115 protein-coding genes and 3 pseudogenes (2 of these 118 running past the window's edge) are annotated in these 111,192 nt (G+C 69.4%); 69 read left to right on the forward strand and 49 right to left on the reverse strand.

Annotation, left to right across the window (positions count from 1 at the left end; translation table 11 throughout):
• From G6N30_RS00545 to G6N30_RS00575, 7 genes and pseudogenes are all read left to right on the forward strand, one after another.
• On the forward strand, positions 1 to 291 hold the end of the coding sequence (locus G6N30_RS00545; protein ID WP_234880199.1) for a LysR family transcriptional regulator. The gene continues 621 nt to the left of window position 1, outside the view; only the last 291 of its 912 coding nucleotides appear in the window; its start codon lies beyond the left edge, outside the window; its stop codon occupies positions 289 to 291.
• Between the two features lie 186 nt (positions 292 to 477).
• Complete coding sequence (locus G6N30_RS00550; protein WP_134055676.1) at positions 478 to 1,905, forward strand: cytosine permease; 1,428 nt, start codon at positions 478 to 480, stop codon at positions 1,903 to 1,905.
• Between the two features lie 109 nt (positions 1,906 to 2,014).
• Complete coding sequence (locus G6N30_RS00555; RefSeq protein ID WP_234880198.1) at positions 2,015 to 3,370, forward strand: hypothetical protein; 1,356 nt, start codon at positions 2,015 to 2,017, stop codon at positions 3,368 to 3,370.
• Between the two features lie 92 nt (positions 3,371 to 3,462).
• A complete protein-coding gene (locus tag G6N30_RS00560; RefSeq protein WP_163687302.1) occupies positions 3,463 to 4,512 on the forward strand; it encodes an esterase family protein in 1,050 nt (349 codons plus the stop codon).
• Between the two features lie 19 nt (positions 4,513 to 4,531).
• Complete coding sequence (locus tag G6N30_RS00565; RefSeq protein WP_134055672.1) at positions 4,532 to 4,987, forward strand: cupin domain-containing protein; 456 nt, start codon at positions 4,532 to 4,534, stop codon at positions 4,985 to 4,987.
• Positions 4,975 to 5,577: pseudogene (locus tag G6N30_RS00570) on the forward strand (peptidoglycan recognition protein family protein); the annotation flags it as partial. The gene G6N30_RS00565 and the pseudogene G6N30_RS00570, both read left to right, overlap by 13 nt.
• A 493-nt stretch (positions 5,578 to 6,070) precedes the next feature.
• Positions 6,071 to 7,138 carry an MmpL3/TtfA transport complex stabilizer gene (locus G6N30_RS00575; protein WP_134055671.1) on the forward strand — a complete coding sequence of 356 codons (1,068 nt, stop codon included), beginning with the start codon at positions 6,071 to 6,073 and terminating at the stop codon, positions 7,136 to 7,138.
• A gap of 4 nt (positions 7,139 to 7,142) precedes the next feature.
• On the opposite strand, the gene G6N30_RS00580 is transcribed toward G6N30_RS00575, so the two are convergent.
• Both G6N30_RS00580 and G6N30_RS00585 read right to left on the reverse strand, forming a co-directional pair.
• On the reverse strand, positions 7,143 to 7,844 hold the full coding sequence (locus tag G6N30_RS00580) for a response regulator (protein ID WP_134055669.1): 702 nt from the start codon (positions 7,842 to 7,844) through the stop codon (positions 7,143 to 7,145).
• The gene (locus G6N30_RS00585; RefSeq protein ID WP_134055667.1) at positions 7,841 to 9,391 is read right to left on the reverse strand and encodes a sensor histidine kinase; all 1,551 of its coding nucleotides are present in this window, start codon (positions 9,389 to 9,391) and stop codon (positions 7,841 to 7,843) included. The genes G6N30_RS00580 and G6N30_RS00585 overlap by 4 nt, the downstream gene beginning before the upstream one ends.
• 98 nt (positions 9,392 to 9,489) lie before the next feature.
• On the opposite strand from G6N30_RS00585, the gene G6N30_RS00590 reads away from it, so the two are divergent.
• Positions 9,490 to 10,845: a cation:dicarboxylate symporter family transporter gene (locus G6N30_RS00590; RefSeq protein ID WP_134055665.1), complete on the forward strand. Its 1,356-nt coding sequence runs from the start codon at positions 9,490 to 9,492 to the stop codon at positions 10,843 to 10,845.
• A gap of 53 nt (positions 10,846 to 10,898) precedes the next feature.
• Here G6N30_RS00590 and G6N30_RS00595 read toward each other — a convergent pair whose 3' ends face one another.
• Complete coding sequence (locus tag G6N30_RS00595) at positions 10,899 to 11,219, reverse strand: hypothetical protein (RefSeq protein WP_134055663.1); 321 nt, start codon at positions 11,217 to 11,219, stop codon at positions 10,899 to 10,901.
• A 138-nt stretch (positions 11,220 to 11,357) separates the two neighbouring features.
• Positions 11,358 to 12,560 carry a lipid-transfer protein gene (locus G6N30_RS00600; RefSeq protein ID WP_134055661.1) on the reverse strand — a complete coding sequence of 401 codons (1,203 nt, stop codon included), beginning with the start codon at positions 12,558 to 12,560 and terminating at the stop codon, positions 11,358 to 11,360.
• 81 nt (positions 12,561 to 12,641) lie between these two features.
• Between G6N30_RS00600 and G6N30_RS00605 the strand changes: the two genes are divergently transcribed.
• Positions 12,642 to 13,718, forward strand: a complete 1,077-nt coding sequence (locus G6N30_RS00605; protein ID WP_134055659.1) for an NAD(P)H-dependent amine dehydrogenase family protein — start codon at positions 12,642 to 12,644, stop codon at positions 13,716 to 13,718.
• Here G6N30_RS00605 and G6N30_RS00610 read toward each other — a convergent pair.
• Positions 13,666 to 14,343: an MOSC domain-containing protein gene (locus tag G6N30_RS00610; protein ID WP_179965528.1), complete on the reverse strand. Its 678-nt coding sequence runs from the start codon at positions 14,341 to 14,343 to the stop codon at positions 13,666 to 13,668. The two genes, G6N30_RS00605 and G6N30_RS00610, sit on opposite strands and share 53 nt — an antisense overlap.
• Positions 14,344 to 14,435: 92 nt before the next feature.
• On the opposite strand from G6N30_RS00610, the gene G6N30_RS00615 reads away from it, so the two are divergent.
• The 3 genes from G6N30_RS00615 (at position 14,436) to G6N30_RS00625 (ending at position 17,946) form a co-directional block, all read left to right on the forward strand.
• Positions 14,436 to 15,521 carry an esterase-like activity of phytase family protein gene (locus G6N30_RS00615; RefSeq protein ID WP_134057441.1) on the forward strand — a complete coding sequence of 362 codons (1,086 nt, stop codon included), beginning with the start codon at positions 14,436 to 14,438 and terminating at the stop codon, positions 15,519 to 15,521.
• A 109-nt stretch (positions 15,522 to 15,630) separates the two neighbouring features.
• On the forward strand, positions 15,631 to 17,040 hold the full coding sequence (locus tag G6N30_RS00620; RefSeq protein WP_134055657.1) for an ATP-binding protein: 1,410 nt from the start codon (positions 15,631 to 15,633) through the stop codon (positions 17,038 to 17,040).
• Positions 17,041 to 17,085: 45 nt separating this feature from the next.
• A complete protein-coding gene (locus G6N30_RS00625) occupies positions 17,086 to 17,946 on the forward strand; it encodes a patatin-like phospholipase family protein (RefSeq protein WP_234880196.1) in 861 nt (286 codons plus the stop codon).
• Here the strand turns inward: G6N30_RS00625 and G6N30_RS00630 are convergent.
• Both G6N30_RS00630 and G6N30_RS00635 read right to left on the reverse strand, forming a co-directional pair.
• The gene (locus tag G6N30_RS00630; RefSeq protein WP_134055653.1) at positions 17,932 to 18,984 is read right to left on the reverse strand and encodes a patatin-like phospholipase family protein; all 1,053 of its coding nucleotides are present in this window, start codon (positions 18,982 to 18,984) and stop codon (positions 17,932 to 17,934) included. The genes G6N30_RS00625 and G6N30_RS00630 overlap by 15 nt on opposite strands.
• 39 nt (positions 18,985 to 19,023) lie before the next feature.
• Positions 19,024 to 19,473 carry a lipoprotein LpqV gene (locus tag G6N30_RS00635; protein ID WP_134055651.1) on the reverse strand — a complete coding sequence of 150 codons (450 nt, stop codon included), beginning with the start codon at positions 19,471 to 19,473 and terminating at the stop codon, positions 19,024 to 19,026.
• 112 nt (positions 19,474 to 19,585) lie between these two features.
• Between G6N30_RS00635 and G6N30_RS00640 the strand changes: the two genes are divergently transcribed.
• Both G6N30_RS00640 and G6N30_RS00645 read left to right on the forward strand, forming a co-directional pair.
• A complete protein-coding gene (locus G6N30_RS00640) occupies positions 19,586 to 20,125 on the forward strand; it encodes a cysteine dioxygenase (protein WP_134055649.1) in 540 nt (179 codons plus the stop codon).
• A gap of 55 nt (positions 20,126 to 20,180) precedes the next feature.
• Positions 20,181 to 20,501 carry a rhodanese-like domain-containing protein gene (locus G6N30_RS00645; RefSeq protein ID WP_179965588.1) on the forward strand — a complete coding sequence of 107 codons (321 nt, stop codon included), beginning with the start codon at positions 20,181 to 20,183 and terminating at the stop codon, positions 20,499 to 20,501.
• Here the strand turns inward: G6N30_RS00645 and G6N30_RS00650 are convergent.
• Genes G6N30_RS00650 through G6N30_RS00660 form a run of 3 tightly spaced genes read right to left on the reverse strand, consistent with a single transcriptional unit; the run spans position 20,498 to position 24,027 of the window.
• A complete protein-coding gene (locus G6N30_RS00650; RefSeq protein WP_134055645.1) occupies positions 20,498 to 22,195 on the reverse strand; it encodes an alpha/beta hydrolase in 1,698 nt (565 codons plus the stop codon). The two genes, G6N30_RS00645 and G6N30_RS00650, sit on opposite strands and share 4 nt — an antisense overlap.
• A 9-nt stretch (positions 22,196 to 22,204) precedes the next feature.
• Positions 22,205 to 22,978 carry an enoyl-CoA hydratase gene (locus tag G6N30_RS00655; RefSeq protein WP_134055643.1) on the reverse strand — a complete coding sequence of 258 codons (774 nt, stop codon included), beginning with the start codon at positions 22,976 to 22,978 and terminating at the stop codon, positions 22,205 to 22,207.
• 8 nt (positions 22,979 to 22,986) lie between these two features.
• Complete coding sequence (locus tag G6N30_RS00660) at positions 22,987 to 24,027, reverse strand: enoyl-CoA hydratase/isomerase family protein (protein ID WP_134055641.1); 1,041 nt, start codon at positions 24,025 to 24,027, stop codon at positions 22,987 to 22,989.
• Between the two features lie 169 nt (positions 24,028 to 24,196).
• On the opposite strand from G6N30_RS00660, the gene G6N30_RS00665 reads away from it, so the two are divergent.
• Together G6N30_RS00665 and G6N30_RS00670 are read left to right on the forward strand one after the other, a co-directional pair.
• Entirely contained in the window at positions 24,197 to 25,045 is an 849-nt protein-coding gene (locus tag G6N30_RS00665; RefSeq protein WP_134055639.1) for a Bax inhibitor-1/YccA family protein, read from the forward strand.
• A 183-nt stretch (positions 25,046 to 25,228) separates the two neighbouring features.
• The gene (locus G6N30_RS00670; RefSeq protein ID WP_134055637.1) at positions 25,229 to 26,074 is read left to right on the forward strand and encodes a DUF559 domain-containing protein; all 846 of its coding nucleotides are present in this window, start codon (positions 25,229 to 25,231) and stop codon (positions 26,072 to 26,074) included.
• 57 nt (positions 26,075 to 26,131) lie between these two features.
• On the opposite strand, the gene G6N30_RS00675 is transcribed toward G6N30_RS00670, so the two are convergent.
• Together G6N30_RS00675 and G6N30_RS00680 are read right to left on the reverse strand one after the other, a co-directional pair.
• A complete protein-coding gene (locus tag G6N30_RS00675) occupies positions 26,132 to 27,349 on the reverse strand; it encodes an acetyl-CoA C-acetyltransferase (protein ID WP_134055635.1) in 1,218 nt (405 codons plus the stop codon).
• A gap of 31 nt (positions 27,350 to 27,380) precedes the next feature.
• Entirely contained in the window at positions 27,381 to 28,331 is a 951-nt protein-coding gene (locus G6N30_RS00680) for an SGNH/GDSL hydrolase family protein (protein WP_134055633.1), read from the reverse strand.
• 180 nt (positions 28,332 to 28,511) lie between these two features.
• Here G6N30_RS00680 and G6N30_RS00685 point away from each other — a divergent pair, with 180 nt between their 5' ends.
• From G6N30_RS00685 to G6N30_RS00695, 3 genes are all read left to right on the forward strand, one after another.
• On the forward strand, positions 28,512 to 29,564 hold the full coding sequence (locus G6N30_RS00685; protein WP_134055631.1) for an alpha/beta hydrolase fold domain-containing protein: 1,053 nt from the start codon (positions 28,512 to 28,514) through the stop codon (positions 29,562 to 29,564).
• A 54-nt stretch (positions 29,565 to 29,618) separates the two neighbouring features.
• Entirely contained in the window at positions 29,619 to 31,013 is a 1,395-nt protein-coding gene (locus G6N30_RS00690) for a cystathionine beta-synthase (RefSeq protein WP_134055629.1), read from the forward strand.
• Between the two features lie 158 nt (positions 31,014 to 31,171).
• Positions 31,172 to 31,861 (forward strand): Rv1078 family RDD domain-containing protein, encoded by a 690-nt coding sequence (locus G6N30_RS00695; protein ID WP_134055627.1) that lies wholly within the window; start codon positions 31,172 to 31,174, stop codon positions 31,859 to 31,861.
• A 9-nt stretch (positions 31,862 to 31,870) separates the two neighbouring features.
• Here G6N30_RS00695 and G6N30_RS00700 read toward each other — a convergent pair whose 3' ends face one another.
• Positions 31,871 to 33,040, reverse strand: a complete 1,170-nt coding sequence (locus tag G6N30_RS00700; protein WP_134055625.1) for an acyl-CoA dehydrogenase family protein — start codon at positions 33,038 to 33,040, stop codon at positions 31,871 to 31,873.
• 42 nt (positions 33,041 to 33,082) lie between these two features.
• Between G6N30_RS00700 and G6N30_RS00705 the strand changes: the two genes are divergently transcribed.
• Complete coding sequence (locus G6N30_RS00705; protein WP_134055623.1) at positions 33,083 to 34,252, forward strand: cystathionine gamma-synthase; 1,170 nt, start codon at positions 33,083 to 33,085, stop codon at positions 34,250 to 34,252.
• Here G6N30_RS00705 and G6N30_RS00710 read toward each other — a convergent pair.
• The 3 genes from G6N30_RS00710 to G6N30_RS00720 all read right to left on the reverse strand — a co-directional run bounded on the left by G6N30_RS00710 (position 34,241) and on the right by G6N30_RS00720 (position 36,057).
• A complete protein-coding gene (locus tag G6N30_RS00710; protein ID WP_134055621.1) occupies positions 34,241 to 34,894 on the reverse strand; it encodes a GOLPH3/VPS74 family protein in 654 nt (217 codons plus the stop codon). The two genes, G6N30_RS00705 and G6N30_RS00710, sit on opposite strands and share 12 nt — an antisense overlap.
• Positions 34,895 to 34,900: 6 nt before the next feature.
• Entirely contained in the window at positions 34,901 to 35,395 is a 495-nt protein-coding gene (gene greA / locus G6N30_RS00715; protein ID WP_134055619.1) for a transcription elongation factor GreA, read from the reverse strand.
• A gap of 239 nt (positions 35,396 to 35,634) precedes the next feature.
• Complete coding sequence (locus G6N30_RS00720) at positions 35,635 to 36,057, reverse strand: DUF4307 domain-containing protein (RefSeq protein ID WP_134055617.1); 423 nt, start codon at positions 36,055 to 36,057, stop codon at positions 35,635 to 35,637.
• 150 nt (positions 36,058 to 36,207) lie between these two features.
• Here G6N30_RS00720 and mca point away from each other — a divergent pair, with 150 nt between their 5' ends.
• From mca to G6N30_RS00740, 4 genes are read left to right on the forward strand one after another with little or no spacing between them, the layout of a single operon-like run.
• Positions 36,208 to 37,080 (forward strand): mycothiol conjugate amidase Mca, encoded by an 873-nt coding sequence (gene mca, locus G6N30_RS00725; protein WP_134055615.1) that lies wholly within the window; start codon positions 36,208 to 36,210, stop codon positions 37,078 to 37,080.
• Positions 37,077 to 37,370: a hypothetical protein gene (locus G6N30_RS00730; protein WP_134055613.1), complete on the forward strand. Its 294-nt coding sequence runs from the start codon at positions 37,077 to 37,079 to the stop codon at positions 37,368 to 37,370. Before mca ends, G6N30_RS00730 begins: the two co-directional genes overlap by 4 nt.
• The gene (locus G6N30_RS00735; protein WP_134055611.1) at positions 37,354 to 39,366 is read left to right on the forward strand and encodes a thioredoxin domain-containing protein; all 2,013 of its coding nucleotides are present in this window, start codon (positions 37,354 to 37,356) and stop codon (positions 39,364 to 39,366) included. The genes G6N30_RS00730 and G6N30_RS00735 overlap by 17 nt, the downstream gene beginning before the upstream one ends.
• A gap of 10 nt (positions 39,367 to 39,376) precedes the next feature.
• Positions 39,377 to 39,745 (forward strand): nuclear transport factor 2 family protein, encoded by a 369-nt coding sequence (locus G6N30_RS00740; protein ID WP_134055609.1) that lies wholly within the window; start codon positions 39,377 to 39,379, stop codon positions 39,743 to 39,745.
• A 52-nt stretch (positions 39,746 to 39,797) separates the two neighbouring features.
• On the opposite strand, the gene trhA is transcribed toward G6N30_RS00740, so the two are convergent.
• Positions 39,798 to 40,541: a PAQR family membrane homeostasis protein TrhA gene (gene trhA, locus G6N30_RS00745; protein WP_134055607.1), complete on the reverse strand. Its 744-nt coding sequence runs from the start codon at positions 40,539 to 40,541 to the stop codon at positions 39,798 to 39,800.
• Between the two features lie 55 nt (positions 40,542 to 40,596).
• On the opposite strand from trhA, the gene G6N30_RS00750 reads away from it, so the two are divergent.
• The 4 genes from G6N30_RS00750 (at position 40,597) to G6N30_RS00765 (ending at position 43,825) form a co-directional block, all read left to right on the forward strand.
• Complete coding sequence (locus G6N30_RS00750) at positions 40,597 to 41,388, forward strand: (2Z,6E)-farnesyl diphosphate synthase (RefSeq protein WP_134055605.1); 792 nt, start codon at positions 40,597 to 40,599, stop codon at positions 41,386 to 41,388.
• A gap of 21 nt (positions 41,389 to 41,409) precedes the next feature.
• Complete coding sequence (locus tag G6N30_RS00755; protein WP_134055603.1) at positions 41,410 to 42,762, forward strand: hypothetical protein; 1,353 nt, start codon at positions 41,410 to 41,412, stop codon at positions 42,760 to 42,762.
• Between the two features lie 127 nt (positions 42,763 to 42,889).
• Positions 42,890 to 43,309, forward strand: coding sequence for a hypothetical protein (locus G6N30_RS00760; protein ID WP_134055601.1), 420 nt, complete (start codon positions 42,890 to 42,892; stop codon positions 43,307 to 43,309).
• Between the two features lie 105 nt (positions 43,310 to 43,414).
• The gene (locus G6N30_RS00765; RefSeq protein ID WP_134055599.1) at positions 43,415 to 43,825 is read left to right on the forward strand and encodes a hypothetical protein; all 411 of its coding nucleotides are present in this window, start codon (positions 43,415 to 43,417) and stop codon (positions 43,823 to 43,825) included.
• A gap of 1 nt (position 43,826) precedes the next feature.
• Here the strand turns inward: G6N30_RS00765 and coaA are convergent, their stop codons facing one another.
• Positions 43,827 to 44,765, reverse strand: a complete 939-nt coding sequence (coaA, locus tag G6N30_RS00770) for a type I pantothenate kinase (protein ID WP_134055597.1) — start codon at positions 44,763 to 44,765, stop codon at positions 43,827 to 43,829.
• A 65-nt stretch (positions 44,766 to 44,830) separates the two neighbouring features.
• On the opposite strand from coaA, the gene G6N30_RS00775 reads away from it, so the two are divergent.
• The 7 genes from G6N30_RS00775 (at position 44,831) to G6N30_RS00805 (ending at position 53,480) form a co-directional block, all read left to right on the forward strand.
• Positions 44,831 to 46,042, forward strand: coding sequence for a DUF885 domain-containing protein (locus G6N30_RS00775; protein ID WP_134055595.1), 1,212 nt, complete (start codon positions 44,831 to 44,833; stop codon positions 46,040 to 46,042).
• A 125-nt stretch (positions 46,043 to 46,167) separates the two neighbouring features.
• Positions 46,168 to 47,646, forward strand: a complete 1,479-nt coding sequence (locus G6N30_RS00780; protein WP_134055593.1) for a glycine hydroxymethyltransferase — start codon at positions 46,168 to 46,170, stop codon at positions 47,644 to 47,646.
• Positions 47,647 to 47,699: 53 nt separating this feature from the next.
• Positions 47,700 to 48,527 (forward strand): acyl-ACP desaturase, encoded by an 828-nt coding sequence (locus G6N30_RS00785; protein WP_134055591.1) that lies wholly within the window; start codon positions 47,700 to 47,702, stop codon positions 48,525 to 48,527.
• 200 nt (positions 48,528 to 48,727) lie between these two features.
• A complete protein-coding gene (locus G6N30_RS00790) occupies positions 48,728 to 50,041 on the forward strand; it encodes an RNA 5'-3' helicase PhoH2 (RefSeq protein WP_134055589.1) in 1,314 nt (437 codons plus the stop codon).
• A gap of 108 nt (positions 50,042 to 50,149) precedes the next feature.
• Positions 50,150 to 51,127, forward strand: coding sequence for an Acg family FMN-binding oxidoreductase (locus G6N30_RS00795; protein WP_134055587.1), 978 nt, complete (start codon positions 50,150 to 50,152; stop codon positions 51,125 to 51,127).
• Between the two features lie 40 nt (positions 51,128 to 51,167).
• Positions 51,168 to 51,815 carry a hypoxia response regulator transcription factor DosR/DevR gene (dosR, locus tag G6N30_RS00800; protein ID WP_134057439.1) on the forward strand — a complete coding sequence of 216 codons (648 nt, stop codon included), beginning with the start codon at positions 51,168 to 51,170 and terminating at the stop codon, positions 51,813 to 51,815.
• Between the two features lie 9 nt (positions 51,816 to 51,824).
• Positions 51,825 to 53,480 (forward strand): sensor histidine kinase, encoded by a 1,656-nt coding sequence (locus G6N30_RS00805; RefSeq protein WP_134055585.1) that lies wholly within the window; start codon positions 51,825 to 51,827, stop codon positions 53,478 to 53,480.
• On the opposite strand, the gene G6N30_RS00810 is transcribed toward G6N30_RS00805, so the two are convergent.
• Positions 53,481 to 54,437: an Acg family FMN-binding oxidoreductase gene (locus tag G6N30_RS00810; protein ID WP_134055583.1), complete on the reverse strand. Its 957-nt coding sequence runs from the start codon at positions 54,435 to 54,437 to the stop codon at positions 53,481 to 53,483.
• Positions 54,438 to 54,528: 91 nt separating this feature from the next.
• Between G6N30_RS00810 and G6N30_RS00815 the strand changes: the two genes are divergently transcribed.
• Positions 54,529 to 55,605, forward strand: a complete 1,077-nt coding sequence (locus G6N30_RS00815; protein WP_134055581.1) for an NAD-dependent epimerase/dehydratase family protein — start codon at positions 54,529 to 54,531, stop codon at positions 55,603 to 55,605.
• Between the two features lie 58 nt (positions 55,606 to 55,663).
• Here G6N30_RS00815 and G6N30_RS00820 read toward each other — a convergent pair whose 3' ends face one another.
• Positions 55,664 to 57,076 (reverse strand): class II fumarate hydratase, encoded by a 1,413-nt coding sequence (locus G6N30_RS00820; protein WP_134055579.1) that lies wholly within the window; start codon positions 57,074 to 57,076, stop codon positions 55,664 to 55,666.
• Positions 57,077 to 57,106: 30 nt separating this feature from the next.
• Complete coding sequence (gene glpX, locus G6N30_RS00825) at positions 57,107 to 58,135, reverse strand: class II fructose-bisphosphatase (protein WP_134055577.1); 1,029 nt, start codon at positions 58,133 to 58,135, stop codon at positions 57,107 to 57,109.
• 55 nt (positions 58,136 to 58,190) lie between these two features.
• On the opposite strand from glpX, the gene G6N30_RS00830 reads away from it, so the two are divergent.
• Positions 58,191 to 58,850 (forward strand): DUF4245 domain-containing protein, encoded by a 660-nt coding sequence (locus tag G6N30_RS00830; protein WP_134055575.1) that lies wholly within the window; start codon positions 58,191 to 58,193, stop codon positions 58,848 to 58,850.
• Between the two features lie 17 nt (positions 58,851 to 58,867).
• Complete coding sequence (locus G6N30_RS00835) at positions 58,868 to 59,701, forward strand: dienelactone hydrolase family protein (RefSeq protein WP_134055573.1); 834 nt, start codon at positions 58,868 to 58,870, stop codon at positions 59,699 to 59,701.
• Here G6N30_RS00835 and G6N30_RS00840 read toward each other — a convergent pair.
• The 6 genes and pseudogenes from G6N30_RS00840 to G6N30_RS00865 form a co-directional block, all read right to left on the reverse strand.
• Complete coding sequence (locus tag G6N30_RS00840) at positions 59,676 to 60,881, reverse strand: AI-2E family transporter (protein ID WP_234880195.1); 1,206 nt, start codon at positions 60,879 to 60,881, stop codon at positions 59,676 to 59,678. The genes G6N30_RS00835 and G6N30_RS00840 overlap by 26 nt on opposite strands.
• Before the next feature lie 9 nt (positions 60,882 to 60,890).
• On the reverse strand, positions 60,891 to 61,709 hold the full coding sequence (locus G6N30_RS00845; RefSeq protein WP_134055571.1) for an SDR family NAD(P)-dependent oxidoreductase: 819 nt from the start codon (positions 61,707 to 61,709) through the stop codon (positions 60,891 to 60,893).
• Entirely contained in the window at positions 61,709 to 62,473 is a 765-nt protein-coding gene (locus G6N30_RS00850) for an SDR family NAD(P)-dependent oxidoreductase (RefSeq protein WP_134055569.1), read from the reverse strand. The genes G6N30_RS00845 and G6N30_RS00850 overlap by 1 nt, the downstream gene beginning before the upstream one ends.
• 56 nt (positions 62,474 to 62,529) lie before the next feature.
• A pseudogene (locus G6N30_RS00855) lies at positions 62,530 to 63,011 on the reverse strand (SUMF1/EgtB/PvdO family nonheme iron enzyme).
• Complete coding sequence (locus tag G6N30_RS00860; protein WP_134055567.1) at positions 63,004 to 63,888, reverse strand: HAD family hydrolase; 885 nt, start codon at positions 63,886 to 63,888, stop codon at positions 63,004 to 63,006. Before G6N30_RS00860 ends, G6N30_RS00855 begins: the two are co-directional and overlap by 8 nt.
• A complete protein-coding gene (locus G6N30_RS00865; protein ID WP_134055565.1) occupies positions 63,888 to 65,429 on the reverse strand; it encodes an arylsulfatase in 1,542 nt (513 codons plus the stop codon). The genes G6N30_RS00860 and G6N30_RS00865 overlap by 1 nt, the downstream gene beginning before the upstream one ends.
• A 123-nt stretch (positions 65,430 to 65,552) precedes the next feature.
• Between G6N30_RS00865 and G6N30_RS00870 the strand changes: the two genes are divergently transcribed.
• Together G6N30_RS00870 and G6N30_RS00875 are read left to right on the forward strand one after the other, a co-directional pair.
• Positions 65,553 to 66,269: an MgtC/SapB family protein gene (locus G6N30_RS00870; protein WP_134055563.1), complete on the forward strand. Its 717-nt coding sequence runs from the start codon at positions 65,553 to 65,555 to the stop codon at positions 66,267 to 66,269.
• A gap of 164 nt (positions 66,270 to 66,433) precedes the next feature.
• A complete protein-coding gene (locus G6N30_RS00875; protein ID WP_322789958.1) occupies positions 66,434 to 66,679 on the forward strand; it encodes a hypothetical protein in 246 nt (81 codons plus the stop codon).
• A 5-nt stretch (positions 66,680 to 66,684) separates the two neighbouring features.
• Here G6N30_RS00875 and G6N30_RS00880 read toward each other — a convergent pair whose 3' ends face one another.
• The 4 genes from G6N30_RS00880 to G6N30_RS00895 form a co-directional block, all read right to left on the reverse strand.
• Complete coding sequence (locus tag G6N30_RS00880) at positions 66,685 to 67,785, reverse strand: 3-beta-hydroxysteroid dehydrogenase (RefSeq protein WP_134055561.1); 1,101 nt, start codon at positions 67,783 to 67,785, stop codon at positions 66,685 to 66,687.
• 62 nt (positions 67,786 to 67,847) lie between these two features.
• A complete protein-coding gene (locus G6N30_RS00885; RefSeq protein ID WP_134055559.1) occupies positions 67,848 to 68,060 on the reverse strand; it encodes an exodeoxyribonuclease VII small subunit in 213 nt (70 codons plus the stop codon).
• Positions 68,047 to 69,276: an exodeoxyribonuclease VII large subunit gene (gene xseA / locus G6N30_RS00890; RefSeq protein WP_134057434.1), complete on the reverse strand. Its 1,230-nt coding sequence runs from the start codon at positions 69,274 to 69,276 to the stop codon at positions 68,047 to 68,049. The genes G6N30_RS00885 and xseA overlap by 14 nt, the downstream gene beginning before the upstream one ends.
• Before the next feature lie 20 nt (positions 69,277 to 69,296).
• A complete protein-coding gene (locus G6N30_RS00895; protein WP_134055557.1) occupies positions 69,297 to 69,860 on the reverse strand; it encodes a lipid droplet-associated protein in 564 nt (187 codons plus the stop codon).
• A 53-nt stretch (positions 69,861 to 69,913) separates the two neighbouring features.
• Here G6N30_RS00895 and G6N30_RS00900 point away from each other — a divergent pair, with 53 nt between their 5' ends.
• Both G6N30_RS00900 and G6N30_RS00905 read left to right on the forward strand, forming a co-directional pair.
• Positions 69,914 to 70,915 carry a 4-hydroxy-3-methylbut-2-enyl diphosphate reductase gene (locus G6N30_RS00900; protein ID WP_134055555.1) on the forward strand — a complete coding sequence of 334 codons (1,002 nt, stop codon included), beginning with the start codon at positions 69,914 to 69,916 and terminating at the stop codon, positions 70,913 to 70,915.
• A gap of 61 nt (positions 70,916 to 70,976) precedes the next feature.
• Entirely contained in the window at positions 70,977 to 71,183 is a 207-nt protein-coding gene (locus G6N30_RS00905) for a zinc-ribbon domain-containing protein (protein WP_134055553.1), read from the forward strand.
• A 10-nt stretch (positions 71,184 to 71,193) separates the two neighbouring features.
• On the opposite strand, the gene G6N30_RS00910 is transcribed toward G6N30_RS00905, so the two are convergent.
• The gene (locus G6N30_RS00910) at positions 71,194 to 72,366 is read right to left on the reverse strand and encodes a DUF6542 domain-containing protein (protein ID WP_134055551.1); all 1,173 of its coding nucleotides are present in this window, start codon (positions 72,364 to 72,366) and stop codon (positions 71,194 to 71,196) included.
• 84 nt (positions 72,367 to 72,450) lie between these two features.
• On the opposite strand from G6N30_RS00910, the gene ychF reads away from it, so the two are divergent.
• From ychF to G6N30_RS00945, 6 genes are all read left to right on the forward strand, one after another.
• Positions 72,451 to 73,524, forward strand: coding sequence for a redox-regulated ATPase YchF (ychF, locus tag G6N30_RS00915; RefSeq protein ID WP_134055549.1), 1,074 nt, complete (start codon positions 72,451 to 72,453; stop codon positions 73,522 to 73,524).
• Between the two features lie 33 nt (positions 73,525 to 73,557).
• The gene (locus tag G6N30_RS00920) at positions 73,558 to 73,899 is read left to right on the forward strand and encodes a DUF1801 domain-containing protein (RefSeq protein ID WP_179965530.1); all 342 of its coding nucleotides are present in this window, start codon (positions 73,558 to 73,560) and stop codon (positions 73,897 to 73,899) included.
• A 207-nt stretch (positions 73,900 to 74,106) separates the two neighbouring features.
• Entirely contained in the window at positions 74,107 to 74,826 is a 720-nt protein-coding gene (locus G6N30_RS00925; RefSeq protein WP_134055545.1) for a dienelactone hydrolase family protein, read from the forward strand.
• A gap of 281 nt (positions 74,827 to 75,107) precedes the next feature.
• Positions 75,108 to 76,328, forward strand: coding sequence for a serine hydrolase domain-containing protein (locus G6N30_RS00935; RefSeq protein WP_134055543.1), 1,221 nt, complete (start codon positions 75,108 to 75,110; stop codon positions 76,326 to 76,328).
• Positions 76,329 to 76,381: 53 nt separating this feature from the next.
• On the forward strand, positions 76,382 to 76,558 hold the full coding sequence (locus G6N30_RS00940) for a hypothetical protein (RefSeq protein ID WP_163687305.1): 177 nt from the start codon (positions 76,382 to 76,384) through the stop codon (positions 76,556 to 76,558).
• Between the two features lie 133 nt (positions 76,559 to 76,691).
• Positions 76,692 to 77,012, forward strand: a complete 321-nt coding sequence (locus tag G6N30_RS00945; protein WP_134055541.1) for a hypothetical protein — start codon at positions 76,692 to 76,694, stop codon at positions 77,010 to 77,012.
• Here G6N30_RS00945 and G6N30_RS00950 read toward each other — a convergent pair.
• Complete coding sequence (locus G6N30_RS00950) at positions 77,000 to 77,704, reverse strand: guanylate cyclase (RefSeq protein ID WP_134057432.1); 705 nt, start codon at positions 77,702 to 77,704, stop codon at positions 77,000 to 77,002. The two genes, G6N30_RS00945 and G6N30_RS00950, sit on opposite strands and share 13 nt — an antisense overlap.
• Before the next feature lie 41 nt (positions 77,705 to 77,745).
• Between G6N30_RS00950 and G6N30_RS26875 the strand changes: the two genes are divergently transcribed.
• Positions 77,746 to 77,907: a hypothetical protein gene (locus G6N30_RS26875; RefSeq protein WP_134055539.1), complete on the forward strand. Its 162-nt coding sequence runs from the start codon at positions 77,746 to 77,748 to the stop codon at positions 77,905 to 77,907.
• Here the strand turns inward: G6N30_RS26875 and G6N30_RS00955 are convergent.
• The 3 genes from G6N30_RS00955 to G6N30_RS00965 are packed head-to-tail and all read right to left on the reverse strand — an operon-like array spanning position 77,904 to position 82,481.
• Positions 77,904 to 78,689 carry an adenylate/guanylate cyclase domain-containing protein gene (locus G6N30_RS00955; RefSeq protein WP_134055537.1) on the reverse strand — a complete coding sequence of 262 codons (786 nt, stop codon included), beginning with the start codon at positions 78,687 to 78,689 and terminating at the stop codon, positions 77,904 to 77,906. The two genes, G6N30_RS26875 and G6N30_RS00955, sit on opposite strands and share 4 nt — an antisense overlap.
• Positions 78,690 to 78,693: 4 nt before the next feature.
• Positions 78,694 to 81,633, reverse strand: a complete 2,940-nt coding sequence (locus G6N30_RS00960; RefSeq protein WP_134055535.1) for an aminotransferase — start codon at positions 81,631 to 81,633, stop codon at positions 78,694 to 78,696.
• Complete coding sequence (locus G6N30_RS00965; RefSeq protein WP_407664686.1) at positions 81,630 to 82,481, reverse strand: alpha/beta fold hydrolase; 852 nt, start codon at positions 82,479 to 82,481, stop codon at positions 81,630 to 81,632. Before G6N30_RS00965 ends, G6N30_RS00960 begins: the two co-directional genes overlap by 4 nt.
• 100 nt (positions 82,482 to 82,581) lie before the next feature.
• On the opposite strand from G6N30_RS00965, the gene G6N30_RS00970 reads away from it, so the two are divergent.
• From G6N30_RS00970 to G6N30_RS00985, 4 genes are all read left to right on the forward strand, one after another.
• A complete protein-coding gene (locus G6N30_RS00970; protein WP_134055531.1) occupies positions 82,582 to 83,055 on the forward strand; it encodes a VOC family protein in 474 nt (157 codons plus the stop codon).
• A 98-nt stretch (positions 83,056 to 83,153) separates the two neighbouring features.
• On the forward strand, positions 83,154 to 83,750 hold the full coding sequence (locus G6N30_RS00975) for an Rv1363c family protein (protein WP_134055529.1): 597 nt from the start codon (positions 83,154 to 83,156) through the stop codon (positions 83,748 to 83,750).
• Positions 83,747 to 84,373 (forward strand): hypothetical protein, encoded by a 627-nt coding sequence (locus G6N30_RS00980; RefSeq protein WP_134055527.1) that lies wholly within the window; start codon positions 83,747 to 83,749, stop codon positions 84,371 to 84,373. The genes G6N30_RS00975 and G6N30_RS00980 overlap by 4 nt, the downstream gene beginning before the upstream one ends.
• The gene (locus G6N30_RS00985) at positions 84,373 to 85,275 is read left to right on the forward strand and encodes an alpha/beta fold hydrolase (RefSeq protein ID WP_134055525.1); all 903 of its coding nucleotides are present in this window, start codon (positions 84,373 to 84,375) and stop codon (positions 85,273 to 85,275) included. The genes G6N30_RS00980 and G6N30_RS00985 overlap by 1 nt, the downstream gene beginning before the upstream one ends.
• On the opposite strand, the gene G6N30_RS00990 is transcribed toward G6N30_RS00985, so the two are convergent.
• Entirely contained in the window at positions 85,272 to 86,075 is an 804-nt protein-coding gene (locus G6N30_RS00990; RefSeq protein WP_134055523.1) for an SDR family NAD(P)-dependent oxidoreductase, read from the reverse strand. The two genes, G6N30_RS00985 and G6N30_RS00990, sit on opposite strands and share 4 nt — an antisense overlap.
• 25 nt (positions 86,076 to 86,100) lie before the next feature.
• Between G6N30_RS00990 and G6N30_RS00995 the strand changes: the two genes are divergently transcribed.
• From G6N30_RS00995 to G6N30_RS01005, 3 genes are all read left to right on the forward strand, one after another.
• Positions 86,101 to 87,363, forward strand: coding sequence for a WS/DGAT domain-containing protein (locus tag G6N30_RS00995; RefSeq protein ID WP_134055521.1), 1,263 nt, complete (start codon positions 86,101 to 86,103; stop codon positions 87,361 to 87,363).
• 46 nt (positions 87,364 to 87,409) lie between these two features.
• Positions 87,410 to 87,931, forward strand: a complete 522-nt coding sequence (locus tag G6N30_RS01000) for a DoxX family protein (protein ID WP_134055519.1) — start codon at positions 87,410 to 87,412, stop codon at positions 87,929 to 87,931.
• Positions 87,932 to 87,994: 63 nt separating this feature from the next.
• Positions 87,995 to 89,773: a DUF3556 domain-containing protein gene (locus tag G6N30_RS01005; RefSeq protein WP_134055517.1), complete on the forward strand. Its 1,779-nt coding sequence runs from the start codon at positions 87,995 to 87,997 to the stop codon at positions 89,771 to 89,773.
• Between the two features lie 27 nt (positions 89,774 to 89,800).
• Here the strand turns inward: G6N30_RS01005 and G6N30_RS01010 are convergent, their stop codons facing one another.
• Positions 89,801 to 90,586 (reverse strand): FadR/GntR family transcriptional regulator, encoded by a 786-nt coding sequence (locus G6N30_RS01010; protein WP_134055515.1) that lies wholly within the window; start codon positions 90,584 to 90,586, stop codon positions 89,801 to 89,803.
• A gap of 177 nt (positions 90,587 to 90,763) precedes the next feature.
• On the opposite strand from G6N30_RS01010, the gene G6N30_RS01015 reads away from it, so the two are divergent.
• The 3 genes from G6N30_RS01015 to G6N30_RS01025 are packed head-to-tail and all read left to right on the forward strand — an operon-like array spanning position 90,764 to position 93,874.
• Positions 90,764 to 91,909, forward strand: a complete 1,146-nt coding sequence (locus G6N30_RS01015; protein ID WP_134055514.1) for a thiolase family protein — start codon at positions 90,764 to 90,766, stop codon at positions 91,907 to 91,909.
• Positions 91,906 to 92,712 carry a crotonase/enoyl-CoA hydratase family protein gene (locus G6N30_RS01020; RefSeq protein WP_134055511.1) on the forward strand — a complete coding sequence of 269 codons (807 nt, stop codon included), beginning with the start codon at positions 91,906 to 91,908 and terminating at the stop codon, positions 92,710 to 92,712. The genes G6N30_RS01015 and G6N30_RS01020 overlap by 4 nt, the downstream gene beginning before the upstream one ends.
• Before the next feature lie 19 nt (positions 92,713 to 92,731).
• Complete coding sequence (locus G6N30_RS01025) at positions 92,732 to 93,874, forward strand: acyl-CoA dehydrogenase family protein (protein WP_134055509.1); 1,143 nt, start codon at positions 92,732 to 92,734, stop codon at positions 93,872 to 93,874.
• 91 nt (positions 93,875 to 93,965) lie between these two features.
• Here G6N30_RS01025 and G6N30_RS01030 read toward each other — a convergent pair whose 3' ends face one another.
• Positions 93,966 to 94,721, reverse strand: a complete 756-nt coding sequence (locus tag G6N30_RS01030; protein WP_134055507.1) for a fasciclin domain-containing protein — start codon at positions 94,719 to 94,721, stop codon at positions 93,966 to 93,968.
• A 209-nt stretch (positions 94,722 to 94,930) separates the two neighbouring features.
• On the opposite strand from G6N30_RS01030, the gene G6N30_RS01035 reads away from it, so the two are divergent.
• Positions 94,931 to 95,443, forward strand: a complete 513-nt coding sequence (locus G6N30_RS01035; RefSeq protein ID WP_134055505.1) for a gamma carbonic anhydrase family protein — start codon at positions 94,931 to 94,933, stop codon at positions 95,441 to 95,443.
• Here the strand turns inward: G6N30_RS01035 and G6N30_RS01040 are convergent.
• Positions 95,440 to 96,467: pseudogene (locus G6N30_RS01040) on the reverse strand (aldo/keto reductase). The gene G6N30_RS01035 and the pseudogene G6N30_RS01040 overlap by 4 nt on opposite strands.
• 81 nt (positions 96,468 to 96,548) lie before the next feature.
• Here G6N30_RS01040 and G6N30_RS01045 point away from each other — a divergent pair.
• Genes G6N30_RS01045 through G6N30_RS01055 form a run of 3 tightly spaced genes read left to right on the forward strand, consistent with a single transcriptional unit; the run spans position 96,549 to position 99,102 of the window.
• Entirely contained in the window at positions 96,549 to 97,190 is a 642-nt protein-coding gene (locus G6N30_RS01045) for a TetR/AcrR family transcriptional regulator (protein WP_134057430.1), read from the forward strand.
• A gap of 5 nt (positions 97,191 to 97,195) precedes the next feature.
• A complete protein-coding gene (locus tag G6N30_RS01050) occupies positions 97,196 to 98,344 on the forward strand; it encodes an NAD(P)H-binding protein (protein WP_134055503.1) in 1,149 nt (382 codons plus the stop codon).
• Positions 98,341 to 99,102 (forward strand): CPBP family intramembrane glutamic endopeptidase, encoded by a 762-nt coding sequence (locus G6N30_RS01055; RefSeq protein ID WP_134055501.1) that lies wholly within the window; start codon positions 98,341 to 98,343, stop codon positions 99,100 to 99,102. Before G6N30_RS01050 ends, G6N30_RS01055 begins: the two co-directional genes overlap by 4 nt.
• Here G6N30_RS01055 and tet(V) read toward each other — a convergent pair whose 3' ends face one another.
• From tet(V) to G6N30_RS01070, 3 genes are all read right to left on the reverse strand, one after another.
• Positions 99,103 to 100,380: a tetracycline efflux MFS transporter Tet(V) gene (gene tet(V), locus G6N30_RS01060; protein WP_134055499.1), complete on the reverse strand. Its 1,278-nt coding sequence runs from the start codon at positions 100,378 to 100,380 to the stop codon at positions 99,103 to 99,105. It lies immediately after the preceding gene.
• A gap of 48 nt (positions 100,381 to 100,428) precedes the next feature.
• On the reverse strand, positions 100,429 to 100,773 hold the full coding sequence (locus tag G6N30_RS01065; RefSeq protein ID WP_134055497.1) for a type II toxin-antitoxin system HicB family antitoxin: 345 nt from the start codon (positions 100,771 to 100,773) through the stop codon (positions 100,429 to 100,431).
• A gap of 69 nt (positions 100,774 to 100,842) precedes the next feature.
• A complete protein-coding gene (locus G6N30_RS01070; protein ID WP_134055495.1) occupies positions 100,843 to 101,673 on the reverse strand; it encodes an enoyl-CoA hydratase in 831 nt (276 codons plus the stop codon).
• Between the two features lie 99 nt (positions 101,674 to 101,772).
• On the opposite strand from G6N30_RS01070, the gene G6N30_RS01075 reads away from it, so the two are divergent.
• From G6N30_RS01075 to G6N30_RS01085, 3 genes are read left to right on the forward strand one after another with little or no spacing between them, the layout of a single operon-like run.
• On the forward strand, positions 101,773 to 102,864 hold the full coding sequence (locus tag G6N30_RS01075; protein ID WP_134055493.1) for a CaiB/BaiF CoA transferase family protein: 1,092 nt from the start codon (positions 101,773 to 101,775) through the stop codon (positions 102,862 to 102,864).
• Positions 102,865 to 102,917: 53 nt separating this feature from the next.
• The gene (locus G6N30_RS01080) at positions 102,918 to 103,670 is read left to right on the forward strand and encodes a 3-hydroxyacyl-CoA dehydrogenase (protein WP_134055491.1); all 753 of its coding nucleotides are present in this window, start codon (positions 102,918 to 102,920) and stop codon (positions 103,668 to 103,670) included.
• Entirely contained in the window at positions 103,667 to 104,665 is a 999-nt protein-coding gene (locus G6N30_RS01085; RefSeq protein ID WP_134055489.1) for an NAD(P)H-dependent flavin oxidoreductase, read from the forward strand. The genes G6N30_RS01080 and G6N30_RS01085 overlap by 4 nt, the downstream gene beginning before the upstream one ends.
• A gap of 97 nt (positions 104,666 to 104,762) precedes the next feature.
• On the opposite strand, the gene G6N30_RS27315 is transcribed toward G6N30_RS01085, so the two are convergent.
• Together G6N30_RS27315 and G6N30_RS01090 are read right to left on the reverse strand one after the other, a co-directional pair.
• Positions 104,763 to 104,894: a hypothetical protein gene (locus G6N30_RS27315; RefSeq protein WP_264007090.1), complete on the reverse strand. Its 132-nt coding sequence runs from the start codon at positions 104,892 to 104,894 to the stop codon at positions 104,763 to 104,765.
• Positions 104,895 to 104,977: 83 nt separating this feature from the next.
• Positions 104,978 to 105,520 (reverse strand): DoxX family protein, encoded by a 543-nt coding sequence (locus G6N30_RS01090; RefSeq protein WP_134055487.1) that lies wholly within the window; start codon positions 105,518 to 105,520, stop codon positions 104,978 to 104,980.
• Positions 105,521 to 105,685: 165 nt separating this feature from the next.
• On the opposite strand from G6N30_RS01090, the gene G6N30_RS01095 reads away from it, so the two are divergent.
• Together G6N30_RS01095 and G6N30_RS01100 are read left to right on the forward strand one after the other, a co-directional pair.
• On the forward strand, positions 105,686 to 107,935 hold the full coding sequence (locus tag G6N30_RS01095; protein WP_134055485.1) for an MMPL family transporter: 2,250 nt from the start codon (positions 105,686 to 105,688) through the stop codon (positions 107,933 to 107,935).
• Positions 107,936 to 107,965: 30 nt separating this feature from the next.
• The gene (locus G6N30_RS01100; RefSeq protein ID WP_134055483.1) at positions 107,966 to 108,601 is read left to right on the forward strand and encodes a class I SAM-dependent methyltransferase; all 636 of its coding nucleotides are present in this window, start codon (positions 107,966 to 107,968) and stop codon (positions 108,599 to 108,601) included.
• A gap of 3 nt (positions 108,602 to 108,604) precedes the next feature.
• Here the strand turns inward: G6N30_RS01100 and G6N30_RS01105 are convergent, their stop codons facing one another.
• Complete coding sequence (locus G6N30_RS01105; RefSeq protein ID WP_134055481.1) at positions 108,605 to 109,318, reverse strand: NAD-dependent deacylase; 714 nt, start codon at positions 109,316 to 109,318, stop codon at positions 108,605 to 108,607.
• Positions 109,319 to 109,354: 36 nt separating this feature from the next.
• On the opposite strand from G6N30_RS01105, the gene G6N30_RS01110 reads away from it, so the two are divergent.
• Entirely contained in the window at positions 109,355 to 109,720 is a 366-nt protein-coding gene (locus G6N30_RS01110; protein ID WP_166674609.1) for an Rv1152 family transcriptional regulator, read from the forward strand.
• Between the two features lie 13 nt (positions 109,721 to 109,733).
• Here the strand turns inward: G6N30_RS01110 and G6N30_RS01115 are convergent, their stop codons facing one another.
• The 3 genes in view from G6N30_RS01115 to G6N30_RS01125 are tightly spaced (each overlapping or abutting the next) and all read right to left on the reverse strand, a layout consistent with a single transcriptional unit that may run on beyond the window.
• Entirely contained in the window at positions 109,734 to 110,573 is an 840-nt protein-coding gene (locus tag G6N30_RS01115) for a class I SAM-dependent methyltransferase (RefSeq protein ID WP_134055477.1), read from the reverse strand.
• On the reverse strand, positions 110,570 to 111,109 hold the full coding sequence (locus tag G6N30_RS01120; protein ID WP_134055475.1) for a DUF1697 domain-containing protein: 540 nt from the start codon (positions 111,107 to 111,109) through the stop codon (positions 110,570 to 110,572). The genes G6N30_RS01115 and G6N30_RS01120 overlap by 4 nt, the downstream gene beginning before the upstream one ends.
• Positions 111,106 to 111,192 carry the 3' portion of a class I SAM-dependent methyltransferase gene (locus G6N30_RS01125; RefSeq protein WP_134055473.1) on the reverse strand. Its footprint extends 771 nt past the window's final position, so 87 of the gene's 858 nt are visible here — the last part of the coding sequence; the start codon falls outside the window, past its right edge; it ends in the stop codon at positions 111,106 to 111,108. The genes G6N30_RS01120 and G6N30_RS01125 overlap by 4 nt, the downstream gene beginning before the upstream one ends.

Here is a 111,192-nt window from a genome sequence, read left to right on the forward strand (position 1 = left end):
GCCCCGACCGAATGGAACGAGTTCTGGCGTCTCACGCCCACAGCAGGTCAGTCGACGTCCGTCGGTGTCGCGCCGAGTTTCGAGGACAGACTCGAACTCGTGGCCGGGGGCCTGGCCATCGCGGTGTTGCCCGCCGGTGACCGCCGCTTCACGCTGCGCGACGACATCGCCGCGGTCCCGATCCGCGGCATCGACCCCTACCAGGTCGTCGTCGTCACCCGCGAGCAGGACTCCGACCTGCTCGTGGCCGACTTCCTCGCGACCGCTCGGGCGAAACTCACTGGGGCGTAAGGGCATTCACCGGGAAGTCGAAGTAGGTGTCGGGGTGGACGCGGGCTTGTGCGCCGGTTCTCGCCGGTCGATGGTGAGCGGAAAGTGAATGGGCGATGTAAAACTATCGACAGCTTCTCGATCTCATGCTCCGGATGGACACCGCAACGACGCGGATCGCCTCTTCCCAACGAACAGGAACCCACGATGTCCGCAGTCGCCACCGGCGAACCGACCCCCGACGCCACCGAGCGGCTGGAATCCGACCTCACCGTCATCCCCGAGTCCGCCAGGACGACCGACGTGCGTGGCCAGTTCTGGATCTGGGCCGGCGCCAACATCGCGCCGATCAACTGGGTACTCGGCGCACTCGGCGTCACGATGGGCCTCGGCCTGTTCGAGACGATCGCCGTGCTGGCGGTCGGCAACGCCATCGGGATGTCCCTGTTCGGGATCTTCGTCATCATCGGACAGCGCACCGGCGTCACCGGGATGGTGCTGTCCCGCGCGGTGTTCGGGCGGCGCGGCGCCTACGTCCCCGCTGCCGTGCAGGCGATCGTCTGCATGGGCTGGTGCGCGGTGAACACCTGGATCGTGCTCGATCTGGTGATGGCGCTGCTCGGCCGCATCGGCGTCGCCGACCCCGACAGCGCCGCGCACGGGCCCCGCATCGTGGTGGCCGCCATCATCATGGTCATCCAGGTGGTGATCGCGTGGTTCGGCTACCGGGTGATCGCGGCGTTCGAACGCTGGACGGTGCCGCCGACCATCGCCGTCCTGATCGCGATGACGGCGGTCGCATGGTTCGGCCTCGACGTCGAGTGGGGCTACGCGGGCGACGCGACACTGACCACCGGACAGCACATCGCTGCCCTGTCGGCGGTGATGACGGCGATCGGAATCGGCTGGGGCATCACCTGGTTCGGCTACGCCGCCGACTACTCCCGATTCGTGTCGACGTCGGTACCGGCACGCAAGCTGTTCCTGGCCAGCGCCCTGGGCCAGTTCATCCCCGTGGTGTGGCTCGGCGCACTGGGCGCGACGCTGGCGACGCTGAGCTCGTCCTCGGATCCGGGCGAGATCATCGTCGACGCCTATGGCGTGCTCGCCATTCCCGTGCTGCTGCTCGTCGTCCACGGACCGCTGGCCACCAACATTCTCAACATCTACACCTGCACAGTGTCCACCCAGGCGCTCGACATCCACATCAATCGCCGCGTACTCAACCTCGTCATCGGCGCCGTCGCCATGGCGGTGGTCGTGCTGTTCGTGTTCAACGGGGATTTCGCGATGACGATCGACAGCTGGCTGATCGGCATCGTCGGCTGGCTGGCGCCGTGGGCCGCGGTGGTGCTGGTGCACTGGTTCGTGGTCGCGCGCCGGCAGATCGACGCCGAGGCACTCGTGGCCCCGCCCGCGGCGGGCCTGCTGCCCTCGGTGCGGCCGACGGCGCTGGTGGCGCTGGGCGTGGGGATCGTGTTCACGTGGATGTTCATGTACGGCATGACGCCGCTGCTGCAGGGACCGATCGCCAACGCGCTTGGCGGAGTGGACCTGTCGTGGCTGGCCGGCGGCATCGTCGCGGCCACCACCTACCTCGCACTGGAGGCGCTCAGAGGGCGCCAGACCGGCTAGTCCGCCCTGCCGACTGCACGGTTGTTGGACCTATCGCCCGAGAAGCCCCGTCAACAACCGTGCGCTCGGCGCAGCGGTCCGTCGAGCCGCCGTGATTAGAGTGACGTGGGTGGACAACACGCTCGCCTACATCGACCAGGCATCCTTTCTCGGGCTGCGGGCGCTCGGCCGGGGGCCACTCATCCAGTTCACCTGGGTGTACGACCGGCCCGTCGACCTCGACGGCCTGCGCCGGTTCCACCGCAACCTGGGGCACGGTCTGCTGGGTCGGCGCGTCGAACGGTCGCCGCTGCCGTTCGGACGGCACCGCTGGGTCGCCGACACCGGGCCCGCAAACCTCGACATCGCCGCCGACGACCGTCCGCGTCACGAGGTGTGGGCATGGGCCGACGAGCGGGCGGACCTGCCGATAGACCCCGAATACGGACCGCAGTGGCACCTCGGCGTCCAACCGCTGATTGGTGGTGGCGGCGCGGTCAGCCTCGTGGTCTCCCACACCACCGGCGACGGGCTGGCCATCTGCAACGCGGTGGCCGACGCCGTGAACGGTGTCCGGCGCGACCTCGGATATCCGCTGCCGTCATCACGCAGCCGCCGAGAAGCCATGGCCGAAGACGCCCGCCAGGCCGTCCGCGGCATCCCCGAGATCGGGCGGGCGATCGCGGCGACGGTGCGGGTGGCGCGCTCGCAGCGCGACGAACTCGCGTCGTCGATGTCGTCGGCGCGTGCCCAGGTGGTCACTGGTGAGACGCGGACCGTGGTGGCGCCCTGTGTGCTGGCGCTGCTCGCCGTCGATCACTGGGACTCCCGCGCGAAAGAGCTTGGCGGCAACAGTAATTCGCTGCTCGCCGGCTTCGCTGCGCGGGTCGGATACCTGCTGGGCCGCACCGACGACGCCGGGCTGGTCACCCTGTCCTACCCGGTCAGCGAACGCGTCGCGGGCGATACCCGCGGCAACGCGCTGACCGAGGCCAGGATGCAGGCCGACCCGGTCAAGGTCACCACCGATCTGACCGAGTTGCGCGCCACCATGAAACGCGAATTCGCCTCGTTGCGTGACAAGCCCAACGAGCTGCTCGAACCGCTGCCCCTCACGCCGCTGACCCCGCGGGTGCTCGTGCGGCGGCTGGAGTCGATGATCGTCGAGCGCGGCGCCCCCATCGGGTGCTCGAACCTCGGCGACCTCGATCCCGCCGTGAACCGGCCGGACGGGACGGACGCCGCGTTGTTGGCGCCGCGCATCGTCGAGCCGAAGATCACCACCACGATCCTCGACAAGTCGGGCGGTCTGCTGTTCATCGGCTCGTGCCGCCTCAACGGCCAGGTCTCGGTCACGGTGGCATCGTGGCGGCCCGGCGGGCAGAACACCAAGGACGCGTTGCGGGAGGTGGTCGAGCAGGCGCTGACCGACCTCGGCCTCACCGGCACCGTCGAACCCCAACCTCACAGTCTCCGCAAGGCTTGATAACAAGCGGGTCAAGGCCCGCGCTGCGCGTCGGTGATCGCCGCGCCCGCTGTTAGCGTCCCCGACGTCCGAAAAGACGAGGTGGAGAAGCGGTGACGCAGCGAATCAGCGGCTGGAGATGGACACGGGCAGTGGGCGCGGTGGTCCTCGCCGTACTCATGACGGCGGCATTGGGCGCCGCGCCGAGTGCGACGGGCTACTCCCGCGACGGGCTGCCCATGGAATCGCTCGACGTGCCGTCACCGTCGATGGGCCGCAACATCCGCGTCCAATTCCAGGGCGGCGGGCCACATTCGGTCTATCTGCTCGACGGGTTGCGGGCCCAGGAGGACGCCAACGGCTGGGACATCAACACCGCGGCGTTCGAGTGGTTCTACGAGTCCGGCATCTCGGTGGTGATGCCCGTCGGTGGGCAGTCGAGTTTCTACGCCGACTGGTATGAGCCCGCCGCCAACAACGCCGGTGCGGTGACCTACAAGTGGGAGACCTTCCTGACCCAGGAGCTGCCGGCCTGGCTGGCGGCCAACCGCGGCCAGGATCCGCGCGGTAATGCCGTTGTGGGGCTGTCGATGTCGGGTGGCGCGGCGTTGAACCTGGCGACCTGGTACCCGACGCAGTTCATCTTCGCGAGCTCGCTGTCGGGCTACCTCAACCCGTCCGCCGGACTGTGGCCAACGCTGATCGGCTTCGCGATGAAGGATGCGGGCGGTTTCAACCCGAAGAACATGTGGGGGCCAACCAGCGATGTCGCCTGGCGCCGAAACGATCCCATGGTCAACGTCGGCCGGCTGGCCGCCAACGGCACCGCGCTGTGGGTCTACTGCGGCGGCGGCGTGGCGTCGGAACTCGACACCGGCCACGACTTCGGGGGCAACTTCAGCGCGGGTTACCTCGAGAACATCACGCTGTCGACGAACAAGGAATTCCAGCAGAAGTACCTGGCGGCCGGCGGCCACAACGCGGTGTTCAACTTCCCCCCGAAGGGCACGCACAGTTGGGGATACTGGGGGGCGCAGCTGCAGGCGATGAAACCGGACCTGCTGCGGGTACTCGGGGTCGGCGTCGCGCCACCGCCGCCACCCGCGCCGCCGGCGGTTCCGCTGCCTGCCGCGCCGCCGCCGCCCGCGCTGCCGGGAGCCTGACGCCGAGGGGGATTCGCGAATGAAGGTCTGTCGAGCCGGGGGAGCCACCTCGATCGCGCTGGTCGGGGTGGTCGCACTGTCCGCCTCGGCGGCCGCCACCCCACCCGAAGGCGACGTGGAACGCACCGACCTCGCCAAGGGCGACACCACCTCGGCGGTGTCCATCACGTCAGCCGACGGCCAGCCGACCACCCTGCTGGTGCAGCAGCTGGTGATGCATCCGGGCTCCAGCAGCGGCTGGCACACCCATCCCGGCCCGGAGCACTCGGTGATCACGACCGGCACCGTCGAGCTGCAGACCGCCGGCGACTGCGCGGTCGTGCCGTACGGGGCGGGGCAATCGGTATTCATCCCCGCCGGCGTGGCCCACCGGGTCGCCAACGGGACACCGCACGACGCTGGCGTCGTCGCGACCTACACGGTGCCCGCCGGTGCACCGGTGCGGGCCGACTCACCCGACGTGTGCGGCAAGTAACGGGCTGGACCGGCGACCCGGTCTGGCTCGCCGACGTCCTGCGCGCCGAGGGACTTCCGGTCGTCGAGTACCCCGGCTGGCTGCGGCGCGGCCACGGCGATTTCCGCGACATCCGCGGGGTGATGGTGCACCACACCGGATCGGATCACGCCACCGCCGCGTCCATCGCCGGCGGACACCCGGACCTGCCGGGGCCGCTGTCGCAGCTGCACATCGGCCGCGACGGCACGGTGACCACGGTCGCCGCCGGGGTGGCCTGGCATGCGGGCGCGGGACGGCACCCGTGGTTGCCGACCAACATGGCGAACTGGCACACGATCGGGATCGAATGCGCCAACAGCGGGACCAGCCCGACCGCCGCCCACCGGACGAACTGGCCCGACGCCCAGTACGCCGCGCTGGTGCGGACGTGTGCGGCCATCAGTCGGCGCATCGGCGTCAGCGCCGCCCGCACCATCGCGCACCGGGAGTATGCAGGGCGGGCGCAGGGCAAATGGGATCCCGGTGCGATCGACATGGAGATCCTGCGCCGCGATATCCAGGTGCGGATCGGCTCGGCGGACGATCCCGCACCGCGCCCGGCGCCGACGCAGACGCAGACGTAGACGCCGCGACCCGGCGCACGCACCGGAAACGCCCCGCCAGCGAACAGTCACCGGACCGTGACGGCGGTGGACAAAGCGCCTGGCAACCGGCCGGTGCGCCGCGCGATCCCCACCTTGAGGCAGAGTGCGAGTTTGCTGGCGTGTCGCAGTGTGATCTCCGGCTCATTTTTCGCGCCAAAGGTAAGAAATCGTGATTTCCGAGAGTTCGACGTTTGATCATGCCTGATTTGCACGCCGGCAACTCAACGCAGCTCGCAGCCGATAGCGACGTTGCTGCGGCGAGGTCACAATCGCATAACGAAGAGTTCTCTAAGCATGGTCTGAGAGTCTCCGCAACCCGGGTGTACACAGGACGAAATCATCGTGAAAGGGCGGGTTGCGCCGTCGCTAGACTCAGTTCAGACCGCGCCGTCCCGGCGCGATGGACGACTGAAATCGACGGCCGGTGCACGCCATACCGGCGGAGGTGCCGAGAACCATGGCAAATATCTTCACGCGTAAGAAAACGCCCCTGACCGCCCCGGAAGCGGTGGGGATGACCGCATTCGACCCCGAGGTCGCCGTCCTCGACGTCACCGCGATGCCCCGCGGACCGGTCGGCGACATCGCCATCGACGGCGCCTCCGGCGTCGTGGTGGCCACCAACCCCGGCGATCGCTCGATCTCCGTACTCGATGCCGAGACCCTGGGCGTCGACAAGGTCGTCGCGGTGGGCGGTGACCCCACCCTGGTCGCAGTGGCCGAAGACCGCGCATACGTCGCCACCTCGTCGCTGCAGCACGACGCCGTCACCGTGGTCGACACCCGGGCGGGCACCGTGATCGCGCGCTACCAGCTCGCGTTCAGCGCCACGGCGATGACGATCAGCCCCGACGGCAAGCGGCTGTACGTCGGCCGCACGGGTGACGACACCGTCGACGTCGCGGTGATCGACACCGCCGCCGAACGCATCGGCACCATCGGTATCGGCTACCGGCCCGGCACCAGCGTGGACGCTGTGCGCGTCGACGGCGCCGGCCGCCGCCTCTACGTCGCGACGACCAGTCTGGCCGGCAGCGCGCTGCTGACCATCGACACCGAGACCGCGCGGGTCGTGCGCCGGCTGCGGCTCGCCTCGCCGATCCGCGATCTGGCCCTCGGAGCCGACGGTCTGGCCTACGTGCTGCGCTCGGACCGTCGCTACGGCGGCAGCATCGACGTGATCGACCTGTCCGCCAACGCGGTCGCCGACTCGGTGGCGATCGGCGGTGCGCCGACGCAATTGGCGGTCAGCCCCGACGGCACCCGCGCGTACGTCGTCGACTACGACCGCGTCGCGGTGTTCGACACGCTGACCACCGAGATCGTCGACGAGATCACCGGCGACGCACGCCCGGCCGGCGTGGCGGTGCGTGCCGACGGCCGTCGGCTCTACGTCGCCGACTTCGCCGGAGCCATGACCTCGCTGGCGGTCCCGGCGTCGGCCATGCCGCGGGTGTACTCGCCGTTCGCCGCCACGGACAAGATCCTGCGGCCCGACGTCCGCCAGCTCTCGCCCGCCGTCTAGCGGATCAGCGCCACTGGTAACGCGTCTTCGGGCGGCCGGCCTTGCCGTAGTCGGTGAGGCGGGTGAGCGTGCCGTCGTCGGCCAGCCGTTCGAGGTAGCGCCACGCCGTCACGCGCGACACCCCCACCTGAGCGGCGGCCTGGTCGGCAGTCAGCCCCTCCGCCGAATCCCGTACCGCTCTGGCGATCTCGTCGGTCGTACCCGGCGCCGCGCCCTTCGGTGCCGCCACCCGTTCGGCCGAGCCGCGCAGTTCCGCCAGCGCCCGGTCGACTTCGGCCTGACTGGCCGCGTCGATCCCGGCCGGCAGGGCCTCGCGGTAGCGGCGGTAGCGCTCGAGCCGATCCCGGAACGCGGCGAACGTGAACGGTTTCAGCAGATACGCCAGCGCGCCGTGCGACACCGCCGCGCGCACCATCTCCAGATCCCGTTCCGAGGTGATCGCGATGATGTCGGGCGCGGGACGAAGTCCCGACAGGCTGGAGGCCAGTGCGATGCCGGTGGCGTCGGGCAGACCGAGGTCGAGCAGCACCAGGTCGATCGGGTGTTCGCCGGAGGCCGCACCGGCCGCCGCGCGCATCGCGTCACGGGCGGTGTGGACGACGGCGGTCGTGGTGAATCCGGCCAGCCGGGACAGGTACGTGTGATGCGCCTCGGCGATCAGCGGATCGTCCTCGACGATGAGCACGTTGATCGGCGGCGCGGTCACGCCCGCTCCAGCGGCACCGTCACGGTCACCACCGAACCGTAGGACACGTCCGCGGTGATCGTCCCGCGGTGGCGGGTGACCACCTGGCCGACCAGCGCCAGGCCGAGGCCGTGGTGTGCCGGATCGTCACCCGACTTCGTCGAATAACCCCGCCGCATGGCCCGCGCGAACGTCGCGGGGTCCATCCCCGGGCCGCTGTCGGCCACCCGCATCAGCAGGCGGCGCTCGTCCTGGTTGACCGTCACCTCGACCCACGGGTCGTCACGGTCGCAGGCGTCCATCGCGTTGTCGACGAGATTGCCCAGCACCGTGACCATCTCCTGGCCGGACAACGCCTCGCTGTGCGACGGCAGGTGCGTGTCCTCGGTGACGGTCAGTGCGATACCCCGCTCGTCGGCCTGCGCCGTCTTCCCCAGAAGCAGCGCCACCAGGGCGGGTTCGGCCACGGCCTGCGAGAGGCGGTCGACGAGGCGCTGCGACAACTCGAGTTCGTGCGTGGCGAAGCGGACGGCGTCGTCGGGCCTGCCCATCTCCACCATCGTGACCACGGTGTGCAGCTTGTTCGCCGCCTCGTGCGCCTGCGCCCGCAGCGAATCGGTGAGCACCTGCAGCGAGCTGAGTTCGCCCAGCGCGCCCTGCAATTCGGTGCGGTCGCGGATCGTCACGACCTCCGAATCGGATCCGGCGACCCGCGAGCGGTTGACCACCAGCACCCGCTCGTCGGTGACGTGCACCTCGTCGCGCACCCCCGGATCCGAGGTCTGCAGGAACAGGGGCAGCTGCGTGACGTCGATTCGCCCGGGTGGCAGGGCGAGCAGCCGGCGCGCCTCGTCGTTGACCAGCGCCACCCCGTCGCGTCCGAGCACGATCAGCCCTTCGGACACCGAATGCAGGATGGCGTCGTGGTGTTCGTACATCACGCGCAGTTCGTCGGGCCGCAGGCCGTGGGTCTGGCGCAGCAGGCGGCGGCGGATCAGCCACAGGCCGACCGACGAAACCAGCACGGCGGCAAGGGTCACCGCGGCGATCGTCGGAACCTGCGCGCGCCAGCGCTGCGCCAGCGTCTGCTGGGTGATGCCCGCCGAGACGAGCCCGACGATGCGCCCGGCCCCGTCCCGTACCGGCGCCACCGCGCGGATCGACGGGCCGAGCGTTCCGGTGTAGACCTCGCTGAACGTCTCCCCGCGCAGCGCGGGTTCCGTCGTCCCGAGGTAGCGGCCGCCGATCTGCTGCGGATCGGTGTGGGTGAAGCGGATGCCGTCAGGCGCCATGATCGTGATGAACGCGATGCCGGTCTGGGTGCGGACCGCCTCGGTGACCGGTTGCAGAAGCTCTGTCGCCCTGCCGGATTCGATCGCTTCGACGGTCGAGGGCGAATCGGCGAGCGCGGTGGCGACGCCGACCACCTGCTGGCGGGCCGCCTCGTCGCCGTCACGGCGGGCGTCGAGGAGCGCCAGCGCGCTGCCGGCGAGCACGATCACCGCGATCACCACGATCTGGAGTGCGATGGCCTGCCCCGCCAACGATCGGGGCCAGGGACGCCTCACCCACACCTCCGTTGAACGAAATGAACTAAAACGTGACCTGGCTCACGTCCTCGCCGAACCTACTTGCAGACCGCACCCGATGTCGACCTGGAGGATCCATGAGCGTCACCCTCGAACCACCGCCCGAGGCGGCCACGCCGCGGCGCGACCGCACCCACTGGCTCTACATCGCCGTCATCGTGGCGGTAGTGGCCGGCGTCGCCGTCGGCATCCTGGCTCCCGCGGTCGGCAAGAGCGTCGGCGTGCTCGGCACGATGTTCGTCGACCTGATCAAGATGATGATCGCCCCGGTCATCTTCTGCACGATCGTGCTGGGCATCGGATCGGTGCGCAAGGCCGCCACCGTCGGCAAGGTCGGCGGGCTGGCCTTCGCCTACTTCCTCGTGATGTCCACCTTCGCCCTGGCGATCGGTCTGGTGGTCGGCAACGTGCTGCACCCGGGCAGCGGTATGAACCTCTCGGAGAGCGCCGCGGGCAAGGGCGCCGAACTGGCCGAGAAGGCCCACGAATCGGGCGGTCTCATGGACTTCGTCCAGGGCATCATCCCCGACACCCTGTTCTCGGCACTGACCGCGGGCAGCGTGCTGCAGGCTCTGTTCGTCGCGCTGCTGGTCGGTTTCGCCCTGCAGGCGATGGGTCGCTCCGGTGAGCCGATCCTGCGCGGCGTCGAGCATCTGCAGAAGCTGGTGTTCAAGATCCTCGTGATGATCCTGTGGCTGGCGCCGATCGGCGCGTTCGGGGCGATCGCCAACGTCGTCGGCCAAACCGGTTGGGCCGCAGTCACTCAGCTGCTCACGCTGATGCTCGGCTTCTACGTCACCTGCGCGGTGTTCGTCTTCGGTGTGCTCGGCGTGCTGATGCGGGTGGTCGCCGGGGTCTCGATCTTCAAGCTGGTGCGCTACCTGGCGCGCGAATACCTGCTTATCGTGTCGACCTCGTCGTCGGAATCCGCGCTGCCGCGACTGATCGCGAAGATGGAACACCTCGGCGTGGACCGCAGCACCGTCGGTGTCGTGGTGCCGACCGGCTACTCGTTCAACCTCGATGGCACCGCGATCTACCTGACCATGGCGTCGCTGTTCATCGCGGGCGCACTGGGCGATCCGCTGTCGGTGAGCGAGCAGATCGGCCTGCTGGTGTTCATGATCGTCGCCTCGAAGGGCGCGGCCGGTGTCACCGGCGCCGGGCTGGCCACGCTGGCCGCGGGGCTGCAGAGCCACCGGCCCGACCTGCTCGACGGGGTGGGGTTGATCGTCGGCATCGACCGCTTCATGTCCGAAGCCCGTGCGGTGACGAACTTCTCGGGCAACGCGGTCGCCACCGTGCTGGTGGGGTCCTGGACGAAGACCATCGACAGGAACCGGATGGATTCGGTGCTGCGCGGTGACGATCCGTTCGACGAACTCACCATGGTCGACGACCACACCCCGGAGCGTGTCCCCGCGCCGGCCTAACGCGCACCAGGAACGACCCGACCGGTGTCCCTCCCGGTCGGGTCTTCCTGGGTTCAGCTCGCGCAGTTGACGGTGACCGACACCGAGCGGCCGACCACGATCGGGTTGAACGCGTTGATGTTGTAGTCGTCGTCGATACCGAGCCGGTCGATCGGCGAGAACGAGGTGACGGTCCGCTGATTCCGGACGTTGGTGACCACGCATTCGCTCAACGGGGCGGAGCCGACGCGGTCGATGTTGACCGTGAAGCCCTGCTGCTGCAGACGATTGATGGTGTCCTGGGCAGAATCGTCGGCTGACGCGAGGCCGGCCGGAGCCGCCATCACCCCGCATACCGCCGCGGTTGCCGCGGCAAGCGCCCATCCTGTGCGCATCTGCTGATCTCCGATCTCCGTTGTCGATGTCCTCTACATGAATCGCTCGCGGGCCGGGAAAGCTTCCCGTTCGCGACGATCCTGCCCTGATAACGGGACCAGGGCCCGGACGGTTCGACGCGGATCGAAGAAACTTTTTCAGCGGTCGGCGCGCTGATAGGCGGTGACCACCGCCGCACCGCCGAGTCCGATGTTGTGTTGCAGCGCTGCGGTGACGTTGTCGACCTGACGGGCGTCGGCGGTGCCGCGCAGCTGCCACGTGAGCTCGGCGCACTGAGCCAGGCCGGTCGCGCCGAGCGGATGGCCCTTGGAGATCAGGCCGCCCGAGGGGTTGACCACCCACCGGCCGCCGTAGGTGGTGTCGTCGTTGTCGATCAGCTTCGGCGCCTCGCCCTCCCCGCACAGGCCAAGGGCCTCGTAGAGCAGCAGCTCGTTGGCGGAGAAGCAGTCGTGCAGTTCGATGACCTGGAAGTCGGCGGGGCCGAGCCCGGCCTGCTCGTAGACCTGTTGGGCGGCTTTGACGTTCATGTCGTAGCCGATCAGGTTCTTGGCGGAGCCGTCGAACGTGCTGCCGAAGTCGGTGGTCATCGCCTGGCCGACGATCTCGACCGCGCGATCGGCGAGCCCGTGTTCGTCGACGAACGCCTCGCTGGCGAGGATCGCGGCGCCCGAACCGTCCGAGGTGGGCGAGCACTGCAGTTTGGTCAGCGGGTCGGAGATCATCCGGGCGCCCAGGATGTCGTCGAGCGTGTACTCGTCCTGAAACTGGGCGTACGGGTTGTTGACCGAGTGTTTGTGGTTCTTGTAGCCGATCTTCGCGAAGTGCTCGGCCGTCGAGCCGTGCTGGCGCATGTGCTCGCGTCCCGCCGCGCCGAACATCCACGGCGCCACCGGCATTGCGAACTCGTCGATCTCTGCCATGGCCTTGACGTGGCGGCCCATCGGCGATTCGCGGTCGCTCGCCCCGCCGCCGAGTGAACCGGGCTGCATCTTCTCGAAGCCCAGCGCGATCGTGCAGTCGGCCAGCCCGCCGCGGATCGTCTGCGCGGCCAGGTACAGCGCCGTCGAGCCGGTGGAGCAGTTGTTGTTGACGTTGACCACCGGGATGCCGGTCATGCCGAGTTCGTAGAGCGCACGCTGTCCGGACGTGGAGTCCCCCGAGCAGTAGCCGACGAAGCCCTGTTGCACCTGCCGGTACTCGATGCCCGCGTCGGTGAGCGCCTTGGTGCCCGACTCCTTGGCCATCTGCGGGTAGTCCCACCCTTCGCGGCGGCCCGGCTTCTCGAACTTCGTCATCCCGACGCCGACGACGAATACGCGCTGACCCCTGGCTGTGCTCATGGCGTTCCCTTCGCTTACCGCAGGAAGTGGTGTAGACCACAATAGAACGCGTTCTAGTTCGGGGGTCAAGAGGAGGTCTGCATGGCGGTACGGGTGGTGCAGTGGGCGACCGGCGGTGTCGGCGTCGCCGCGATCAACGGGGTGCTCGAACATCCCGACCTCGAACTCGTCGGCTGTTGGGTGCATTCGGAAGCCAAGGCCGGCAAGGACGTCGGCGAGCTGATCGGCGCCGAACCCATCGGGGTGACCGCCACCAACAGCGTCGAGGAGATCCTGGCACTGGACGCCGACGCGGTGATCTACTCGCCGCTGCTGCCCGACCCGAAGGAGGTCACCGCACTGCTGCGGTCCGGCAAGAACGTCGTCACCCCCGTCGGGTGGTTCTACCCCGGTGAGAAGGAGGCCGCACCGCTGCGGGCCGCCGCGCTCGAAGGCAACGTGACGCTGCACGGCACCGGGATCGCGCCCGGCGGCATCAGCGAGAAGTTCCCGCTGGTGTTGTCGATCATGTCGACGGGTGTGACCTTCGTGCGCGCCGAGGAGTTCTCGGATCTGCGCACCTACGACGCCCCCGACGTGGTGCGCTACGTGATGGGTTTCGGTGACACCCCCGAGAAGGCGCTGTCCGGGCCGATGCAGAAACTGCTCGACGGCGGCTTCATCCAGTCGGTGAAGATGGTCGTCGACAAGATGGGCTTCCGGGCCGATCCGACCGTGCGGTCCTCCCAGGAGATCGCGGTCGCGACCGCGCCGATCGACTCACCGATCGGCGCCATCGAACCGGGACAGGTCGCGGGACGGCGGTTCCACTGGGAGGCCACCGTCGACGGCGAGGTCGTGGTCCGTGTCACCGTGAACTGGCTGATGGGCGAGGAGCACCTGGACCCGGCCTGGACCTTCGGCGAGGCGGGGGAGCGCTACGAGATGGAGGTCCGCGGCAACCCCGATTTCACGGTGACGGTCAAGGGATTTCAGCCCGATAGCGTCGAGTCGGGGCTGGAGAGCAACAACGGGATCGTCGCGACCGCCGCGCACTGCGTCAACTCGATTCCCGCCGTGTGCGCCGCGCCGCCCGGCATCGCGACCTACCTCGACCTGCCGCTGATCAGCGGGCGGGCGGCTCCGCGACTGGGATCCGCTTCCGGGCCCGCTTCCTGATGTCCTCGGGCAGCGCGTCGACGTCGAGCAGTCGCGGCAGCAGCTCGGCGTCGCCGCTGATCGCGCGGAACACCAGCCCGACCGTGATGTCGCTGTCCGGGCGGTCGATCACCTCGATCGCGTCGCCCGCCCGGACCGTGCCCGGATGGATCACCCGCAGATAGGCACCCGGGACGGCAGCGCGGGTGAATGTGCCCATCCAGCCCCGGATCCCCAGAAACGACGCGAAGGTCCGGCAGGGCGTGCGCGGCGAGGTGACCTCGAGCAGCAGACCGTCGGTGCCGACCCGCCAGCGCTCACCGACCACGGCGCCGGTCACGTCGATCCCGGAGGTGGTGAGGTTCTCGCCGAAGTTGCCGTTGGCCAGCGGGCGGTCCAGCGTGGTCTGCCAGCGGTCGAGGTCCTCACGGGCATAGGCGTACACCGCCTGATCGTCACCGCCGTGCAGACGCTGATTGCCGATCACGTCGTCGGCGAGGCCGCTGCCCACACCGCCGCGCATCGGCCCGGGCGCGCGCACCGCAACCGCCTCGTCCGTCGGCACCTTGTCGATGCCGGTGACCGTGGTCGTCTTGGCGGGATTCGGCATCGGCCGGGCCAGGTTGACGCTGAGCACGCGAGACATCAGTACAGGGTAGGGCAGCCGTGCGTTCCCACCGGATGACGACGAGAGGACGACCAGTGCAGAGATCGGTGACGCTTGCCCTGTGCGCGACGATGCTGGCCGCATCGGCGGTCACCGGATGCGCGACGGCACATCCGTCCCCGCCCGGTCTGCACTACCTGGGGCAGCGACAGATCCCCGGCGGCGCGACGCTGGACGGCACGGTGATCGGCGGGCTCTCCGGCATCAGCTACGACGCGCAGCGCGACATGTACTTCGTGGTCAGTGACGACCGGTCGGCGAAGAATCCGGCGCGGTTCTACGAAGCCCGAATCCGGTTGGGTGACAACGGGATCAACGCCATCGACGTCGTCGCCACCCGTCCGTGGCTGGAGGCGGACGGGCGTCCGTTCCCGCCGCTCGACACCGCGGTCCGCCCACCCGTGGTGCCGCCGGATCCCGAGGGCATCGCGCTGGACCCCGACCGTCGACGGCTGTACTGGTCGAGCGAGGGGGAACGGCTCACCGACGGCCCGTCCGGGCCGGTGCTGCTGGACCCGTTCATCCGGATCGCCGATTTCGAGGGGCGATACCTCGGGGAGTTCACGCTGCCGCCCGCGCTGCAGATGTCCGCAGCCGACACCGGGCCACGGCGCAACGACGTGCTGGAGGGCCTCACCGTCACGCCGGGCGGACGGTGGGTGTGGGCGGCCATGGAGGGGCCGCTGCTGCAGGACGGCCCGCCGCCGTCAGACACCGCAGGCGCCCTCACCCGGATCACCCGCTTCGACCCCGACACCGAGACGGCCGACGCGCAGTTCGCGTATCCGCTGGACGCGGTGTCGGCTGGCCCGGGCGGCGACAACGGGGTGTCCGATCTGGTGGCGCTGGACGATTCGACGTTCCTGGTGGTCGAGCGGGGATACGCCGGACGCAACAGCGTGCGGGTCTACCGCGCCGAGGTGGCCGACGCCGACGACGTGCTGGCCGTCCCCGCACTCGGGGGCCGCCAGGTGCGCCCGATGACCAAGACCCTGCTGGCCGACCTGGCCACCACCCCGGGTGTGACCCCGCTCGACAACGTCGAGGGCATCACGCTCGGGCCCACGCTGCCGGACGGACGTCGCACCGTCGTGCTGATCAGCGACGACAACTTCTCGCCGACGCAGATCACCCAGGTGCTGGCCTTCGCGATGTGAAATACCAGGCCGTCCAAACCAGCGCCAGGAGCGCGAAACTCGCGTGGCAGCTCCGCGACGCCGCGGTAACCTGAGACGTCTTGAGTGGACACCGGCAGAGGTGACGAGCATGGTCGACGAATCCGCGCACGCGTGTGACATCGACGAGCTGCGCGAGCTGTTCCTCTTCGAAGGCCTCACCGCGGACCAGCTCCAAAGACTGTGCGGCAACGGGACGGTGACGACCCTGCCTGCCGGGCTCCTGTGCCGCCAGGGCGACCCCGCGACGCACTTCTACGTCCTGCTCGACGGTGAGATCCTGCTGTCGAAATACACCGGCAACCGCGACATCGAGATGTGGACGACCTCGCAGCGGGGCGCGTACTGCGGCGCGTGGTCGGCGTTCCTCCCGGACGACGACGTGCGCTACGAGAACAACGCCAGCCTCACCCGCCCGTCACGGCTGCTGGTGCTCGACGCCATCACACTGGGCGACTTCCTGCGCACCGAGTTCCCGATGGCCACCCACCTGCTGGTCGGACACACACAGGGACGCCTGCACGCCGGCCGCATCCTCGGCCCCCACGAGCGGCTGGTGCAGCTGGGACAACTCACCGCCGGGCTCACCCACGAACTCAACAACCCCGCAGCGGCCGCCGTCCGCGCCGCTTCGGCACTGCGATCCCGGATCACCGAAACACGTCACCGCCGCGCCGAGGTGGGCACCGACACCACCCTGCTCGAGCTGCACGACCGGGTGGCCGAGATCGCCGCCAAACCGACCGATCTGACCACGGCGCAGAAGTCCCACCTCGAAGAGGCGCTCGGGGAGTGGCTCGACGCCCACGGGGTCAGCGATGCGTGGGATCACGCCGCCACCTTCGCCGAGGCCGGCATCGACATCGACTGGATGGAGCGGATCTCGGCCTCCGGATGCGGCGACACCCCGGCCGCGCTGAGCGCCGCGGTGCGCTCGCTGAGCAGCACCGTGGAGACCGAACTGCTGCTCACCGAGATCGGGGATGCGACGAAGCGGATCTCCGTGCTGGTCGACCAGGTCAAGCAGTACTCACAACTGGACCGGGCCCCGTTCGACGTCGCCGACATCCACGAACTGCTCGACAGCACGCTGGCGATGCTGTCGCACCGCCTCGGACCCGGTGTCACGGTCGTGCGCGACTTCGACCACGGTCTGCCCGCGGTGCCGTGCTACGCGGCGGAGCTGAACCAGGTCTGGACCAACCTCATCAACAACGCGCTCGACGCCATGCCGTCGGGAGTGCTCACGCTGCGCACCCGCCGGGAACGGGACACGGTGCGCGTCGAGGTGTGCGACACCGGGACCGGCATCCCCGACGACGTGCTGCCGCGGGTGTTCGACCCGTTCTTCACCACCAAACCGTTCGGTGAGGGTGCGGGACTCGGCCTGGACATCGCGGTGCGCATCGTCGACCGGCACGGCGGCAGCCTGTGGGCCGAGTCCGCCCCCGGCGACACCCGGTTCGTCACCACCCTGCCGCTGACCGCAGAACCCGGGTGAACCTCGGCCACGCCCGCGGTGACGGGGCCTGGCACACTGCGGGCTGTGACGAAGCGAGCGTTGGTGCTGGCCGGCGGGGGGATCGCAGGCATCGCGTGGGAGACCGGAGTGCTGCGCGGCATCGCCGACGAAGTGCCCGACGCCGCCAGGGTGCTGCTGGGCGCCGAGATCCTGGTCGGCACGTCCGCGGGATCGACGGTGGCCGCCCAACTCGGCAGCGGCCTGGACATCGGTGAGCTCTACGACCGGCAGCTCGCCGCGGCATCGGCCGAGATCGACCCCGGGGTGAGCATCGAGACGATCACCGGCGTCTTCCTCGCCGCATTGACCGATCCCGACGCCACCACCACCGAGAAGCTGCGGCGCATCGGGGAGATCGCGCTGTCCACCCCGACCGTCGCCGAAGACGTGCGCCGCGCGGTGATCGAACACCGGTTGCCCAGCCACTCGTGGCCCGACCGGGACCTGCGGGTGACGGCGATCGACACCGCCACCGGTGAACTCGTCGTGTTCGACAAGTCCTCGGGCGTCGGTCTGGTCGACGCCGTTGCCGCGAGCTGCGCGGTCCCCGGAGTGTGGCCGCCGGTGACGATCGGGCAGCGGCGCTACATGGACGGCGGCGTGGGCAGCACCGTCAACATGGCGGTCGCCGCGGATTGCGATGCCGCGGTGGCTCTCGTTCCGTCGGGCCGGTCGTCGCCGTCTCCGTTCGGCAGTGGGGCGGTCGCCGAGGTCGACGGTTTCACCGCACCGACACTCGGGATCTTCGCCGACGACGAGGCACTCGCCGCGTTCGGCGCGAACCCGCTCGACCCGGCGTGTCGCATGCCGTCCGCCGAAGCCGGCCGGGCGCAGGGCCGGCGGATCGCGGCCGACGTCGCCGGGTTCCTCTCAGGGCTGCAGTAGCGGGATGAACTCCGGCCGCTCGAACTCGTCGAGCGCCTGGACGGCCAACTTCCTGCCCACCTCGATGACCTCGGCCGCTCGGTGGAAATCCAAACTGCGACAGGCAGACCGGGGCACCTCGACGAGAAGGTCGGGCGGGTAGGCGGCCAGCGTGTGGCGGGCCAGCGCGGCCTGCGCGATGTCGATGGTGCGGTTCATCACCTCGAAGCTGCCCAGCCGCGGTACCGGCACCTCCTTGGCGGAATCGACGAGTTGCTCGGCGCTGCTGTCGGTTTCGGCCGGCGCACCGGTGCCGTCGCCGCTCTCGGTCGCCTCGAGGTCCTCCTCGGTGGCGGTGCCGAAACGGTTGATCATCGACCGCACCGCGGGGGTGTCGAGCACCGCGCGCGCCGACTTCGAGTCCAGCAGGGCAGAAGTGCTGCGCAGCAACCGGTTCAGCCAGTCCGCCGTCGTGTGCGCCTCGCCCTCGTCGGGTTCGGTGCCGCCGGCTTCACTGCCGCCCAGGCTCACCGCGATCGTCAGGTCGGCGTTGACCGCGGCGACCGGCGCCATCGGCAGAGGGTCGAGGATCCCGCCGTCGGCGAGCAGCCGGCCGTCGAGCACATGCGGGGTGATGACGCCGGGGATCGCGATCGACGCGCGGATCGCCGCATCCACCGGGCCGCGCTGCAGCCACACCGACCGGCCGGCGATCAGATCCGTCGTGACCGCCGTGTACGGCACCGGCAGGTCTTCGATGCACACCTCACCGAGCACGTCGCGCACGGCGTCGAGGATCTTCTCCGCCCGCAGTACTCCTGGTGCGGTGAGCGACGGGTCGAGCAGTCGCAGAACCGCGCGCTGCGTCAGCGATTTGGCCCACTCCGCGTACTCGTCGAGCTTGCCCGCCGCCTGCAGGCCACCGACCAGCGCACCCATCGACGAGCCCGAGATGCCGACGATCTCGTAGCCGCGTGAATGCAGTTCCTCGATGACGCCGATGTGCGCGTAACCCCGGGCACCGCCACTGCCGAGCACCAGCGCGACGCGTTTGCTCATGGCGTCATTCTGCGCCTTTTCGCGCAGCGTGAATCGAACTCATCCGCACAGCTCGTCGGCGGCCGCCTCCACGGCGACGATGATGGCCGCCTGGCGCGCCGGTTCCAACTGGGACCACGGCGTGCCGAAGGTGCCGGGACCCGGCGCATCGGACTTCTGGATCTCCGCGAGATACGGCTCGACCTGCGCATTGAGGTCGCCGCCGCGTTCGGCCATCCACGTCCTAGCCGCATTGCACGCCTGGAAGTACTCCTCCTCGGTGGACTCGGCGGGCGCGCCCACCGCCGTCGTCACGCCGTCCGGTGAGGTGCCCACCTCGCCGGGCGCCGCGGTGCGGGCCGCCGTGGTCGTCGTCGACGCCGTGGCCTGCGGCGACGTCTGCGTCGGCGACGGCGTGGGGCCGTCGTCACCGCCCGTCGAACAGCCGGTCAGGGTCAGGCCACCGGTGACGGCGACGGCCGCGATGAGGCGGGATAGGCACCTGCGCATGGGGTCAATCTATGCAACACTGGCCGCCGTGATGGAGCGGACCGCGGTTCTGGAGTGTTGTCGGGCCTGACGCCCACCCTCAGACCCGTCTGCCCTCATTGGAGTCCCCGTCATGTCCGTGCACACCCTTGCCTCGCCCGTCTCTGCCGTCCCCGCCGTTTCCGCGCCCACCCGGTTGCGGCTGCCCGATCTGCTCCACGCCACCGATCGCGGTGCCGACGACGTGCTCAGCGGGCGCTTCGACCACCTGCTGCCGCGCGGCGGCCTGCCCCGCGACGACCGGTGGTACACCAGGCTGCACGGCGACGACGAACTGGACGTCTGGCTCATCAGCTGGGTGCCCGACCAGTCCACAGAACTGCACGACCACGGCGGATCGCTCGGTGCGCTGACCGTGCTGTCCGGCGCGCTGTCCGAAACCCGTTGGGACGGAGAGGGCTTGCGGCGGCGGCGCCTCGCGGCGGGCGATCAGGCCGCCTTCCCGCTCGGCTGGGTGCACGACGTGGTGTGGGCACCGGACACCACCAGCGGCCCCACCTTGAGCGTGCACGCCTACTCGCCGCCATTGACCGCGATGTCCTTCTACGAGGTCACCGACCGGACGACGTTGCGGCGCAGCCGAACCGAACTCACCGATACGCCGGAGGGCTGACGTGGCCAGTCGCATCGACCGGGTGCTCGACGCCGCCCGGGACCGCCTGCAGCGGATGCCCGCCGCCGAGGTGCCCGCCGCGCTGGCCCGCGGCGCGCTGCTCGTCGACATCCGCCCGCAGGCGCAGCGCGCCAGGGAAGGTGAGGTGCCCGCCGCCCTGGTCGTCGAACGCAACGTTCTCGAGTGGCGGTGCGACCCCACCAGCGAGGCCCGGTTGCCCCAAGCCGTCGGGGACGACGTCGAGTGGGTGGTGCTGTGCTCGGAGGGCTACACCTCCAGTCTGGCCGCGGCATCGCTGCTCGACCTGGGACTGCACCGCGCCACCGACGTCATCGGCGGCTACCACGCGCTGAAGGCCGAAGGCGTTCTCGTCTAACTGTTCTCGTCGGAATGCAGCAACGGCCGCAAGCGCTCGGTCTTCTCCGGCGTCCACCCCGGCGGTTGCAGCACCGCTGCCCACCCGTCCGCGACATCCTTGACGTACACGTGACCGTGGCCGTCCGGAACGTCGACGGCCACCGCCATGTCCGCCGACACCTGCAGGAACGTCACGACCGGAATCCACTTCATCCGCGCGGTCCGGTCGTAGCCCGGCGGCTCCTTCAGCCAGTCCGGTCGGGCGAACAGCAGGTCCGGATCCCACCACGCTATCGGATCGGAGGCGTGCTGCAGATACACCACTCGTATCGGCGCCCACGGCTGTTCGGGCCGGCCGAGATCGTCGGGGCGGGCGGCGAACCGGGCGTTGTCGCCGTCGTCGTAGATCGGCAGCCACTCCGGTGATCCCGGATCCCGCTGCCGGGTCAGGTCGTTCCAGATCGTGTTGTTGAACGTCGGCCCGGAGAACAGCGCACCGTCCGTGCGCGCGATCAGGTTGTTGAGCGCCAGGAACGGCGCCTCGCCGCCGAATGACCCCAGGCTCTCGCCGAACACCACCAGCCGGGGGCGCTGCGCCTCCGGCATGCGGCGCACCAACTCGTCGACGGCCTCGAACAGCGCCTGTCCCGCCTGCCGGGCGTTCTCGCGGTCGACCAGGAACGACAGCCAGCTCGGCAGGAACGAATACTGCATCGACACGACCGCGGTGTCGCCGTTGAACATGTACTCCAGCGACGAGGCCTCCGCCTCGTTGATCCAGCCGGTACCGGTGGTGGTGGCGACCGCGACGACCGCGCGGTTCAGGCCGCCAGTGCGCAGCAGTTCCTGGGCGGCCAGCCGGGCGGTCGCGCGGATGCCGTCGGCCGAATGCAGACCGGCGTACGCGCGGATCGGTTCGATCGCGGGCGCCCCGTTGAACGCGGTGAGCTCCTGGACCGTCGGTCCGCCGGCGACGAAGATGCGGCCCTGGTGGCCCAGCGACTCCCAGCTGACCAGCGACTGCGGGCCGCCGGAGCGCAACGCGCTGGCCGGCGCGGGGGTGTCCGGATCGGTTTCGTCGTTGACCGTCGCGAACGTGTTGTTGATCGCGCTCATCGCGACCCGCACGACCACACCGTTGAGGATCGCGATCGTCAGCGCCACCAGCAGGACCACCACGACGACGGCTGAAACCCGCGGCGGCGCAACGCGATCGAGCTGCCTGACCAGGAAGCGGACCAGCAGCCGGACCTGCTGGCCCACCTCGACGAGCGCGAACAGCACGACAATCGACAGGACTGCGGCCAGCGGGTGGTCCCAGAACCGCATCCGCGGCACACCCATCAGATCGCGGATCTGGTCCTGCCAGACGTGGAAGTAAATGATCATCAGCACCTGGCCGACGGCGCCGACGACGACCAGGGCGATCCACGCCCACCGGGGCGCGGGCGGACTGGTGGGTTTGGACCGCATGTACCGCACGAGCCAGACGCCGAACACGCCGATGCCGTAACCGGCCGCGCCCGCGCCGCCGCTCACCAGACCCTGGAACAGCGGGCCGCGCGGCAGCAGCGACGGCGTCATCGAGAACCACAGGAACACCAGCCCGACGGCGGTGCCGAAGAACGTGTAGTGGCGCAGCCACCACGCCCGTTTCGGTGATGGCTGATCCTGCGGCGGTGCCTGCTCGATGACCCCCGCGGTGTCGCTCACCAGTGCACTTTAACGATGGGTGAAGTTGGCGGGGCGCTTCTCGGTGAACGCCGCCATCCCCTCCTTCTGATCCTCGGTGGCGAACGCGGAGTGGAAGAGCCGGCGCTCGTAGAGCAGACCTTCGGTGAGCGTGGACTCGAACGCGCGGTCGACCGCTTCCTTGGCCATGCGGGAGGCGTTTCGCGACATCCCGGCGATGGTGGCGGCGACCTCGTTGGCCTCGTCGAGCAGCCGGTCGGCGGGTACGACCCGCGATACCAGGCCGCTGCGTTCGGCCTCCTCGGCGCCGATCGTGCGGCCGGTCAGGATCAGGTCCATCGCCTTGGCCTTGCCGATCGCGCGGGTCAACCGCTGCGAGCCGCCCATACCCGGCAGCACGCCCAGCTTGATCTCCGGTTGGCCGAACTTGGCGGTGTCGGCGGCGATGAGGATGTCGCACATCATCGCCAGCTCGCACCCGCCGCCGAGCGCGTAGCCCGCGACGGCGGCGATGGTCGGGGTGCGGGTGGCGGCGAACTTGCCCCAGAGCGCGAAGAAGTCCGAGGTGAAGACCTCGGCGAAGGACAGGTTCGCCATCTCCTTGATGTCCGCGCCCGCCGCGAAGGCCTTCTCGCTCCCCGTGATGACGATGGCGCCGATACCCTCGTCGTCGTCGAACTCCGCTGCAGCCGTCGTGACTTCGGCCATCACCTGGGAGTTCAGCGCGTTGAGCGCCTTGGGCCGGTTCAGCGTGATCGCGCCGACGCGGCCGTCGCGGGTGACGAGGATGGTCTCGTAATCCATGGCTACTCCTATTGGGGGAACGTCAGTTCGGGATCGGCGGGTGCGAAGTACTCGTCGACGTCCGCCTTGGTGACGTCGGCGACCGAGTTGTGCGACCAGGTGGGGTTGCGGTCCTTGTCGACGAGTTGGGCGCGGATGCCCTCGACGAAGTCGTGGGAGCGCAGCGATGCGCAAGAGACGCGGTATTCGTCGCGGAGCACGTCCTCCAGTGTGTCGAGCCGGGAAGCCCGGCGGATCGATTCCAGCGCGACGGCGAGCGCGATGGGGGAACGCGACTCGATGAGGTCGGCGGCTTTGTCGGCCGGTCCGGCGTCGTGGCCGCGCAGGGCGGCGACGATCTCGGCGACCGTCTCACCGGCATAGCACTCGTCGATCCACTCCTGTTGCGTCAGAAGCTCGCTCGGAGGCGGTTCGACCGCGTGGGCGGCCAGGGCGGCGTCGACGCCGTCGGCGATGACGGCGGCCCGGAAGTCGGCCAGCCGGTCATGCGGCACGAAGTGGTCGGCGAAGCCCATGGCGATCGCGTCGGCGCCGGAGAACGGGGCGCCGGTCAGTGCGGCGTGGTAGCCCAGCAGGCCGGGGGCACGGGACAGCAGGTAGGTCCCGCCGACGTCGGGGATGAAGCCGATGCCGACCTCGGGCATGGCCATCTTGGTCTTGTCGGTGACCACCCGCACGTCGCCGTGCGCGCTGACGCCGACGCCGCCGCCCATCACGATGCCGTCCATCAACGCCACATACGGTTTGGGGTAGTGGCCGATGTAGGCGTTGAGCTGGTACTCCTTGAACCAGAAACGCCTCGCGTCGGCGCCGCCGGCCTTGGCGCTGTGGTAGAGCGCCACGACGTCGCCGCCCGCGCACAACCCGCGCTCGCCTGCGCCGTCGAGCAGCACGGTGTGGACAGTGTCGTCGCTCGCCCAGGAGTGGAGTGCGTTCGCCAGTGCGGTCACCATGCCGTGGGTCAGCGAGTTGATGGCCTTTGGCCGGTTGAGGGTGACCAGCCCGACGCCGTTCTCGACAGTTACTAGGACATCCTCGTTTTCCGCCACGGGAAGCAATCTAGATCGTCGCCCGCAGGCTGTGCGCGACGGGTAAGGTTTCGATCGACGTCCTGGGAAGTTCCTGTGAGATCTTGACCGGATTTCGGGAACTCACGCCGGACCGTCGATCGTTGATCGTGTGTTCGTCACATCGAACCACCTATGAGAGGACCCGACGGTGCGCGAGAGCAGCAACCCGGTATTCCGCTCCCTGCCGAAGACGCAGGGCGGATACGCGACATTCGGTACCGGAGCCGCCGGCTACGGTGCCCAGCAGATGCAGGCTGAGCCGTACACGACCCAGTACCCCGAGCAGACCGGCGTCGCCCGGCCGATGACCATCGACGACGTCGTCACGAAGACCGGCATCACGCTGGCCGTGCTGTCGGCGGTCGCCGTCGTCTCCTACTTCCTGGTCGGCATGAACCCGGGGCTGGCCGCCCCGCTGACCCTGATCGGCGCCCTCGGCGGCCTGGTCGTCGTGCTGATCGCCACCTTCGGCCGCAAGCAGGACAACCCGGGCGTCGTGCTGACCTACGCCGCGCTCGAGGGTCTGTTCCTCGGCGCGATCTCGTGGCTGTTCGGCAACGTCGTCGTCGCGGGCGGCAGCGCGGGCGCGCTGATCACCCAGGCGGTGCTGGCCACGCTCGGCGTGTTCTTCGGCATGCTGGTCGTCTACAAGACCGGCGCCATCCGCGTGACGCCGAAGTTCACCCGCATGATCGTCGCCGGCATGTTCGGCGTGCTGGTGCTGATGCTCGGCAACTTCGTGCTCGCGCTGTTCGGTGTGGGCGGCGGCGAGGGCATGGGCCTGCGCAGCGGCGGCACCATCGCCATCATCTTCTCGCTGGTCTGCATCGGCCTCGCGGCGTTCAGCTTCCTGATCGACTTCGACGCCGCCGACCAGATGATCCGCGCCGGCGCGCCGGAGAAGGCCGCCTGGGGCGTCGCGCTCGGCCTGACCGTCACCCTGGTCTGGCTGTACCTGGAAATCCTGCGGCTGCTGAGTTACTTCCAGAACGACTAGCAGCAGCCTTACGAGGGAAGCCCGGCACCGGCGGTGCCGGGCTTTCTGCGTGTGTGGGGGCGTTGACTCTGCGCACCGTCCTCTCGCCGAGACTGCTCACAGATCGCGATTCATCCACAAATCGTGATCTGTGAGCAGTCTCGCGGGGCGGGGCATGTCGGCAGGCGGACAGAGCCTTCCGATATGCGAAGCAATCCGTTCATCGGCAGCGAGGCGTTGGTCTCAGGCCTGGTCCGCAAGCATGAGTTGCGCACGCGCTACAGCGTCGTCTTCCCGGATGTCTACGTCGAAAAGGGCACCGAGCTGACGATCCACACGCGGGCCAAGGCGGCGTGGTTGTGGTCGCACCGCGAAGGAGTGATCGCCGGGCGCACAGCGGCGGCGCTGCACGGAGCGAAGTGGGTCGACGACGCCAAACCCATCGAGTTGTTCTGGCGCAACGCCCGTCGGCCACGGGGCCTGCATACGTCGGACTCCAGCTTGCGGCCGGACGAATACGGCGACTACCAGGGCATCAGGATCACCACGGTGACGAGAACGGCGTTCGACATCGGCCGATGCGCCCACCTCGACGAGGCCGTGGCCGGCCTCGACGCCCTCGGCAATGCCACACGGTTCAACGCCGTCGATGTGCTCGCCCTCGCCGAGCGACACCGCGGCGCACGGCGCATTCGTCAACTGCGCTCCGCGCTGGACGTTTACGACCCGGGGGCCGAGTCCCCGAAGGAGACGTGGCTGCGACTGCTCCTGATCCGCGCCGGCTACCCGCGTCCACGAACCCAGATCCCCGTGCTGCGAGACGACGGGTGGTCGAAGTACTACCTCGACATGGGGTGGGAGGACATGAAGCTCGCGGTCGAGTACGACGGCGACCACCACCGCACCGACCCGATCCGCTACGCGTACGACATCAAGCGCGCCGAGGAACTCGCCGACCTGGGCTGGAAGGTCCTCCGCGTCGTCAAGAGTGACCGGACTGCCGATATCCTGCGTCGGGTCGGGGCTGCCCGGTCATCGAGACTGCGGTGAGATCATCGAATCGGCGAAAAACGTGATCTCACAGCAGTCTCGGCGAGAGGTGACGGGTCAGGACAGCCGCTCGATGATCATCGCCATGCCCTGGCCGCCGCCCACACACATCGTCTCCAGACCGAACTGCTTGTCGTGGGTCTGCAGGTTGTTGAGCAGCGTGGCCGTGATGCGGGCGCCGGTCATACCGAACGGATGGCCCAGCGCGATCGCACCGCCGGACACGTTCAGCTTGTCCTCGTCCATACCGAGCTCACGCGCCGAACCGAGCACCTGCACCGCGAACGCCTCGTTGATCTCGTAGAGGTCGATGTCGCCGATGCTCATCTTCGCGTTGGCCAGCGCCTTCTTCGACGCCTCGATCGGGCCGAGCCCCATGATCTCCGGCGACAGCCCGCTCACACCGGTCGAGACGATGCGCGCCAGCGGCGTCAGCCCCAGCTCGCGGGCCTTCTCGTCGCTCATGATGACCACGGCGGCGGCGCCGTCGTTCAGCGGGCACGCATTGCCCGCGGTGATCGTGCCGTTCGGCCGGAACACCGGCTTGAGCTGGCTGATCTTCTCGTAGGTGGTGCCTGCGCGCGGACCGTCGTCCTTCGACACGACCGTGCCGTCCGGCAGCGTCACCGGCGAGATCTCCCGCTCGAAGAAGCCGCTGTTGATGGCCTCCTCGGCGCGGTTCTGCGACCGCACACCCCAGTGGTCCTGGTCTTCGCGGCTGATGCCCGTGAACAGCGCGACGTTCTCCGCGGTCTGGCCCATCGCGATGTAGACGTCCGGCAGGTTGCCGTCCTCGCGCGGGTCGTGCCACTCGTCGCCACCGGCGGCGGCCTGGTTGGACCGCTCCTGCGCCTCGGCGAACATCGGGTTCTTGGTGTCGGGCCAGCCGTCGGCGTTGCCCTTCGCGAAACGCGACACCGTCTCGACGCCCGCCGAGATGAAGGCGTGGCCCTCGCCGGCCTTGATCGCGTGGAACGCCATCCGCGAGGTCTGCAGTGACGAGGAGCAGTAGCGGTTGACGGTGGTGCCGGGCAGGAAGTCGTAGCCCAGCTGCACGGCGACCGCGCGGCCGATGTTGAAGCCGGATTCGCCGCCGGGCTGACCGCATCCCATGATCAGGTCGTCGATGTCGTGCGGGTCGAGCGAGGGCACCTTGTCCAGCGCTGCGCGCACCATCTGGGCGGCGAGGTCGTCGGGCCGCATGTCGACGAGCGACCCCTTATTGGCGCGGCCGATCGGCGAACGCGCGGTCGAGACGATGACGGCTTCAGGCATGACGACTCCTCAATCGAGTGGTACAGGAAAGCTAGCCTGCCGAGGCGATGACCGGCGCGGGGACCCCGGTTGTCCGCCGCCACAGCCGGGTCACGCCGCCGACTTTCGCCAGCAGCGTGCTGACGTCGGCGGCCCGGGTGCGCAGCGCCTGGTCGGGCGCCCCGTCCTGACTGCACTCACCGAGCGCCTCGCACAGGGCGGGCAGCAGCTGGCTGGCGGCGAGCGCGTAACCCGCCGCCGACGGATGGAACATGTCGTCGGAGAACAACACCTCGGGCTGCTTGTAGAACTCCGGCGCCAGCAGGTCGGAGAACGGCACCGGCACCCCGCCCTCGGCGCGTACGGCCGACGCCTGGGCACGGGCGAGACGCAGACCCAGCGTGCGCGCCACCGTGCGCAGCGGCTGGGGGATCGCGGTGATCACCCCGAAGTCCGGACAGGTGCCGACGACGACGACCGCGCCGCTGGACCGCAGCCGCGCCACCGCTTTGCCGAGCCGGCGCGCCGATTGCGGGATGCCGTTGAGCGCGGTGATGTCGTTGGCGCCGATCATGATGACCGCGGCGTCCGGCGGTGGACCCGCCACGAACATCGCGTCGATCTGACCGGCCAGGCCCTTGGACGTGGCGCCGACGATCGCTTTGGTGCTCAGCCGGATCCGTTTCCCCGACTGCTCGGCCAGCCCGCGGGCGATCAGCACACCGGGGACCTCGTCGGCGGTGCGGCAGCCGTATCCGGTCGCCGTCGAGTCGCCGAAGATCATCAGGTGCAGGTCGAACGGGTCACCGCGGTGCCACCGCTCGACGGGCCCGCCGCCGGGGGAGTAGACGCCGTCCGCGCGCGGCGGGACGGCCCAGGCCTTCGGGATCACCTGACGGGCCTGGTGGGCCTGCCCGGCGAGCAGGTTGCGCAGCCCGATGTAGGCGGAACCAGTCGATGCGAGCGTGGCCGCCGCTGCCAGGGCACCGCGTGAAGCGCGCACAGGATCAGTCTAGGGATCGGCAGCGTGGCAACCCGGGGCCGGCGATCACAGTGCGGTATCAAAGCCGGAACGAAATTTGTTTAGACCATTGTGATATCGGTTACTAGTGCGAAGCTAAGTTACGGAGATTGGCTGAGTAGCTGAGCACCTGGCACTACAACGGCGTAGAAGGTGGTGGCGATGACGGCACCGAGTAAGGTACCCAGCTCCTCATATGCTGGCATCCGGGCAGCTAGGCCGCACAAAGCGCGACGCTTCCCGGTCAGCGACGGCGCGCCCGTCGAGGTGGTCGAAGACGGGCCCAGTATCGCCGGGCGGGTGATGGCACTCGCTGCGCTGATGACGATCAAGCCAACTCTTACCATCGGTAGCCTGGCGCCGAAGATGCCCTGGCCCTGGGGTGTCGTCGACTTCGCCTGCCGCATCCTGCGCCCGGTCCCGGGCACCATCCGCGCCACCATCGCACTGCAGAACTGCACCGCCCAGCTGGTCCGCGCGCCCGGCGTGCTGCCGGCCGACGGCAAACGCAGCGTCATCCTGTACCTGCACGGCGGGGCGTTCCTGACCTGCGGCGCCAACTCGCACAACCGGCTGGTGACGGCGCTGTCCAAGTTCGCCGACAGCCCGGCGCTGGTGGTCAACTACCGGATGATCCCCAAGCACTCGGTCGGCCAGGCCATCGACGACTGCCACGACGCCTACCTGTGGCTGCGCCGCCAGGGCTACGAACCCGACCAGATCGTGCTGGCCGGCGACTCCGCGGGCGGTTACCTCTCGCTCGCGCTCGCCGAACGGGTGCAGGAGGAAGGCGAGACGCCCGCCGCGGTGGTGACGATGTCACCGCTGTTCGAGCTCGACAACGAGGCCCGCGCCAACCACCCGAACGCGCGCCGCGACGCGATGTTCCCGCCGCGGGCGTTCCACGCGCTCAACGAGCTCATCGAGCACGCCGCCCGCAACCACCTGGTCAACGGCAAGCCGGAGCCGGCCTACGAACCGCTCGACCACATCGAACCCGGCCTGCCGCGCACCCTGATCCACGTGTCCGGCTCCGAGGTGCTCATCAGCGACGCGCGTAAGGCGGCCCGGCTGCTGGCGGCTGCGGGGGTGCCGGTCGAGGTGCGGGTGTGGCCCGGGCAGATGCACGTGTTCCAGCTCGGGGCGCCGGTGGTCTCGGAGGCGCAGCGGTCGCTGCGCCAGATCGGCGAGTACATCCGAGAGGCCACCTGGTAGCACGCGGCCGGAGGCCGCCTGGATGCACCGCGGCGCGCCTGAGACCATGGAGTCATGCGCATCGCCCGGCACGTCAGTGAGCTCATCGGAAACACTCCCCTCGTACAGCTGAGTTCGGTTGTCCCCGAGGGCGCGGGCACGGTGGCGGCCAAGATCGAGTACCTCAACCCCGGCGGCAGCTCGAAGGACCGCATCGCGGTCAAGATGATCGACGCCGCCGAGGCCAGCGGTGAGCTGAAACCCGGCGGCACGATCGTCGAACCCACGTCGGGCAACACCGGTGTCGGGCTGGCGCTGGTGGCGCAGCAGCGGGGATACAAGTGCATCTTCGTCTGCCCGGACAAGGTCAGCGAGGACAAGCGCAACGTGCTGCGCGCCTACGGCGCTGACGTCGTGGTGTGCCCGACGGCCGTTGCCCCGGACGATCCGGACAGCTACTACAGCGTCTCCAATCGCCTGGTCACCGAGATCGAGGGCGCCTGGAAGCCCGATCAGTACTCCAACCCGATGGGCCCGGAGTCGCACTACGAGACCACCGGCCCGGAGATCTGGCGCGACACCGACGGCAAGGTCACGCACTTCGTCGCGGGCGTCGGCACCGGCGGCACCATCACCGGCGCCGGGCGCTACCTCAAGGAGGTGTCGGGCGGGAAGGTCAAGGTCGTCGGCGCCGACCCCGAGGGTTCGGTGTACTCCGGCGGCACCGGCCGGCCGTACCTGGTCGAGGGTGTCGGCGAGGACTTCTGGCCGTCGGCCTACGACCCGGCGGTGCCCGACGAGATCATCGCCGTGTCCGACGCCGACTCGTTCGACATGACCCGCCGCCTGGCCCGCGAGGAGGGTCTGCTGGTGGGCGGGTCGTGCGGCATGGCGGTGGTGGCCGCGATCGAGGTCGCGCGCAAGGCCGGTCCCGACGCGCTGGTCGTGGTGTTGCTGCCCGACGGTGGCCGCGGCTACCTGTCCAAGATCTTCAACGATTCGTGGATGTCGTCCTACGGCTTCCTGCGCAACCGGCTCGACGGGTCCATCGAACAGCCGACCGTCGGAGATGTGTTGCGCCGCAAGTCCGGAGCGCTGCCCGACCTGGTGCACACCCATCCGGCGGAGACGGTGCGCGACGCGATCGGCATCCTGCGCGAGTACGGCGTCTCGCAGATGCCCGTCGTCGGCGCCGAGCCGCCGGTGATGGCCGGTGAGGTGGCGGGCAGCGTGTCCGAGCGCGAACTGTTGTCCGCGGTCTTCGAGGGCCGTGCGAAGCTGGCCGATGCGGTGGCCGAGCACATGAGCCCGCCGATGCCGCTCATCGGTGCGGGGGAGCTGGTCAGCACCGCGGCCAAGAGCCTGCGCGAGTGCGATGCGCTGATGGTGGTCGAGGAGGGCAAGCCCGTCGGCGTGCTCACCCGCCACGACCTGCTGGGCTTCCTGTCCGACGGCAGCGCACGGCGTTAACCGAATCATTGAGCCCGGCAAACCAATAGCCGGTCGGACGATGCGAGCGCATCGTCGTGTTCCGTCGCGGAGAAGTTACCCGGAGAACACCTGTTCCGTCGTGCTGCTCCGGTACTGTTAGCTCGCTCTCCCAGCTCACCGCACATCGGAAGGCGTCCATGACCGATCAACCGCCACCTCCGCCCGGAAACTACCCACCGCCACCGCCGCCTCCCGGCGGCTACCCGCCGCCCCCTTCGGGCAACGTCCCACCGCCGGGCGCGTATCCGTCTGCACCGCAGGGCTATCCGGGCGGCTACCCGCAGGGCGGGCCGGTCCGGGTGCTCCCGCAGGACGCGTACACGTCGTGGTTCACCCGCGTGCTCGCCGCCCTCATCGACGCCGTGCCGCCGCTGCTGCTCAGCGGTATCGCATACGGCATCGCGTTCGCCACCGGCGACACCGTGTGCGTGGAGAACGAGTACGGGGTCGGCGGGTCGTGTTCGTCGTCGTTCTCGGGCCTCGGCACGACCCTCCTCGCCCTGGCATGGCTGGCCTCGCTGGCCTACTGGGTCTGGAACTGGGGATACCGCCAGGGCACCACCGGCCAGAGCATCGGCAAGTCGGTGATGAAGTTCCGGGTCGTCAGCGAAAAGACATGGCTGCCAATCGGTTTCGGCCTGTCGCTGGTCCGCCAGATCGCGCACTTCATCGACCAGGTCATCTGCTACATCGGATACCTGTTCCCGCTGTGGGACGCCAAGCGTCAGACGCTGGCCGACAAGATCATGACCACGGTGTGCGTGCCCGTCGACCAGTCACACGCCCAGCAGCAGCCCTACCCGCAGCAGCAGCCGTACACCCAGTAGGGACCCTGATCATCCGCGGAAGGCGCTGACACCGGTCAGCGCCTCCCCGATGACCATCTGGTGCACCTCCGAGGTGCCCTCGTAGGTCAGCACCGATTCCAGGTTGTTGGCGTGCCGCAACACCGGATATTCGAGGGTGATCCCGTTGGCGCCCAGCAGGGTGCGGCACTGCCGCGCGATCGACAGCGCTTCGCGGACGTTGTTGAGCTTGCCGAAGCTGACCTGGTCGGGCCGGATCCGCCCCTCGTCCTTGAGCCGGCCCAGGTGCAGCGCGAGCAGCTGGGCCTTGCCCAGTTCGACGGCCATGTCGGCGATCTTCGCCTGGGTCAGCTGGTAGGCCGCCAGCGGTTTGTCGAACACCTCGCGGCTGCCGACGTAGTCCAGCGTCGTCTCCAGACAGTCCCTCGCCGCGCCGACGCTGCCGAACACGATCCCGAACCGCGCCTCCGACAGACAGGCCAGCGGACCGGACAGTCCGCGCGCCTGCGGCAGCTGCGCGTCGGCGGGCAGCCGGACGTCGTCGAGGTGCAGCTCCGAGGTGTTCGACGCGCGCAGCGACAACTTGTGCTTCATCTCCCGCCCCGACAAGCCCTCGGTGCCGGCGGGGACGACGAACCCGAGGATGCCCTCCTCGGCCCGGGCCCAGACCACCGCGACGTCGGCGATCGACCCGTTGGTGATCCACATCTTCGACCCGTTGAGGATCCAGTCCGAGCCGTCGCGGCGCGCGGTGGTGCGCATCCCCGCGGGGTTGGAGCCGAAGTCCGGTTCGGTCAGCCCGAAGCAGCCGATCACGTCGCCGGTGGCCATCCCGGGCAGCCACTCGCGGCGCTGCTCCTCGCTGCCGTGCCGGTGAATCGCGAACATCGCCAGTGACCCCTGCACCGAGACCATGCTGCGCAGGCCGCTGTCGACCGCCTCGAGCTCCTGGCAGACCAGGCCGTACGCGGTGGCCGACGACCCGCCACAGCCGTAACCCTCCAGGTGCATGCCCAGCAACCCGAGCTTGCCGAACTCCGACGCGAGTTCGCGCACCGGGACCTCGCCCGCCTCGAACCAGTCGGCGACGTGCGGCCGCAGCCGCTGCTCGCCGAAGCGGCGCACGGTCTGGCGCAGCTCGCGTTCCTCGGGATCGAGCATGGCGTCGGTGTCGAGCAGATCGTCGATACGCACGGTCATGGGTCATGTCTACACCCACGCTTCGCTAGGCTCGGGGGTGTTATGAGTGAACAGCGCAAGGCTCACGGACTGGCCACTGGACTGGCTACGAAGGCCATCCACGCCGGGTACGCCCCCGACCCTCGCACCGGTGCGGTCAACACCCCCATCTACGCCAGCTCGACCTTCGCCCAGGACGGTGTCGGCGGGCTGCGGGGCGGCTTCGAGTACGCCCGCACCGGCAACCCGACCCGGCAGTCGCTGGAGTCGGCGCTGGCCGCGGTGGAGGAAGCCGGCTACGGCCGCGCCTTCGCCTCCGGGATGGCGGCCACCGACTGTGCGATCCGCGCGGTGCTGCGCCCTGGTGACCACCTCGTCATCCCCGACGACGCCTACGGCGGCACGTTCCGGCTGATCGACAAGGTGTTCTCCCAGTGGGGGATCGGCTACACCGCGGTCGCGCTCTCCGACCTCGACGCCGTGCGCGCGGCGATCACGCCGCAGACCAAGATGGTCTGGGTCGAGACACCGACCAACCCGCTGCTGTCGATCGCAGACATCGCGGGCATCGCCGAGATCGCGTCCGGCTCGGGCGTGAAGGTGTTGGTGGACAACACCTTCGCCTCGCCGGCGTTGCAGCAGCCGTTGACCCTCGGCGCCGACATCGTCCTGCACTCCACCACCAAGTACATCGGCGGCCACTCCGACGTGGTCGGCGGCGCGTTGCTGACCGACGACGAGGAACTCGACACCGCATTCGCGTTCCTGCAGAACGGATCGGGTGCCGTACCGGGCCCGTTCGACGCCTACCTCACCCTGCGCGGCCTCAAGACGCTGGTGGTGCGCATGCAGCGGCACAGCGAGAACGCCGCACTGGTCGCCGAGTTCCTCGACAACCACCCGGCGATCGAGTCGGTGCTCTACCCCGGTCTGCCGAGTCATCCCGGCCACCGGGTGGCCGCGAAGCAGATGAGCGGATTCGGCGGCATGGTGTCGGTCCGGCTGCGCGGCGGCGCGCAGGCCGCCCGCGACTTCTGCGCGCGCACAGACATTTTCATCCTCGCCGAATCCCTGGGCGGGGTGGAATCGCTGATCGAGCATCCGGGGGCGATGACGCACGCCTCGACCGCGGGGTCGCAACTCGAGGTGCCCGACGACCTGGTCCGGCTGTCGGTCGGCATCGAGGACTCCGCCGATCTGCTCGCCGACCTCGAGCAGGCGCTAGGCGGATAACGCCGCCCGGATCACCGAAGCGGTCACGGCCAGGTTCACCTCGGCCAGACCTGTCGGTGATTCGTCGACCCAACTGCCGAGCGCGATCTCCCCGGCGCGTCCGTGCACCCACCGCCAGCCCCGGTCGTTGAGGCTGAGCAGCGCGCCGAGCCCGTCCACCGCGTGCAGCAGCGTGATGACCGCGGCCGTCGACGCGCCGGGAGGTGTGCGGTCGAACAGCGCGGAGAGCACCTGGGAGCGGGCATGGGCCACCCGGTCGCGGTTCGCCACCGGCCACGCGAATCGCCTGTGTGACAACGGGATCCGCCCGATCTGACCGGTTGCCTCGAGGTGCGTCAGCAGCGTGTCCTCGGTCCGCCTGCGGAGTTTGTCGACCGCCGACGCCGGCCGCAGCGCACGCCGCTGTAGCAACCGGAACGCCGGTTCGGCCACGGGGTCGACGGGGCCGCGCGGCGTCAACGCGAGCAGCCGGCCTGCCGGTGCGGGGTCACCGTCGACGGCGGGCCGGATCAGGCAGGCGTGGGCGAGGTCCAGCAGCACCGCCGCGCCGAGCACACGGTCGCGGCGTGCCTTTTCCAGGCACGGCTGAGCGGAGGCGTTGTCCAGCAGCAGCAGTAAGAGGTCTTCGGCGATCTGCGCCATGGACCGTCAGGAGTGGTACGGCTCCGCGCTGACCAACGTCACCTGCACGGTGCTGCCGCTCGGGACGGTGTAGCTGCGCGTCTCGCCCACCTTCGCGTCGATCAAGGCGGCGCCCAGCGGGGACGCCGGCGAGTACACCTCCAGCTTGCCGTCGTTGACGGCCTGCTCCCGGGTGCCGATCAGGAACGTCTCGGTGTCGCTCTCGTCACCGTCGTAGTAGACCTTCACCACCGAGCCGGGCAGTGCGACGCCCGACTGCTTGGGGGCCTCGCCGACCTTGGCGTTGTTGAGCAGCTCCTGGAGCTGGCGGATCCGGGCCTCTTCCTGGCCCTGCTGCTCGCGGGCGGCGTGGTAGCCGCCGTTCTCACGAAGGTCGCCTTCCTCGCGGCGGTCGTTGATCTCGGCGGCGATGACGGGCCGGTTGGCGATCAGCTGGTCGAGCTCCGCCTTCAGCCGGTCGTACGACTCCTGGGTCAACCACGTGACCTGAGTGTCAGTCATGTCCTTCGCGCTCCTGTCGTCGTTGTCTCGCGCTGTGCGCATGCGAAGTCTTGTGAGGTCGGGGCTGGGCTCGTGGCGTGTACTGCTGCGGCCCCCTGCTCGTACGTCCCCCCGCACGAGAATGCGTGTAAATGCAGCAATACACGGCCCCAGCCGGAACCGTGTACCTGCCGATCGTACCACCGACGCGAAAGCCGGCATTCAGGATTTGGTCGTCGGCTGTTCCCCGGGCGGCCGCGCTACGGCGCCACCAGATAGGGCGGCACGTCGAGTCCGCACCCGTAGACGTCGCCGATGACCGGCGGTCTGCTGGACTTCACCACCGTCGTGACCTGCACCGTCGTCGCCTCCGAGGGCGGGACGAGGATTTCTCGGCGGCCGGTTTCGCTACCGTCGAGGGAGCGCGCCCGCACGATGCACACCGCGGGCCGCGACGGATCCTCCCGGGTGACGCTGACCGTCACCTCCACGGTCTGATCGTCGATCAGCCGGTAGGCGCCGAGTTCGCCCTCGACCGGCTGGCTGCCGAACCGCTGCGAGGCGACATAGGCGATGACGAGGCCGGCGACGACGACCAGAACGGCCAGCACAGCGATCACCAGACGGCGCGTCCGATGGGGTACCCGCGGCCGCCCGTAACGGGCGGCGGGACGTTCGATCATGCGTTAGGGGTGCCCGTCGGTCGGCTGGTTCCGTCAGAACTGAGACTATAGAGACCAACGGTTGCGACCTCGAAGACGAGCCCGGGCATGAACGGACCGGGGACCGGCCCGGGGCATAGTCGCGACGACACCGTAGTTAGATGAGACGAGATGAGTGAACTGCGCTTGATGGCGGTGCATGCGCACCCCGATGACGAGTCGAGCAAGGGTGCCGCCACCATGGCCAAATACGCCGACGCGGGCGCCCGCGTCATGGTGGTGACGCTGACCGGTGGTGAGCGCGGCGACATCCTGAACCCGGCGATGGACCTGCCCGAGGTGCACGGCCGCATGGCCGAGATCCGGCGCGACGAGATGGCCAAGGCCGCGGAGATCCTCGGGGTCGAGCACCGCTGGCTCGGATTCGTCGACTCCGGCCTGCCGGAGGGCGATCCGCTGCCCCCGCTGCCCGAGGGGTGTTTCGCGCTGGCGCCGCTGGAGGAGTCGACCGAGGCGCTGGTGCGGGTGATCCGCGAGTTCAAACCGCACGTGATGACCACCTACGACGAGACCGGCGGCTATCCGCACCCCGACCACATCCGCTGTCACCAGGTGTCGGTGGCCGCCTACGAGGCGGCCGGCGACTACCGCCTGTACCCGGACGCCGGTGAGCCGTGGAACGTCTCGAAGCTCTACTACATCCACGGCTTCCTGCGGGAGCGGATGCAGTTGCTCCAGGACGAGTTCGGCAAGCACGGGCTCGAAGGCCCGTACGCGAAGTGGCTGGAGAACTGGGACCCTGACCGCGACCTGTTCGCCAAGCGGGTGACCACCCGGGTGGAGTGCGCGAAGTACTTCCCGCAGCGGGACGACGCGTTGCGGGCGCACGCCACCCAGATCGACCCGAACAGCTTCTTCTTCGCGGCTCCGCTGGAGTGGCAGGAGCGGCTGTGGCCGACGGAGGAGTACGAGCTGGCCCGCTCCCGCGTTCCGGTCACCCTGCCCGAGACCGACCTGTTCGAGGGCATCGAGGCGGACCGATGATCGAGAGCCTGCTGCTGGCCACCGAGTGGCTCGCCCAGGACCAGCCCCGCGACACCGGGCCGGACTTCGGCAAGGCCAGCCCGTTCGGCCTGCTCATCGTCGCGGTGCTGCTGGTCGCGGTCTTCCTGCTGGTGTGGTCGATGAACCGGCACCTCAAGCGGCTCCCCGAATCGTTCGATCCGGAACATCCCGAACCGGATCAGGCCGTCGACGACGGCACCGTCGACCTCGGCACCGTCTCCGGCACCGACACCGAGAACGGGAACACCCGCCGTGAGTCCGGGGGCTAACGAGCTCGCCGGGGCCACCAGCCCCTACCTGCGCCAGCACGCCGACAACCCGGTGGCCTGGCGCCAGTGGACGCCCGAGGCGCTGGCCGAGGCCGCCCGCCGCGACGTGCCGATCCTGCTGTCGATCGGCTACGCGGCGTGCCACTGGTGCCACGTCATGGCCCACGAATCGTTCGAGGACGACGAGGTCGCCGCGGCGATGAACGCCGACTTCGTGTGCATCAAGGTCGATCGTGAGGAAAGGCCCGACCTCGACGCGGTGTACATGAACGCGACCGTCGCGCTGACCGGTCAGGGCGGCTGGCCGATGACGTGCTTCCTCACCCCCGACGGGCGGCCGTTCTTCTGCGGCACCTACTACCCGAAGCCCAACTTCCTGCAACTGCTCGCCGCCGTCGGTGAGACCTGGCGGACGCGCCGCGGCGAGGTTGAGGACGCCTCCGACCGGATCGCCGGCGAACTGCGGAACATGGCGGGCGGTCTGCCCGGTGGCGGACCGCCGGTGCGGCCCGAGCTCTGCGACGCCGCGGTCGCCGCGGTGCTGCGCGACGAGGACACCGTCCGCGGCGGGTTCTCGTCCGGTCCAGGAGGCGCCCCCAAGTTCCCGCCGTCGGCGTTGCTCGAAGCGCTGCTGCGGCACCACGAACGCACCGGATCGGCAGAGGCGCTCGCCGCTGCCTCGCGGACCGGGACGGCGATGGCCCGCGGCGGCATCTACGACCAGCTGGCGGGCGGCTTCGCCCGCTACAGCGTCGACGACTCGTGGGTGGTGCCGCACTTCGAGAAGATGCTCTACGACAACGCGCTGCTGCTGCGCTTCTACGCGCACTGGGCGCGCCGCACCGGCGACCCGCTGGCCCGCCGGGTGGCCGCCGAGACGGCCCGGTTCCTGATCGACGACCTCGGGGCGGACGCCATGTTCACCTCGTCGCTGGACGCGGACGCCGCGGGCGTGGAGGGCCTGACCTACGCGTGGACACCCGCCCAACTGCGTGAGGTGCTCGGCGACGCCGACGGCCGTTGGGCTGCAGGGGTTTTCGCGGTCACCGATGACGGGACGTTCGAGCACGGCACCTCGGTGCTGCAACTGCTCGCCGACCCCGACGACGCGGCGCGGTTCGAGCGGGTGCGCCACGCGTTGCGGGCCGCGCGGTCGGCCCGGCCGCAACCCGGCCGCGACGACAAGGTGGTCACCGCGTGGAACGGCCTGGCGATCACCGCCCTCGCCGAAGCCGCCGTCGCGCTCGACGACCCCGAACTGCTCACCGCTGCAACGGATTGCGCACGCGCCATCGTCGGGCTGCACCTCGTGGACGGCCGGTTGCGCCGCGCCAGCCTCGGCGCACGGGTGGGGGAGAGCGCGGCGATCCTCGAAGACCATGCCGCGCTCGCCACCGCCCTGTTCACCGTGTACCAGGCGACCGGGGATGCCTCGTGGCTGCAGGCCGGACTCGGCTTCGTCGACATCGCCCTGGATCACTTCACCGATCCGCAGCGCGCCGGGCACTGGTTCGACACCGCCGACGACGCCGAGGCGCTCGTGCTGCGGCCCGCCGATCCCTTCGACGGCGCCACCCCGGCGGGCGCCTCGCTGATCGCCGAGGCGCTGCAGACCGCAGCGCACCTGGCGCCGGCCGCGCAGGCCGGGCGGTACGCCGCGGCCGCGGACGCCACGCTGGCCACCGCGGCGCTGATCCTCGACCGGGCGCCCCGCTCCGGCGGGCACTGGCTGGCGGTGGCCGAAGCCGCGGTGCGCGGACCGATCCAGATCGCGGTGGCGTGCGATCCGGCGCACTCCGAATTGCTGCGCGCGGCACGGGCGTTGGCGCCGGGCGGGGCGATCGTCGTGGGCGGTCCCGTCGACTCGTCGGAACTGCTGACCGACCGGGGCCGCGTCGACGGCGCCGATGCGGCGTACGTGTGCCGCGGCCGCACCTGCGACCTGCCCGTGACCACGCCCGCGGACTTGGCCGCCGCGCTGGGCGCCGCCGTGTAGCGTGCGGGCCATGACCGTCGAGCCCAAGGCCATCGTCGAGCGTTACCTGCACACCGTCTCCACCGGCTCGGCCGACGACGTCGCCGCGCTGTACGCCGAGGACGCCACCCTCGAGGATCCGGTCGGCGGCGGCGAGGTGCACATCGGACGGCAGGCCATCGCCGGCTTCTACAAGAACACCGAGGGCGTCGAGGTCGAGACCGAACTGCTGAGCTTCCGCTCCGGCGGCCACGAGGCGGCGTTCGTCTTCGCGATCACCGTGAAAATGGGCGAGAGCACGATGCGCATCGAGCCGATCGAGGTGATGACGTTCACCGGTGACGGCAAGATCGCCTCGATGAAGGCCTACTGGGGACCGGAGAACGTCACCCAGCTGTGATTTCGGTGTAGTTGGTCGCGCTGGGCGCGACCAACTACACCGAAATCGCCGGCTAGCCCGAGAAGACCGCGAACCACATCGCGATGTAGTGGCAGATCGCCGCGACCGCGGTGCAGGCGTGGAAGAACTCGTGGTGGCCGAAGGTCGTCGGCCACGGATTCGGCCACTTGAGCCCGTAGAGCACCCCGCCGATGCTGTACAGCGCGCCGCCCACGATCAGCAGCACCACCGCGGCCACGCCCGCCCCGTCCATGATCGGGCCGATGAACCACGCCGCCACCCAGCCGAGCAGCAGGTACAGCGGCACGCCCACCCACGCCGGCGCCGACGGCCAGAACATCTTGAGCAGCACCCCGGCGATCGCCCCGCTCCACACGATCCAGAACAGCACCATGCCCTTGTCCTGCGGCAGGGCCAGCAGCGCGAACGGCGTGTAGCTGCCCGCGATGAAGATGAAGATCATCGAATGGTCGGCGCGTTTCATCCATTTGCGCGCCGTCGGCGAGCGCCAGGTCACCCGGTGGTAGGTCCCGCTGACGGTGAACATCGCCACGATCGTGAACGTGTAGATCAACGTCGCGATGCCCGCGCGGGTGGACACCTCCGCCCACGACACCGCCACCAGCGTCGCCCCGCAGATCAGCGCGACCACCGCGGAGTAGACGTGGATCCACCCACGGGCGCGGGGTTTGCCGATGAAGTGGGCGACCCGCTCGGCGACGGCCTCCGGGAAGTCCTCCGGATCGCCCTTCGGACGTGAGTCGTCGGCGTCGAGCGGGGTGGACGGGGTCGTCATGTCAGCTCCGTCAACTCGGGTGGGGCACTCGGCCGCCACAGTAGTCTGAGTACCTATGGACATCATTCCCCGCGGTCTCAAGGAGCCTGCATATCGGCTCTATGAGATGCGGTTGCGTCAGGAGCTGACGCGGTCCAAATCACAACTACCGCGCCACATTGCGGTGCTGTGTGACGGAAATCGCCGCTGGGCCCGTGACGCCGGTCACGATGACGTGAGCTACGGCTATCGCGTCGGCGCGGCGAAGATCGCCGAGATGCTGCGCTGGTGTCAGGCCGCCGGTATCGAGATGGCCACGGTGTATCTGCTGTCGACCGAGAACCTGCGGCGCGACGCCGACGAACTCGCCGAGCTCATCGAGATCATCACCGGCGTGGTGGAGGAGATCTGCACACCGGCCAACCGGTGGAGTGTGCGCACCGTCGGCGACCTGTCCCTGCTCGGTGAGGAACCGGCGCGGCGGCTGCGCGACGCGGTCGAGTCCACGGCGGGCAACGGCAACACCTTCCACGTCAACGTCGCGGTCGCCTACGGCGGCAGGCAGGAGATCGTCGACGCGGTGCGCGCGCTGCTCGGCAAGAGGCTCGCCGACGGCGCGACGGGCGACCAGCTGGTCGAGGCCGTCACCGCCGAGGCGATCTCCGAGAACCTCTACACCTCCGGGCAGCCCGATCCCGATCTGGTGATCCGCACCTCCGGTGAACAGCGGCTGTCCGGGTTCCTGCTGTGGCAGAGCGCGTACTCCGAAATGTGGTTCACCGAGGCGTACTGGCCCGCGTTCCGCCGCGTCGACTTCCTGCGCGCGCTGCGCGACTACACCCGGCGGGATCGCCGGTACGGCATCTGAGACGCGTGCCACACTTGGGGCATGGCTGCGCTGTCCGCCGTGGTCTTCGCGCTGAGCTGGTGGCTGGGTCTGTATCTGCTGGCGCGTAATCCGCGCAAACCCGTGCTGGCGCTGGCCGCTGCCGGTCTGACCAGCTTCGCCGTCGTGGTCGCGCTGGACGCCGTGCGGGTGGTCAGCGGCGCCGACGTGGTGGGCCGGGTGGAGATCTACCTCGTCGCGGTGCCGGGGATCGCCTGGTTCGCGGTGCTGCTCGAGTTGTCGCGGCCGCCGGACACCGCCCGCGGCCGCGTCGCCGAGATCGCCGCCGTCGTCGGTGTCGCCGTCGTGGCGTTCGGCGGGGCGGCGCTGGCGGGCAGCGTCGAGGGCCCACTGCGGCTCGGGCACTGGGTGATGTTCGGCGCCGTCTCGGTGTCCGCACTCGGCGCGATGGTGCGCGCGGTCCGCCGCGGTGTGAAACCCGTTCCGGTGGCGGGTTTTCTGGTGATCGCGACGCTGTTCTTCGCCCTCGGCAACGCGATCCTCGTCGTCCCGCTCGGCCTGGTGCCGAGCTGGCTGGCGTTGGCGTCGACGGGTTTCGACGTCGCGCTGCTCGGGGTGGCGGTGGCGATCTGGGATGCGTTCGACGAGGGGCAGGCGCTGCGCGCCGACATGCGGCGGTCGTTCGTGGCGACGGCGGCGGTGGCGCTGCTGTTCGGCGGGCAGGTCCTCATCGGCATGGCGTTCACCGGGCAGCGGACCGCGCTGGTGGTGCTGATGTTCACCAGCCTCGCGCTCGCGATCGCGATCAACGTGCTGGCCGACCCGCTGGCGGGCGTACTGGACCGGCTCGCGTTCTCCCGCTCACCGGACCTGCGGGCCGACCGGGCCGTCCTGCGCCGGACCGAGGCCGCGCTGCCGCGCCGCGCGGCCAACCCGCTGCACGACGTCGACGACGAGACGTTCGCCCGGTTGACCCGCCGCGCACTCGGCCACTACGGCGATCTCGCCAAACTGATGGCCAACCCGCTGACCGCGTTACCCGTCATCGACGACCGCCTCGCCGCCCGCGGTGCGCCTGATCAGCCGTTGGAGCGGGCCAACGAACTGCGCGCGCTGCTCGCCGAGCGCATCGCCCGGCTCAAACCGCGCGACGGCGGGGACTTCGGCACGACCGAGCAGTGGCGCCACTACAACTCGCTGTACTTCCCCTACGTGGCGGGGGTGCGGGCTTACGCCCAGAACGCCACCCCGGCCGGCCTGGACCCGGTCGCGCGGCAGGCGTGGCAGTGGTTCGTCACCGAGGTGCCGCAGCGGTCGCTGCACAACTGGCAGACCGCGGCCGCCCGGGTGATCGCCGCCGATCTGCGCAGCGATCTGGTCAGCGCCCGCGACTGATCCCGACAGCCCGCTGACCTGCGGTTGGCAGTGGTTGGCAGCGTTCGGTGTCGATCTGGCAGTGCGCGCTGCGCAGCATCGGTGGTGTCCCCCAAGCCCACGGAGACCTCACCGCCGAGGAGCCGACATGACCGCCATCCACACATCCATCACCACCCGGCCACTGTCCGATTCGACCGACTCGCTGCTGCGCTTCGCGCTGCGTGCCGACGCGACGCTCTGCGCGGCGCTCGGCCTGCTGGTCGCGATGGCCGCCGATCAGCTGTCGCGGCTCTCAGGGCTGTCGCCGACGTTCGAATGGGTCAGCGGCGCTGCGCTGGTCGGCTACGGCGCCGCGCTGTACGTGCTGGCCGCGGTGCCCGACGTGCGTCGCGTCGGGGTGGGCGTGGTCGCGGGCAACCTCGCCTTCGCGATCGCCGTCGCCGTCGTGCTGATCGGCGGCTGGCTGCCGCTGACCCCGGCCGGAGTCGTCATGACCATCTCGTTCACCCTCGTCACGCTGGCCTTCGCCACCGTGCAGTACCTCGGGGTGCGCCGTCTGGCGTGACCCCCTCCTGCCGGTGCGGGGCGCCGCCGTTTCGAGGTTGGGCGTGACGCCCCGCATCCGGCCCTTTGCTTCCTGATCGAGTACCCAACCGAAGGAGATACAGATATGACCGCCACTGCTGACACCGCCCGCACCGGGGCGCGAGACCGCCTGCTGCGCTTGGCCATGCGCGCCGATGCGGTGATGACCGGCCTGGCCGGGCTGGCCGCGCTACCGCTCGCGGGCACGCTGGCCGAACTGTCCGGCACCACAACGGCCATCGAGTACTCGCTCGCCGCGTTCTTCATCGGCTACGGGGTCGTGGTGTTCGGGCTCGCGGCGCTCCCTCTGCCGTCGCTGCGGGGTGCGGGGGTGGCGGTGATCGCCGCCAACATCCTCTACGCCGTCGCCGCGGTCATCGTCGTCGTCACCGACGTGTGGTCGATGACGGGAACGGGCATCGCGCTCACGCTGGCCACCGGCGTCTACACGCTGGTGTTCGCCGAACTGCAGTACGTGGGCTGGCGCCGGCTCTGAATCACAGCTTGCGCAGCCGCAACCGGTTGATGGCGTGGTCGGCGTCCTTGCGCAGCACCAGTGTTGCGCGGGGACGCGTCGGCAGGATGTTCTCGATGAGATTCGGCCGGTTGATCGAATGCCAGATGTCGCGGGCGGCGAAGACGGCTTGTTCGTCGGTCAGGGTCGCGTAGTGGTGGAAGTGCGACGCCGGATCGGCGAACGCCGTCGACCGCATGGTGAGGAACCGGGAGATGTACCAGCCCTCGATGTCCTCCAGACGGGCGTCGACGTAGACGGAGAAGTCGAACAGGTCCGACACCATCAGCGCGGGTCCGGTCTGCAATACGTTGAGGCCCTCGAGGATCAGGATGTCCGGATGCCGGATGACCTGGTTCTCGCCGGGCACGATGTCGTAGAGCAGATGCGAGTACACCGGTGCGCACGCGACGTCGGCCCCGGACTTCACCGCGGTGACGAACCGCATCAGCGCCCTGCGATCGTAGCTCTCCGGGAAACCCTTGCGGTGCATGATGTTCCGCCGGGCCAGCTCCGCGTTCGGATACAGGAAGCCGTCGGTGGTGACGAGGTCGACGCGGGCGTGGTTGCCCCAGCGGGCCAGCAGCGCCTGCAGCACGCGGGCGGTGGTGGACTTGCCGACAGCCACACTGCCCGCCACGCCGATGATGAACGGCACCGGCCGGTCCGGGTTCTGCTGCGGTTCGCCGAGGAACTCCGCGGTCGCGGCGAACAGCCGCTGCCGCGCGGCCACCTGCAGGTGGATGAGGCGGGCCAGGGGGAGGTAGACCTCCTCGACCTCGAGGAGGTCGAGTTTCTCACCGAGGCCGCGGAGCTTTCGCAGCTCGTCCTCGGTGAGCTTGAGCGGCGTCGACATCCGCAACGCACGCCACTGGGTGCGGTCGAACTCGACGTAGGGGCTCGGTTCGCTCAGCCGCGCCATGGGGCCAGTCTTGCAGTACCGGATCCGAGGTGAACGCCTGGGGCGACCCGATTAGCGTTGCAGCCATGGAGCCCGACACCCTCATTCGCGAATATCTGCTTCTCGGTCTGCGCTTCGACCGCGTAGAGGACGGCTACGTCGACTCCTTCACCGGTGACCCCGCACTGCGGCGGGCGGTGGCCGACGAGCCCGCGCCGGATCCGGCCGAGCTGGCGCGTCAGGCGCAGCGGTTGCTGGCCGCGGTACCGGACACGCCGCGCACCGGCGGCTTCGACCAGGCGCGCGCGGACTACCTCTCGGCGCACCTGCGGGCGCTGGCGCTCGCCGGCCGCAAGTTCGCCGGGGAGGACGTCGGATTCGTCGACGAGGTCGAGACGTACTTCGACGTCCGGATCACCAAGGGCGACCCGGACACCTACCGGCAGGCGCACGTCGCGCTCGACGAGGCGCTCGGCGGGACGGGGCCGCTCGCCGAGCGGATCCAGGCGCACCGCACCGGCGACGAGATCCCGCCCGAGCGGCTCGAGGAGTGCATCCACGCCTTCTCCAGCGCGCTACGCGACCGCGTGCGTGCCACGTATCCGCTGCCCGACGCCGAGACGATCACCTACGAGGTGGTCACCGACAAACCGTGGTCGGGGTTCAACTACTACCTGGGCGACTACAAGTCGACGGTCGCGGTCAACGCCGACCTCAAACAGCAGATGGCCAACCTGCCGAGACTCGTCGCGCACGAGTCGTATCCCGGCCACCACACCGAGCACTGCCGCAAGGAGGCCGGCCTCGTCCATGCACTCGGCCATGCCGAGCAGACCATCTTCCTGGTCAACACCCCGCAGTGCCTGATGGCCGAGGGGCTCGCCGACCTCGCGCTGTACGCGGTCGTCGGGCAGGGCTGGGGCGAGTGGGCGGCCGAGATCTACGCCGACCTCGGTCTGCGGTTCGACGGTGCGCGGGCCGAGGCCGTGTCGGCGGCGACGGCCGCGCTGGCCGACGTGCGCCAGGACGCCGCGCTGATGCTGCACGACGAGCACCGCCCGGTCGACGACGTGGTGGCGTTCCTCAAGCGGTGGCTGCTGGTCGACGACGAGCGGGCGCGGCAGATGCTGCGGTTCCTGTCCTCGCCGCTGTGGCGGGCCTACACGTCGACCTACGTCGAGGGTTACCGGCTGCTGCGCGGCTGGCTCGACGCCCGCCCGGCCGGGGTCGGTCTGACCGAGCGATTCGGCCGCCTGCTCGACGAGCCGCTCATCCCGTCGGCGCTGCGCGCGGCCTGACGCCGGCCCCGCCGAACGTGCGGTTTCATACGCGACGCGCGGCGCAGGGCGTATCAGTTCGCGCACTCGCCCGCAGGAGGTGCCTGAGTACCGGCAGCCCGCTCGGCGCGATTACCCTCGACACCATGACTGCTGACGCTGTGACCTCGTCGACCGCGGCTCCGGGCGCCGACTACGCCGACACCGCGAGCGCCGCCTATCGGGCCGCGCTGCAGGTCATCGAGACCGTCGAGCCACGGATCGCCGCCGCCACCCGTAAAGAGCTCGCCGATCAGCGCGATTCGCTCAAGCTGATCGCCAGCGAGAACTACGCCTCGCCGGCGGTTCTGCTGACCATGGGCACCTGGCTGAGCGACAAGTACGCCGAGGGCACGATCGGCCACCGCTTCTATGCCGGCTGCCAGAACGTCGACGTCGTCGAGAGTGTCGCCGCCGAACACGCCCGCGAACTGTTCGGCGCGCCGTACGCCTACGCCCAGCCGCACTCCGGCATCGACGCCAACCTGGTCGCCTTCTGGGCGATCCTGGCCACCCGCGTCGAGGCGCCCGGGCTGGCCGAACTGGGCGCCAAGCACGTCAACGATCTGTCCGAGGCGGACTGGGAGAGCCTGCGCAACAAGCTCGGCAACCAGCGGCTGATGGGGATGTCGCTCGACGCCGGCGGTCACCTCACCCACGGGTTCCGGCCCAATATCAGCGGCAAGATGTTCCACCAGCGCAGCTACGGCACCGACCCGGAGACCGGGCTGCTCGACTACGACGCGCTGGCCGCCGCCGCGCGCGAGTTCAAGCCGCTGATCCTGGTCGGCGGATACTCGGCCTACCCGCGGCGGGTGGACTTCGCCAAGCTGCGCGAGATCGCCGACGAGGTCGGCGCGACGCTGATGGTCGACATGGCCCATTTCGCGGGCCTGGTCGCCGGCAAGGTGTTCACCGGTGACGAGGATCCGGTGCCGCACGCCCACGTCACGACGACCACCACGCACAAGTCGCTGCGCGGTCCGCGCGGCGGCCTCGTGCTGGCGCAGCCGGAGTACTCCGACGCCGTCGACAAGGGCTGCCCGATGGTGCTCGGCGGACCGCTCTCGCATGTGATGGCCGCCAAGGCCGTCGCGCTCGCCGAGGCGCGTCAGCCGTCGTTCCAGGCCTACGCGCAGCGGGTCGCCGACAACGCCAAGTCGCTGGCCGAGGGCTTCCTCAAGCGTGGCGCCCGCCTGGTCACCGGCGGCACCGACAACCACATCGTGCTGCTCGACGTGACGAGCTTCGGGCTGACCGGCCGGCAGGCCGAGTCCGCGCTGCTCGACGCCGGCGTCGTCACCAACCGCAACTCGATCCCGGCCGATCCGAACGGCGCCTGGTACACCAGCGGCATCCGCTTCGGCACGCCGGCGCTGACCACCCGTGGGTTCGGCGCCGCGGAGTTCGACCGGGTGGCCGAACTGGTCGTCGACGTGCTGCAGAACACCCAGCCGAATTCGACCGGTCCGACGGGGTTCTCCAAGGCGAAGTACACGCTGGCCGACGGCACCGCCGAACGGGTCCACGCCGCGTCGGCCGAGATGCTCGCGGCCAATCCGCTGTACCCGGGGCTGACCCTCTGACGCGACGCGCCGGGAATTTTACGATTCCCACAGACTCGGGTTAATGTAACCGCATGGCACAGAAACCTGTCCCTAACGCGCTGACCCTCGAACTCGAGCCGGTCGTCAAGGGCGAACTGCGTCGCCACCTCGACTCCGAGGACCTCTGGTACGCGCACGACTACGTGCCGTTCGACCAGGGGGAGAACTTCGCGTTCCTCGGCGGGCGCGACTGGGATCCCTCGCAGGTGACCCTGCCCAAGCCGGTCACCGACGCGCTCGAGATCCTGCTGATCACCAAGGACAACCTCGCCGGCTACCACCGCGAGCTCGTCGAGCACTTCATCCTCGAGGAGAAGTGGGGACGCTGGATCGGCCGCTGGACCGCCGAGGAGCACCTGCACGCCGTCGCGCTGCGCAACTACCTCGTCGTCACCCGCGAGGTCGACCCGGCCGCGAACGAGGACGTGCGCGTCGAGCACGTCATGAAGGGCTACCGCGCCGACCGGTTCAGCCAGATCGAGACGCTGGTGTTCATGGCGTTCTTCGAGCGGTCCCACGCGGTGTTCACCCGCAACCTCGAGGCACAGATCACCGAACCGGTGCTCAAGGGGCTGGTCGGCCGGATCGCCGCCGACGAGGAGCGCCACGAGGTGTTCTTCGCGAACCTCGTCGCGCACTGCCTGCAGACCCACCGCGACGAGACCGTGGCGGCGATCGCGCAGCGCGCGGCCGAGCTCGGCGTGGTCGGCGGAGACATCGACGCCTACCAGGACAAGGTCGCGGTGATGGCCGAGAATGGCATCTTCAGCCAGGAGCACCTGCGCACGGTGATCTCCGACCGCATCGCGGCGTGGAGTCTGGCCGACGAACCCTCGCTGCGGCAGTTCACGAACGCTTAACCTGACGCGCGCCCCGCACCGGCGCGTCTGCGCGGCGCGCACCCGGCGACGGGAGTAGCGTCGCTTTCGATGGCTAGCGAATTGCTCTGCTGTCCGGGCGGTACCCGATCGTTGCGATCACGAGAGGGCCGGCCCCGGCCCTGGTGCCGCAGTGTCCGCCGACAGGTTCGCGGGGGACCCGCGGATACCAGGAGCGCTACGTGACCGATTCGCCTCTCCGGACTTACGTGCTCGACACCTCCGTGCTGTTGTCCGATCCCTGGGCAACGACACGGTTTGCCGAACACGAGGTGGTTGTCCCGCTGGTGGTCATCAGTGAGTTGGAAGCCAAACGGCATCACCACGAGCTCGGCTGGTTCGCCCGGCAGGCGTTGCGCCTGTTCGACGACCTCCGGCTCGAGCACGGTCGCCTCGATCAGCCGATTCCCGTTGGGACAGAAGGCGGAACGCTGCACGTCGAGCTGAACCACAGCGACCCGTCGGTGCTGCCCGCCGGCTTCCGCACCGACTCCAACGACGCCAGGATCCTCACGGTGGCAGCCAATCTGGCCGCCGAGGGGAAGCTGGTCACGCTGGTCAGCAAGGACATCCCACTGCGCGTCAAGGCCGGTGCGGTCGGCCTGGCCGCCGACGAGTACCACGCACAGGATGTCGTGGTGTCGGGCTGGACCGGGATGGACGAGATCGACGTGACCGCCGACGAGGTGGCCGCCCTGTTCGCAGAGGGTGAGATCGACCTGGCCCCGGCGCGAGATCTGCCGTGCCACACCGGTGTTCGGCTGCTCGGCGGAAACTCGCATGCGCTCGGCCGGGTGAACGCCGCCAAACGGGTGCAGCTGGTCCGCGGTGACCGTGAAGTGTTCGGCCTCCGGGGAAGGTCGGCCGAACAACGCATGGCGCTGGATCTGCTGCTCGACGAATCGGTCGGCATCGTCTCGCTCGGCGGCAAGGCGGGCACCGGCAAGTCGGCGCTGGCGCTGTGCGCGGGCCTCGAAGCGGTGCTGGAGCGTCGCACCCAGCGCAAGGTCGTGGTGTTCCGGCCGCTCTACGCCGTCGGCGGGCAGGATCTGGGTTATCTGCCCGGCAGCGAGAGCGACAAGATGGGGCCGTGGGCCCAGGCCGTCTTCGACACCCTCGAAGGGCTGGCGAGCCCCGCGGTGCTCGAGGAGGTGCTGTCGCGCGGAATGCTGGAAGTGTTGCCGCTCACCCACATTCGCGGTCGCTCGCTGCACGATTCGTTCGTGATCGTCGACGAGGCGCAGTCGCTGGAGCGCAACGTCCTGCTGACTGTGCTGTCCCGTCTCGGCGCCGGCTCGCGGGTGGTGCTCACCCACGACGTCGCCCAGCGCGACAACCTGCGGGTCGGCCGTCACGACGGTGTTGCGGCGGTGATCGAGAAGCTCAAGGGTCACCCGCTGTTCGCCCACATCACGCTGCAGCGCAGCGAACGCTCGCCGATCGCCGCGCTGGTCACCGAGATGCTCGAGGAGATCAGCCCCGGCGCCCTCCCGTGACGTGGTGATTTCGGTGTGGTTGGTCGCGCTGGGCGCGACCAACCACACCGAAATCGCGAGTGACCTAAGGCCCTAGGCGGCCGGGGTGGCGGGGACGAAGCTGAAGCGATGTCCGATACCGTGGTCGCCACCGAGGTCATCCGCGACGCCGTCCGCCTGGCCTGCCGCGCGCCGTCACTGCACAACAGCCAGCCGTGGCGGTGGGTCGCCGACGCGGACGGGCTGCACCTGTTCCTCGACCCCGCGCGGCTGATGTACTGGGCCGACCGGTCCGGCCGCGAAGCCGTCATCAGCTGCGGTGCGGTACTCGACCACCTGCGCGTCGCGCTGGCCGCCGCCGGGTGGGAAGCCCACGTCGAGCGGCTACCCGATCGCGAGGATCCCGACCACCTGGCCACGGTCACCGTCACGCCGATGGAATCGGTCAGCGAGGCCCACCGCCGCCGCGCCGACGCGATCCTGCTGCGCCGCACCGACCGCCTCCCGATGGCCGCCGCACCGGACTGGGAGTCGTTCGAACCGCTGATGCGCGCTCGCGTCGAGGACGACGTGCACGCCGACATCCTCGCCGACCAGCTCCGCGGCGAACTCGCCGAGACCTCGCACCTTACCGAGGTGCTGCGCCTCTACGATTCCTCCTACCATGCCGAACTGAGCTGGTGGACAGCACCTTTCGACGCCGGCGAGGGAATCCCGCAGAGCGCGCTGGTGTCCGCCGCCGAGAGTGAACGCGTCGACGTCGGCCGCAACTTTCCCGTCACCCGCGGCGCCGAGCGGCGGCCGGGCATCGGCGGGGACCGGGCCACCATCGTCGTGCTGTCCACCGACGGGGACGATCGCCTCGACGCGCTGCGCAGCGGCGAGGCGATGTCGGCGGTCCTGCTGGAAGCCACCATGGCCGGGTTGGGCACCTGCACCGTCACCCACGTGACCGAAGTCGCGTCCAGCCGCGGCATCGTCGGCAACCTGATCGGCCGCGCCGCGCGGCCGCAGGTGCTGATCCGCGTCGGGCTGGCGCCGTCGCTGGAGGCGGTGCCGCCGCCGACCCCGCGCCGGGCGCTGCGGGACGTGCTGCGATTCGCGTAGCCGTTTGCGAACGGGAGCGCCGGTGGTGACACTGGCGAGCATGGTCCGCGTCTTCCTGGTCGACGATCACGAGGTGGTGCGCCGCGGGCTGATCGACCTGCTGAGCGCCGACCCCGAACTCGACGTGGTGGGCGAGGCCGATTCGGTGGCCTCAGCGCTGGCGCGCATCCCCGCTGTGGCCCCCGATGTCGCGGTGCTCGACGTGCGGCTGCCCGACGGCAACGGCATCGAACTGTGCCGCGACCTGCTGTCGCGGCTGCCCGATCTGCGGTGTCTGATGTTGACGTCCTTCACCTCCGATGAGGCGATGCTGGACGCGATCCTGGCCGGCGCCAGCGGATACGTCGTCAAGGACATCAAGGGCATGGAGCTCGCGCAGGCGATCAAGGACGTCGGGGCGGGGCGCTCGCTGCTGGACAATCGGGCCGCCACCGCGCTGATGGCCAAACTGCGCGGCGACGCCGCACGCTCCGATCCGCTGTCGGCTCTGTCGGCCCAAGAACGGGTGCTGCTCGACCTGCTCGGGGAGGGGCTGACCAACAAGCAGATCGCGGCGCGGATGTTCCTGGCGGAGAAGACGGTCAAGAACTACGTGTCCCGGCTGCTGGCGAAACTCGGTATGGAGCGGCGCACACAGGCCGCGGTGTTCGTGTCGAAGCTCGATCGCCCCGCCCGCGGCGATGGTTGAGTCGGCAGCGTGACCGAGCGTCCGCTGCGCGACACCCTGTCCCAGTTGCGGCTGCGGGAACTGCTCGCCGAGGTGCAGGACCGCATCGAGCAGATCGTCGAAGGCCGTGACCGCCTCGACGGATTGGTCGAGGCGATGCTCGTGGTCACCGCAGGACTCGAACTCGACGTCACGCTCCGCACGATCGTGCACACCGCGATCCAGCTCGTCGACGCGCGCTACGGTGCGCTCGGCGTGCGCGGCCACGGCCACGAACTGGTCGAGTTCGTCTACGAGGGCATCGACGACGACACCCGCGAGCTGATCGGCCATCTGCCCGACGGCCGTGGGGTGCTCGGGGTCCTCATCGACGATCCGCATCCGATCCGGGTCGACGACATCCGACACCACAGCGCGTCCGTCGGCTTCCCGCCGAACCATCCGCCGATGCGGACGTTCCTCGGTGTGCCGGTGCGGATCCGCGACGAGGTGTTCGGCAACCTCTACCTGACCGACAAGGTCGGCGGCCAGCCGTTCAGCGAGGACGACGAGGTGCTCGTGCAGGCGCTCGCCGCCGCGGCCGGTATCGCGATCGACAACGCCCGGCTCTACGAACAGGCCCGGGCCCGGCAGGCGTGGATCGCCGCGACGCGCGACATCGCCACCGAGATGCTCTCCGGCGTCAGCCCGGCCACCGTCTTCAGACGGGTCGTCGACCAGGCCCTGACGCTCACCGGCGCGGACGGCACCCTGGTCGCGGTGCCGGGCCAGGCCGACGATCTGGTGGTGGTCGAGGCCGCCGGGGTGGTGAGCGGTGAGTCCCTCACCGTCGCGCTCGACGACGATCCGGTGGGCCGGGCGTTCCGGGAACGCACCCCGGCGCGGCTCGACGAGATCACGCTGGGCACAACCCGATACGGACCGGCCCTGGTGCTTCCACTGCGCGCCGCCGACACGGTGGCCGGTGTCCTGGTGGCGGTGCGGCCGCCCGGCGCGCGCCGGTTCACCGCCGAACAGCTCGACGTGACGGCCGCATTCGCCGATCAGGTGGCGCTGGCCTGGCAACTGGCCACCTCGCAGCGGCGGATGCAGGAACTCGAGATCCTCACCGACCGCGACCGCATCGCCCGCGACCTGCACGACCACGTCATCCAGCGGTTGTTCGCCGTCGGCCTCTCGCTGCAGGGCACGCTCGCGCGGGTGCGCGACCCCGATGTGCAGCAGCGGCTGGCGGGCAACGTCGACGATCTGCAGGCGGTGATCCAGGAGATCCGCACCGCGATCTTCGACCTGCACGGCGGCGCGCCGGGCGCGACCCGGTTGCGCCAGCGCCTCGACGAGGCGATCGGGCAGTTCGCGGGGGCCGGCCTGCACACCACCACCCAGTTCGTCGGACCACTGTCGGTGATCGACGCGGCGCTGGCCGACCACGCGGAGGCCGTGGTGCGCGAAGCCGTCAGCAACGCTGTGCGGCATGCCGAGGCGACCGAACTGTCGGTGCGGGTCGCCGTCGCCGACGATCTGTGTATCGAGGTCGCCGACAACGGCCGCGGCGTCGAGGGACCGCGCACCGAGAGCGGTCTGCGCAATCTGCGCGCACGGGCGGACGCCGCGGGCGGCACCGTGACGCTGGGCCCCCGAGACGGCGGCGGGACGCTGCTGCGGTGGTGTGTGCCGCTGCCGTGATCAGTCCGGCAACGGACGCCTCGGCGTGGCGGGCAGTGCGGCCGCGTCGTCGGGCGCCCAGCCGATGCGCAACAGCATCTGCGGGTGGGCCCGGGATTCGAAGATCTCTTCGCGCAACGCCGCTCGCGTCTGGGGCACCTCCAGCGGCTCGGTGACCGGGCAGCTCGCCAGCCCGATCGACGTGGCGGTGAGAAGCACGAGGCTGGTGGCCTCGCCCGCCCGCAAGCGTGCCGGTGGATCGTCGTCGCGGGTGCCCAGGGCGAGCACCACCGCGTTGTCCGCGCCGTCGGCGGGGTCGGCCGGACGGGCCGGCGTGCTGCCGGCGAACACCCGCCCGGGAACCGGCGCGGACACGTCGGTCGGCGGGACGTTGGCCGCGGGGACGCCCGCCACCGACCCGTACCGGCCGCTCCACGTGGTCAGTTCGCGCAGGTAGGCCTCGTCGTGCAGATGCGTGCGCATCGCGTCGTCCACCGCCGCGTGCAACCCGGCCAGCGACTCCACCCGGCGCAGCGACACCCCGGCGCGCGCCGCGCGCGCCCCCATCACCGCGATGTCGGCGGGGGAGACCTCACGGCTGCTGTAACGTCTGCGGTCGGTGCGGCGCCGGGGAATCGCTGCGGCGAGCGCGAGCTCCAGTTCGGTCGGCGGGCGCGGTGAAAGTGTCAGTGTCGCAAGGTGATTCGGTTCGTCCGGCGCGGGGAAGCGGTGCACGCGCGCAGCCCAGCCCAGCGCCGCGAACGCGACCACGGCATGGTGCAGCGTCGCCCCGCAGCTGAGCAGGAAGTCCCGCCCGTCCGGGTCGATCTGCGGCAGATGCAGCGAGGGTTCGGCGAACAGGTCCACCCGGTCCGCGCCGGCCCGCCAGCGCCACGGCTGGCTGTTGTGCACCGACGGCGCCCGCACGGCCGACGCCAGCGCCGCGCGCAGCACGGAGGCGTCGGGAAAGCTGGTCACCCCTCCAGGGTGACCCACCGCGGGCCGTTGCGGTAGGGCACAAAGGCCCGCGGCGGCGATTGGACGACCGCGGCCCGGGTACTGACCCCGTATGCCCACACGCGTCGTGATCACCGGAGCCAGCGGAAACGTCGGAACTGCACTATTGCACCGGCTCGCCGACGCGGGCGGCTACACCGTCACCGGGGTGACCCGGCGTCAGCCGCCCAACACCGGCATCTACCGCTCGGCGCAGTGGCGTCAGCTCGACCTGGCCGATCACGACGCCACCACCCGGCTGCAATCGGTGATGCACGACGCGGACAGCGTCGTGCACCTCGCCTGGGGTTTCCAGCCGACCCGCAACGTGCAGTACCTGGACGCGGTCGGCGTCGGGGGTACCCGTGCGGTGCTGCGGGCGGCCGACGTCGCCGGCGTCGGACAGCTGGTGCACATGTCCTCGGTGGGGACCTACGCGGCGGGCCGATACGGGCAGTACGTCGACGAAACCTGGTCCACGGCGGGCATTCCCACCTCGGCCTACAGCCGTGCCAAGTCCGCGGCCGAAGCGCTGCTCGACGACTACGAGCGCAGCCATACCGACGGTGTCACGATCGCGCGGATGCGGCCCGGGTTCATCATGCAGCGCAGCGCCGCCGGCGGTTTGCGCCGCTACACCCTGCCCGCGTTCATCGAACCCCGGTGGCTGCGGTTCCTGCCGGTGCTCCCGCTCGACCGCCGTCTGGTCGTGCCGATCATCCACGCCGACGACGTCGCGGACGCGATCGCGCGGACCGTCGAGCGCCGTGCCGCCGGACCGTTCAACCTGATGGCCGAACCGCCCGTGCGCCGCGACGACCTGGCCGACGCCCTCGGCGCGCAACCGGTGCACGTCCCGTCGTCGGTACTGCGGCCCGCGGTGGCGCTGTCGTGGCGGGCGCGGCTGCAGCCGATCGACGAGGGCTGGCTCGACATGGCGTTCACCGTGCCGCTGCTCGACACCGCCCGCGCGCAGACGGAGCTCGGCTGGACGCCGACGCGCACCTCGGTGGAGGCGATGGCCGACATGGGCGAGGGATTCAAGAACTGCGCCGACACCGAGAGCCCGGTGCTGGCCTACCGGGGGCCGCTGACCAGCATGCTGCGCGACCTGCGGGCCGGCCCGATCACCGACCGCAAGGTGCCGTGAGGTGATTTCGGTGTAGTTGGTCGCGCTCACGGCGACCAACTACACCGAAATCGCTAGCTCAGTCGCCGTCCTTGACCCGGGCCATGGCCAGCACGTCGAGGCGACGGTCGAGTTCCTCCTCGGAGAGCTTCTCGCCGGTCAGGCCGCGGTCGATGACCGTCTGGCGGATCGTCTTGCGCTCCTTGAGCGCCTCCTTGGCCACCTTGGCGGCCTCCTCGTAGCCGATCGCCGAGTTCAGCGGCGTCACGATCGACGGCGACGACTCGGCCAGCTCGCGCAGGCGCTCCTCGTTGGCGACCAGACCGTCGATGCACCGCTCGGCGAACAGCCGCGACGAGTTGGTCAGCAGCTTGAACGACTCGAGCAGATTGCGCGCCATCATCGGGATATAGACGTTGAGCTCGAATGCGCCGGACGCGCCGCCGAAGGCGATCGCCGCGTCGTTGCCCACCACCTGGCAGGCCACCTGCGTCACCGCCTCGGGGATCACCGGGTTGACCTTGCCCGGCATGATCGAGCTGCCCGGCTGCAGATCCGGCAGCTGGATCTCGCCGAGCCCGGTCAGCGGACCCGAGCCCATCCAGCGGATGTCGTTGGCGATCTTGGTCAGCGACACCGCGATCGTGCGCAGCGCACCCGAGGCCTCGACGAGCCCGTCGCGGGCGGCCTGCGCCTCGAACGAGTCGACGGCCGTGCGCAATTCGGCGATGCCGGTCTGGTCGACGAGCACCTCGACGACCTTGGCGCCGAAGCCCTCCGGCGCGTTGAGGCCGGTGCCGACGGCGGTGCCGCCGATGGCGAGTTCACCGAGGCGGGGCAGGGTGGCCTTGACCCGTTCGATGCCGGCCTCGACCTGGCGGGCGTAGCCGCCGAACTCCTGGCCGAGGGTCACCGGCACCGCGTCCATCAGGTGGGTGCGGCCCGACTTCACCGTCGTGCGCCACTGGCGGGCCTTGCCGGCCAGCGACTCGTGCAGCACCTCGAGCGCCGGGATCAGATGGCGCACAGCAGCTTCGGTGGCCGCGATGTGGGTCGCGGTCGGGAACGTGTCGTTGGAGCTCTGCGACATGTTGACGTGGTCGTTGGGGTGCACGGTGACGCCGTTGGCCGCCGCGATCGACGCGATCACCTCGTTGGCGTTCATGTTCGAGCTGGTGCCCGAGCCGGTCTGGAACACGTCGATCGGGAACTGGTCGTCATGCTGACCGTCCGCGATCTCCGCCGCGGCGGCGATGATCGCGTCGGCCTTCTCCGCGTCGAGCAGCCCGAGGTCCTTGTTCACCTGCGCACAGGCGCCTTTGAGCAGGCCGAGCGCCCGGATCTGGGTGCGCTCCAGGCCGCGGCCGGAGATCGGGAAGTTCTCCACGGCCCGCTGCGTCTGGGCGCGCCACAGCGCATCCTTGGGCACCCGGACTTCGCCCATGGTGTCGTGCTCGATGCGGTACTCGACGTCGGTGTCGGTTTCGGCCATTGTGTGTTGTGTCCCTTAGGGTTTCGGCGGTTACGGCAGGGGATAGGCGGCGTTGCTGTCACCGGTGAAGTCGACAGCGGAGTACTCGTTGAGTTTGGACAGGCGGTGGTACGCCTCGATCATGCGGACGGTGCCCGACTTGCTGCGCATCACGATGGACTGGGTGGTGCAGCCGCCGCCGGTGTAGCGCACACCCTGCAGCAGATCGCCGTCGGTGACGCCGGTGGCGCAGAAGAACACGTTCTCGCCCGACACCAGATCCTCGGTCTTGAGCACCCGGTCGATGTCGTGGCCGGCGTCGATCGCCTTCTGGCGCTCCTCGTCGTCCTTCGGGGCGAGCTGGGCGTGGATGGCGCCGCCCATACAGCGGATCGCGGCGGCGGTGATGATGCCCTCGGGGGTGCCGCCGATGCCGGCGAGCATGTCGGTGCCGGAGTTGGGCCGGCAGGCCGAGATCGCGCCGGCCACGTCACCGTCGAAGATCAGCCGGATGCGCGCACCGGCCTCGCGGACGTCGGCGATCAGCTGCTCGTGGCGCGGACGGTCGAGGATGCAGACCGTCACGTCGCGGACCGACAGGCCCTTGACCTTCGCGACGGCGCGGATGTTCTCACCGATCGGCGCGGTGATGTCGATGGCGTCGACGGCGTCCGGGCCGACGGCGATCTTGTTCATGTAGAACACCGCCGACGGGTCGAACATCGCGCCGCGTTCGGCGACCGCCAGCACCGAGATCGCGTTCGGCATGCCCTTGCTCATCAGCGTGGTGCCGTCGATCGGGTCGACGGCGAAGTCGCAGTCGGGCCCGTCGCCGTTGCCGACCTCTTCGCCGTTGTAGAGCATCGGCGCGTTGTCCTTCTCGCCCTCGCCGATCACCACGACGCCGCGCATGGACACCGAATTGACCAGCTCACGCATGGCGTCGACGGCGGCGCCGTCACCGCCCTCCTTGTCGCCGCGTCCCACCCATCGGCCCGCCGCCATGGCGCCGGCTTCGGTGACACGGACGAGTTCGAGGGCGAGGTTACGGTCAGGGGCTTCCCTGCGGCGATCTGGCATGGCCAAGATTGTCCCAGAAGCGGCTCGTCCTCGGGGAGCTGGGATACTGGCATTCATGACCGTCGATCCCCCGCAGCCGGAGCGGCCCGCGCCGGATTCGACCGGTCCCGCGCCGCGGGAAGCCAAGCCGCGGCTGCTGCAGGACGGCCGGGACATGTTCTGGTCGATCGCACCGCTGGTGGTGGCGTGCATCGTGCTGGCGGGTCTGCTCGGCATGTGCTCGTTCCAGGGCCGCGGTCCGAGTGAGGGACCGGCACCGTCCTACGACGCGGCCCGCGCGCTGCAGGCCGACGCCGATGCGCTCGAGATCCCGATCCGGCTGCCCGAGCTGCCGGAGGGCTGGCGTGCGAACTCCGGCGGCCGCTCGGGCATCGAGGCGGGCGCGGTGGATCCGCGCACCGGACAGGCCACCCGCGCGGTGGTGTCGCGGACCGGCTACCTGGCGCCGAGCGGAAAGTACCTGAGCCTGAGCCAGAGCAACGCCGACGAAGACCAACTCGTCGGGTCCATCACCCCCGGCCTCGTGCCGTCCGGCGCGCAGGACGTGGACGGGGTGAGCTGGGTGGTCTACCAGGGCGGCGAGGGAGTGGAACCGGTCTGGACCACCCGACTGTCCGGAACCGCGCAGGTCGCGATCACCGGCGCCGGCAGCGTCGAGGAGTTCCGCACACTGGCCGCCGCGACGCAGAAGCAACAGCCACTGACCGCGAGGTAGGACCGGGGGACCCGACGATGACCGCACCGAAGCCGAATGTCGCCGCCGGAGCGGCTCCGGCAGCCGACCTGAGCGGGTGGACCGCCGAGCCGTTCACCGCGGCCGGCTACACCCACGACGTCTACCGCAAGGGTGACGGCCCCGGTGTGGTGCTCATCCCGGAGATGCCGGGGCTGCACCCCCACGTGCTGGCCCTGGGCAACCACCTCGTGGACAGCGGGTTCACGGTCGCGGCGCCGTCGCTGTTCGGCACGCCCGGGGCGCCTGCCATGCGGCCCGGTATGGCGCCGGTGCTGCTCAAGGGATGTGTGTCGAAGGAGTTCGCCGCGTTCGCGACCAACGCCGACCGCCCGGTGGCGCACTACCTGCGGGCGCTGGCCCGCGACCTCAACGCGCGCACGCCGGGTAAGGGCGTCGGGGTGATCGGGCAGTGCTTCACCGGCGGTTTCGCGCTGGCCGCCGCCGTCGACGACAGTGTGCTCGCCCCGGTGCTCAGCCAGCCGTCGCTGCCGCTGCCCCTGACCGGCAGGCACAAACGCGACCCCGGCCTGTCCGAAGGCGAACTGCGGATCATCGAGCGCCGTGCCGCCGATGACGGGTTGTGCGCCCTCGGGCTGCGGTTCAGCCAGGACTGGATGTCGCCGCGCGAGCGGTTCAGCACGCTCAAGTCGCGGCTGGGCGACGCCTTCGAGGTCATCGAGATCGACTCGACGAAGGGCAATCCGCACGGCATCTCGCCGAACGCGCATTCGGTGCTGACCGATCAGATCCGCGAGGTCGACGGCCACCCCGCCTACGAGGCGCGCAAACGCGTCGTCGCATTCCTCACCGAGCGGCTGACCGGGGCGTAGCGCCGCCGCGCCCGAGCCGTGCCCGCAGCCACCGCCACCACCGCGGTTTGGCGGGTCGGCGCGGTTCGTCGTCCTCCGGCGGGTCGAGCGGAACGCCCTTGTACACCGCCAGATACACGCCGATCGTGGTGACGATGATGATCATCAGCACCGGGCCGAGCACGATGCCCCAGAAGCCGAACATCGCGATGCCCGAGAAGACCGCGAGCAGCATCAGCGCCGGGTCGAGGCGCGCCGCCTTGGGGACGAGGATCGGGCGCAGGAAGTTGTCGATGTTCGTGACGACGATGAGGTGGAACAGCACGACGAAGACTCCGCCGACCACGTTGCCGAACACCGCCATCCCGACGCCGAACGGGATCGTGACCACGCCGCTGCCCAGCGGGATCACCGACAGCGCGCTCAAGATCACGGCGAAGAAGAAGACGCCCTCGTGGAAGCCGGCGACGTAGATCGAGATCGCGCCCGCCACCCCCTGGACCATCGCGATGACGAACTGGCCCATCACGGTGCCGCGCACCATCGCGCCGGTCTTGGACAGGTAGATGTCCGTGATCTCCTCGCCCAGCGGGTTGAGCTGACGGATCAGCGTGCGCACCCGTTCCCGCTTGGTGAGCAGCGAGAGGAAGACGTACAGGAAGATGATCGACGCCGCGACCGCGCCGATCACCCCGCCGAGCGCGCCCTGCAGCACGGCGAGCAGCCATTCGCCGACGCGCTGGGACACGGTGACCACCCCGTCGCGCAGGGTGTCCGGGGTGACGTGGATGTCGAGGTAGGGCACTTTTGCGGCGAGGTTGTTGACCATCTCGAGCGCCCGGTCCCCGAGGGTGCTGACGTCGGTCGTTTCCATCCACTGGCTCACCGTCGTGACCATCTGCGTGATCTCGATGATGGCCAGGAACACCACGAGGCTGACGGGGATGATCACGGTGAGGATCGCTGCCAGCAGCGTCAACGTCGCCGACAGGCCGGTGCCGAGCCGTCGCTGCAAGCGTTCGTAGAGCGGGGCGAACAGATAGGCGGCGACGGCGGCGACCACGACGAGGATGAAGAACCCGCGCAGGAAATACGCGCCGAACGCGATGGCGAGCAGGGTGCACACCGCGAGCGCGCGCTTCTGGGACTGGGTCAGGCCGGCATCGCTGTCGTCCGGCGCCCGCTCATCTCCCGTCGACACCGCAGCACCCTATCCCGCGTCGACCGCCCGCTGCCCTGCCCGCTGCTCGCTGACGAACCGGGCGGCCATGCGCTGCATCAGTCCGGGGGCGGCACGCGCGAAAAGCCAAGCGGCGTGGGCCTGCCGGGGTTTGACCAGGATCGCCTTGTTGCGGGTGACGGCCCGCAGGGTGTCGCGGGCGAGCCGGTCGGCGTCGTAGGCGGTCGACATGCCCTTGGTGCCAAGGTAGTAGTTGCGGCCGACGAAGCCGCCGATGGCGCCCTTGTCGAGGATCGGTGTCTCCACCGCCCCGGGGCACACCGCGAGCACACCGATGCCGTGTGCCGCGGCCTCGGACCGCAGCGCCAGCGACAGGCCGACGACGGCGTGTTTGGTCATCACGTAGCTGGTGACCAGGCCGGCCGCGGTCAGACCGGCCATCGAGGCGGTGTTGACGATGTGGCCGTGCCCCTGACTGATCATCTGCGGGTACGCCGCCACCACACCGTGGACGACCCCGCGGATGTTGATGTCGATGATCGCGTTCCACTGGTCGAGCGTGAGCAGTTCGGTGTCACCGCCCCAGGAGATGCCGGCGTTGTTGAACATCAGGTCCAGCCGCCCGGCGCGGGCCACCACCTCGTCGACGGTGCGCTGGACGGCGACGGCGTCGGTCACGTCCAGGTGCGCCCACCGGGCGCCCAATCCGCGCGCGGTGGCCTCGGCGGCGACGGGGTCGATGTCGGTACACAGCACGTCGGCGCCCGCCGCGGCCAGCGCCCGGCACAGTGCCGCGCCGATCCCTGAGCCGGCGCCGGTGACGATCGCGTGCTTGCCCGCGAAATCCACTATGCCCCCGCCAGTTTCATCACGTGACCGAGGATGTCGGGATACCGCTTGAGGTGGGCGCCGCCATTGAGGTCGAGCACTTCACCGGTCATCCACGAGGCCGCGGGGGAGCAGAGGAAGGCAACGGCGGCCGCGACGTCCTCGGGTTGGCCGGCCCGCCCCAGCGGGGTGTTCTCCAGGTACTCCTCGACCACGCCGGGCACGCTGGCGGCCGGATCGGTCAGCGGGGTGTGCACGAAACCGGGGGCGACGGCGTTGACCCGGATGCCGCGCGGCGCCATCTCCAGCGCCGCCACCTGTGTGAGCATCGACAGGCCCGCCTTGGCCGCGCAGTACGCGCTCATCCCGGAGGCCGGCTGACGGCCGTTGAGCGACGAGATCTGTACCAGCGCACCACCTTCGCGTAACGCCCGGCCTGCGTGTTTGGCGACGACGAAGCCTCCGGTCAGGCACACGTCGACGACCTCGCGGAACTGGTCGACCGGCATGTCCACGATGAGGCCGACGTTGCTGAACCCGGCGCAGTTGACCACCGCGTCGACGGGGCCGGTCTGGTCGAACAGGCGCTGCACCGAATCCTCGTCGGTGACGTCGGCGTACGCCGACGCGTGGGGCTCGCCGAGAGTGACGGCACGCTCACGGGCGCCGTCGCCGTTGCGGTCGGCCAGGACGACGCGGTAGCCGTCGGCCGCCAGCGCCTGCGCGGTGGCCCAGCCGATACCCGAGGCGGCGCCGATGACGATGGCGGTGCGGTTGGTGGTCATGGGTCATAAAACTAGAACAGGTTTCAGGAGTCGTCGCCGAAACGTGGGGTTTCGGGTCAAAGCCGCACGCAGCGGAAGCCGATGTGACTCATACCGGTGTCGACCGGTTGACCGCGTCGGGCCGCGGGCCGGTAGCGCAGGCAGTAGGAATCCGCGCAGAGGAACGACCCGCCCTTGACCACCCGTCGCGCCACCCGGAACTGCGGCTGGCCCGGGTCGTAGGAGTCCTCGGCGCAACAGGCCGAGCCGGTCTCGGTGTAGAAGTCGGTGGTCCGGCGGTGCGGCGGAACACCATGGAACCCGGTCGCAGGTTCTCGGCCGGTGCGCCGGGATAGTGCGCGGGATCGAGCGGTCGCTCCGCGACGGTGACGTAGCCGGTGGCGTCGACGAACGCCGTGAATTCGGCATTGGTGACGGTGTGCCGCTGGATCGAGAAGCCGTCGACGCGCACCTCGCGAACCGGGCGCTCCTCCGGGCCGTGCCGGTCGGAGCCGAGCAGGGCGGTCTGGGCGGGTATCCGCGCGAGGTCGTCAGGCACCGAAGACGGTCGCCCAGTCGTCGCGCATGCTGATCACGGTCCAGCCCTGAGCGTGGGCGTGCTCGAGGGCGCGCTCGGCCCCTGCGGTGTAGGCGAATTCGCGGTCCGCGTCGTCGTGGTGCACCAGGAGCCGTAGGCCGCGGCAGTACCGGAGCATCTCGTCGTCGCCGTTGGAGTTGCCGACCGCGACGATCGGACGCCGACCGATGCGGCTCCAGATCTGGACGGGCTTCTCGGGCCCGTCGTCGAAGACGTCGAGGGTCGGCTGGATGACCAGGTCGCCGGTGCCGTCGAACGACAATCCCTGTGCACTGCCGATCACCCGCTCGGGCGGGATGCCGTAGAGCGCGCCGGTGACCGGCCGCATGAAATCGCGTCCACCACCGGAGACGACGTAGCACGTGAAGTGGTGCGCTTCGAGATGGCGCAGCAGCGAGACCATCGGCGCGTAGGTGCATTCGCGGTACGGTCGGCCGAGAGTCGGGTGCTCGGCGTGGGCGAAGAACTCCGCGACCCGGGCCGCGTACTCGTCGACCGTCATCGACACGTGCAGTGAGAGACCGGCCACGGCAAGCAATTCGAGATCGCTGTCGTCGCCCCGGTAGTGCTTGGTGATGGCGCCGCCGAACCAGGCGAGGTCACCCTCGGCGGCCGCTCGGTACGGCTGCTGTGAGCGCAGCGCCGGATCACCGGCGGCCTTCTCGGCCAGCCGCCGCACGACGAAGTCGAGCTGGATGTAGGCCGGCTTTTCACACCACAGGGTGCCGTCGTTGTCGAAGACCGCGACGCGATCCTCGGGTGCGATGTCGGTGACCGCGTGTGCGACGAAGTCGGCGATCGCCGACTTCGTGGGCCCGTCGATCCAGTGTTCGAGCACTAATCCGCGGCCAGGAAATCTTCGAGCTTCTTGACGGCCTGGTCGACGGTGAAGCTCGCCGGCTCGTGGCGCGGCGGGAACTCCTTGAAGGTCTCGAGAAACGCTGTCGCCATGGCCGTCATGTAGAAGACGAAGAAGTCGTGGCGCAGGAACCACTCGTAGTAGGTGTTCGACGTGATGTCGGCGTACTCGTACGGGTCGGTGCGCAGGTTGAACAGCTTCGGTACGCGCAGATGGGTGAACGGCTCGGCCCACACCTGCAGCGTGCCGGGGCAGCGCTGCTCGAGGAACACCGCCTTCCAGTTTTCGAAACGCATGGCGACCAGATCACCGTCGTCGGAGAAGTAGAAGATCCCACGCCGCGGGCTGTGCTCCTCCTGCCCGGTGAGGTAGGGCAGCATGTTGAAGCCGTCGATGTGCACCCGGTACTCGGTGTCACCGATTCGGTGGCCCTTCTTGAGACTCTCGACGATGTCCGGATCGCCGGCCGCGGCCAGGAACGTCGGCAGCCAGTCGTGGTGCTGGATGATCTCGTTCGACACCGAACCCGCTGCGATCCTCCCCGGCCACCGGATGAGCTCGGGCACCCGGAATGCGCCCTCCCAGTTGGTGTTCTTCTCGCTGCGGAACGGTGTGGTGCCGCCGTCCGGCCAGCTGTTGCGGTGCGGGCCGTTGTCGGTGGAGTAGACGACGATCGTGTCGTCGGCGATCCCGAGTTCGTCCAGCACGTCGAGGACGGTGCCGACATTGCGGTCGTGGTCGACCATCGCGTCGTGGTACTCCGACTGCCAGCGCCCGGCCTGGCCGCGGCTGCCATCTTTGACGTGGGTGTAGAGGTGCATGTGGGTGAAGTTGCACCACACGAAGAACGGATTGCCCTCGTCGTGCTGGCGACGGATGTAGTCCACGGTGGCATCGGCGATGTCGTCGTCGATGGTCTCCATGCGCTTGGCGGTCAGCGGGCCGGTGTCCTCGATGGCCTGCTTGCCGACCGGGCCGAACCGCTCGTGGTCGGGCTCGCTCGAAACCTCCTCGGTGGCTTTGCATTTGAGCACCCCGCGGGGCAATGCCAGTTCGTACAGCCGTGGGAACTGATCTTTGTGCGGATAGTCGAACTGCTCCGGTTCCTCTTCGGCGTTGAGGTGATACAGGTTGCCGAAGAATTCGTCGAAACCGTGCACGGTCGGCAGGTGCCTGTTCAGGTCACCGAAGTGGTTCTTCCCGAACTGACCGGTCGCATAGCCGTGCGGCTTGAGCAGTTCGGCGATCGTCGGATCCTCTGCGGCCCAACCGATCGGCGCGCCGGGCACACCCACCTTGCTCATGCCGGTCCGGTACACGCTCTGTCCGCTGATGAAGGCGGCCCGGCCTGCGGTGCAACTCTGCTCACCGTAGGAATCGGTGAAGCGCATCCCCTCGGCCGCGATGCGGTCGATGTTCGGGGTGCGGTAACCCATCAGGCCGTCGCTGTAGCAACTGAGGTTCGTGATGCCGATGTCGTCACCCCAGATGACGAGGATGTTCGGCTTCCCGTTCGGCATGCGTGACCCCTCGCGTCCGTGGTTACACCGATCGTAGGGACTCGACGGCGCGACGGGAGGCGCATTGGCCCAACTGTGCGTGTCTGGATAACGAACGTCGCACCGTCCCGCACAATCGCAGGCATGTTGGCAGTCGACCTGCTCACCCGCGTCGGGCTGGCGACCCTGCTGGGTGTGGCGATCGGCTTGGAACGGCAGTGGCGCTCGCGCATGGCGGGTCTGCAGACCATGGCGTTGGTGAGCACGGGGTCCGCCCTCTATCTCATCCTCGGCGCCTACAGCTTCCCCAACGCCGACCCCACCCGTGTCGCGGCCCAGATCGTCACGGGGATCGGCTTTCTCGGCGCCGGAGTCATCATGAAGCAGGGCATGTCGGTGACCGGATTGAATACCGCCGCGACACTGTGGTCGACGGCCGCCGTCGGTGCGCTGGCCGGCGCGTGGCTGTGGCGTGAGGCTCTCGCGAGCGCCGTCATCGTTCTCGCCGCCAACCTGCTTCTGCAGCCGCTGGCCGAGACGATGGACCGGCGCAAGAACTGGAGCGGCAGAGAGCATCCGCCGGTGGACTATCTGCTGACGGTGGTCTGCCGCGACGACCGCGACAACGACGTCCGCGCGTTGCTGATCCGGACCGTCGGTGATCCGCGGCTGACGCTGACCTCCATGCGGTCGGCGCCGGCCGGGGCGGGGACAGTCGAGATCCGGGTGGGCCTGTCGGCCGCGGCACGCGACGACGCGGTGCTCGAGGCGGCGGTCGGTGCGCTCGCGGTCGACGCCCGCATCCAGGCGGTTCAGTGGAGCATTCCCGACGAAGCCGCCGAGCGGTTCGCCCGGCCCTGAATTCCGATCATCGCGGCTGAAATTGCGTTGCCGCCGACCCCTATTCGAAGCGGTCGTTTGCCGGTCCACAGAACACGAAAAGACGAATAGGCAGAACAGGCTCTGCCCGCGTGTCGTCGTGATTCACTTCAGGGGGACAATGTGCGGGTGGAGGTGTGGAAATGATGGCTGATGCCGACGAGGGCGGGAATTCCGGCATATCGATGGATTCGCGGGTGCTGGTGTATCCCGGAACCGATCATGAAAAGACCGGTGTCATAGTCGAGGATTTTGCTGACACGGCCGGAAAAGCGGTCGACATCGGGGAGCACCATATCGCCGACGCCGCGCGCCGCTGGGCGGTGGCGCTCGACGACGGGGGACTGGTGTTCGTCGACGACGACAGCCTGACCGCAGAGCCGACGTCCTGACTGCGTCACCGCGCCGTGACGACGGCCACCGGTGAGGTGTTCTTCTCGGCCTTCATCTTCTCGAACAACTCCGTGTAGTAGGGCAGGCAGTCCGCCATGGCCTGCTCGGTCGTGAACAGCGGCCGGTACCCGAGATCCCGCTCGGCCTTCGCGATGGAGAAGTAGTTGTCGAGGTAAACCCGTTCCACGCCAAGGGGTTCCAGTGGCGGCTTGGGCAGTCCGAAGCGGAAGTGCAGTCGCTGCCACACGGTCATCACGAAACGCACCAGCCGGCCCGGCACCCGCAGTCGCGGATAGCGCTCACCGCAGGCCTCGACGACCGGGCGGGAGAACTCGAACATGTTGATCGGTTCGCCGTCGTTGATGAAATACGCCTGCCCCGGCGCGGTCCCGCCCGGCACCAGGTGCTCGGCGGCGAGGATGAACCCGTGCACGAGGTTGTGCACGTAGGAGTTGTCGAGTTTGACGTTCTTGCTGCCCACCAGCACCTTGACGTGGCCGGCCAGCACGCTTTCGAAGACCTTCCGGAACATCGTCTGGTCGCCGCGGCCCCAGATGCCGCTCGGCCGGATCGAACACGTCAGCATGCCGTCGACACCGTTGGCGGACAGGACGTACTTCTCGGCGACGACCTTGGTCTCGGTGTACAGGTCGTTGAACCGTTCGGTGTACGGGAGGGTCTCGTCCCCGGCGACGATGCGCTTACCGCCCATCACCACGCTGTTGGACGCGGTGTAGACGAACCGTTTCACCCCGGCGGCCTGTGCGGCCCGCACGAGGTTCTCGGTGCCGCCCACGTTCACCGCGAAGCTGCGCCTGCGGTACTCCTCGGTGACCGAGGCGCCCCCCATCAGGTCGATGATCGCGGCGGTGTGGAAGACGGTGTCGACCCCGGCGACAGCGGCGGCCACGGTCTCCGGATCGCAGATGTCCCCCTCGAGGGTCTCCAGCCGCGGATGCGCCGGCAGCGGGGACGGCGCACGGTCGAACGAGCGCACATGGTGGCCGCGCTCGAGCAGCGCTGTGACGAGGTTCGCGCCCACGAAGCCGGAGCCGCCCGTCACCAGCACCCGGCCCAGTTCGGTCGTCAACGATGCATCACCCATGGGGCGACTATAACTGAAACGTGTTCTAGTTCTGAACCCTCAACCGGAAATCGGTTGCCGGCTCATTCGTCGTCGGCGTCGCGCTCACCCAGTGCGGTTTCGATGCGCTGGCGGGCGCCAGCTAAATGTTCGTCACAGCATCGGGCCAGCTCTTCGCCGCGCTCCCACAGTTTCAGCGATGTGTCGAGGTCGAGGCCGCCCTGCTCGAGCTGCTGCACGACGGCGACCAGTTCGTCGCGCGCCTCCTCGTACCCCATTTCACTAATGGGCTTCATCGGCTCCCTCGCTCACCGCTGTGATCGCACCGTCGGCGACCCGGATGCGCAGATGCGTGCCCGCGGGCGCATCGGCGGTCGTCCGGAGCACCTGCGCATCGGGCATGGTCTGGACCACCGCGTATCCGCGCGCCAGCGTCGCGGCGGGGCCGAGCGTCGTCAGCCGGGCCGCGAGGTGGCCGACGCGTTCGGACTCGACCGTCAGCATGCGTCGGATGTCCCGGCGCGCCGCGGACCGGGCGCGTTGCACCTCGTCGGCACGCGCGTCGATCGCCTGCAGCGGACGGGCCAGCACCGGCCTGCTGCGCAACTGGTCGAGGTGGTGCTGCTCGCGGTGCACCCAGTGGCGCAGCGCCCGGGCGCTGCGGTGCCGCAGGTCGGCGACGAACGCCTGCTCGGCGGCGGCGTCGGGCACCAGGCGTTTGGCGGCGTCGGTGGGGGTGGCCGCGCGCACGTCGGCGACCAGATCGCACAGCGGATTGTCGGGTTCGTGACCCACGGCGCTCACCACCGGCGTGGTGCACGCGGCGATCTCCCGGCACAGCGTCTCGTCGGAGAACGGCAGCAGATCCTCCACGCTCCCGCCGCCGCGGGCCAGCACGATGACGTCCACACTGCGGTCCCGGTCGAGCTCGCGGAGCGCATCCACTATCTGCGGGACGGCGTTGGGGCCCTGCACGACGGTGTTGCGTACGGCGAACCGGACTGCGGGCCACCGGTTGGCCGCCACGGTCATCACGTCGCGCTCGGCATGGCTGGCGCGACCGGTGATCAGCCCGATGGTGCCGGGCAGGAACGGGATGGGCCGTTTGAGCCGGGGATCGAACAGGCCCTCCGCGTCGAGGAGTCGGCGCAGCCGGTCGATCCGGGCCAGCAGTTCGCCGATCCCGACCGCGCGGATCTCGCTGATCCGCAGGCTGAACGAACCGTTGCGGGTGTAGAACTGCGGCTTGCCCAGGACGATCACCTGAGTGCCCTCCGACAGCGGCACGGGGGCGTTGGCGACCAGGTCGCGCGGGCAGCTCACCGACAGCGACATGTCCGCGGCCGGGTCACGCAGCACCATCCACGCCGTCGTCTGGCGCAGCTTGAGCTCGGTGAGCTGACCCTCGATCCAGACCATGCCGAGCCGGTCGATGTACTTGGCGACGCGGGTGGCGACCGCCCGGACCGGCCACGGGTTCTCGGGGGACTTGCCCTGCTCGGCCTCGGTCATATCCCGGCCCGCCGGGGTCGTCACTTGGCGTTGGCGCGGGTGATCCGGTTCGCCAGCAGGGTCTGGAACGGTGCGCGCGAGCGGGTCGCGCCCTCGTAGGCGAGCAGCGCCTCGAGGTCGTCGACGCTCAGCGACGGCAGCCGGGCCCGCAGCTGCGCAAGCGTCAGCGACTCGTAATCCATCTCGGTGACGATCGCCGGCGTGTCGGTCGCCGCGGACGCCTGCTTGCCGGTACTCGGCTCGTCGGAGCCCGTCGTCTCGGGTTCACCGGTGGAGTACAGCGCAAAGCGCCCCTCGGTGCGCCGGTCTCCGTCGGTGGACGGTGCGGACGAATCGGCGTCGTCCTCGTCGAACGTGGCCCACGCGGCCTGTTCGTCCTTGGGCGGGAACAGCGTCTCCAGCGTCTCGTCGCCCTTGTTCACCAGGTCGGCGAGATTCTGCTGCAGATGGATCACGATGCTGGCGACCTGGCTGGCCACCGTCATCGGATACATCAGGATCGTGTGTGGCAGCTTGCGGGTCTCCTCGACCGCGGTGACGGCAGCGCCGACCAGCAGACGAACCCCATAGGGTGCAGTAGCCATGCGGACAGCCTACGGCTGGGCGGTCGGCGGCATCGGTCAGTACCCTGGGACGCATGCCGTCGACGATCAACATGGGGATTCCGGGTGCGTCCAGCTCGGTGACGGGCGGCGTGTCCGGTAAGCGGGTGCTGCTGGCCGAGCCGCGCGGATACTGCGCCGGCGTGGACCGCGCCGTGGAGACCGTCGAGCGCGCGCTCGAGAAGCACGGCGCCCCGGTCTACGTGCGCCACGAGATCGTGCACAACCGCTACGTGGTGGAGACGCTGGCCAAGGCCGGCGCCGTCTTCGTCGAACAGACCGACGAGGTGCCCGAGGGCGCGATCGTGGTGTTCTCCGCCCACGGCGTCGCCCCGACCGTGCACGTCGAGGCCGCCGCCCGCAATCTGAAGACCATCGATGCGACGTGCCCGCTGGTCACCAAGGTGCACAACGAGGCCAAGCGGTTCGCGCGCGACGACTACGACATCCTGCTCGTCGGCCACGAAGGCCACGAGGAGGTGGTCGGCACCGCCGGTGAGGCGCCCGACCACGTGCAGGTCGTCGACAACCCCGACGCCGTCGACAACGTCACCGTGCGCGACCCGAACAAGGTCATCTGGCTCTCGCAGACCACGCTGAGCGTCGACGAGACCATGGAGACGGTGCGCCGGCTTCGGGAGAAGTTCCCGACGCTGCAGGATCCGCCCAGCGACGACATCTGCTATGCCACCCAGAACCGCCAGGTCGCCGTCAAGGCGATGGCGCCGGAGTGTGAACTGGTCATCGTCGTCGGCTCGAAGAACTCGTCGAACTCGGTGCGTCTGGTGGAGGTGGCGCTCGGCGCCGGTTCGCGCGCGGCCCACCTGGTCGACTACGCCGAGGACATCGACCCGGCGTGGCTCGACGGCGTGACCACGGTCGGCGTCACCTCGGGCGCGTCGGTGCCCGAGGTCCTGGTGCGCGGGGTGCTCGAGCGGCTCGCCGAGTACGGATACGACACCGTCCAGCCGGTCACCACCGCCAACGAGACGCTCGTCTTCGCGCTGCCGCGGGAGATCCGCCCCGCGCGCACCTAGCGTTCGGGAGGCCAGGGTTCCGGAGGGCAGGGTTCCGGAGGGCCACCCCTACGCTGGGGGCGTGTTCTTCTTCCTGTTCGGCCTCAGCACCAAGCAGCAGTACCTCGGCGCAGGCGGGACCCGGACCTGTCCGCGCTGCCACAACACGACGCAGTGGCAGCGCATGCGTCAGTTCAAGCAGTTCACGGTGTTCTTCATCCCGATCGCCCGGTGGAAGCGCAGGCAGTTCGAGGTCTGCGGTATCTGCGGCACCTCGGTCGCCGTCTAGCGAGACGTCCTCAGACGTCGTACTCCCAGGCATCGGCATCCCAGCTGCGCCGCGCCCGCGGACGGCTGCGGTCCTGGGTGCGCTCGTCCTCGTCCTCCGCACCGCGGTAACGTACCCGCGAGATCGGGTGGTGACTCGAGCTGCCGTTGCGGCTACGGGGTTCCAGCGGCTCGTAGGACTCGTACGGGTCGTACCCCTCGCTGCGGCTGCGGCGTTCAGGACGCCGTTCGGACCGCTCGGTGCGTTCGGGGCGTTCGTAGGCCGAACGGCGCTCCCGGGGCGGCACCTTTCGAGGCTCGCGCGGCTCACGGCCGTCACGGGGCGTCTGGGCGCGGGTCCGCCTGCGCGGTTCGGGGGACTCCGACGTCCGCGACGTCGACCGGGGCCGCCGCGGCCTGTCGACGACCGGCTCGATGATCTCGGTCTCAGGCGGACGGTTGTGCCGCGCACGCGACGGCGTGCCGGTGCGCTTGGCGGGTTTCCGTGCGGCGGCGCCGCGGGCGGTCTCGCGCCCGGCCCTCGCACGGTCGTCGGTCCCGGGCTTGGTGGTGCGCCGCGGACGCTGCGAGTTGCGCGCCCGTCGGGGCGGTTCGTCGTCCTGCTCGTCGCCGGGGGAAGCCGGGGCCGCGATGAGCCCGGACACCTTGTTCTTCAGCGTCGCGACGAGGCCACCGGCCGCGGGCGACTCCTTCATGGTCTTGGCTTTCGCCGTCGTACTCGCCGGTGCCGAAACGGCCGCGCCGTGGCGTGACGACATGCCCAGATACCAGCGGGCCATGCCGACCAGCAGGACCGCCGCCGAGGTGAAGAACATAAGCGGGAACCGCTCGATGAGGGGATAGCCGCAGTTGATAGCCAGGTCCTTGAGGCCGTTGATCTCGGAGCCGTGAAACAGGAAATAGGCGCCCGGCACGGTGACGAACAGCAGCAGCGGCGGCTGGATCACCGCGGTGAAGATGCCGGCCTGACGGACGACGAGCACCGCGAGCAGACAGCCCAGCACGTAGCACGCCGAGAAGACGGAGCTGAGCTCACGGCTGCCGGAACCCGCGTCGAAGGCGAAGCCGACCGCGGTCGTGGTGAACGCCAGTACGACGGCACCCCACCACGGCAGACCTGGGAAAAGGGGGTGCACAGAGCGTTGGTCGGCCGGTACTGCCGACCGTGCGCGCTGTCCGGACACAGCTAGACCGTACCGGCTCGGCGGTGCAGTGCGCTTCCAGCGCGCGCGGGCGAGCCCGTCACGCTCTGGCAGACTGTGGTCCCTGTGGGCCTCAACCTGGGAATCGTCGGACTGCCGAATGTGGGTAAGTCGACTCTGTTCAACGCGCTGACGCGCAACAACGTGCTGGCGGCGAACTACCCGTTCGCGACGATCGAACCCAACGAAGGTGTGGTCGCGCTGCCGGATCCCCGGCTCGACAAGCTGGCGGAGATGTTCGGCTCGGAGAAGATCGTGCCCGCGCCCGTGACGTTCGTCGACATCGCCGGCATCGTGAAGGGCGCCTCGGAAGGGGCGGGGCTCGGCAACAAGTTCCTCGCCAACATCCGCGAGTGCGATGCGATCTGTCAGGTGGTGCGGGTCTTCGCCGACGACGACGTCGTCCACGTCGACGGCAAGGTGGACCCGAAGTCGGACATCGAGGTGATCGAGACCGAACTGATCCTCGCCGACATGCAGACGCTGGAGAAGGCGGTGCCGCGGCTGGAGAAGGAAGCCCGCAACAACAAGGACCGCAAGCCCGTGCTGGAGGCGGCCGTCGCGGCGCAGGACGTCCTCAACGGCGGCACGACGCTGTTCGCGGCCGGTACGGACGTCACCCTGCTGCGCGAGCTCAACCTGATGACCACCAAGCCGTTCCTGTACGTGTTCAACGCCGACGAGTCGGTGCTGACCGACGAGGCGCGCAAGGTGGAACTGCGGGAGATGGTCGCGCCCGCCGACTGCGTGTTCCTGGACGCCAAGATCGAGGCGGAGCTCCAAGAGCTCGACGACGAGTCGGCCGCCGAACTGCTCGAGTCCATCGGGCAGACCGAACGCGGGCTCGACGCGCTCGCGCGGGCGGGGTTCCACACGCTCAAGCTGCAGACGTACCTGACCGCGGGTCCCAAGGAGGCGCGGGCGTGGACGATCCACCAGGGCGACACCGCGCCCAAGGCCGCAGGCGTCATCCACACCGACTTCGAGAAGGGCTTCATCAAGGCCGAGATCGTGTCGTTCGACGACCTCGTCGAGGCCGGATCGATGGCCGCGGCCAAGGCGGCCGGCAAGGTCCGCATGGAGGGCAAGGACTACGTGATGGCCGACGGTGACGTGGTGGAGTTCCGCTTCAACGTGTAGATGTGCGCGGTCACCGGTCGATACAGTGGCGCTGTGACCGAGGATTGGCGCATCGGTCGAGTCGCTGAGATTCGGTCGTTGATCAAGCAGGCCGAGCCCGACGTCGTCGAGGAGATCAAGTGGCGCAAGCCGTCGAATCCCGACGGCGTGCCGGCGTTCTCGCTGGACGGGCTGATCTGCACCCTCGAGATGTACAAGGGCAAGGTCAAGGTGAACTTCGCCAAGGGCTCGTCCTTGAACGACCCGGATGGCCTCTTCAACGCCAGTCTGCAGGCGCCCGTCGGGCGCTCCATCGACCTGCACGAGGACGACACGTTGGACCCGGAGGCGTTCAAGGCGTTGATCCAGGAGGCGGTCAGGGTCAACCGCACCTAGCCTGGGCGTGCCGGAACGCGTTGTCGGAGGGGGCAAAAACCGGTTGGCATCGACGGCGGCCGTTGCTATCTTTCGACCGACCGTGCAGGAGAGCGAGGAGGTGGTACCCGTGAACGTATCGACGTGGGTGCTCCTCTTCGGGGTCACGGTCGGGCGATAGGTCGTCCGGGAGCGCCGTTCAACGAGTCGCTCCCGAAAGGCACGGCCATGCACTTCACTTCTGAACACCGCCACGACGACGGCAGCCTCGAACGCGAATTCATCCTCGGCGACATCCCCGGCATCCTGTGGACGCCCGCATCTTTGGCCCCACTGATCCTGCTCGGCCATCCGGGTGGTCTACGCGCGATGTACCCGCGGCTCGCGAGCCGCGCCCGGCAGTCGCTGGCGATCGGCTTCGCCGCAGCCACCATCGAGCTTCCCGGCAGCGGTGACCGCCCCCGGTCCCCCGACGCCGAGCAGGCCCGCGCCGATCTGCGCCGGGCACTGGCGGCGGGGGAGCCGGTCGACGAGATCGTCGACCGGCTCGTCATCCCCTTGGTCGAGAACGCGGTGCCGGAATGGCAGTCCGCCATCGACGCACTGCTGTCGGTGCCCGAGGTCCGCGGCCCGATCGGATACTCGGGCGGGCCGATTGCGATCGGGACCCGGCTGGCTGTGGTCGAGCCGCGCATCGCGGCGGCCGTCCTCTTCGCCGGCAGTTTCGTGCCCCGCTCGATGTTCGACGAGGCCCGCCAAGTCACGATTCCGCTGCACGTCCTACTCCAGTGGGACGACGAGGGAAACGACCGGCAGCTGGCGCTGGATCTGTTCGACGCCTTCGGCTCCGAGGAGAAGACGCTGCACGCCAACATGGGTGGGCACACCGGCGTACCGCAGTTCGCGGGGGATGACGCTGCGCGCTTCTTCGCCCGGCATCTGAGGTGAGCGTCAGCGCGGTGAGGTCGTCTACAACGGAGAACACCTAGGGCTCAACGGGTACCGGTCGATGCTGCAATCCGACACCCGCGCGATCCCAGACCTGACGTTCACCGCAGGTGTCGTTCGCCGAACACCTCTTCTACCGGTTCCGTGCCGGGCGGATCGCCGAAGTGTGGTCGCTGATCGACAGAGACGCGATCCGGGAGCAGGTGTCCGGAACGGCCACCGGCTGAACCCTCGCCCGGTAATGTCCGGCCCAGCGAGCCCATCTCAGAGGCGGTGGCGCGATGACGACCCACTCCCGGCATCCGCTGCACATCGCGGCCCTCGTAATCGCCCTGTTGCTCCCGGGATGCGCGTCCACCAGCACTGCGCCGGCACTGCGGACCATCGATGCGCAGGAACTGCAGACCCTCGTCGACCGACTGGCCGGCGAGCTGATGGTGCCCGGTGCGTTCGTTCTGCTCCGCACACCGCAGGGCCGTTTCACCGCCGCCGCGGGTACCACCGAACTCGGCGCCCACACCCCGCCCACGGCAGGCACCCACTTCCGGATCGCCTCGAACACCAAGACCATGACGGCGGCGCTGATCGTCCTGCTCGCCCAGGACGGCAAGCTGAGGTTCGACGACCCCGTCTCCGATTACGTGCAGAACGTGCCCAACGGCGAGAACATCACCCTCGCAGCGCTTTTGACCATGCGCAGCGGTCTCTACGGCTATACGTCCGATCCGGTGCTGGCGGCCGCATTGGACGCCGACCCTCGAAGATCCTGGAGCCCTGGCGAAGTGCTGGAGATCGCGTATCGGCATCCGCCGCAGTTCGCACCCGACACCGCCTACGAGTACAGCAACACCAACTACGCGCTGCTGGGACTCGTCGCCGAGAAAGCCGGCGGCCGACCCTTGGCTCGGCAGTTCGACGACCGGCTGTTCGGCCCCGTCGGCATCACCCAGACCTCGCTGCCCGCGGTCGACGACACCACCATGCCGACGCCCTATTCGCACGGCTACATGTACGGCGGAAGCTTCTACGCCCTCGCCGACGAACCCTATCCGGCGCAGATGCAGGCCGGGGCCAGGAACGGGACGCTCGAACCCGTCGACTACACCCACCAGAACTCCTCCTACGCCACGGCTGCGGGCGGTGCGATCTCCACGGCCGACGATCTGTCCACCTGGATGGCGGCACTCGTCGACGGCGAGGTCTTCGACGCCGACCACCAGCGGCAGTGGACCGCGAGCCTGCGTCCCGAGGACCCGGATGCACCCGATGCGCAGCAATACGGGTACGGCATCTCGTATCAGCGGTTCGGCCCGAACGCCGCGATGTACTACCACGGCGGCGAACTGCCCGGCTTCAACTCGTTCATGGGTCACGACGCCGACAACGACGTCAGCCTCGTCATCTGGACGAACCTCACGCTGTCACCCGACGGGCGCACCACCGCGCAGGCGATGCTGGCCCCGCTGCTCGACCAGATCTATGCCGGCCTGTCGCTGTCGTAGACATGTGTCACGGCCGTGACCTGACCGCGACGGGAACCGTGAACGCTCGTGGGGTGGCGATGGTCGAGATGGTCTACCTGGTGGCGGCGACGATGTGGATCGTCGTGGTGGTCGCCGCCGTGGCCGTCGGGGTGCGGGTGATGCTCAAGATGCGGGCGAGGCGGCGCCGGATGAACCAGATCCTCGCGATCGTGCGGTTGCCGCTCCTGCTCGCCGGCCGGCGCCGCTAGAGCGATCACAGCTCGCGGGTTTGGTCGGCCCCGGCACGGGGGTACCGAAGATCTCGAGGGGGTCGTGAAGTCGCCCGGCCCGGGTGGTGATTCGAGGCCCGGTCCGGGCCCCGCCATGACCAGGAGGTTCACGATGAGGTATCTGAAGAAGACCGCCGCCGGTGCGGCGACGGTAGGAGCATTCGCACTGGGCGCCGCCGGATTCGTCGGCGGTGTCGCGCAGGCGCAGCCGTTCGATCCCGGCCACATCTGCCCCGGTCCCGGGGTGAACTGTGTGGTGCCCGGCAACCCGCTTCCGCCGGGGCTGAATGGTGCACCGCCGCCCGGGCACCTGAAGAACGTGCGCTGGATCCCGCCGGTGCCCGATGCGCCTGAGCTGCCGGTCGTGTGGAACGACGACCTCGACCAGTGGGGCGTCGAGTGGGGTGGCCAGTTCTACGTCTACACGCCCTGATCGTCACGCGATACCGCCTCGGCGACCACCGCGATCTCGTCGCCGAGGCGGTATTCGCCGGCCAGCGGTAGCGCGTCACCGCTCCAGAACGAGCCCGGGTCGAACCAGTTGTCGTTCTTCTCGGTGGTGAGCAGACCCATCTCCTCGTAGGTGATCGCCACCGTCTCCGCGCAATACGCGGTCTGCAGTGTGGTGCGTTTACGGGCCTTGGCTCGTTCGGCTGACTCGCGAACCCTGCTGTGCACGAAGGGGATACCGCGAGTGAAATCGCTGACGACCGGCAGCCGTCCCCGCAGCCACCGCCCGGTCAGCCGCGCGGTGCTGGGGAACGGGGTGCCGTCCATGCGGGCGATGACCCGCAGCATGCGGTCTTCCTGCTCGCGGGTGACCGAGGGGGTGAGCTGCCGCAGCCAGCACCGCTGCCCGTAGCTGTGCATCCATCGCTCGACGGCCTCCCGGGCGTCGTTGAGCTGCACCCCGCGGTGGTGCGTGCCCGTCCACAGGTCGAGCAGCTTGTCACCGAGTTCGGCGTGCCAGATCAACGGCGGCAGATCGTCGACGGCGACCGTCATGCCGACGTGGTTCACCGGCGCGTTGGTCATCGCCTGGATCGCCCGGTCCGGGCCCGACGCGCCGCGGAACAGCCAGACGTCCCCGGTCCGGGTCTCCTCCAGCGCCCGCGTCAACGACACCGTGTTCGCGTTCACCAGCGCAGCTTAGGCACACTCTGTGCATGCGCAGCATCTGGAAGTGGGTCGGGCTGGCCGGTGTCGCGGGCGTTGTCGCCGGCGGTGCCCTCGTCGCACGTGACCAGCGCCGCCGCCGGGCCTACACACCGGACGACATCCGCGCTCGTCTGCATGAGCGGCTCGCCGAGGCCGAACCGGGGCGCTAACCGCTCACCGAGTACAGCTGGTGCTTGCCGCTGAAGCCCTTCAGCGCGACCTCGCGGCTGTCGCCGATCGTCACGCCGTCGACGCCGTCGACCATGTCCCGGACCGCCTCGCTGACCAGGATCTCGCCCCCGTCCGCCTCGGCGGCCACCCGCGCGGCCATCGCGACGTTGCGGCCGAACAGATCCTCGCCGCGCCGCACCGACTTACCGGTGTGGATGCCGATGCGCACCTTGATCCCGCTGGGCCTGCGGCGCAGCGCGTGCTGCAGGGCGATCGCGCAGCGCACCGCGTTCTCCGGGGTGGCGAACGCGATCATGAATCCGTCGCCCTGGCTCTTGACCACATGGCCGTCGTGCTGATCGACGAACCGCTGCACCGATCGGGCGTGACGGCCGATCAGCCGGGCCCACGCCCGGTCGCCGATCCGGTTGTTCAACGCCGTCGAATCCTCGATGTCGGAGAACATGATCGTCACCCGGCCGTCGGGCGCCAGGCGTGCGAGATCCGGGCGCTCGACCTCGAACCAGTCGGCGAGGTCCTCGATCGACGACCGGATGGCGCCGCCGAAACCCTTCTCGCGCACCAGGTTCGCCGTCTGCCACACCTGCTTGACCGCCTCGCGCCCCCCGCTGAGCAGCATGTTGCGGGTGTCGACACGCGCCCGCAGTTCGTCGGCCTCACGGCGGGACCGGGTCAGCAGCACCCACAGCGTGACGAGGCCCACCGCCTCCGCGGCCGCGACGACGGCGAGCACCACCGCGGCGATCTCGGGTCCGCTCACGGGGCTACCACCCTTCGGTGAGGACCCGGTCCAGCGCGTCGACGTAGAAGTCGGCGGATTCGGTGTCGATGCACAGCGGAGGTTTGGTCTTGAGGATGTTCGAATGGTCACCCGTCGGCTGGATGATGACGCCGAGGTCGAGCATGCGTTCGCAGATGGCCGCGGTCTCGGACTTGGCGGGCTCCAAGGTCTCCCGGTCGCGGACCATCTCGACGCCGAGATACAGGCCGACGCCGTGCACCGTGCCGATGATCGGATGCTTGTCGGCCAGCGCCTCCAGCCGTGCCTTGAGGTGCCCGCCCACGCGAACGGCGTTGCCCTGCAGGTCTTCCTCGCGCAGTACGTCGAGCACCGTCATGCCGATCGCGCAGGACAGCGGGCTGCCGCCGGTCGAGGAGAAGAAGTAGCCCTGCGAGCGGAACCCCTCGGCGACGGCCCTGCTGGTGATCACCGCGCCGAGCGGATACCCGTTGCCCGTCGACTTCGCCACGGAGACGATGTCCGGCACGACGCCCTGCTGTTCGAAACCCCAGAACCAGTGTCCGAGACGGCCGTAACCGACCTGCACCTCGTCGGCGATCGCCAGCCCGCCCGCGCCGCGGACCGCCGCGTACACCTGCTGCAGATAGCCGTCAGGCAGGGCCATGCCGCCGGCGTTGCCGTACACCGACTCACAGATGAACCCGGCCGGGGCCCGGCCGTCGCCGGTCAGCTGCCGGATCTGCGCGACGGCTTCCTCGGCGTAGCGGCCGACCTCGGGCCCGCGGTACTTGCCGCGGAAGCTGTTCGGCGATTCGACGGTGTGCACCCAGTCCGGCCGGGTGGCCAGCGCGTTGGGGTTGTCGGCGGTCGACGTGGACACGGCGTCGGTGCCGTAGGTCCAGCCGTGGTACGCCTCGCGCATCGCCACGACGTCGCGGCGGCCGGTGGCGGCCAGCGCCAGCCGGATCGCGAGATCGCTTGCCTCCGAACCGGAGTTGACCAGGAACACGGTGTCGAGCGGGTCGGGCAGCATGGCGGCCAGGCGCTCGCTGTACTCGACGACCGCGGCGTAGTTGAACCGCGAATTCGTGTTGAGCCTGCGCAGCTGGCGCGCCGCAGTGTCGGCCACCCGCGGATGGGCGTGCCCGAGCACCGTGACGTTGTTGACCATGTCGAGGTAGCAGCGGCCCGCCGTCGACATCAGGTAATTGCGCCAGCCGCGTTCGATCTGCGGCGGCCTGCGGTAGTAGTGCTCCTGCACCGGTGCGAAGCTGCGGTCGCGCCGCTCGACCAGATCGGCGGCGGGGCCGGCCACGATGTCCGGCGCCAAGCCGAGCACAGGCCGCGGATCCCGGGCCACGGCCAACCACCCCGGCGCCATCTCGGGACGCACGAGCGGCGGTACCGGCGCCGCACCGACCGGGCGCACCGCGACCTCGGCCCACTGCGCGGCGGCGGCCTCGGCGAGCGGATCGCCCGCGCGCACGGCCGCCCCGGCGACGGGCCGGATCCCGGTGACCGTGACCTCGTACTCGGCGCCGCGCACGGTCACCGTGCCGGCGCCGCCGTCGACGACCTCGCCGTCCCACGGCGCCGCCAGGGTCAGCGGTTGCGCCGGCCACAGCCGCACACCGGTGGGCACCACGTCGCCGCTGCGCTGACTCAGCGCGGGCGCCAGGGCGAGCCGCGGTTCACCGAAGCGGGTGACCACCAGCGCCGCGCCGTCGCTCACCGCACGCCGGGCGAACCGCTCCTCGACATCGGGGGGCAGCCAGCCGCCGGGGGTGAACGCGCCGTCGTACGCATCGGACGTCGGCGAAAGGTCGAGCGTGACAACGCCTTCCACGCCCACGCCGGTGAGCATCGGCGCCGCGGCCCCGACCTCGGCGGGCGCCGAGGCCAGCCCGAGATCGGCCCGGATGGCCGCGGTCATCACGTCGACCGGCACGGAGGTGGCCTGCTCGAACATCCGCCACTCGCCGTCGGACTGCTCGGTGACATAGGCGTTGTCCGGGTCGAGTTCGGCCTGCTGTGCACCGCTGACGATGAGCACCGCCGTGCGAAGCACCACCATCGGCCACAGCGCGTCGAGCTCCGCGGCCGTCAGGGGCCGGATGGCGTGGAAGGCGCGCACCGCGGGCAGGATCGACACGGGTTCGGTGCCGGTGTGCCCGAGTACCGACGACGCGGCGATCGCCAGCTCCGACACCGCCCAGGTGTCGGTCAGGTCGCCGAAGTCGATGACCCCGTCGGGGCGGCGGGTGCCGTCGGCGGCGGGGGACACGACGACGTTCGCATCGGTGATGTCGAGGTGCACGGCCTGGCGGGGGAGGTCGTCGGCGACGCGCGTGATGCGGTCGGCCGCCTCGCGGGTGGCGGTCAGCAGCCGCTCCCGTTGCGCCGGGTCGGCGACGTGCCCGATCAGGGTCTCGACGACGTCGGCGCCGTAGCGCAGATCCCACTGCAGCACGCGGTCGAGGCCCTCGTGCTCGAAACCGGCCAGGGCGCGGCTGACCCGTGCGGCGACGTCGCCGAGCCCGGCGACCGCGGCCGGGCCCAGGTGGTCGGCATCGATCAGCGTGCCGCCGGGCAGGTAGCGCAGCAACCGGACCAGCAGCCCGTCGACCGCCGTCACCTCACGGCCGTCGAGGTTCGGCAACGGCACCGCGATCCGCAGCTCCGGTTCGGCATCGGCGATCAGCTTCGCCGCCACGTCCTGTGCCGCCAACTCGACGTCGGTGAACGCCGGGTTGGCCACCTTGAGCACGCCCACCGGGCCGGCGGTGCCGGTGCGGTGCACCAGGAAGTTCTTGTCCTGCTGACTGCCCAGCGAGACGGCGTCACCCTCGATGCCGTAGTGCGTCGCGAGGATGGTCCGGGCCTGGGCTTCGCTGACCTGGGGTGCGGGGAGCGCCGGCTGTTCGAGGAAGTCGAACCCGGCGGCGCGTCGGCGGGTGGTCACCGGCTGACGAAACCGACGACGGCTTCGGTGAACGCGTCGTTGTCGTCACCGGCTGCGGTGTGCCCGGCATCGGACAGCTCGACGAACTCGGCACCGGGGACCATGCGCAGGAATTCTTGCACCCCAACAGAGCTGACCACGTCGGAGAGCTTGCCACGGATGAGCAGGATCGGGATCGTCAATTCCACAGCGGCCTGTTCGAGCTTCTCGACGCGGATGAACGGGTCGTCGCCGGGTTTGGTCAGAAACGCCGGATCCCAGTGCCAGTACCACCGGCCGTCGCGGTGGCGCAGGTTCTTCTTCAAGCCTTCAGGACTCTTCGGTTTCGTCCGGTGCGGCAGGTAGGCGGCCACCGCCTCGGCGGCCTCGTCGAGCGAGTCGAACCCGTGCACGTGGTTGAACATGAAGTCACGGATGCGCGCGCTGCCGTCCTTCTCGTAGCGCGGCACGACGTCGACGAGCACCAGCTGGCTGACCCGCTCCGGACCCGCCTCGCGGGCGACGAGGATGCCGGTCAACCCGCCCATGCTGGCGCCGATGAGCGCGACGGGCCGTCCGATCTGGTCGAGCACCTCGCACGTGTCGGCGCACAGCGTCTCGACCGAGTAGTTGGCCTCCGGTGACCGGTCGCTGTCCCCGTGGCCGCGGCTGTCGAGGGCCACCACGTGCAGACCCGCGTCAGCCAGGATCTGCCCGGTGTTCTTCCAGGAGAACCGGTTCTGGCCGCCGCCGTGAAGCATCAGCACCGTGGGCCGGCCTGCGGCCGACTCCGCGCCGCGGTTCCATTCGTCGCCTACCAGGGTGAGCCCCTCGGCGCCCCGGAACGTCACGGTCTTGGCGGTACACACGGGCGTCAGGTTACTCGGCGCCTTTACGCCCGACCGCGATGAGTTCACGCGCCGCGCGGAGTCGTCTCTCGGACGTCAACCCCCACGAGAAGGAGACCCGATGCCGTCCATCACCCCCTCGCTCTGGTTCAACGACGACCTGGAGGAGGCCGTCGCCTTCTACACATCGGTGTTCCCGAACTCCGCGGTCGAGAGCCTGAGCCGTTTCACCGAGGCGTGTCCCGGCCCGACCGGCGAGGTGGTGTCCGGGACGTTCGTGCTCGACGGCACCCGGTTCATCGGCATCAACGGCGGGCCGCAGTTCCCGTTCACCGAGGCCGTGTCGTTCACCGTGCACTGCAAAGACCAGGACGAAGTCGACTACTACTGGGACCGTCTGCTCGACGGTGGCGAGGAGTCGCAGTGCGGTTGGCTCAAGGACCGCTTCGGCCTGAGCTGGCAGATCGTGCCCGACCGTCTGTCGGAACTGCTCGACGACCCCGACCCGGCGCGGGCCGCCGCCGCGTCGAGGGCGATGCTCGGCATGCGCAAGATCGTCATCGCCGAACTCGAGGAGGCGGTCGCCTTCGCATGATCGGTGCGGCACGTCGCCGCCTGACGCTCGCGGCCCGCCACGTAACGTTTGGCGGGAGGCCGGGATGAGGTGGTCCCGGCTGCCGCAGAGGAGCAGACATGGCAGACGATGCCCCCGCCCCCGACGGCGAACCGATCGCCACGGTCGTCGAGGACAGAGCGGACGGCGCTGTCGACGAACCCGTCGACGCCGGTGACGACACCCTCGACGGCCGCACGCCGGTGCGCAAGGCGCTCATCGCCGGGGTGGTGCTCGTCGCCGCCCTGGCGGGGTTCACCGGCTGGTTCGGCTATCAGGCCTATCAGTCCAGCCAGGAGCAGAAGCAGCGCGACCTGTTCCTCCAGGTCGGCCGGCAGGCCGCGCAGAACCTGACGACCATCGACTGGGAGCGCGCGGACGCCGACGTCCAGCGGGTGCTCGACGTGGCAACGGGCACCTTCTACGACGACTTCCAGAAGCGCGCCGAACCGTTCCTGCAGGTGGTCAAGGAGGCGAAGTCCAAGTCGGTCGGCACTCTCGGCGAAGCCGGCCTGGAATCGGTGACCGGGGACACCGCGGAGGTGCTGGTGGCGGTGACGGTCCAGTCGTCGAACGCGGGCGCTCCCGAACAGGCGCCGCGGGCCTGGCGGATGCGGCTCACCGTGCAGCGGGTCGACGACGGAGCGAAGGTGTCGCAGGTGGAGTTCGTGCAGTGACCGAGACCCCGAAGGACACCGAGGTGCCCTCGACTGCCGACGAAGCTCCCAGCACCGAAGACGCCACCCCCGAGGACTCCACCGCCGAGGACACCACCGCCGAGGACGCCGGCGCGCCCACACCGACCGCCCGCCGCCCGGTTCAGTGGTCGCGGGTCATCGCCTACGGGGTGGTGCCCGCGCTCGCGCTGGTGCTGGCCGTCGCGGGCGGATACCTGTTCTGGCGCGACCAGCAGGCCGATCGGGCCGCTGCGGCGCGCGAGGATTCCGTGGCCGCCGCCCGTAGCATCGCGATCGCGATGCTGACCTACGAGCCGATGACCGTCGAACAGCAACTCGGCGCCGCCAAGGAACAGCTCACCGGAGCCTTCCGCGACACCTACGGCTCGATGATCGACACGGTCGTCGTGCCGGGTGCGAAAGAACAGCAGATCTCGGCGGTCACCGACGTCCCGGCCGCCGCGTCGGTCAGCGCCGACGCCGACCACGCCGTCGTGCTGCTGTTCGTCAACCAGACCGTCACCGTCGGTGCGAACGCACCGAGCAACACGGCGTCGAGCGTCCGGGTCACCCTCGACAAGATCGGCGAGCAGTGGCTGATCTCCGACTTCACGCCGATCTGATGACGCCGCGCTGGTTGGACGTCGCGACCCCCGCCGGACAGCTGCGGGCGCTGGTCTGGGGTCCCGACGACGGTCCGATCGCCCTGTGCCTCCACGGTTTCCCCGATACCGCCTACGGCTGGCGCAAGGTCGCGCCCGCGCTGGCCGACGCGGGCTGGCGGGTGGTGGCGCCGTTCATGCGCGGATACGTGCCGTCCTCGGTCCCCTCGGACCACAGCTACCACGTCGGGGCGCTGATGGACGACGCCCTGCGCGTCCTCGCCGCGGCCGGACCGACGGGCCGCGACGTTGTCATCGGGCACGACTGGGGCGCCATCGCGGGCACCGGACTGGCCGCGATGCCCGGCAGCCCGTTCGAGCGGGCGGTTCTGATGTCGGTGCCGCCGGCCGCCGCGTTCCGGCCCCTTGGCCGGGTGCCGAACGGTCTGCGGCTGGCCGCGCAGCTGCCCCGGCAGATGCTGCGCAGCTGGTACATCTTCTATTTCCAGCTGCCCTGGCTGCCCGACCGGTCGGCGTCGTGGGTGGTGCCACGGCTGTGGAAGCAGTGGTCACCCGGCTACCACGCCGCCGACGACCTGCGACACGTCGACGCGGCCATCGGGGTGCGCCGGCGGTGGCGGGCCGCACTCGGCTACTACCGCGCGACCGTGCGAAACACCCGCCCGCCCGCGCAGTACGCCGAGCTGCACCGGCACTGGCTGTCGGCGCCCACGGTGCCCACCATGTACCTGCATGGCCGCGATGATGGCTGTGCGACAGCGGATTTCGCGCCGTGGGTGGAGCGTGTGCTGCCCGACGGCAGCGAGACGGCGCTCGTCGACCACGCCGGGCACTTCCTGCAGCTCGAACAGCCCGACGTGGTGGGCCGCCACATCGTCGGCTTCATCGGGGCGGCCCGCTAGGCGTTCTTCATCCCCGGGTGGACGCGGGCCAGCATCGGCAGCAGCACCCGCCGCGGGGTGAGGTGGTTGAGCGCCGCGGCCACCCGGTTGGCGGCACCGGGCACGATGACCGCCCGGCCGGCGGCAAGGCCGTCGATCGCCGTCCTGGCCACCGCATCCGGCTGTTCCCAGAGGAACTTCGGCAGCATCTTCTCCGCCTCGTCGTCGGGGATGCCCGCCTGTTCGCCGAAGCCGGTGCGCACCGGCCCCGGGCACAGGGTGGCCGCCGAGACGCCGGTGCCGCGCAGTTCTTCGCGCAGCGCGTGGGTGTAGGACAGCACGAAGGCCTTGGCCGCACCGTAGGTCGCCTGCCCGGGCACCGGTCCGAACGCGCCGACGGAGGCGACGTTGAGCACCGCGCCCCGACCGCGCGCCACCATGCCGGGGACGAACCGGCTGCACAGGTCGACCACCGCCGCGACGTCGAGTTCGACCAGCGTCAGCTCGGCGGCCGGGTCCGACGCCGCGACGGGGCCCAGGTTCGACATCCCGGCGTTGTTCACCAATATGTCCACCTCGAGGCCGAGACCGGCGACCCGGCCGGGCAGCGCGGCGCGCTCCTCCGGGCGCGACAGGTCGGCCGGCAGCGCATGCGCGGTGGGACCGAGGTCGTCGGCCAGGGCGCGCAACTCGTCTGCGCGGCGGGCGAGGAGGATCAAACCGTAACCGCGCCTTGCCATTTCGCGGGCGATCTGTTCGCCGATACCTGAGGACGCGCCCGTGACGAGCGCCGCGCCGGTGCTGCTGCTGGCCGGAAGCATGCGGCGAAGCTTAACCTCGGACGCTATGACGGCGCGCCGGCTCGCGGCGGTCGACGCCCAGAATCTGTGGATGTCGGCCACGATGCCGAACGACCAGTTCCTGATCTACGGGTTCGCCGGGGCGCCCCGCGATCTTCCCGGTGCGGTCGCGGCGATTCTCGATCGTGCGCGCGCCTGCGGGGAACTGCGGCTGCGGGTGCACGACCGCGGTTTTCCGAGATACCCGGAGTGGGTGGACGGCGGTGTCGACGACCGACAGGTGCGCACCCATGCTGCCGACGACTGGGCGGGGTGTCTGGCCGCGGTGGCGGCGCTGACCGAGGACCAGCTCGACGCGCACATCTCGACGTGGCGGCTGCACGTGTTCAGTCCGGTCCGTGGCGTGCCGGGGGTCGCCGGTGACGGCAGCGTGGCGGTGGTCCAGATGTCGCACGCGCTGGCCGACGGCACGCGGTCCTCGGCGCTCGCGGCAAGGCTGTTCGGCCGCGACGCACCGGTCGAGACCGTGACGGTCGCGCCGTGTGAGTCCGCGACGCTGCCCGTGCGGGCCGTTCGTGCGGCGCGCGCCCACCGCCTCCTGATGCGCGACGTCGAGGGCGGGAACGTTGCCGCACAGGCGGATCCGCGCCCGGTGCTGCGGAGCAACGCCCGCCCGGACGGGGCGAGGGGCCTGCGCGTCCTGGTTCGCCGCCGCGCCGAGCTGCCCGAGTCCACCGTCACCGTTGCGGTGCTCGCCGCGGTCTCGCGCGCACTGGCCGACCAGCTGCGCGCACTCGGCGACGACCCGGCCACGCTCGGCGCCGAGGTGCCCATGGCGAGCGCAGGCCCCAGGCGGGCGCACAACCACTTCGGCAACGTCGGGGTCGGACTGCACCCGGATGCGCCCTACGACGAGCGGGCTGCGCTCATCGTCGAGGAACTCGCGCAGCGCAGGGCGCGGGCCCGGCATCCGGCCATGCTCGCCGCCGCCCTGGCGTCCGCGGCGGTGCCTGCGCCGCTGCTGCGCTGGGGCGTCTCCGCGTTCGACCCGACGGTCCGCTCGCCGACGGCGACGGGGAACACCGTGGTGTCGAGCGTCCACCGCGGCGCCGCCGACCTGCGATTCGGTGGTGCGCCGGTGGTGTTGACCACCGGCTGCCCGGCGCTGTCGCCGATGATGGGGCTCACGCACGGCGTGCACGGCATCGGCGACACCGTTGCGGTCAGCGTGCACGCCGCCGAATCGGCCGTCGGCGACATCGACGCGTACGCCGACCGGCTGTCGACGGCTCTGAACCGTCGCACCTAGCAGGTGGGGTGGTCGGCGCCCTTACAGATGGCCTAGATTCTGTTGCATGACTGCCTACGACGTCGGCGTTTTGATCCTGCGCGTGGTGCTCGGCCTGACGATGGCCGCACACGGCTACAACAAGTTCTTCGGCGGCGGCCGAATCCCCGGCACCGCCGGATGGTTCGACAGTATCGGCATGAAGCCGGGCATGTTCCACGCCCGGGTCGCCGCGACCACGGAGATGGCCGCCGGGATCGGCCTGGCCGTCGGCCTGCTCACCCCGGTGCCGGCAGCCGGGTTCGTGGCCCTCATGCTGGTCGCCGCGTGGACCGTGCACCGCGCCAACGGCTTCTTCATCGTCAAGGAGGGCTGGGAGTACAACCTCGTGCTCGCCGCCGCGGCCGTCGCGATCCCGGCCATCGGTCCGGGCAAGCTCAGCCTGGACTACGCCCTGTTCTATGACACCGGTGTGTGGGATCTGGTGCAGGGCTGGTGGGGTCTGGTGATCGCGCTGGCACTCGGCCTCGGCGGCGGCATCGGCCAGTTGGCGATCTTCTACCGGCCGCCGGCGAAGACCGGCGCCTGATTTCGGCGCAGAAGTCGCGCCAACCGGTTCCGCGCAACTAGAACACGTTCTAATCTTTGGGCTATGGGATTTCTCAAGCCCGACATGCCCGTCGTCGACTTCGCCGAGTGGAGCAAGGGCACGCGTTCGGAGAAGATCCGGCCGATGGCCCGCCACTGGGCCGAGGTCGGCTTCGGCACGCCCGTGGTCATGCACTTGTTCTACGTCGTGAAGATCTTGCTCTACATCCTCGGCGGCTATCTGTTCGCGCTGGCCACCGAAGGGGTCGACGGGTTCACCAATGTGGCGCAGTGGTGGACCGAACCGATCGTGTTCCAGAAGGTCGTGCTGTTCACGATGTTGTTCGAGGTCGTCGGCCTCGGCTGCGGGTTCGGTCCGCTCAACAACCGGTTCTTCCCGCCGATGGGCTCGATCCTGTACTGGTTGCGCCCCGGCACCATCCGGCTGCCCCCGTGGCCGGACCGGGTGCCGCTGACCAGAGGCGACGCCCGCACCCCGCTGGACGCCGCCCTGTACGGGGCGCTGCTCGTGGTGTTGTTGATCGCGTTGTTCTCCGACGGAACGGGCCCGGTTCCGGCGCTCGGCACCACGATCGGGGTGCTGCCGCTGTGGCAGATCTGGACCATCCTCGGACTGCTGGCGGTGCTGGGTCTGCGCGACAAGGTGATCTTCCTGGCCGCCCGCGGTGAGGTCTACGGCTCGTTCACCGTCGCGTTCCTCTTCGTCGGCTACGGCGTGGACATGCTCCTGGCGGCCAAGCTCGTCTGCGTGGCGATCTGGATGGGTGCCGCGACCTCCAAGCTCAACAAGCACTTCCCGTTCGTGATCTCGACGATGATGTCGAACAACCCGCTGATCAGGACGAAGTGGTTGAAGCGCAGGTTTTTCGAGAACTTCCCCGACGACCTGCGGCCGGGCCGGGTCTCGAGGATCATCGCCCACTTCAGCACCGCGATCGAGATGTTGGTGCCGCTGGTGCTGCTGTTCTCCCACGGCGGCTGGCCGACGGCGATCGCCGCGTTCGTGATGCTGGTCTTCCACTTCGGCATCCTGTCGGCGATCCCGATGGGAGTGCCGCTGGAGTGGAACGTCTTCATGATGTTCTGCGTGGTGACGTTGTTCGTCGGCCACGCCGACCTCGGGCTGAGCGAGATGAGCACGCCGCTGCCCGTGGTGTTGTTCGCCGTACTGGCCGTCACCGTGGCGCTCGGCAACCTGTTCCCCCGCAAGATCTCGTTCCTGCCCGGCATGCGGTACTACGCCGGCAACTGGGACACCTCGTGGTGGTGCATCAAACCGTCGGCGAACGAGAAGATCGAGCGCGGCCTCGTGGCCATCGCCAGCATGCCGGCCTCCCAACTCGAGAGGTTCTACGGCAGCCAGGAGCAGGCGATGATCTACCTGTACAAGGGGTATGCGTTCCGCGGCTTCAACTCTCACGGCAAGGCACTGCTGACGCTCGTGCACAACGCGCTCGCCGGGCGCAATGAGGACGAGTACGTGATCACCGAGGGTGAGCGGCTGTGCAGCACCGCCGTCGGCTGGAACTTCGGCGACGGCCACATGCACAACGAACAGTTGATCGCGGCGCTGCAGGAGCGCTGTCAGTTCGAGCCGGACGAGGTGCGCGTCATCCTCCTCGACGCCCAACCCATCCACCGGCAGCGGCAGGAGTACCGGTTGGTCGACGCCGCCACCGGGGAGTTCGAGCGCGGCTACGTCAACGTGTCGGACATGGTGACCGGTCAGCCGTGGACCGACGACATCCCGGTGCACGTGACCTGGCGCAGGGACAGTGACGATGCGCCGAGACTGCGGTCAGATCGCGAATCGGCGCAGTGACGTGATCTCACCGCAGTCTCGGGGGCGTCAGCCCATGACGTCGCGGACCTTGACCGTCTCCAGGCCCTGAAGCAGCAGTGCGCGTGCGGTGTCGAGGTGCTTGCGCCAGTGCGCCTCTGCCGCCGCGCCGTCCCCGGACCGCATCAACTGCAGCAGCCTGCGGTAGGACCGCATCAACTTCTCGTAGTCGGCCTTCGACGGCGGATTGCTCTCCTTCATCGCGAACGCCGTGTGGCGCACGGTGATCTCGTGGAGCATGCCCGCCATCATGGTCAGCGTGGCGTTGCCCGACAGTTCGACCATGCGGCGGTGGAAGTCGCCGGTGGTCTCGGCGAGCCGGCCGGACTGCCAGCTGTGCGCGACGTGCTCGTCGAGCGTCTGCTCGAGCTCGTCGAATGCCGCGGTGTCCCCGGACTCGGTGAGCAGCCGCACGGCCATCGGCTCGATGCCCGAGCGGGCGGTCATCACGTCGGCGATGGTGGCCCCGGACAGCTCCAGCAGCAGCCCCGCCGGGCGCGCGACGATCTCCGGGCCGGGCACCCGAACCCGGGCGCCGGTGCGCGAACCGCGACGCACCTCGACCAGGCGCTCGGACTCGAGCACCCGCACCGCCTCGCGCAGCGTCGGCCTGCTGACGCCGAAGTGGGCCATCAGCTCGGCCTCGTTGGGCAGGAAGTCGCCCTCTTTGAGCTGGCCGTCGACCACCATGCGGCGCAACGTGCCGGCGACCAGTTCCGCCGTTTTGGGGGAGCGCACCGCGGTCGTCGAAGGGCTCGCCCCGATCATGGGGGCCAGCGGTGTCGTTCTGGCCACCTGACCTCCCTGTCCGCCACGCCGGCCGGCGGCCAGCTGTACAACTCAGTAAACCATCTGAACGGGGAATTCCGGCCGCAGCCGGGCCCACCAACCAGTAGGTTGACCTAGTAAACCTTGTCCTCTACCGTCGTGTCCAAGCGTGTGAGCGGTATCCGACTTCGAAGGAGAAGTGTCATGGCTGAAGCCGTCATCGTCGAGGCCGTCCGGTCGCCGGTCGGCAAGCGCAACGGGGGACTGTCGAGCGTGCACCCGGCCGAATTGTCCGCCCAGGTGCTCAACGGGCTGGTGCAGCGGGCGGGTGTCGACCCGGCGCTCGTCGACGACGTCATCTGGGGTTGCGTGATGCAGGCCGGCGAGCAGGCGCTCGACATCGGCCGCACCGCGCTGCTGACCGCCGGCTGGCCGGAGAGCGTGCCCGGTGTGACCGTCGACCGCCAGTGCGGTTCGAGCCAGCAGTCCGTGCACTTCGCCGCCGCCGGTGTGGTGGCCGGCCACTACGACGTCGTCGTCGCGGGCGGTGTCGAGTCGATGTCGCGGACGCCGATGGGCGCCTCGCTGGCCAACGGAGGCAACCCCTACCCGCAGGGCTTCAAGGACCGCTACCACCAGACCCCCAACCAGGGCGTCGGCGCGGAGATGATCGCCGAGAAGTGGGGCTTCAGTCGCACCGACCTCGACCAGTTCTCGCTGGACTCGCACGAGAAGGCAGCCGCCGCACAGGATTCGGGCGCCTTCGACGATCAGATCGTCGCGATCAAGGATGCCGAGGGCAACACCGTTCTCAAGGACGAGGGCATCCGCCGCGGCACCACGCTGGAGAAGATGGGCCAGCTCAAGCCCGCGTTCAAGGAGGACGGCGTCATCCACGCCGGCAACTCCTCGCAGATCTCCGACGGTTCGGCGGCGCTGCTGTTCATGTCCGCGGAGAAGGCCAAGGAACTCGGCCTCAAGCCGCTGGCCAAGGTGCACACCGCGGTGCTCGCCGGTGCCGATCCGGTCATCATGCTGACCGCGCCGATCCCGGCCACCCAGAAGGCGCTCAAGCGTTCCGGCCTGACCATCGACCAGATCGGTGCGTTCGAGGTGAACGAGGCCTTCGCACCGGTTCCGATGGCCTGGCTCAAGGACATCGGCGCCGACGAGAAGAAGCTCAACCCCAACGGTGGGGCCATCGCACTCGGCCACCCGCTCGGCGGCTCCGGCGCGCGGATCATGACCACGCTGCTCTACCACATGCGGGACAACGGCATCCAGTACGGCCTGCAGACCATGTGTGAAGGCGGCGGTCAGGCCAACGCCACCATCCTCGAGCTGCTGTGACCGAAACGACCGAGAAGTCAGCGGCGCCCGCCGCACTGACCGAGCGGCGGGGCAACGTCCTGATCATCACGCTCAACCGGCCCGAGGCGCGCAACGCCGTCAACGGTGCGGTCAGCACCGCGGTCGGGGACGCGCTGGAGGAGGCGCAGCATGATCCCGAGGTGCGGGCGGTCGTGCTGACCGGCAACGGGCCGTCGTTCTGTGCCGGAGCCGATCTCAAGGCGATCTACCGGCGCGAGAATCTCTATCACCCCGAGCACCCGGAGTGGGGCTTCGCCGGCTACGTCCACCACTTCATCGACAAGCCGACGATCGCCGCGGTCAACGGCACCGCGCTGGGCGGTGGCTCCGAACTGGCACTGGCCAGCGATCTGGTGGTGGCCGAGGAACGCGCGAGATTCGGTCTGCCGGAAGTCAAGCGGGGCCTGATCGCCGCAGCGGGCGGGGTGTTCCGGATCGTCGACCACCTGCCGCGCAAGGTCGCGATGGAGATGATCTTCACCGGTGAGCCGATGACGTCGGCCGACGCGCTGAAGTGGGGGCTGATCAACGAGGTCGTGCCCGACGGGACCGCACTCGACGCGGCGATCGCACTGGCCGAACGGATCACGGTCAACGCGCCGCTCGCGGTGTGGGCCAGCAAGCGAGTGGCCTACGGCGCCGATGACGGCGTGATCGCCGACGAGGAACCGTCATGGGACCGCACCGTGCGCGAGATGCGCACGGTGCTCAAGTCAGAGGACGCCAAAGAGGGCCCGCTGGCCTTCGCCGAGAAGCGTCAGCCGGTCTGGAAAGCCAAGTAAGAGAGGCACTTACAGCAACATGAAGCGAACAATCTACGACGCCGAGCACGAGGCGTTCCGCGACACCGTCAAGGAGTACATCGAGCGCGAGCTCGTCCCCAACCACGAGAAGTGGGAGGCCGAGCGCATCGTCGACCGCTCGGCGTACACCGCGGCAGGCAAGTACGGGCTCATCGGGTTCAACATGCCCGAGGAGTACGGCGGCGGCGGCTCGGACGACTTCCGGTTCAACGCGATCATCGACGAGGAGATCGCCAAGGCCGGTGTGCACGGACCCGCACTGAGCCTGCACAACGACGTCGTCGGGCCCTACTTCAAGGACCTGACCAACGACGAGCAGAAGCAGCGCTGGCTGCCCGGCATCGCCAGCGGCGAGACGATCATCGCGGTGGCGATGACCGAACCCGGGGCGGGCAGCGACCTCGCCGGCATCCGGACCTCCGCGGTCCGTGACGGCGACGACTGGATCGTCAACGGCTCGAAGACGTTCATCTCCTCGGGCATCAACGCCGACCTGGTGGTCGTCGTGGCCCGCACCGACCCCGAGGCCGGGCACAAGGGCTTCACGCTGCTGGTCGTCGAGCGCGACATGGAGGGCTTCAGCCGCGGCCGCAAGCTCGACAAGATGGGCCTGCACAGCCAGGACACCTCGGAGCTGCACTTCGAGAACGTCCGCGTGCCCAACGCCAACGTGCTCGGCAAGGAAGGTCGCGGCTTCTATCACCTGATGACCAACCTGCCGTCGGAGCGGCTGTCGATCGCCATCTCGGCGATCGCCGGGGCCCGGGCGGTGTTCCAGGAGACGCTGCAGTACTGCAAGGACCGCAAGGCGTTCGGCCAGCCGATCGGCAGCTTCCAGCACAACCGCTTCCTGCTCGCCGAGATGGAGACCGAACTCGACGTCACCGAGCAGTACATCGACCGCTGCCTGCAGGGCGTGGTCGACGGTGAACTGACCGCCGTGGAGGCCGCCAAGGCCAAGTGGTGGGCCACCGAGGTCGCCAAGAAGATCGTCGACCAGTGCGTGCAGCTGCACGGCGGGTACGGCTACATGCTCGAATACCGCGTCGCGCGCGCCTACGTCGACGGCCGCATCCAGACGATCTTCGGTGGCACCACCGAGATCATGAAGGAGATCATCGGCCGCGACCTCGGCGTCTAGTCCGCCCCGCGGTCTGACTGCCGACAGACACAGAATCGCCCCTTTTCCATCGAAAAGGGGCGATTCTGTGTCTGCTCGCGCAGAAAAAGCGTCAGCCGATCGGGGCGTCCGCAGCCGGGATGTCGGCCGCGGCGGCGGCCGGGGCCTCCTCGGCGGGCAGCGGAGCGGGCTCCGTCGTCGGGGTCGTGGGCGTCGTCGAGGTCGTCGACGTCGTCGAGGTGCCCGACGGGGTGATCGCATCCGGCGCGGCGGCCGGGTCGAGCACGGTGTCGATCAGGTAGATGCGGGCGTTCGCGGCCGGGATGCCACCGCAGATCACCTTGGCCGTGTCGTTGACCTTGATGTCGCCGTTGGTGCCCTCGACCTTGATCTCAGCGCCCTGCTGGGTGGCGCGCTGACCCTTCACGTCGCCGGGGCCGAGCAGACCGAGGAACACGTGGTAGTAGTCCAGGTCGGTCAGCGCGGCCGGATCGGCCTTCAGCGCGTCGAGCTGGCCGGCCGGCAGCTTCGCGAACGCCTCGTTGGTCGGGGCGAACACCACGTAGGGACCGTTGTCGAGCACCGAGGCGACGTTCACCGCGGGGTTGAGCCCACCGGAGATCGCGGAGCTGAAGGTGCTGATGTCCGGGATCTGGGCAAGCACCTGGCTGACCGGCTGGTTGATGAAGGTCTTCCAGGTCGGCACGGCGGCGCGGAAGGGATCGCAGTCGCCCTCGAGGTTGGGCAGCGGGGTCTCCACCGTCGACGGCTCCGCCGGTTCGGCGTATGCGGTCACCGACAGGGGGAGCGACACGGCGATGGCGGCGACGCCCAGGACGGCGCCCAGTGTGCTCTTACGGGTCTTCACGAACGGCTCCTCAGCTCGTCAGGACGCCTGCCGATGGGCGGCGTCGGGCCGGCTACCTATGCGGCGCCGCCTCGGATCGTAAGGGCACGAATTGGTAACGGCCAAGTCGAGGACGCCGCGCGGGGGCCACGGATCGGCTGTGACCTGCGGCGTTGCGGTTTGTCGCGTTGGTTGTCTCACACCCGGCCCGGCCACCTACGATGACGGCCATGCCGGAACCGCTGATCGTCGCCGTGGGCGACCACGCCCCTGAACTGGACGACACCGCATGGGTGGCGCCGAACGCCGCGGTGATCGGCTGGGTGAAACTCTCGCCGAAGTCCAGCGTCTGGTACGGCGCCACCCTGCGGGCCGAGGTCGAACCCATCGAGGTCGGCGAGGGCAGCAACATCCAGGACGGCGTGACCGTCCACGTCGACCCCGGATTCCCCGCCAGCATCGGCGCGAACGTCAGCGTCGGGCACAACGCGGTGCTGCACGGGTGCACCATCGAGGACGGCTGCCTGATCGGCATGGGCGCGGTCGTCCTCAACGGTGCGCGGATCGGCCGCGGGTCGCTGGTCGCGGCCGGCGCGGTGGTCGCCCAAGGCGTGCAGGTGCCGCCCGGCTCACTCGTCGCGGGGGTGCCCGGAAAGGTCCGCCGTGAACTGAGCGACGAGGAGGTCGACGGCAACCGCACGAACGCCGTCCTCTACCAGCACCTGGTCGACGCCCACCGCTAACCCGCCACGGGCGGATCGAGCAGCGCGAAGCCTTCCTGGCGGCGATACGGGAAGTACGGGTACGGCGCCTCCCGTGCGCTGACCGCGTCGAGCCGGGCGGTCTGCTCGTCGTCGAGCCGCCAGCCGACGGCGCCGAGGTTCTCGCGGAGTTGTTCCTCGTTGCGGGCGCCGATGATCACCGACGCGACGGTCGGGCGCCGCAGGAGCCAGTTGAGCGCGATCTGCGCGACGGTGCGGCCGGTCTCCGCGGCGATGTCGTCCAGGGTGTCGACGATCGCGTAGAGCCGATCCTCGTCGACGGGCGGACCGGCGTCGGCCGTCGCGTGCAGGCGGCTGCGCTCCGGAAGCGGTTGGCCGCGCCGCAGCCGCCCCGTGAGCCGTCCCCAGCCCAGCGGGCTCCACACCAGTGCACCGACGCCCTCGGCGAGGCCGAGCGGCATCAGTTCCCATTCGTAGTCCCGGCCGACGAGCGAGTAGTACACCTGGTGCGCGATGAGGCGCGTGCGGTGGGCGCGGTCGGCGACCGCCAGCGATTTCATCAGCTGCCACCCCGAGAAGTTCGACACGCCCGTGTAGCGGACCTTGCCCTGAGCGACCAGCGTGTCGAGGGTCTGCACCACTTCCTCGATCGGTGTGGCCGCGTCGAATCCGTGGAGTTGGAACAGATCGATGCGGTCGGTGCGCAGACGGCGCAGCGCGTCGTCAACCGCACGCAGCAACCGGGTTCGCGACGTACCCCAGCCCGTGGAGGTTGGCAGTGCGGCCTTGGTGGAGATGAGCACCTGGTCGCGCCGGCCGCGCAGGGCTTCGCCGAGCACCTCCTCCGAGGCGCCGTCGGAGTACACGTCCGCGGTGTCGAACAGCGTGACGCCGGCCTCCAGGCACATGTCGACGAGGCGGCGGGCGCCGTCGACACCGGTGTTTCCCCAGGCGCCGAAGAAGTCCCCGACACCGCCGAATGTTGCGCGCCGAAACTGATCTCGGAGACCGTGAGGCCCGATTCGCCAACCCGTCGATATTCCATGATTCTCCTTAATGGAACTGCTGTCTCGATAACGCTAACCGACGTTGATGGGAATTCATTCCCGTTAGTCTGGTGGGCGTGATGCAGCAGCGGGCGCGGCGGCCGGGTGGACGCACCGCGGCCGTGCGCACCGCCGTGCTGCGCGCCGCCGAGGACCTCCTCGTCGAGGGCGGGCTGCACGCACTGGAGTTGACGGCGGTGGCCGAGAAGGCCGGCGTCGGGAAGTCGACGGTGTACCGGCGGTGGTCGACCGTGCCGGTACTGGTCGCCGACGTGCTGCACGAGATGGCCGAACAGTCCGTGTCGCGGGCGCGGACCGGCACGTTGGACGGCGATCTGCGGGCGAACGCCCGCCTCGTGCGGCGCACGCTGATCGATCCCCGCCAGGGCAGGCTCTTCGGCGCCGTCATCGCCGCGGCGACTTACGACCCGCGGACGGCCGAGGCGCTCGAGCAGTTCTACGAACGCCGCGTCGCGGAGTGGTCGGGATGCGTCACCGATGCGGTGGCCCGCGGTGAGGCGCCGGCGCGCACCGACGGCGCTGCGGTCATCCGGCATCTGTCCGCGCCGCTGTACCACCAGTTCCTCACGACGACGACGCCGTTGAGCACGCGCGACGCCGACCGGACGGTGGCGGCCACCCTGGCCGCCGTCGCCGCCGGGGTGTTCGTCGTCAGCAAACGGAGAACGGGTGGTTCCCGTTCGTCCGACCTGGGTACCTAGGGACGGTGGAAAAGCTGCGGATCCTGGTCACCGGTGCCACCGGATATGTCGGATCGCGGCTGGTCAGCGCACTTGTCGACGTGGGTGCGGACGTGGTGGTGGCCAGCCGGAACCCCGCCCGGTTGCGCGCCTTCGGGTGGTATGACGATGTGACATGCGTCGCACTCGACGCGCAGCAACCCGAATCGGTGAAGCGGGCGCTGGCCGAGGCCGGGCACGTCGACGTCATCTACTACCTCGTCCACGCGATCGGGCAGCCCGACTTCCGGGACACCGACAACCGGGCCGCCACCAACGTCGCCGAGGCCGCACGAGACGCCGGCGTCGGGCGGATCGTCTACCTCGGCGGTTTCGTGCCCACCGACGAGACCCTCTCCGAACACCTCGCGGGCCGCGCCGAGGTCGCCGAGGCGCTGACCGTGCCGGGCGGACCCGATGTGGTGTGGCTGGGTGCGGCGATCATCATCGGCGCCGGATCCACGTCGTTCGAAATGCTGCGGTACGTGGGGGATCGATTCCTGGTGCTGCCGATGCCGAAGTGGGCCTCCAACCCGATCGACCCGATCAGCATCCGCGATGCGCTGCACTATCTGGTGGCCGCCGCCGACACCGAGAAGGTTCCCGCGGGCGCCTACGACATCCGCGGGCCCGAGACCACCACCTACGGCGAGCTGCTGCAGAAGTACGCGCGGCTGGCCGGCAGGCGGCGTGCACCGCTGCCGGTGCGCGGGATCGACACCACCGTGGTCTCGCAGCTGAGTGGTCTGGTGCTGCCGGTGCCCGGCGGTCTGGCCGGCGACCTCATCGAATCGCTGGATCACCCGATGACCGCCTCGAAGGACGGGCTGCAGGAGATCGTCGCCGATCCGCCGGGCGGTCTGACCGGGATCGACGACGCGATCAGGCGGTCGCTCTCACCGCAGCGGCCGCGTCCGGTCAACACGCTGGTCGACGTGCACCATCTCGCCGATACGGATCCGGACTGGGCCGGTGGTGACAACGAGCGCATCACCCGCCTGATCCGGCCGGTCACCCCGCCGCTGGCGCGGCCGGCGCTCGGACTGCTCGGCCTCGTTCCCGGACCGGTCGCGGCCGCCGTCCGCACCGGCCTGGACACCCTTGTCAACCTGGTACCGAAAGGGCATTCGGCATGACCGAAACCCACCAGTCGTCACCGACGCCCGCGCCGTGCGACGATCGCACCGGCTTCCTGCAGGAGGCCCGCGCCGTCGTCACCAGCGTCGCCGCGCCTGCGGGTGAGTGGCCCGCGGTCATCCGCCGCAGGCGAATCATCGTCGCGATCTTCGTGGTGATCGGCTTCGGACTGCTCGGCTACTCGTTGTCGATTCCGCCGGGCGACACCGACTTCTACTGGTTCACCGCCGGACTCGCCGTCTGGTGGACGGCGGGCGCGTTCCTGTCCGGCCCACTTCACTTGGGCCGCATATGTTTCCGCATGCGCAACCAGAGGCCGGTGATCACCGGCACCGCCGTCGGTCTGGCGCTGGGCGGTGCGTTCCTGGTGGCCGGGCTGGTGGCCCGCGAGATCCCGCTGATGCGCGAGTACGCCGTGCGCGTACTGGAACACGCCAACGTCGGTGCGCTGTGGTTGGTCGTCATCATCACCGTGGTCAACGGGCTCGCGGAGGAGCTGTTCTTCCGCGGCGCGCTGTACACCTCGCTGGGCAACCGGTGGAACGGGTGGTGGGCGGTGCTCTGGTCGACGGCGGTCTACGTCGTGGTGACCGGCGTGAGCACGCAGAATTTCATGCTGGCGATCGCGGCGATCGTGCTCGGCACGGTGTGCGCGCTGGAACGCCGCGCCACGGGGGGAGTGCTCGCACCCATGCTCACCCACTTCTTCTGGGGTCTGGTCATGGTGCTCGCACTGCCCCCGATCTTCGGCGTCTAGCTAGCGCAGCGGGTGCGCCAGCTCGTCGCGGGGCATCCGGGCGGCTGTCACGGCGATGGCCGCGAGCAGCACCGGGGCGACCCCGGCAACGGTGAAGATGGTCTCCATCGACACCACCTTCGACAGCGGGCCGACGATCGCGAACGACACCGGCATGAACGCCAGTGACACGAAGAAGTCCAGGCTGGACACCCGGCCGAGCATCTCGGTCGGCACGCGCCGCTGCAGCAGCGTGCCCCAGATGACCATGCCCGCACCGTCGGTCACGCCGACGACAAACGTGGCGGCGGCCATCACCGGGAACGACGATGTCGTCCCGACGACGATGAGCGGGATCGACCCCGCCCCCCACATCGTCATCATGACGGTGAGGTAGCGCCGCGGCATGCGTATCGACGACACGGCGAGCGCGCCGAGCGCACTGCCCACGCCGAAGACCGCGAGGACGAACCCGTAGGTGCGCGCGCCGTCCTCGAAACGTTGCTGGGCGATGAACGGCAGCAGCACCTCGATCGGGCCCAGCACCACGAGCACGAACATGCTGGCGAACAGGAGCGTCGACAGCAGCCACGGGGTGCGGAGCATGAAGCGGAAACCGTCGCGGAGGTCGTGCAGGACGCGAGCCCGGGCGGTCGGCTGGGGCGCGGCGTCCGCCGGGCGCGTCGCGACCAGCAGGAGCAGTCCGAGGCCGAACAGGACGGCGACGACGGCCGCACCGATCGACGGCAGCGTCGCGCCGACCAGCATGCCTGCCACCGCGGGGCCGACCGACCGCTGGAACACCGGCCGCACCACGCCCTCGACGCCGTTGGCGGCGAGGAGCTGTTCGGGCGGCAGGATGCGGGGCAGGATCGCGCTGTAGGCGGGGAAGAAGAACGCCGCGGCGACGCCCAGGATGGCCGCGGCCACCGCGAGGTGCCAGATGGCAAGCGCGCCAATGAATCCGAGAACGGTCACCGTGGTGACGGTCAGCAGGTTCACCGCTTCGACGGCGATGATGATCGCGCGCTGACTGATCCGGTCGGCGGCGATGCCGCCGACGAGGACGAACGCGACCAGCCCGGCCCCCATGCAGGTGGCCACCAGGGACAGCGCCGCGGGGTCGTTCTCGAGCGCGATGACCTGCAGGGCCATCACGACGGTCCACATGCCTTCGGCGAAGATCGACAGTGAGACCGCCGCCATCAACAGGCGGTACTCGCGGGAGGCGAACGGTGCGAGTACGCGCCATCGACCGGTGCCGGGCACCGGTTTCGTCTCGAGGCTGGAGGTACTCACCCCACGATGGTGGTCGACGGACTGGGCGGCAGTCCAACGATTTTCGGCTCAGAAGAGGTCGTCGAGTGACGGCAGCCGGCCGGCGAGTTTGGTGATCGCCCACTGGTTGAGTGAGACACCCTGTTCGGCCGCCTCCGCCGAGAGCCGGCCGTGCAGATCAGGGGAAGCGCGGACGACGAACGTGCCGCTGTAGTGCCTGTCGGTGAGGGAGGGCGGAGGTTTCAGGCCGTTGGCGATGCGGTCGGCCATCTCATCGGTGATCTCCCGCTCGAGGGTCTCGATCGCCTGCGCGGCGGTGGGTCCGCGCTTGAGCCAGCCCGAGAACTCCAGGCACCGAGCTTCGTATTCGCCGTACTGCGGTGACCATTCGGCGCGATAGGTGTAGGAGGGCATGGCGTGATTGTGGCGCGGGGGTGTGACACGGCCAGCGGTCCTTACCGCCCGGAAAAGAGCGCCCGGCACTCAGTGGTCGGTGAACGACGCCGCGCGCCGCTCCTGGAACGCCCGGGTGCCCTCGCGGAAATCGTGCGACGCCAGCAGCGCCAACTGCCCTTCGCTCTCGCGCCCCAGCGCACCCTCGAGTTCGGTCAGCGTCGCCGCATTGATCGCCTGCTTCGTCTTCCGAAGTGCCACTGCGGGACCGGATTTCAGCGCAGCCAGCACCTCGTCCACCTCCGCGTCGAACGCGTCCGCGGGGTGCACCGCGGTGACCAGCCCCCAGTCATACGCCTCGGCCGCAGAGATCCGCTCCGCCAGCAGCGCCATCCGCATGGCCCGGATCCGCCCCACCGCCGCCGCGAACAGCGCCGACGCACCACCGTCGGGCATCAATCCGATCTTCGTGAAGGCGAGCATGAAAAACGCCTTCTCCGAGGCCAATACGACATCCGAGGCCAATGCGAGCGAAGCGCCCACCCCCGCCGCCGGCCCCTGGACCACCGCCACCACCGGCACGGGCGCCGCGACGATCGCCCGCACCGCGCGGTTGGCCGCATCCAGCACGGCGTTCAGACCGATCTCCGACTTCTTCGCCTGATCCTCTTCGCTGATGCCCGCCCCGGAACTGAACCCGCGCCCCGCACCGCCAAGCCGCACCACCTTCACCGCGGGATCGCCGCCCGCCTGCTCGAGCGCGTCTGCGATCCCGTTGAGCATGTCGGCGGTCAGCGAGTTCAGGCTGTCGGGCCGATTCAACGTCACCGACAGCACCCCGTCGTCGAGTGCGACGATGAGGTCGTCAATGCTCACATACGTGCCGGTGTCGGTGCCTGTCTCGGAGTCGGTGGTCGTCATGGCTACACCTTCGCATGAGTGGGCTATGGCCCGTGGCCGGTCGAGAAGGTTATATAAGTAAGCTATGTCGCGGTCAACTACTCCGAAGGGGCGGTAGAAATGGCGGGACCACTGCAGGGACTGCGTGTCGTGGAATTGGCCGGTATCGGCCCCGGTCCGCACGCGGCGATGATCCTGGGAGATCTGGGTGCGGACGTCGTCCGCATCGAACGGCCCGGAAAGGGCCCGGGCATCCCGACCAAAGGCCGTGACCAGCTGCTGCGCAACCGGCGCTCGGTCGGCGCGAACCTCAAGACCGACGAAGGCCGTGAACTCGTCCTGCGGTTGATCGCCAAGGCCGACGTGCTCATCGAGGGCTTCCGCCCCGGCGTCACCGAGCGGCTCGGCCTCGGACCCGAAGACTGCGCGAAGGTCAACGAACGGCTGATCTACGGGCGCATGACCGGCTGGGGGCAGACCGGCCCGCGCAGCCAGCAGGCCGGCCACGACATCAACTACATCTCGCTCAATGGTGTGCTGCACGCCGTCGGCCGCGCCGGCGAACGCCCCGTGCCGCCGCTCAACCTCGCGGGCGACTTCGGCGGCGGATCGATGTTCCTGCTCGTCGGCATCCTGTCCGCCCTGTGGGAGCGCGAACGCTCCGGCAAGGGTCAGGTCGTCGACGCCGCGATGGTCGACGGGTCCAGCGTGCTGGCGCAGATGATGTGGGCCTTCCGCGCGATGGGCATGTGGTCCGACGAGCGCGGGATCAACATGCTCGACACCGGCGCCCCCTACTACGACACCTACGAGACCGCCGACGGCCGCTACGTCGCCGTCGGCGCGATCGAACCGCAGTTCTACGCCGAGATGCTCGACAAGCTCGGCCTCGACCCCGCCGAGCTGCCCGATCAGAACGACATGAGCCGGTGGCCCGAACTCCGTGACCGCCTCACCGCCGCGTTCGCCGAACACGACCGCGACCACTGGACGAAGGTCTTCGCCGGCAGCGACGCCTGCGTCACCCCGGTGCTGTCCTTCGGTGAGGTGGAGAGCGAACCGCACAACACCGAACGCGACACCTTCTATCGCGAAGGCGACTACCTCTTCCCGGCACCCGCACCCCGGTTCTCCCGGACGGTGCCGTCGACACCCCACCCGCCCGGCGTGCCCGGTGCGGACACCGAAGCAGTCCTCAACGACTGGGTTTGATCTCGAGGTCTGATTCGAACGGTCGACCTCAACCAACAGAAAGGTATGTGCGAGTGGAAATCAAAGACGCCGTCGCCGTCGTCACCGGCGGTGCTTCCGGTCTCGGGCTGGCCACCACCAAGCGGCTGCTCGACCGTGGCGCCTCCGTGGTGGTCATCGACCTCAAAGGCGAGGAAGCCGTCAAGGAACTGGGTGAGCGGGCCCGCTTCGCCCAGGCCAACGTCACCGATCCCGAGCAGGTCAGCGCCGCCCTCGACATCGCCGAATCCATGGGCCCGGTGCGCATCAACGTCAACTGCGCCGGCATCGGCAATGCGATCAAGACGCTGAGCAAGAACGGCGCCTTCCCGCTCGACGAGTTCAACAAGGTCATCCAGGTCAACCTGATCGGCACGTTCAACGTGCTGCGGCTGAGCGCCGAGCGCATCGCGAAGACCGAGCCGATCGGTGAGGAGCGCGGCGTCATCATCAACACCGCCTCCGTCGCCGCGTTCGAGGGTCAGATCGGTCAGGCGGCCTACTCGGCGTCCAAGGGCGGTGTGGTCGGCATGACGCTGCCGATCGCCCGCGACCTGTCGCGTGAGCTGATCCGCGTCTGCACCATCGCCCCCGGTCTGTTCAAGACCCCGCTGCTGGGCTCGCTGCCCGAGGAGGCGCAGAAATCGCTGGGCCAGCAGGTGCCGCACCCCGCGCGTCTGGGCGATCCCGACGAGTACGGCGCGCTGGCCACGCACATCGTCGAGAATCCGATGCTCAACGGTGAGGTGATCCGCCTGGACGGCGCGATCCGGATGGCGCCCCGATGAGTCTGCACACCAAGTTCACCGAGACGTTCGGTGTCGAGCACCCGATCGTCCAAGGCGGTATGCAGTGGGTCGGCCGCGCCGAACTGGTCGCGGCGGTCGCGAACTCCGGTGCGCTCGGGTTCATCACCGCGCTCACCCAGCCCACGCCTGCCGATCTGGCCAACGAGATCGCCCGGTGCCGGGACCTGACGGACAAACCGTTCGGGGTGAACCTGACGATCCTGCCGACGATCAACCCGCCGCCCTATGACGAGTACCGCCAGGTGATCGTCGACTCCGGCATCAAGATCGTCGAGACGGCCGGTTCCAACCCGGCGCCGCACCTGCCGATGTTCCACGACAACGGCATCAAGGTGCTGCACAAGTGCACCTCGGTGCGCCACGCGGTCAAGGCGCAGAGTCTCGGTGTCGACGGCATCAGCATCGACGGCTTCGAATGCGCCGGTCACCCGGGCGAGGACGACATCCCCGGTCTGGTGCTGATCCCGGCCGCGGCCGCGAAGATCGACATCCCGATGATCGCCTCCGGCGGATTCGCCGACGCCCGGGGCCTGGTCGCGGCGCTGGCACTCGGCGCCGACGGCATCAACATGGGTTCACGGTTCATGTGCACCGCGGAATCGGCGATCCACCAGAAGGTCAAGGAAGCGATCGTGGCGGGTACCGAACTCGACACCGAGCTCATCTTCCGGCCACTGCGCAACACCGCCCGCGTGGCGAGCAACACCGTGTCGCGTGAGGTGGTGGAGATCCTCAACCGGGGCGGTCAGTTCGAGGACGTGAAGGATCTGGTCGCCGGCAAGCGCGGCGTGACGGTCTACGAGATCGGCGATCTGGACGCCGGAATCTGGAGTGTCGGCACGTCGATGGGGCTGATCAACGACATTCCGACGGTGGGCGAGTTGGTGAGCCGGATGGTCACCGAGGCCGAGCAGCTGATCACCGAGCGGCTGGCCGGACTGGTTAAGCCCGCCACGGAGCCGGTTCCCGCCTGACACGGTTCAATCAGTTGACCGCGCAAGGGGCAGCAAACAGCTGACGAACACGCGCGAAACAGCTGACGAACACGCGCGCCCGCACGGGCGCGCGTGTTCACCCCGCTTGGGCGAGCGGGGTCCAGTCGTCGAGCTGCTCGGAGGTGTCGCCCTCTACCAGGAAATCACCGTGGTAGAGCGCCTCGAAATCAACCTTGATGACATCGGCACTGGTGTCGTCGATCCACATGACACTGAGCGTATGAGTCACCATTAAGGAATCTTTGAGTCACGATTCGGAAAATGGTGGCAATACTACTTTTGGGTAGGTTTCTAGCCAGTAGGTGACGTGAGGTGGATGGGGTTCGTCCCGTTCAATGCGATCCACGTCACCACCGCGGCCGCGATCGCGATGCCCAGCAGCACCGCGGCGGTCCGCGTCGACCAGCGGATCCGAGCCAGCCGGGCGTCGACGGAGTACGCGCCCGCGCCGGTGAACAGCAGCGCCGTCGCCCCGAACGCCACCAGGAACGGCACGTTGAACGGCTCCGACCAGAACGCCGCACCCGACACGTTGACCGCCCAGGCGTCGATCATCGCCGCGATCACCGCGACCGCCGCGAGCGGTGTGAGCACACCGAGCAGCAGCCCGATGCCGCCGAGCGTCTCGGCCGCCGTGACCATGAACGCCGCGAGCTTCGGGGCCCGCCAACCGCCCGACTCCATGAAGCCGGCGACGGTGGTGAAGTCGAAGGCCTTGATCAGGCCCGCCTGCAGCATCGTCGCGCCGACACCGAGACGCAGGACGAGCAGGCCGATGTCGGTCCCGGTGCGCACCGGGGTGGTGACGGCGGGGTTCACGTCTGTGCTGGTCATGGAGTCCGAACCTCTTCTGTGAATGACCTGGGAGCTCTTCCCATCATCGTTCAGACCCATCGGCCGACGACTTCTCATCGCGAAAATCGCCGTCACGACTTTGAAAGATTCGGCAACCGCTTGCGTGGTTACAAGTAGCGAATCGGTCGGGGAGAGGACGCGGACGTGCTGACACGAATTGCCCGGTCGGCGATCGCCGCGCCGAAACGGATCCTCGGCGTCGCGGCCCTGGTGGCGGCGGCGGCCGCGCTCTTCGGCATCCCGGTGAGCCAGACGCTGTCCGCGGGCGGTTTCCAGGACCCCACCTCGGAGTCGGCCCGCGCCACCCAGACGCTCGTCGACGAGTTCGACCAGGGCGACATGGACCTGATGATCACGGTGACCGCCGAGGACGGCGCACAGGGACCGGCGGCCACCGCGGTCGGCACCGCGATCGTCGCCGAACTCGAAGCCGACCCCAACGTCGCCGGGGTGACGTCGGCATGGACCGCGCCGCGCGGGGCGGCCCCGGCGCTGCTCAGCAAGGACCGCAAGACCGGGCTCGTCATCGCCGGCATCACCGGCGGCGAGAGCGGAGCCCAGAAGCACGCCAAGGCGCTCGCCGACCGACTGGTCCACGACCGCGACGGCGTCACCGTCCGCGCCGGCGGCGAGGCGATGACGTACGTCGAGATCAACAGGCAGACCGAGAAAGACCTGCTCACCATGGAGCTGATCGCGATCCCGCTCAGCTTCGTCGTGTTGGTGTGGGTGTTCGGCGGGCTGCTCGCGGCCGCGCTGCCGGTGGCCGTCGGGGCGTTCGCGATCGTCGGCACCATGGCGGTTCTGCGCCTGCTCACGATGTTCACCGACGTGTCGATCTTCGCGCTCAACCTGTCGGTCGCCATGGGGCTGGCACTCGCGATCGACTACACCCTGCTCATCGTCAGCCGCTTCCGCGACGAGCTGGCCGACGGCGCCGACCGCGATCGCGCGCTCGTCACCACCATGGCGACCGCGGGCCGCACCGTGCTGTTCTCGGCGCTCACCGTCGCGCTGTCGATGGCAACGATGGTGTTGTTCCCGATGTACTTCCTCAAATCGTTCGCCTACGCCGGCATCGCCGTCGTGGGGTTCGCGGCGACGGCCGCGATCGTGGTCGCGCCCGCGGCGATCGCGCTGCTCGGCGACCGGCTCGACGCGTACGACGTCCGCCGCCTCCTGCGCCGCGCACTCGGCAGGCCCGAACCCGCACCGAAACCCGTCGAGCAGACGTTCTGGTACCGCTCGACGAAGTACGTCCAGCGCCGATCCGTCCCGATCGGCGTGGCGATCGTCGCGCTGCTGCTGGTGCTCGGCGCACCGTTCCTCGGCATCAAATGGGGCTTCCCCGACGACCGCGTGCTACCGGAGTCGTCCCCGGCGCGCCAGGTGGGCGACGAGCTGCGCACCGGCTTCGCCGTCGACAGCGCTACCGACGTCACCGTCGTCATCCCCGATGCGACCGCGCTGACCCCCGCGGACATCGAACGCTATGCCGCCGAACTCTCCCGGGTCGGCGACGTGCTGAGCGTGGCCGCCCCGGGCGGCACCTACGTCACCGGCGCCCGCGTCGGCCCACCGTCGGCGGCCAGCGGGCTGAACGGGGGTAGCGCCTACCTCACCGTGGCGACCAACGCCGAACTGTTCTCCGACGCCTCCGAACGGCAACTCGACGCGCTGCACGCGGTCGCGACACCCGCCGGCCAGCCCGTCCAGTTCACCGGCACCGCGCAGATCAACCGCGACAGCTCGGAGGCCATCACCTCCCGGCTGCCGCTCGTGCTCGGCGTCATCGCGGCGATCAGCTTCGTGCTGCTGTTCCTGCTGACCGGCAGCGTGGTGCTGCCGCTGAAAGCGCTGGTGCTCAACATCCTGTCGCTGACGGCGGCGTTCGGCGCTCTGGTGTGGATCTTCCAGGAGGGCCATCTCGGGGCGCTGGGCACGACACCGACCGGAACCCTGGTCGCGAACATGCCGGTGCTGCTGTTCTGCATCGCCTTCGGCCTGTCGATGGACTACGAGGTCTTCCTGATGTCGCGGATCCGGGAGTTCTGGCTGAAGTCTGGGCGCACCCGTGCCGACAACGATCGCAGCGTCGCGCTCGGGCTGGCGCGCACCGGCCGGGTCGTGACCGCCGCGGCCCTGCTCATGACGATCTCGTTCGCCGCGCTGATCGCCGCCCAGGTGTCGTTCATGCGGATGTTCGGCGTCGGGTTCACCCTCGCCGTCCTGGCCGACGCGACGCTGGTGCGCATGCTGCTGGTGCCGGCGTTCATGCACCTGATGGGCCGGTGGAACTGGTGGGCACCGCGGCCGCTGGCCCGGCTGCACGACCGCATCGGGGTCAACGAGTCCGGAGCGCCGAAGGACCCGGAACCAGTACCCTCGCGGTAGGCGGGTCGCCCTACCGAAGGGAGGGGTCCGATGAGCACCGACGTCGACAATCCGTTCTTCGCGCGCCTGTGGACGGCTTTGTCAGGCCACGAAACCGAGGCGATGCGCAGGCTGCGCAAAGAGAACCTCTCCGGTCTGCGCGGCCGGGTGCTGGAGGTCGGCGCGGGCACCGGGACGAACTTCGCCCACTACCCGCCGACGGTCACCGAGGTGATCGCCGTCGAACCCGAGCGCCGGCTCGCCGCGCACTCCCGTGACGCCGCGGCGCACGCGCCCGTCCCGGTCACCGTCACCACCGACCGCGTCGAGCAGTTCAGCGCGGCCGAGCCGTTCGACGCCATCGTCTGCTCGCTGGTGCTGTGCTCGGTCGACGACGTCGACGGCGTTGTGCGTCAACTGTTCTCGATGTTGCGGCCCGGCGGTGAACTGCGCTATCTCGAGCACATCGCAGGCACCGGCGCGCGGGCGGCGCTGCAGCGGTTCGCCGACGCGACGCTGTGGCCCCGGATGCTCGGCAACTGCCACACCCACCGCAACACCGAAGCCGCGATCACCGCCGCCGGCTTCGAGGTCGACGACGCCCGCCGGGAATGGATGTTGCCGGCGTGGGCGCCGCTGCCGGTCGCCGAAGTGGCGCTCGGCCGCGCGGTGCGGCCGGCGGGTTAGCCGCTACGGCAGCAGTTCGGGCAGCCGCTGCAGCAGGTTCGGCAGCGCGCCGCCGGCCGTCTCGCGCAGCGACACCGTCGCACTGTCCGACAGCGGCGTGGGCTCCGGATTGACCTCGATCACCGTCGTCCCGCGGGCCAGCGCCATCTCGGGCAGACCCGCCGCCGGATAGACGATCGACGACGTCCCCACCACGACCACCACGTCGGCGGTCAGCACCGCGTGAACCGAGCGCTGCCAGGCGTCGTCGGGCAGCGCCTCGCCGAACCACACCACGTTCGGCCGGATCAGCCCGCCGCACGGACACTGCGGGGGATCCACCGACTCGACCGGTTCGGGCATGTCGGGCACCGTGCCCTCGAACCGTGAACCACAAGCATCGCAATGGAATTCGAACAGGCTGCCGTGCAGGTGGTAGACGTTCCTGCTGCCCGCCCGCTCGTGCAGGTTGTCGACGTTCTGGGTGACCACGTGGACCTCGGCCAAGTCCTGCCACGCGGCGACGGCGCGGTGCCCGTCGTTGGGTTGCACCGCGTCCATCATGTGATGGCGCCACAGATACCACGCCCACACCTTCTCGGGGTTGGCGCGCCACCCGTCGGCGCTGGAGATCTCGTAGGGGTCCACCGTGGCCCACAGACCCGTCTCGACATCCCGGAACGTCGGCACCCCGCTCTCGGCGGAGATGCCGGCGCCGCTGAGTACCGTCACCTGCACATGACCAAAGTAGCCGGTGTGGGAGATACTGGGCACGTGGCCGAAGTGGGGGCGTGGTTGTCGGTCGATGCGAGGGCATCCCGGCCGCTGTTCGATCAGCTGCGCACCCAGATCATCGACGCCGTGCGCGACGGCAGGCTCTCACCCGGCACGCGGCTGCCGACGGTGCGTGAACTCGCCGGGCAGATGGGGCTGGCGGTCAACACCGTGGCGCGGGCGTACCGCGAACTGGAGACGGCGGGTGTGCTCGAGACCCGGGGGCGGTTCGGCACCTTCGTCTCGCGCGTGGATCCCGCCGACACGGCGATGGCGACCGCCGCGCAGAACTTCGTCGCCACCGCCAGGGCGCTCGGCGTCGAGAAGGCCGACGCCCTGCGCTACGTCGAGTCGGCGTTCGACTGACGACCCGCGCCGGTCAGCCGAATTCCAGCAGCGTCCACACCGGCCGCACCGGGTCGAACACCGGGATGCGCTGGATGGTCCACAGCAGGGCGTTGAGCACTTTCCCACGGCCCTCCGGCAGCGGCAGATCGTGGACGGCACGCACCCCGGGCACGCTGTCGGTCAGCTCGGCCAGCTCGCCGACACTGAGGCTGAACGGCATCGGAGGAACCTTGTAGCGCAAGGACGTTCGCATACCGTGGCGCGCCCACCAGGCGAACCACGACGGCGGCAGGTCGAACATCATCTGCCCGCCGGGAAACCGCTGCGCACACGCCGCGATGAGCGACATCGCCTCCTCGGGCTGCAGGTACATCAGCAGTCCCTCGGCGGTGACGAACACTCCCTCGGAGTCGTCGACCCGGTCCATCCAGCTGAAGTCCAGGGCGGACTGCGCGCAGACTTGCACCCGGTCCGACGGTGGCAGCAACTTGCCGCGCAACTCGATCATCGGCGGCAGGTCGACGGTCAGCCAGCGGAACTCGTGGCCGACGTCGGACGCGTCGAGGCGGTAGAAGCTGGTCTGCAGGCCCTCGGCGAGCGCGACGACGGTCGCCCGGGGGTGGTCGTGCAGGTAGCGACGCGTGTAGAGGTCGAAGCCCTTGGCCCGCAACGCCATATCCTGACGGCGGCTCGGCCCGAACTTGGCGAAGTCGAAGTCGATCTTGTCGACCAGTTCGACGGCCATCGGGTCGTCGATGAGCGAATCCCGGCGCCTGGCTTCGCTCGCGCGGACCTGCAGGGTGAGCAGCGCGGTCTCCGAAACGCCGGTCAGCGCGCTGCCGTCCACCTTGGCGGCGGATGTGTCGGTCATCTGTCCGAATCTACCGAACGCAGGACTTTGTCCAGGGTGCGCAGGTTGCGGGTGGTGGTCGACGATTTGTAGCGCTTCTTGCCCATCGTCTTGCCGATCGTGGTGTCCAGGGTGCCCGACTTCGGGACCTGCCAGTAGACGACGCCCTGGCCGCGCTCGATCCGCTCCTCGGGGCGGGCGTCCGCGGCGAGCGCCGCGAGTTCGTCGAGCACCTGATCGTCGGTGACGAAGGTGACGTAGGAGTGGTGGCCCTCGACCTCGCGTTCGAACGGGTACGCCGCCGAGATGGCCGCCACTGTGTCCGCCTCGTAGGCCAGCACCCAGGCGTCGTAGCCGAACCGGGTGCGCAGCGCCTGCTCTGCGGTGCGGCGCACGGACGCGACGTCGGCGTCGCTGTCGAGCACGACGTTGCCGCTGGCGAGGATGGTCTTCACGGCGGTGAAGCCGGCGTCGGTGAAGGCCGCCGCCACATCGGCCATCTTGAGGTTGACCCCACCGACGTTGACCCCGCGCAGGAACGCCACGAAGCGCGTCACGACGCGAACTCCAGCAGCGTGATGCTCGGCCTGTTCCGGCGGTGGAGCGGCACCCGGTCCAGCGGCGGCCAGAACAGCGCGTT

The sequence above is a fragment of the Mycolicibacterium litorale genome (assembly GCF_010731695.1).
GTDB lineage: Bacteria > Actinomycetota > Actinomycetes > Mycobacteriales > Mycobacteriaceae > Mycobacterium > Mycobacterium litorale.

Excerpts from the sequence above, each read along its gene's own strand:
- G6N30_RS00550 (WP_134055676.1), top strand. The coding sequence starts at position 478 with ATGTCCGCAGTCGCCACCGGCGAACCGACCCCCGACGCCACCGAGCGG.
- G6N30_RS00565 (WP_134055672.1), top strand. The coding sequence starts at position 4,532 with ATGAAGGTCTGTCGAGCCGGGGGAGCCACCTCGATCGCGCTGGTCGGG.
- G6N30_RS00575 (WP_134055671.1), top strand. The coding sequence starts at position 6,071 with ATGGCAAATATCTTCACGCGTAAGAAAACGCCCCTGACCGCCCCGGAA.
- G6N30_RS00590 (WP_134055665.1), top strand. The coding sequence starts at position 9,490 with ATGAGCGTCACCCTCGAACCACCGCCCGAGGCGGCCACGCCGCGGCGC.
- G6N30_RS00595 (WP_134055663.1), bottom strand. The coding sequence starts at position 11,219 with ATGCGCACAGGATGGGCGCTTGCCGCGGCAACCGCGGCGGTATGCGGG.
- G6N30_RS00600 (WP_134055661.1), bottom strand. The coding sequence starts at position 12,560 with ATGAGCACAGCCAGGGGTCAGCGCGTATTCGTCGTCGGCGTCGGGATG.
- G6N30_RS00605 (WP_134055659.1), top strand. The coding sequence starts at position 12,642 with ATGGCGGTACGGGTGGTGCAGTGGGCGACCGGCGGTGTCGGCGTCGCC.
- G6N30_RS00610 (WP_179965528.1), bottom strand. The coding sequence starts at position 14,343 with ATGTCTCGCGTGCTCAGCGTCAACCTGGCCCGGCCGATGCCGAATCCC.
- G6N30_RS00615 (WP_134057441.1), top strand. The coding sequence starts at position 14,436 with ATGCTGGCCGCATCGGCGGTCACCGGATGCGCGACGGCACATCCGTCC.
- G6N30_RS00620 (WP_134055657.1), top strand. The coding sequence starts at position 15,631 with ATGGTCGACGAATCCGCGCACGCGTGTGACATCGACGAGCTGCGCGAG.
- G6N30_RS00630 (WP_134055653.1), bottom strand. The coding sequence starts at position 18,984 with ATGAGCAAACGCGTCGCGCTGGTGCTCGGCAGTGGCGGTGCCCGGGGT.
- G6N30_RS00635 (WP_134055651.1), bottom strand. The coding sequence starts at position 19,473 with ATGCGCAGGTGCCTATCCCGCCTCATCGCGGCCGTCGCCGTCACCGGT.
- G6N30_RS00640 (WP_134055649.1), top strand. The coding sequence starts at position 19,586 with ATGTCCGTGCACACCCTTGCCTCGCCCGTCTCTGCCGTCCCCGCCGTT.
- G6N30_RS00645 (WP_179965588.1), top strand. The coding sequence starts at position 20,181 with ATGCCCGCCGCCGAGGTGCCCGCCGCGCTGGCCCGCGGCGCGCTGCTC.
- G6N30_RS00655 (WP_134055643.1), bottom strand. The coding sequence starts at position 22,978 with ATGGATTACGAGACCATCCTCGTCACCCGCGACGGCCGCGTCGGCGCG.
- G6N30_RS00670 (WP_134055637.1), top strand. The coding sequence starts at position 25,229 with ATGCGAAGCAATCCGTTCATCGGCAGCGAGGCGTTGGTCTCAGGCCTG.
- G6N30_RS00675 (WP_134055635.1), bottom strand. The coding sequence starts at position 27,349 with ATGCCTGAAGCCGTCATCGTCTCGACCGCGCGTTCGCCGATCGGCCGC.
- G6N30_RS00685 (WP_134055631.1), top strand. The coding sequence starts at position 28,512 with ATGACGGCACCGAGTAAGGTACCCAGCTCCTCATATGCTGGCATCCGG.
- G6N30_RS00690 (WP_134055629.1), top strand. The coding sequence starts at position 29,619 with ATGCGCATCGCCCGGCACGTCAGTGAGCTCATCGGAAACACTCCCCTC.
- G6N30_RS00695 (WP_134055627.1), top strand. The coding sequence starts at position 31,172 with ATGACCGATCAACCGCCACCTCCGCCCGGAAACTACCCACCGCCACCG.
- G6N30_RS00700 (WP_134055625.1), bottom strand. The coding sequence starts at position 33,040 with ATGACCGTGCGTATCGACGATCTGCTCGACACCGACGCCATGCTCGAT.
- G6N30_RS00705 (WP_134055623.1), top strand. The coding sequence starts at position 33,083 with ATGAGTGAACAGCGCAAGGCTCACGGACTGGCCACTGGACTGGCTACG.
- G6N30_RS00710 (WP_134055621.1), bottom strand. The coding sequence starts at position 34,894 with ATGGCGCAGATCGCCGAAGACCTCTTACTGCTGCTGCTGGACAACGCC.
- greA (WP_134055619.1), bottom strand. The coding sequence starts at position 35,395 with ATGACTGACACTCAGGTCACGTGGTTGACCCAGGAGTCGTACGACCGG.
- G6N30_RS00720 (WP_134055617.1), bottom strand. The coding sequence starts at position 36,057 with ATGATCGAACGTCCCGCCGCCCGTTACGGGCGGCCGCGGGTACCCCAT.
- mca (WP_134055615.1), top strand. The coding sequence starts at position 36,208 with ATGAGTGAACTGCGCTTGATGGCGGTGCATGCGCACCCCGATGACGAG.
- G6N30_RS00730 (WP_134055613.1), top strand. The coding sequence starts at position 37,077 with ATGATCGAGAGCCTGCTGCTGGCCACCGAGTGGCTCGCCCAGGACCAG.
- G6N30_RS00740 (WP_134055609.1), top strand. The coding sequence starts at position 39,377 with ATGACCGTCGAGCCCAAGGCCATCGTCGAGCGTTACCTGCACACCGTC.
- trhA (WP_134055607.1), bottom strand. The coding sequence starts at position 40,541 with ATGACGACCCCGTCCACCCCGCTCGACGCCGACGACTCACGTCCGAAG.
- G6N30_RS00750 (WP_134055605.1), top strand. The coding sequence starts at position 40,597 with ATGGACATCATTCCCCGCGGTCTCAAGGAGCCTGCATATCGGCTCTAT.
- G6N30_RS00755 (WP_134055603.1), top strand. The coding sequence starts at position 41,410 with ATGGCTGCGCTGTCCGCCGTGGTCTTCGCGCTGAGCTGGTGGCTGGGT.
- G6N30_RS00760 (WP_134055601.1), top strand. The coding sequence starts at position 42,890 with ATGACCGCCATCCACACATCCATCACCACCCGGCCACTGTCCGATTCG.
- G6N30_RS00765 (WP_134055599.1), top strand. The coding sequence starts at position 43,415 with ATGACCGCCACTGCTGACACCGCCCGCACCGGGGCGCGAGACCGCCTG.
- coaA (WP_134055597.1), bottom strand. The coding sequence starts at position 44,765 with ATGGCGCGGCTGAGCGAACCGAGCCCCTACGTCGAGTTCGACCGCACC.
- G6N30_RS00775 (WP_134055595.1), top strand. The coding sequence starts at position 44,831 with ATGGAGCCCGACACCCTCATTCGCGAATATCTGCTTCTCGGTCTGCGC.
- G6N30_RS00780 (WP_134055593.1), top strand. The coding sequence starts at position 46,168 with ATGACTGCTGACGCTGTGACCTCGTCGACCGCGGCTCCGGGCGCCGAC.
- G6N30_RS00785 (WP_134055591.1), top strand. The coding sequence starts at position 47,700 with ATGGCACAGAAACCTGTCCCTAACGCGCTGACCCTCGAACTCGAGCCG.
- G6N30_RS00795 (WP_134055587.1), top strand. The coding sequence starts at position 50,150 with ATGTCCGATACCGTGGTCGCCACCGAGGTCATCCGCGACGCCGTCCGC.
- dosR (WP_134057439.1), top strand. The coding sequence starts at position 51,168 with ATGGTCCGCGTCTTCCTGGTCGACGATCACGAGGTGGTGCGCCGCGGG.
- G6N30_RS00815 (WP_134055581.1), top strand. The coding sequence starts at position 54,529 with ATGCCCACACGCGTCGTGATCACCGGAGCCAGCGGAAACGTCGGAACT.
- G6N30_RS00820 (WP_134055579.1), bottom strand. The coding sequence starts at position 57,076 with ATGGCCGAAACCGACACCGACGTCGAGTACCGCATCGAGCACGACACC.
- glpX (WP_134055577.1), bottom strand. The coding sequence starts at position 58,135 with ATGCCAGATCGCCGCAGGGAAGCCCCTGACCGTAACCTCGCCCTCGAA.
- G6N30_RS00830 (WP_134055575.1), top strand. The coding sequence starts at position 58,191 with ATGACCGTCGATCCCCCGCAGCCGGAGCGGCCCGCGCCGGATTCGACC.
- G6N30_RS00835 (WP_134055573.1), top strand. The coding sequence starts at position 58,868 with ATGACCGCACCGAAGCCGAATGTCGCCGCCGGAGCGGCTCCGGCAGCC.
- G6N30_RS00850 (WP_134055569.1), bottom strand. The coding sequence starts at position 62,473 with ATGACCACCAACCGCACCGCCATCGTCATCGGCGCCGCCTCGGGTATC.
- G6N30_RS00865 (WP_134055565.1), bottom strand. The coding sequence starts at position 65,429 with ATGCCGAACGGGAAGCCGAACATCCTCGTCATCTGGGGTGACGACATC.
- G6N30_RS00870 (WP_134055563.1), top strand. The coding sequence starts at position 65,553 with ATGTTGGCAGTCGACCTGCTCACCCGCGTCGGGCTGGCGACCCTGCTG.
- G6N30_RS00875 (WP_322789958.1), top strand. The coding sequence starts at position 66,434 with ATGGCTGATGCCGACGAGGGCGGGAATTCCGGCATATCGATGGATTCG.
- G6N30_RS00880 (WP_134055561.1), bottom strand. The coding sequence starts at position 67,785 with ATGGGTGATGCATCGTTGACGACCGAACTGGGCCGGGTGCTGGTGACG.
- G6N30_RS00885 (WP_134055559.1), bottom strand. The coding sequence starts at position 68,060 with ATGAAGCCCATTAGTGAAATGGGGTACGAGGAGGCGCGCGACGAACTG.
- xseA (WP_134057434.1), bottom strand. The coding sequence starts at position 69,276 with ATGACCGAGGCCGAGCAGGGCAAGTCCCCCGAGAACCCGTGGCCGGTC.
- G6N30_RS00895 (WP_134055557.1), bottom strand. The coding sequence starts at position 69,860 with ATGGCTACTGCACCCTATGGGGTTCGTCTGCTGGTCGGCGCTGCCGTC.
- G6N30_RS00900 (WP_134055555.1), top strand. The coding sequence starts at position 69,914 with ATGCCGTCGACGATCAACATGGGGATTCCGGGTGCGTCCAGCTCGGTG.
- G6N30_RS00925 (WP_134055545.1), top strand. The coding sequence starts at position 74,107 with ATGCACTTCACTTCTGAACACCGCCACGACGACGGCAGCCTCGAACGC.
- G6N30_RS00935 (WP_134055543.1), top strand. The coding sequence starts at position 75,108 with ATGACGACCCACTCCCGGCATCCGCTGCACATCGCGGCCCTCGTAATC.
- G6N30_RS00945 (WP_134055541.1), top strand. The coding sequence starts at position 76,692 with ATGAGGTATCTGAAGAAGACCGCCGCCGGTGCGGCGACGGTAGGAGCA.
- G6N30_RS26875 (WP_134055539.1), top strand. The coding sequence starts at position 77,746 with ATGCGCAGCATCTGGAAGTGGGTCGGGCTGGCCGGTGTCGCGGGCGTT.
- G6N30_RS00970 (WP_134055531.1), top strand. The coding sequence starts at position 82,582 with ATGCCGTCCATCACCCCCTCGCTCTGGTTCAACGACGACCTGGAGGAG.
- G6N30_RS00975 (WP_134055529.1), top strand. The coding sequence starts at position 83,154 with ATGGCAGACGATGCCCCCGCCCCCGACGGCGAACCGATCGCCACGGTC.
- G6N30_RS00985 (WP_134055525.1), top strand. The coding sequence starts at position 84,373 with ATGACGCCGCGCTGGTTGGACGTCGCGACCCCCGCCGGACAGCTGCGG.
- G6N30_RS00990 (WP_134055523.1), bottom strand. The coding sequence starts at position 86,075 with ATGCTTCCGGCCAGCAGCAGCACCGGCGCGGCGCTCGTCACGGGCGCG.
- G6N30_RS00995 (WP_134055521.1), top strand. The coding sequence starts at position 86,101 with ATGACGGCGCGCCGGCTCGCGGCGGTCGACGCCCAGAATCTGTGGATG.
- G6N30_RS01000 (WP_134055519.1), top strand. The coding sequence starts at position 87,410 with ATGACTGCCTACGACGTCGGCGTTTTGATCCTGCGCGTGGTGCTCGGC.
- G6N30_RS01005 (WP_134055517.1), top strand. The coding sequence starts at position 87,995 with ATGGGATTTCTCAAGCCCGACATGCCCGTCGTCGACTTCGCCGAGTGG.
- G6N30_RS01015 (WP_134055514.1), top strand. The coding sequence starts at position 90,764 with ATGGCTGAAGCCGTCATCGTCGAGGCCGTCCGGTCGCCGGTCGGCAAG.
- G6N30_RS01025 (WP_134055509.1), top strand. The coding sequence starts at position 92,732 with ATGAAGCGAACAATCTACGACGCCGAGCACGAGGCGTTCCGCGACACC.
- G6N30_RS01035 (WP_134055505.1), top strand. The coding sequence starts at position 94,931 with ATGCCGGAACCGCTGATCGTCGCCGTGGGCGACCACGCCCCTGAACTG.
- G6N30_RS01045 (WP_134057430.1), top strand. The coding sequence starts at position 96,549 with ATGCAGCAGCGGGCGCGGCGGCCGGGTGGACGCACCGCGGCCGTGCGC.
- G6N30_RS01055 (WP_134055501.1), top strand. The coding sequence starts at position 98,341 with ATGACCGAAACCCACCAGTCGTCACCGACGCCCGCGCCGTGCGACGAT.
- G6N30_RS01065 (WP_134055497.1), bottom strand. The coding sequence starts at position 100,773 with ATGCCCTCCTACACCTATCGCGCCGAATGGTCACCGCAGTACGGCGAA.
- G6N30_RS01070 (WP_134055495.1), bottom strand. The coding sequence starts at position 101,673 with ATGACGACCACCGACTCCGAGACAGGCACCGACACCGGCACGTATGTG.
- G6N30_RS01075 (WP_134055493.1), top strand. The coding sequence starts at position 101,773 with ATGGCGGGACCACTGCAGGGACTGCGTGTCGTGGAATTGGCCGGTATC.
- G6N30_RS01085 (WP_134055489.1), top strand. The coding sequence starts at position 103,667 with ATGAGTCTGCACACCAAGTTCACCGAGACGTTCGGTGTCGAGCACCCG.
- G6N30_RS27315 (WP_264007090.1), bottom strand. The coding sequence starts at position 104,894 with ATGTGGATCGACGACACCAGTGCCGATGTCATCAAGGTTGATTTCGAG.
- G6N30_RS01090 (WP_134055487.1), bottom strand. The coding sequence starts at position 105,520 with ATGACCAGCACAGACGTGAACCCCGCCGTCACCACCCCGGTGCGCACC.
- G6N30_RS01100 (WP_134055483.1), top strand. The coding sequence starts at position 107,966 with ATGAGCACCGACGTCGACAATCCGTTCTTCGCGCGCCTGTGGACGGCT.
- G6N30_RS01115 (WP_134055477.1), bottom strand. The coding sequence starts at position 110,573 with ATGACCGACACATCCGCCGCCAAGGTGGACGGCAGCGCGCTGACCGGC.